The 115343-nt window shown below is 59.0% G+C and carries 96 protein-coding genes (2 of these 96 only partly in view); 50 read left to right on the plus strand and 46 right to left on the minus strand.

The window, feature by feature from the left end; all coding sequences use genetic code 11:
• The 5 genes from ACWPM9_RS22645 to ACWPM9_RS22665 form a co-directional block, all read left to right on the plus strand.
• Window positions 1-533, plus strand: the 3' portion of a protein-coding gene (locus ACWPM9_RS22645; RefSeq protein WP_484758084.1) for a GGDEF domain-containing response regulator. It extends 811 nt beyond the left edge of the window; 533 of the gene's 1344 nt are visible here — the last part of the coding sequence; its start codon lies beyond the left edge, outside the window; it ends in the stop codon at window positions 531-533.
• 94 nt (window positions 534-627) lie between these two features.
• Window positions 628-1878: a diguanylate cyclase domain-containing protein gene (locus ACWPM9_RS22650; protein ID WP_484758085.1), complete on the plus strand. Its 1251-nt coding sequence runs from the start codon at window positions 628-630 to the stop codon at window positions 1876-1878.
• 78 nt (window positions 1879-1956) lie between these two features.
• Window positions 1957-2310, plus strand: coding sequence for an Hpt domain-containing protein (locus tag ACWPM9_RS22655; protein ID WP_484758086.1), 354 nt, complete (start codon window positions 1957-1959; stop codon window positions 2308-2310).
• A gap of 209 nt (window positions 2311-2519) precedes the next feature.
• The gene (locus tag ACWPM9_RS22660) at window positions 2520-6938 is read left to right on the plus strand and encodes a CHASE domain-containing protein (RefSeq protein WP_484758087.1); all 4419 of its coding nucleotides are present in this window, start codon (window positions 2520-2522) and stop codon (window positions 6936-6938) included.
• 44 nt (window positions 6939-6982) lie between these two features.
• On the plus strand, window positions 6983-7378 hold the full coding sequence (locus ACWPM9_RS22665; protein WP_484758088.1) for a response regulator: 396 nt from the start codon (window positions 6983-6985) through the stop codon (window positions 7376-7378).
• Window positions 7379-7624: 246 nt separating this feature from the next.
• Here ACWPM9_RS22665 and ACWPM9_RS22670 read toward each other — a convergent pair whose 3' ends face one another.
• Complete coding sequence (locus tag ACWPM9_RS22670; protein WP_484758089.1) at window positions 7625-8647, minus strand: LacI family DNA-binding transcriptional regulator; 1023 nt, start codon at window positions 8645-8647, stop codon at window positions 7625-7627.
• Between the two features lie 170 nt (window positions 8648-8817).
• On the opposite strand from ACWPM9_RS22670, the gene iolG reads away from it, so the two are divergent.
• The 10 genes from iolG to ACWPM9_RS22720 all read left to right on the plus strand — a co-directional run bounded on the left by iolG (window position 8818) and on the right by ACWPM9_RS22720 (window position 20310).
• Window positions 8818-9810 (plus strand): inositol 2-dehydrogenase, encoded by a 993-nt coding sequence (gene iolG / locus ACWPM9_RS22675; RefSeq protein WP_484758090.1) that lies wholly within the window; start codon window positions 8818-8820, stop codon window positions 9808-9810.
• Between the two features lie 146 nt (window positions 9811-9956).
• Window positions 9957-10880 carry a sugar ABC transporter substrate-binding protein gene (locus ACWPM9_RS22680; RefSeq protein WP_428188824.1) on the plus strand — a complete coding sequence of 308 codons (924 nt, stop codon included), beginning with the start codon at window positions 9957-9959 and terminating at the stop codon, window positions 10878-10880.
• Between the two features lie 59 nt (window positions 10881-10939).
• Complete coding sequence (locus tag ACWPM9_RS22685; protein ID WP_484758091.1) at window positions 10940-12046, plus strand: ABC transporter permease; 1107 nt, start codon at window positions 10940-10942, stop codon at window positions 12044-12046.
• A gap of 1 nt (window position 12047) precedes the next feature.
• Window positions 12048-12827: an ATP-binding cassette domain-containing protein gene (locus ACWPM9_RS22690; RefSeq protein WP_484758092.1), complete on the plus strand. Its 780-nt coding sequence runs from the start codon at window positions 12048-12050 to the stop codon at window positions 12825-12827.
• A gap of 55 nt (window positions 12828-12882) precedes the next feature.
• Window positions 12883-14001, plus strand: coding sequence for a Gfo/Idh/MocA family protein (locus ACWPM9_RS22695; RefSeq protein WP_484758093.1), 1119 nt, complete (start codon window positions 12883-12885; stop codon window positions 13999-14001).
• Window positions 14002-14006: 5 nt separating this feature from the next.
• Window positions 14007-15932 carry a bifunctional 5-dehydro-2-deoxygluconokinase/5-dehydro-2-deoxyphosphogluconate aldolase gene (locus ACWPM9_RS22700; protein ID WP_484758094.1) on the plus strand — a complete coding sequence of 642 codons (1926 nt, stop codon included), beginning with the start codon at window positions 14007-14009 and terminating at the stop codon, window positions 15930-15932.
• Entirely contained in the window at window positions 15929-17770 is a 1842-nt protein-coding gene (gene iolD / locus ACWPM9_RS22705) for a 3D-(3,5/4)-trihydroxycyclohexane-1,2-dione acylhydrolase (decyclizing) (RefSeq protein WP_484758095.1), read from the plus strand. Before ACWPM9_RS22700 ends, iolD begins: the two co-directional genes overlap by 4 nt.
• Before the next feature lie 9 nt (window positions 17771-17779).
• Complete coding sequence (gene iolE / locus ACWPM9_RS22710) at window positions 17780-18676, plus strand: myo-inosose-2 dehydratase (RefSeq protein WP_428188818.1); 897 nt, start codon at window positions 17780-17782, stop codon at window positions 18674-18676.
• 23 nt (window positions 18677-18699) lie between these two features.
• Window positions 18700-19497, plus strand: a complete 798-nt coding sequence (gene iolB, locus ACWPM9_RS22715) for a 5-deoxy-glucuronate isomerase (RefSeq protein WP_484758096.1) — start codon at window positions 18700-18702, stop codon at window positions 19495-19497.
• A gap of 30 nt (window positions 19498-19527) precedes the next feature.
• Window positions 19528-20310 carry a TIM barrel protein gene (locus ACWPM9_RS22720; RefSeq protein ID WP_484758097.1) on the plus strand — a complete coding sequence of 261 codons (783 nt, stop codon included), beginning with the start codon at window positions 19528-19530 and terminating at the stop codon, window positions 20308-20310.
• A gap of 97 nt (window positions 20311-20407) precedes the next feature.
• Here the strand turns inward: ACWPM9_RS22720 and ACWPM9_RS22725 are convergent, their stop codons facing one another.
• On the minus strand, window positions 20408-22690 hold the full coding sequence (locus ACWPM9_RS22725; RefSeq protein ID WP_484758098.1) for an FdhF/YdeP family oxidoreductase: 2283 nt from the start codon (window positions 22688-22690) through the stop codon (window positions 20408-20410).
• 286 nt (window positions 22691-22976) lie between these two features.
• Between ACWPM9_RS22725 and ACWPM9_RS22730 the strand changes: the two genes are divergently transcribed.
• A complete protein-coding gene (locus ACWPM9_RS22730) occupies window positions 22977-23153 on the plus strand; it encodes a hypothetical protein (protein ID WP_428188814.1) in 177 nt (58 codons plus the stop codon).
• A gap of 49 nt (window positions 23154-23202) precedes the next feature.
• On the opposite strand, the gene ACWPM9_RS22735 is transcribed toward ACWPM9_RS22730, so the two are convergent.
• Window positions 23203-23856 (minus strand): glutathione S-transferase, encoded by a 654-nt coding sequence (locus ACWPM9_RS22735; protein WP_428188813.1) that lies wholly within the window; start codon window positions 23854-23856, stop codon window positions 23203-23205.
• A gap of 119 nt (window positions 23857-23975) precedes the next feature.
• On the opposite strand from ACWPM9_RS22735, the gene ACWPM9_RS22740 reads away from it, so the two are divergent.
• The 4 genes from ACWPM9_RS22740 (at window position 23976) to ACWPM9_RS22755 (ending at window position 29446) form a co-directional block, all read left to right on the plus strand.
• Window positions 23976-25190, plus strand: a complete 1215-nt coding sequence (locus ACWPM9_RS22740) for a polyhydroxyalkanoate depolymerase (RefSeq protein ID WP_484758159.1) — start codon at window positions 23976-23978, stop codon at window positions 25188-25190.
• Between the two features lie 122 nt (window positions 25191-25312).
• A complete protein-coding gene (locus tag ACWPM9_RS22745; RefSeq protein ID WP_484758099.1) occupies window positions 25313-25969 on the plus strand; it encodes an ABC transporter ATP-binding protein in 657 nt (218 codons plus the stop codon).
• Window positions 25969-28380 (plus strand): FtsX-like permease family protein, encoded by a 2412-nt coding sequence (locus ACWPM9_RS22750; protein ID WP_484758100.1) that lies wholly within the window; start codon window positions 25969-25971, stop codon window positions 28378-28380. The genes ACWPM9_RS22745 and ACWPM9_RS22750 overlap by 1 nt, the downstream gene beginning before the upstream one ends.
• Window positions 28370-29446 carry a lipocalin-like domain-containing protein gene (locus ACWPM9_RS22755; RefSeq protein WP_484758101.1) on the plus strand — a complete coding sequence of 359 codons (1077 nt, stop codon included), beginning with the start codon at window positions 28370-28372 and terminating at the stop codon, window positions 29444-29446. The genes ACWPM9_RS22750 and ACWPM9_RS22755 overlap by 11 nt, the downstream gene beginning before the upstream one ends.
• A gap of 55 nt (window positions 29447-29501) precedes the next feature.
• Here the strand turns inward: ACWPM9_RS22755 and ACWPM9_RS22760 are convergent, their stop codons facing one another.
• From ACWPM9_RS22760 to ACWPM9_RS22790, 7 genes are all read right to left on the minus strand, one after another.
• Window positions 29502-30437 carry a hypothetical protein gene (locus tag ACWPM9_RS22760; RefSeq protein WP_484758102.1) on the minus strand — a complete coding sequence of 312 codons (936 nt, stop codon included), beginning with the start codon at window positions 30435-30437 and terminating at the stop codon, window positions 29502-29504.
• Window positions 30434-31168, minus strand: coding sequence for a TSUP family transporter (locus ACWPM9_RS22765; RefSeq protein WP_428188808.1), 735 nt, complete (start codon window positions 31166-31168; stop codon window positions 30434-30436). Before ACWPM9_RS22765 ends, ACWPM9_RS22760 begins: the two co-directional genes overlap by 4 nt.
• 9 nt (window positions 31169-31177) lie before the next feature.
• Window positions 31178-32494 carry a TRAP transporter large permease gene (locus ACWPM9_RS22770; protein ID WP_484758103.1) on the minus strand — a complete coding sequence of 439 codons (1317 nt, stop codon included), beginning with the start codon at window positions 32492-32494 and terminating at the stop codon, window positions 31178-31180.
• 10 nt (window positions 32495-32504) lie between these two features.
• A complete protein-coding gene (locus tag ACWPM9_RS22775) occupies window positions 32505-33044 on the minus strand; it encodes a TRAP transporter small permease (RefSeq protein ID WP_484758104.1) in 540 nt (179 codons plus the stop codon).
• A 169-nt stretch (window positions 33045-33213) separates the two neighbouring features.
• Window positions 33214-34188 (minus strand): TRAP transporter substrate-binding protein, encoded by a 975-nt coding sequence (locus ACWPM9_RS22780; RefSeq protein ID WP_428188805.1) that lies wholly within the window; start codon window positions 34186-34188, stop codon window positions 33214-33216.
• Between the two features lie 26 nt (window positions 34189-34214).
• Window positions 34215-35468, minus strand: coding sequence for an NAD(P)/FAD-dependent oxidoreductase (locus ACWPM9_RS22785; RefSeq protein ID WP_484758105.1), 1254 nt, complete (start codon window positions 35466-35468; stop codon window positions 34215-34217).
• On the minus strand, window positions 35468-37171 hold the full coding sequence (locus ACWPM9_RS22790; protein WP_484758106.1) for a thiamine pyrophosphate-binding protein: 1704 nt from the start codon (window positions 37169-37171) through the stop codon (window positions 35468-35470). The genes ACWPM9_RS22785 and ACWPM9_RS22790 overlap by 1 nt, the downstream gene beginning before the upstream one ends.
• A 125-nt stretch (window positions 37172-37296) precedes the next feature.
• On the opposite strand from ACWPM9_RS22790, the gene ACWPM9_RS22795 reads away from it, so the two are divergent.
• From ACWPM9_RS22795 to ACWPM9_RS22805, 3 genes are read left to right on the plus strand one after another with little or no spacing between them, the layout of a single operon-like run.
• On the plus strand, window positions 37297-38004 hold the full coding sequence (locus ACWPM9_RS22795; RefSeq protein ID WP_428188802.1) for a GntR family transcriptional regulator: 708 nt from the start codon (window positions 37297-37299) through the stop codon (window positions 38002-38004).
• Window positions 38001-38717, plus strand: a complete 717-nt coding sequence (locus tag ACWPM9_RS22800) for an aspartate/glutamate racemase family protein (RefSeq protein ID WP_484758107.1) — start codon at window positions 38001-38003, stop codon at window positions 38715-38717. The genes ACWPM9_RS22795 and ACWPM9_RS22800 overlap by 4 nt, the downstream gene beginning before the upstream one ends.
• Before the next feature lie 39 nt (window positions 38718-38756).
• Window positions 38757-39197 carry a YqaA family protein gene (locus tag ACWPM9_RS22805; RefSeq protein ID WP_484758160.1) on the plus strand — a complete coding sequence of 147 codons (441 nt, stop codon included), beginning with the start codon at window positions 38757-38759 and terminating at the stop codon, window positions 39195-39197.
• A 39-nt stretch (window positions 39198-39236) separates the two neighbouring features.
• Here ACWPM9_RS22805 and ACWPM9_RS22810 read toward each other — a convergent pair whose 3' ends face one another.
• A complete protein-coding gene (locus ACWPM9_RS22810) occupies window positions 39237-40250 on the minus strand; it encodes a substrate-binding domain-containing protein (protein ID WP_484758108.1) in 1014 nt (337 codons plus the stop codon).
• Between the two features lie 155 nt (window positions 40251-40405).
• Between ACWPM9_RS22810 and ACWPM9_RS22815 the strand changes: the two genes are divergently transcribed.
• The 7 genes from ACWPM9_RS22815 to ACWPM9_RS22845 all read left to right on the plus strand — a co-directional run bounded on the left by ACWPM9_RS22815 (window position 40406) and on the right by ACWPM9_RS22845 (window position 51549).
• Entirely contained in the window at window positions 40406-41392 is a 987-nt protein-coding gene (locus tag ACWPM9_RS22815; RefSeq protein ID WP_484758109.1) for a substrate-binding domain-containing protein, read from the plus strand.
• 82 nt (window positions 41393-41474) lie between these two features.
• Entirely contained in the window at window positions 41475-42965 is a 1491-nt protein-coding gene (locus tag ACWPM9_RS22820; protein WP_484758110.1) for a sugar ABC transporter ATP-binding protein, read from the plus strand.
• Window positions 42958-43941, plus strand: a complete 984-nt coding sequence (locus ACWPM9_RS22825) for an ABC transporter permease (RefSeq protein ID WP_428188797.1) — start codon at window positions 42958-42960, stop codon at window positions 43939-43941. The genes ACWPM9_RS22820 and ACWPM9_RS22825 overlap by 8 nt, the downstream gene beginning before the upstream one ends.
• A gap of 86 nt (window positions 43942-44027) precedes the next feature.
• Window positions 44028-44945 (plus strand): ABC transporter permease, encoded by a 918-nt coding sequence (locus ACWPM9_RS22830; RefSeq protein WP_484758161.1) that lies wholly within the window; start codon window positions 44028-44030, stop codon window positions 44943-44945.
• 16 nt (window positions 44946-44961) lie between these two features.
• Window positions 44962-46524 (plus strand): FGGY-family carbohydrate kinase, encoded by a 1563-nt coding sequence (locus tag ACWPM9_RS22835; protein ID WP_428188796.1) that lies wholly within the window; start codon window positions 44962-44964, stop codon window positions 46522-46524.
• Between the two features lie 283 nt (window positions 46525-46807).
• On the plus strand, window positions 46808-48073 hold the full coding sequence (locus tag ACWPM9_RS22840; protein WP_484758111.1) for a metallophosphoesterase family protein: 1266 nt from the start codon (window positions 46808-46810) through the stop codon (window positions 48071-48073).
• The gene (locus ACWPM9_RS22845) at window positions 48073-51549 is read left to right on the plus strand and encodes an AAA family ATPase (RefSeq protein ID WP_484758112.1); all 3477 of its coding nucleotides are present in this window, start codon (window positions 48073-48075) and stop codon (window positions 51547-51549) included. The genes ACWPM9_RS22840 and ACWPM9_RS22845 overlap by 1 nt, the downstream gene beginning before the upstream one ends.
• Window positions 51550-51586: 37 nt before the next feature.
• Here the strand turns inward: ACWPM9_RS22845 and ACWPM9_RS22850 are convergent, their stop codons facing one another.
• The 5 genes from ACWPM9_RS22850 to ACWPM9_RS22870 all read right to left on the minus strand — a co-directional run bounded on the left by ACWPM9_RS22850 (window position 51587) and on the right by ACWPM9_RS22870 (window position 57014).
• On the minus strand, window positions 51587-52873 hold the full coding sequence (locus tag ACWPM9_RS22850; RefSeq protein ID WP_484758113.1) for an amylo-alpha-1,6-glucosidase: 1287 nt from the start codon (window positions 52871-52873) through the stop codon (window positions 51587-51589).
• 7 nt (window positions 52874-52880) lie between these two features.
• Window positions 52881-53924: an ABC transporter ATP-binding protein gene (locus ACWPM9_RS22855; RefSeq protein ID WP_484758114.1), complete on the minus strand. Its 1044-nt coding sequence runs from the start codon at window positions 53922-53924 to the stop codon at window positions 52881-52883.
• 32 nt (window positions 53925-53956) lie between these two features.
• Complete coding sequence (locus ACWPM9_RS22860; RefSeq protein ID WP_484758115.1) at window positions 53957-54799, minus strand: carbohydrate ABC transporter permease; 843 nt, start codon at window positions 54797-54799, stop codon at window positions 53957-53959.
• Entirely contained in the window at window positions 54796-55641 is an 846-nt protein-coding gene (locus ACWPM9_RS22865) for a carbohydrate ABC transporter permease (RefSeq protein WP_428188790.1), read from the minus strand. Before ACWPM9_RS22865 ends, ACWPM9_RS22860 begins: the two co-directional genes overlap by 4 nt.
• 104 nt (window positions 55642-55745) lie before the next feature.
• On the minus strand, window positions 55746-57014 hold the full coding sequence (locus tag ACWPM9_RS22870; RefSeq protein ID WP_428188789.1) for an ABC transporter substrate-binding protein: 1269 nt from the start codon (window positions 57012-57014) through the stop codon (window positions 55746-55748).
• A 316-nt stretch (window positions 57015-57330) separates the two neighbouring features.
• Here ACWPM9_RS22870 and ACWPM9_RS22875 point away from each other — a divergent pair, with 316 nt between their 5' ends.
• On the plus strand, window positions 57331-58344 hold the full coding sequence (locus ACWPM9_RS22875; RefSeq protein WP_484758116.1) for a LacI family DNA-binding transcriptional regulator: 1014 nt from the start codon (window positions 57331-57333) through the stop codon (window positions 58342-58344).
• A 142-nt stretch (window positions 58345-58486) separates the two neighbouring features.
• On the opposite strand, the gene ACWPM9_RS22880 is transcribed toward ACWPM9_RS22875, so the two are convergent.
• From ACWPM9_RS22880 to ACWPM9_RS22975, 20 genes are all read right to left on the minus strand, one after another.
• Window positions 58487-60568, minus strand: coding sequence for a TRAP transporter permease (locus ACWPM9_RS22880; protein WP_484758117.1), 2082 nt, complete (start codon window positions 60566-60568; stop codon window positions 58487-58489).
• Between the two features lie 101 nt (window positions 60569-60669).
• Window positions 60670-61671: a TAXI family TRAP transporter solute-binding subunit gene (locus ACWPM9_RS22885; protein WP_484758118.1), complete on the minus strand. Its 1002-nt coding sequence runs from the start codon at window positions 61669-61671 to the stop codon at window positions 60670-60672.
• A 286-nt stretch (window positions 61672-61957) separates the two neighbouring features.
• Window positions 61958-63085 carry a PLP-dependent cysteine synthase family protein gene (locus ACWPM9_RS22890; protein WP_428188785.1) on the minus strand — a complete coding sequence of 376 codons (1128 nt, stop codon included), beginning with the start codon at window positions 63083-63085 and terminating at the stop codon, window positions 61958-61960.
• Between the two features lie 14 nt (window positions 63086-63099).
• On the minus strand, window positions 63100-63474 hold the full coding sequence (locus tag ACWPM9_RS22895; RefSeq protein WP_428188784.1) for a Rid family detoxifying hydrolase: 375 nt from the start codon (window positions 63472-63474) through the stop codon (window positions 63100-63102).
• A 56-nt stretch (window positions 63475-63530) separates the two neighbouring features.
• The gene (locus ACWPM9_RS22900) at window positions 63531-64880 is read right to left on the minus strand and encodes a D-amino acid dehydrogenase (RefSeq protein ID WP_484758162.1); all 1350 of its coding nucleotides are present in this window, start codon (window positions 64878-64880) and stop codon (window positions 63531-63533) included.
• Complete coding sequence (locus ACWPM9_RS22905; RefSeq protein ID WP_428188783.1) at window positions 64805-65584, minus strand: SDR family oxidoreductase; 780 nt, start codon at window positions 65582-65584, stop codon at window positions 64805-64807. The genes ACWPM9_RS22900 and ACWPM9_RS22905 overlap by 76 nt, the downstream gene beginning before the upstream one ends.
• 1 nt (window position 65585) lies before the next feature.
• The gene (locus ACWPM9_RS22910; protein WP_484758119.1) at window positions 65586-67838 is read right to left on the minus strand and encodes a molybdopterin-dependent oxidoreductase; all 2253 of its coding nucleotides are present in this window, start codon (window positions 67836-67838) and stop codon (window positions 65586-65588) included.
• Window positions 67839-67840: 2 nt separating this feature from the next.
• Entirely contained in the window at window positions 67841-68779 is a 939-nt protein-coding gene (locus tag ACWPM9_RS22915; protein WP_428188781.1) for a dihydrodipicolinate synthase family protein, read from the minus strand.
• An 11-nt stretch (window positions 68780-68790) separates the two neighbouring features.
• Complete coding sequence (locus tag ACWPM9_RS22920; RefSeq protein ID WP_428188780.1) at window positions 68791-70080, minus strand: TRAP transporter large permease; 1290 nt, start codon at window positions 70078-70080, stop codon at window positions 68791-68793.
• Window positions 70077-70550, minus strand: coding sequence for a TRAP transporter small permease (locus ACWPM9_RS22925; RefSeq protein WP_484758120.1), 474 nt, complete (start codon window positions 70548-70550; stop codon window positions 70077-70079). The genes ACWPM9_RS22920 and ACWPM9_RS22925 overlap by 4 nt, the downstream gene beginning before the upstream one ends.
• A gap of 44 nt (window positions 70551-70594) precedes the next feature.
• Window positions 70595-71581 (minus strand): TRAP transporter substrate-binding protein, encoded by a 987-nt coding sequence (locus ACWPM9_RS22930; RefSeq protein WP_428188778.1) that lies wholly within the window; start codon window positions 71579-71581, stop codon window positions 70595-70597.
• A gap of 94 nt (window positions 71582-71675) precedes the next feature.
• The gene (locus ACWPM9_RS22935) at window positions 71676-72581 is read right to left on the minus strand and encodes a LysR substrate-binding domain-containing protein (protein ID WP_428188777.1); all 906 of its coding nucleotides are present in this window, start codon (window positions 72579-72581) and stop codon (window positions 71676-71678) included.
• 180 nt (window positions 72582-72761) lie between these two features.
• Complete coding sequence (locus tag ACWPM9_RS22940; RefSeq protein WP_484758121.1) at window positions 72762-73835, minus strand: GlxA family transcriptional regulator; 1074 nt, start codon at window positions 73833-73835, stop codon at window positions 72762-72764.
• 72 nt (window positions 73836-73907) lie between these two features.
• Window positions 73908-75764 (minus strand): FUSC family protein, encoded by a 1857-nt coding sequence (locus ACWPM9_RS22945; RefSeq protein WP_484758122.1) that lies wholly within the window; start codon window positions 75762-75764, stop codon window positions 73908-73910.
• Window positions 75765-75901: 137 nt separating this feature from the next.
• A complete protein-coding gene (locus ACWPM9_RS22950; RefSeq protein ID WP_484758123.1) occupies window positions 75902-76975 on the minus strand; it encodes a DUF475 domain-containing protein in 1074 nt (357 codons plus the stop codon).
• Between the two features lie 268 nt (window positions 76976-77243).
• Window positions 77244-78125, minus strand: coding sequence for a dihydrodipicolinate synthase family protein (locus ACWPM9_RS22955; protein WP_484758124.1), 882 nt, complete (start codon window positions 78123-78125; stop codon window positions 77244-77246).
• Complete coding sequence (locus tag ACWPM9_RS22960) at window positions 78125-79774, minus strand: ABC transporter ATP-binding protein (protein ID WP_484758125.1); 1650 nt, start codon at window positions 79772-79774, stop codon at window positions 78125-78127. The genes ACWPM9_RS22955 and ACWPM9_RS22960 overlap by 1 nt, the downstream gene beginning before the upstream one ends.
• Before the next feature lies 1 nt (window position 79775).
• A complete protein-coding gene (locus ACWPM9_RS22965) occupies window positions 79776-80690 on the minus strand; it encodes an ABC transporter permease (protein ID WP_484758126.1) in 915 nt (304 codons plus the stop codon).
• A 12-nt stretch (window positions 80691-80702) separates the two neighbouring features.
• Window positions 80703-81617, minus strand: a complete 915-nt coding sequence (locus ACWPM9_RS22970) for an ABC transporter permease (protein WP_428188769.1) — start codon at window positions 81615-81617, stop codon at window positions 80703-80705.
• Between the two features lie 81 nt (window positions 81618-81698).
• A complete protein-coding gene (locus tag ACWPM9_RS22975; protein WP_484758127.1) occupies window positions 81699-83198 on the minus strand; it encodes an ABC transporter substrate-binding protein in 1500 nt (499 codons plus the stop codon).
• 339 nt (window positions 83199-83537) lie between these two features.
• Between ACWPM9_RS22975 and ACWPM9_RS22980 the strand changes: the two genes are divergently transcribed.
• The 7 genes from ACWPM9_RS22980 (at window position 83538) to ACWPM9_RS23010 (ending at window position 92396) form a co-directional block, all read left to right on the plus strand.
• Entirely contained in the window at window positions 83538-84731 is a 1194-nt protein-coding gene (locus tag ACWPM9_RS22980) for a sialidase family protein (protein WP_484758128.1), read from the plus strand.
• A complete protein-coding gene (pdxA, locus tag ACWPM9_RS22985; RefSeq protein WP_428188766.1) occupies window positions 84728-85693 on the plus strand; it encodes a 4-hydroxythreonine-4-phosphate dehydrogenase PdxA in 966 nt (321 codons plus the stop codon). The genes ACWPM9_RS22980 and pdxA overlap by 4 nt, the downstream gene beginning before the upstream one ends.
• Window positions 85693-86808, plus strand: coding sequence for an iron-containing alcohol dehydrogenase (locus tag ACWPM9_RS22990; protein ID WP_484758163.1), 1116 nt, complete (start codon window positions 85693-85695; stop codon window positions 86806-86808). Before pdxA ends, ACWPM9_RS22990 begins: the two co-directional genes overlap by 1 nt.
• A gap of 236 nt (window positions 86809-87044) precedes the next feature.
• Entirely contained in the window at window positions 87045-88076 is a 1032-nt protein-coding gene (locus ACWPM9_RS22995; RefSeq protein ID WP_484758129.1) for a four-carbon acid sugar kinase family protein, read from the plus strand.
• A 2-nt stretch (window positions 88077-88078) separates the two neighbouring features.
• Window positions 88079-88780, plus strand: a complete 702-nt coding sequence (locus ACWPM9_RS23000) for a FadR/GntR family transcriptional regulator (protein ID WP_428188764.1) — start codon at window positions 88079-88081, stop codon at window positions 88778-88780.
• A gap of 268 nt (window positions 88781-89048) precedes the next feature.
• Window positions 89049-90566 carry a winged helix-turn-helix domain-containing protein gene (locus ACWPM9_RS23005; protein WP_484758130.1) on the plus strand — a complete coding sequence of 506 codons (1518 nt, stop codon included), beginning with the start codon at window positions 89049-89051 and terminating at the stop codon, window positions 90564-90566.
• 159 nt (window positions 90567-90725) lie between these two features.
• Window positions 90726-92396 (plus strand): BCCT family transporter, encoded by a 1671-nt coding sequence (locus ACWPM9_RS23010; RefSeq protein WP_484758131.1) that lies wholly within the window; start codon window positions 90726-90728, stop codon window positions 92394-92396.
• Here ACWPM9_RS23010 and ACWPM9_RS23015 read toward each other — a convergent pair.
• The 5 genes from ACWPM9_RS23015 to ACWPM9_RS23035 form a co-directional block, all read right to left on the minus strand.
• A complete protein-coding gene (locus tag ACWPM9_RS23015; protein ID WP_484758132.1) occupies window positions 92373-93395 on the minus strand; it encodes a DNA topoisomerase IB in 1023 nt (340 codons plus the stop codon). The two genes, ACWPM9_RS23010 and ACWPM9_RS23015, sit on opposite strands and share 24 nt — an antisense overlap.
• Before the next feature lie 88 nt (window positions 93396-93483).
• The gene (locus ACWPM9_RS23020; protein ID WP_484758133.1) at window positions 93484-94650 is read right to left on the minus strand and encodes a serine hydrolase domain-containing protein; all 1167 of its coding nucleotides are present in this window, start codon (window positions 94648-94650) and stop codon (window positions 93484-93486) included.
• 7 nt (window positions 94651-94657) lie between these two features.
• Window positions 94658-95065 carry a thiamine pyrophosphate-dependent enzyme gene (locus ACWPM9_RS23025; RefSeq protein ID WP_484758134.1) on the minus strand — a complete coding sequence of 136 codons (408 nt, stop codon included), beginning with the start codon at window positions 95063-95065 and terminating at the stop codon, window positions 94658-94660.
• Window positions 95008-95160 carry a hypothetical protein gene (locus tag ACWPM9_RS23030; RefSeq protein ID WP_484758135.1) on the minus strand — a complete coding sequence of 51 codons (153 nt, stop codon included), beginning with the start codon at window positions 95158-95160 and terminating at the stop codon, window positions 95008-95010. Before ACWPM9_RS23030 ends, ACWPM9_RS23025 begins: the two co-directional genes overlap by 58 nt.
• A gap of 445 nt (window positions 95161-95605) precedes the next feature.
• Entirely contained in the window at window positions 95606-96526 is a 921-nt protein-coding gene (locus tag ACWPM9_RS23035; protein WP_484758136.1) for a helix-turn-helix transcriptional regulator, read from the minus strand.
• Window positions 96527-96719: 193 nt separating this feature from the next.
• Between ACWPM9_RS23035 and rhtA the strand changes: the two genes are divergently transcribed.
• Both rhtA and ACWPM9_RS23045 read left to right on the plus strand, forming a co-directional pair.
• The gene (gene rhtA / locus ACWPM9_RS23040) at window positions 96720-98948 is read left to right on the plus strand and encodes a TonB-dependent siderophore receptor RhtA (RefSeq protein ID WP_484758137.1); all 2229 of its coding nucleotides are present in this window, start codon (window positions 96720-96722) and stop codon (window positions 98946-98948) included.
• Window positions 98949-98950: 2 nt separating this feature from the next.
• The gene (locus tag ACWPM9_RS23045) at window positions 98951-100225 is read left to right on the plus strand and encodes a RhtX/FptX family siderophore transporter (protein WP_484758138.1); all 1275 of its coding nucleotides are present in this window, start codon (window positions 98951-98953) and stop codon (window positions 100223-100225) included.
• Between the two features lie 85 nt (window positions 100226-100310).
• Here ACWPM9_RS23045 and ACWPM9_RS23050 read toward each other — a convergent pair whose 3' ends face one another.
• The 3 genes from ACWPM9_RS23050 to ACWPM9_RS23060 form a co-directional block, all read right to left on the minus strand.
• Window positions 100311-101690: an aminotransferase gene (locus tag ACWPM9_RS23050; RefSeq protein ID WP_484758139.1), complete on the minus strand. Its 1380-nt coding sequence runs from the start codon at window positions 101688-101690 to the stop codon at window positions 100311-100313.
• A gap of 32 nt (window positions 101691-101722) precedes the next feature.
• Window positions 101723-103219, minus strand: a complete 1497-nt coding sequence (locus ACWPM9_RS23055) for an NAD-dependent succinate-semialdehyde dehydrogenase (protein ID WP_484758140.1) — start codon at window positions 103217-103219, stop codon at window positions 101723-101725.
• 121 nt (window positions 103220-103340) lie between these two features.
• A complete protein-coding gene (locus ACWPM9_RS23060; protein ID WP_428188752.1) occupies window positions 103341-103823 on the minus strand; it encodes an Lrp/AsnC family transcriptional regulator in 483 nt (160 codons plus the stop codon).
• Window positions 103824-103929: 106 nt separating this feature from the next.
• Here ACWPM9_RS23060 and ehuR point away from each other — a divergent pair, with 106 nt between their 5' ends.
• The 10 genes from ehuR to doeB all read left to right on the plus strand — a co-directional run bounded on the left by ehuR (window position 103930) and on the right by doeB (window position 113576).
• Window positions 103930-105315 (plus strand): MocR-like ectoine utilization transcription factor EhuR, encoded by a 1386-nt coding sequence (gene ehuR, locus ACWPM9_RS23065; protein WP_484758141.1) that lies wholly within the window; start codon window positions 103930-103932, stop codon window positions 105313-105315.
• Between the two features lie 121 nt (window positions 105316-105436).
• Entirely contained in the window at window positions 105437-106222 is a 786-nt protein-coding gene (gene ehuA, locus ACWPM9_RS23070) for an ectoine/hydroxyectoine ABC transporter ATP-binding protein EhuA (RefSeq protein WP_428188750.1), read from the plus strand.
• A gap of 62 nt (window positions 106223-106284) precedes the next feature.
• Window positions 106285-107133, plus strand: a complete 849-nt coding sequence (gene ehuB, locus ACWPM9_RS23075) for an ectoine/hydroxyectoine ABC transporter substrate-binding protein EhuB (protein WP_428188749.1) — start codon at window positions 106285-106287, stop codon at window positions 107131-107133.
• A 102-nt stretch (window positions 107134-107235) separates the two neighbouring features.
• Complete coding sequence (ehuC, locus tag ACWPM9_RS23080) at window positions 107236-107895, plus strand: ectoine/hydroxyectoine ABC transporter permease subunit EhuC (RefSeq protein ID WP_428188748.1); 660 nt, start codon at window positions 107236-107238, stop codon at window positions 107893-107895.
• A 3-nt stretch (window positions 107896-107898) separates the two neighbouring features.
• Window positions 107899-108561, plus strand: a complete 663-nt coding sequence (gene ehuD / locus ACWPM9_RS23085) for an ectoine/hydroxyectoine ABC transporter permease subunit EhuD (RefSeq protein WP_428188747.1) — start codon at window positions 107899-107901, stop codon at window positions 108559-108561.
• Window positions 108561-109340 carry an ectoine utilization protein EutA gene (eutA, locus tag ACWPM9_RS23090; RefSeq protein WP_484758142.1) on the plus strand — a complete coding sequence of 260 codons (780 nt, stop codon included), beginning with the start codon at window positions 108561-108563 and terminating at the stop codon, window positions 109338-109340. Before ehuD ends, eutA begins: the two co-directional genes overlap by 1 nt.
• Window positions 109341-109343: 3 nt before the next feature.
• Complete coding sequence (gene eutB / locus ACWPM9_RS23095; protein ID WP_484758143.1) at window positions 109344-110348, plus strand: hydroxyectoine utilization dehydratase EutB; 1005 nt, start codon at window positions 109344-109346, stop codon at window positions 110346-110348.
• Complete coding sequence (eutC, locus tag ACWPM9_RS23100; RefSeq protein WP_484758144.1) at window positions 110345-111337, plus strand: ectoine utilization protein EutC; 993 nt, start codon at window positions 110345-110347, stop codon at window positions 111335-111337. Before eutB ends, eutC begins: the two co-directional genes overlap by 4 nt.
• A 33-nt stretch (window positions 111338-111370) precedes the next feature.
• The gene (doeA, locus tag ACWPM9_RS23105) at window positions 111371-112564 is read left to right on the plus strand and encodes an ectoine hydrolase DoeA (protein WP_484758145.1); all 1194 of its coding nucleotides are present in this window, start codon (window positions 111371-111373) and stop codon (window positions 112562-112564) included.
• A 4-nt stretch (window positions 112565-112568) separates the two neighbouring features.
• Entirely contained in the window at window positions 112569-113576 is a 1008-nt protein-coding gene (doeB, locus tag ACWPM9_RS23110) for a N(2)-acetyl-L-2,4-diaminobutanoate deacetylase DoeB (RefSeq protein WP_428188742.1), read from the plus strand.
• Between the two features lie 51 nt (window positions 113577-113627).
• Here doeB and ACWPM9_RS23115 read toward each other — a convergent pair whose 3' ends face one another.
• Window positions 113628-114500 (minus strand): NAD(P)-dependent oxidoreductase, encoded by an 873-nt coding sequence (locus ACWPM9_RS23115; protein ID WP_484758146.1) that lies wholly within the window; start codon window positions 114498-114500, stop codon window positions 113628-113630.
• Window positions 114501-114617: 117 nt separating this feature from the next.
• On the minus strand, window positions 114618-115343 hold the 3' portion of the coding sequence (locus tag ACWPM9_RS23120; RefSeq protein ID WP_428188740.1) for a bile acid:sodium symporter family protein. The gene runs 270 nt beyond the window's last position; only the last 726 of its 996 coding nucleotides appear in the window; its start codon lies beyond the right edge, outside the window; it ends in the stop codon at window positions 114618-114620.

Raw genomic sequence — 115343 nt, forward strand, 5'->3', positions numbered from 1 at the left:
AAGACGGATTGACGGGACTGGTCAATCACAAGCGGTTCAAGGAGCGGGTAAGCTATGAGCAGATCCGTTTCAACCGCAGCAAGCAGCAGTTCTGCATCGTGATGATCGATGTCGATCACTTCAAGAAAGTGAACGACACCTGGGGCCATCCGATCGGCGACAAGGTGTTGTCCATTCTCGCGCGTTCGCTGGTCGGCTGGGTACGCCAGACCGACGTGGTGGGGCGATATGGCGGCGAAGAATTTGCCGTGCTGATGCTGGATACCACGCCTGAAGTCGTCTTCGAGGTGATCAACAATTTCCGCATTCACTTTTCCAAGATCGTCTTCGATGGCGAACCGACACAATTTTCCATGACACTGAGCGCGGGAATTGCCGGCAGTGTCGTGGGTGCGGAGCCGGAAATGGTGTTCGCCGAGGCAGACAAGGCTCTCTACCTGGCAAAAAATTCGGGCCGCAACCGTGTCGAAATCGCCGAGATCGCCGATGTGGAAGCCGCACCCGTGTCCAGACGCAAACGTGGAGCAGTCTGATGCAGCGCCATCATCTCGCAGGCTTATCAGCACCTGCTCAGTCCAGCATTTCCCGCAATCGCGAAGAGAATAATCTCGGTGAAGGCAAAAGACCATGAAAGTAAATTACGAAGCCATCAGCGATGAAATAGACGATATCATCCTCGATGGACGATCCGTCTGTGTGGTCGATGACGACGAGCTGTTCCGCAAGCACCTGGCGATCTCCCTGGGGCAGACCAATCTGCGCATCACGGAGGCTTTCGACAGTGCAAGTCTGATTGCCGTGCTCGAAAAGGAAATGCCGGACTGTATTCTTCTCGACTACAAACTCGACCTGGAAAATGGTTTCCGCATGCATGAACAGCTGCAACAGCGTTTCACCAATCTGGCACCTGTGATCATGATGTCGGCGGATGAATCCCAGCGGACCGCCATCAAGGCCTTCCGTCTTGGCCTTCAAGACTTTCTGCCCAAGCGCAATCTCCACCTGGATCAGGTCACATACGCCATTCGCCGGTCGATCGCCCGGCATGAGATGGTCATCGCGCATCGGCATGAGATCGACATGCTACGCAAGAAGTCCATGTTCGACGACCTGACCGGCTTATACCGGCGCGAAGAACTCGACAACAAACTGGCCACCATCAAGACCGCGGCGGATTTGAAGAATATTCCCTTTGCCATCATTGCCATCCACATGGCCGAACATGAGCAAATAGTGACCCAACTGGGGCCGACATGCAGTGATGAAGTCCTGCGCGTCTTTGCCAACAGACTGCGCCAGACGATACGACAGGAGGATTTTTGCGGGCGCTGGGACGAGGATACATTCTATTACATCGTCAGCCGCAACCAATCCGTTTCTTATCTCAAGGAACGCACGCAGCGCTTCGAGAGCGACCTTTCATTCACGCATTTCCACAAGTCGGCAAAACTTCAGATCACGAGCAGGCTGGCATATGCCGTGTATCCGCAGCATGGCGGGACTCTGGAGGAAATTTCCAGCTATCTGACATCCGAAATTGAACAGCAGAAAGTTCATGCCGGCGAAAGCAAGCCGGAGGATTGGAAGGTGCTTCCGCAGCCCGGCATCGATACGCTGACCGGCGAGGAACGCCGCCGCGCACCGCGCAAAAGGGTTTTCAAATCGGCCGTCATCTCCATGGAAGAATGGTCTTCGCGCATCAGCTGCACGGTGCGCAATATCTCCGACACCGGGGCGCGCCTTCGGATGGAAGGGCCGGTGCCGCTGCCACGGTATTTTTTGCTGCAAGTCTCCGACACAGGACCTTTCAGGAAGGTTCGAAAATGCTGGCACGTCGACAATGAGGTCGGAGTGGAATTCTGCGATCCAGACAGTTGAGCGCGCACTGCGAAGAGGCCCCGAAACCATCAAACCCAGCAAAAGCACCATTAGGCTATCACGAAGGAACGACAGTCGATGACGAGCGAAACGGCATCTAAAATTGCACCAAACCCGTTGCCTGAGGCCGCACGCAACCGCATTGAGCAATTGCGTATTCTCTTCATCGTTCGCTGCAGGGACAATGCCGAGATGATCCGAGCACGACTGGAAGAGAACATCCATCGTGACGACCCCCAGTCCTTCCGCGCGGAAGTGATACCGGTGCTCCATTCCCTCGTTGGAACAGGCGGAATCTTCGGCTATCGCGAGCTAAGCGAAGCCACGGCTGCCACCAAGAGACTGCTGCGCCAGTCGGAAGGTTTCAGCGAAGAGTGGATCCCGGCTCTCAACACAGTCCTCGCGCATCTCGACGCCTTGAGTGAAGATTAAATCGCATTCGCGCAATCCCTTTGAAGCGGCATCGCGGCCCCGGGGGAACCGGGATCCGGTTGATGGCAACCTGTGACGATCGCCCAAAAAGCTGCCCACAAAAGATGAAGACGCAAAGCGCGATCACAAGCATTAATTAATAACTGCCCCCTACTTTAGGTAGATCTTACTTAATGGGGATGGTTGCCAAAGCGGACCAGGTTGATTTCATGGATATCAAATCACTCGGCGTCTATCTGGCCAAGGTGCTCATCGTCGCGACATGCTATGCGGTTTCCGGACGTCTGGGCTTGTACCTGGCTGTCCCACCCGGTTATGCGACGGTGATCTGGCCGCCTTCCGGCATCGCGATCGGGGCGCTGTTTATCCTCGGCGCGAGCGTTTGGCCCGGTGTCCTGCTCGGCTCATTCCTGGTCAATTGTTATATCGCCGGCGCCTACTCGCCGGATGCCGGGCTCGACAGCATCAAGATGGCCGTCGCGTTCACCATTGCGTTGGGCTCCACATGGCAGGCGTTGGTCGCCCATCTGCTCGTGCGCCGGTTCAGCGGACTGCCGATTCAGATCAATAGCCTGAAGGACGTGCTTCGGCTGGTGGTCATGACGGGACCTTTGCCCTGCCTGATCGCCGCAAGTGTCGGTGTCTGCTCGCTCTATATGGCGGGTGTGGTGAGCGGAGAGGCATTTTTCCAGAACTGGCTGACGTGGTGGACCGGAGACCTGTTTGGTGTTCTGGTCTTTTTGCCCCTTATCTTGCTGGCACCCGGCCCACAACGGGTTTCATGGCGCGGAAGGACACTCGGCAATCTTCCAATCTCATCCCTTCTGGTCCTGCTCATTCCGTTGGTCCTGACATTCTACGCCTGGAAAGTGTCCACCGAATCGGCGTTCGAAAAAGGACAAATCCAGTTCCACTCCCTGACAGTGGAGACCAAGAAAGCCCTGTTCGACCGCCTGACCTCCTATGACAACGCACTGGTGAGCGGCACCGCCTATTTTCAAGGCAGCCAGAATGTCACGCGATCCGAATGGCGCCAGTATGTCAACGTCCTCAACCTCCACAAAAGTTTTCCCGGCATCAACGGCATAGGCTGGATTGCTCCGCACACCACTGAAAGCCTGCCGGCATTTGTCCGGGAGATGCGGTCCGGCGGCGCCCAGAAATTCAATGTTCACCCAGAGACAGACGCCGACGTTCATTATGTGATCTCTTACATCGAGCCCGAACAGGCCAACCTGCAGGCGATTGGCCTCGATATCGCCTTTGAAACGAACCGCAAAGCTGCTGCCGATCTGGCCCGCGACAGCGGCCAGTCCGCCATGACAAAGCGCATTGTCCTGGTGCAAGACAATGCCAAAACGCCCGGTTTCCTGTTACTCCACCCGATGTACAGATCTGGCGCACCAAAGGCGACGGAGTTGCAACGGCGAGGGGCGTTCCAAGGCTGGATCTACGCACCTTTCGTTGCCAAGAATTTCATGAAGAACCTGACGGGAAGTCAGGCGAACACGGTTCGCCTGCGCGTCTACGACGGTACCACGCAGGATGAAGCGGCACTGATTTACGACAGCGGGCCAGACAGAGGGGATGACAGCAACCCTGTTTTCTCCAAGGTCGAGCAGATCGAGGTGATGCAGCAGAACTGGTACGTGTTGATGGAGAGCACGCTACCGTTTGAATACAATGCCAAGAGTGACAATCCGCTGATTATTCTGGTTTCAGGGATTCTCTTCACTATTCTCTTCGGCCTGTTTCTCTTCTTCACAACGCTGCGCGACAATGATGCCGTCGAGGCAATCGATGGAAAGAAGGCATTTCTTTTGCCATCAGCGGTATTCATCATCCTGATAACCGGCTCCGTTTCGCTCTATAATAGCCTGGAGACAAAGGAGCAGACCTACATCAAGACGCTGATCAGCAGCGAAACCACCAAGATGGAGCTTTTGCTGAAGTTCCAGACCGAAGCCAAATTGCAGGCACTCGACCGTATGGCGTCTCGCTGGGAGCTGGCAGGGGGAACCCCCCTGCATATCTGGCGCGGTGACGCACGCAACTACATCTCGGAGATGGTCGGCCTCGAAGCCCTCGAGTTACGGACTCGCGATTACAATGTGATCACCAGAGAACGCCTTGCATCCTCAAACTACGAATATTCGGATGATCACATTGCGTGGACCATCCCCCCGGAAGAACTGGACAATATGGCAAGGACAGGATTGCAGGTTGCAAGCGCGCCTTTTGCGCTGTCGAACCGCGATCCCGCCTTTGAGATTCGCACACCCTTGAAGATCGACGGAACTGTTGATGGATATCTGGTGTCTCTCTTTTCCGTCGAGGGCTTTTTTGGAGGGGCAATTTCTGCAGACGCCAGCGCGCATTATCAATTCGAAGTGAACTTCGAAACCACATCCGTCTACACATTCGGCAGTGTCGATGACGAAGCAGCACTCGACTGGACGATCAAGACGCCGATCAGGCTCTACGACAAGAACTGGAATATCAGCATTTCGCCAACGAAGGCATTTCTGGCCTCGCAGCGTACACCGCTGCCGGACCTGGTGTTGATCGCAGGTCTGGTCATTGCCATGCTGTCTGCAATCGTTGCTCATGCAAGCGTCAATTCTCGACTGAAGACACGCTATCTGGAGAAATCCAACCGTCGCATCAAACGGGAATCGACCCATAATTCCACGGTGATGAATACGGTGCTGGACGGCCTGCTGACTGTAAGCGCAACCGGCACCATCGAGACGATAAATTCTGCCGGCCTGCGCATGTTCGGTTACGCGCTGAATGAGTTGATCGGCAGGGACTTCCAGGTCCTCATCCATGCCCCTGACAACGATAGCGAAGAAATTGGCTACTTCGGCAAAAGCGGCGGAGCGAGTGAGATTGCAAGCGAACGCCAGTTCACCGGACGTCGAAAGGACGGCAGCATTTTTCCCATGGATCTGTCGGTCAACGAAATGGTCCTCGACGGCACCTGCAGCTTCGTCGCGACCATCCGCGACACCAGCCAAGCCGTCGCGGCGGAGCGGGCCCTTCGCGAATCCAACATGATGAAATCTGCTGTCTTAAAGAGTACAGCCTATATGATCGTCGCCACGGACCTTCAGGGGCGCGTGATACTCTACAATGATGCCGCCGAACAAAATCTCGGCTACTCCGCAGCCGAAGTGATTGGCAAGGCCACGCCAGCCCTGTGGCGGGATCCTGAGGAACTGCGCCTGCGCAATGCGGAACTTGACAAAGAACTTGGAACTGTCGGAGCCGCAGGTTTCTCAACCCTTGTCAGAAAGGTCGATCTATTCGGTATCGATGAATATGAGTGCACGACAATCCGAAAGGATGGCACGCGTTTTCCCACCGCCGTGACCGTCACGTCCATGCACGATGAGAAAAATGGCGTCAAAGGCTATCTCGGTGTCATGGTCGACCTTACCAAGCGCAAGGAAGTCGATCGTCTGAAGAACGAATTCGTATCGATCATCAGCCACGAATTGCGAACGCCATTAACCTCCATTCGCGGCTCGCTCGGTCTGGTTGTGGGCACGATGTCGAAGGATCTGCCCGACAAGGCAATGCGTTTGCTCGATATAGCCCACAAGAATTGCGAGCGACTGACTGTTCTGATCAACGATATTCTCGACATCGACAAGATCGCATCCGGCAAGATGCGCTTCGACATGAAGAAAGAAAATCTTCTTGGCATGTTGGAAAATGCCGTCGAAGTGAACCAGCCTTACGCTGAAAAATACGGCGTCGATATCAGGCTTTCACCGGTCGACGAAAGACTGGAGATCAAGGTCGATGCAGAGCGGTTTGCACAGGTCCTCGCCAATCTTTTATCGAATGCGGCGAAGTTCTCCGACCAGAGCGATTATGTCACTCTCGATGCTGGCTTGAATGGCGACCGTATCCGCATCACGGTCGAAGACAAGGGACAGGGTATTCCGCAGGAATTCCAGTCGCAAATCTTCGGCAAGTTTCTGCAAAGCGATTCTTCCTCAACCCGGGTGAAGGGCGGAAGCGGGCTCGGCTTGCACATCACCAAGCAGATCGTCGAGAAGATGGGCGGGGAGATTGGTTTCACCACGGAAGAGGGAAAGGGAACGCGTTTCTGGGTTGAGTTCGCAATGGCAGTCGAAACGCCTGACACGGCGCCGGACATGATCCTGGAGGCACAGGGATCGTACGACAGCGATACCCGCGCGATACCGACGGTCCTTCACGTCGAAGATGACGACGACCTTAGACGAATGCTGGCGCTTTCGCTGCAGGGCCAGGTGCAGATGGTGCCAGTCGGCAGCCTCAAGGCCGCTCAAGTGCTCCTGAGCCAGCAGCGCTTCGACATGATGGTTCTCGATATCGGCATGCCGGACGGCTCCGGCCTAGAACTCCTGGAACTGAAAGACTGGATGGACATACCCGAGATGCCGATCATGCTCCTGACCGCGAATGAGGTGCCGGAGGACGTTCGGCGTCGGGTGGCTGCCGTGGTGACGAAGTCTCGCGTGTCGGAAGCGCGAATTGTCGAGACAATACTGTCAATACTGTCGGCAAAATCGAAGACCAAGTTCGCAGGCGAAGCACCAATCCGCACGACCCGATCTCCGGAATTCACCTGACACATCGGCACGTGTTTCGGATCGCGAAATTATCGAGGGCTATCATGACTGAACTGACGAAGATCCTCTATGTGGATGATGAGGACGACATCCGCGAAGTCGCCGAAATCGCGCTCGAACTCAACGAGGGTGTGGCCGTGAAGCTGGGGGCATCCGGGCATGAAGCCTTGAAAATCGCGGCCGATTGGCAACCGGATCTGATCCTGCTGGATGTGATGATGCCGGGCATGGATGGCCCCACGACGCTTCAAAACCTGCGGCAACTGCCCACCTGCGTCGATATTCCGGTGATTTTCATCACCGCCCGCACACAGCCCTCGGATATGGATCATTTCATGCAATTGGGGGCTGCCGGAGTGATCTCGAAGCCCTTCGACCCCATGGCGCTCGCCAGTCAGGCGATGGCAATTCTGGCCCGCGTTTCCACGCCTGCGAGCTAGGCAGAATTTGAAGTAGGGTGGGGAAGGGATCGTATCGTCGGCGGCGCGGCCAGTATTGCCGATCCTTCTGACCCGCCTTTGCCGCATAGCGACCGACGGCCATCCGGCCCTCGCGCCCAATATATTTTCAGCCGGTTCAGACCGGCGATCATCGCGTCGATATTTTTAAGACCTTCGGCCGTGCCGTTCTGGCGCACTGCGACGCACTGCTTGGCGCGGAGTGCAAATTGAGGCGCCGTAGGAGGCTCAGGCGCTTTGGCGCGGCACCAGCTTTCCCTGAAACAGACGGTCGAAATCGCGGTCCTCGGAACTGCCGAGCACTTCCACCAGGTATTCCACCATTTCGGTGAGCGGTTGACGGTAGGTCGTCAGGCGATAGTTGACGCTTTCGGCTTGGGGAACATCGTCGAAACCCGTGACGGCGATATCGTCAGGCACGCGCAGGCCGAGCTTGTGTCGGATGACATCGATGGCGCCGATCGCAAGCGCGTCGTTTTCGCAGACAATGATATCCGGCAGTGCTTCTGGAGCGCGACCGACCAGCGTTTCGCTGACAATATCGGCGGCCAGTGCCGGATCATAAGCCGAAACGCTGACCGTGATAGGCTCTACGCCGAAATGCTCCCGCCAATAATCGATGAAGGTTTCCTGGCGCAGAAGATGGGCGGAATAGGTGCGCGGTCCGGCAAGAAACATCGGCCTGCGATAGCCGCGGCCATGCACATAATTGGCCACTTCCTTCATCGCATGGATGTCGTCCACGGCGATTGAAATGGTGTTCGGATTGCGTGACGTCCGCGCGAAAATGATCAGTTTGCGGAAGCGTCGGGCATGAAGTGCCGTTTCCAGCACTTCATCGTCGAACTGGATACCGATGAGGATCACCGCATCGACCCGTCTCTGGCTGGCGTTCAGCAGCGCGTGGCTGGCGTCGTCCCTGTCGAGCGTATTGACCAGCAGGATATCCCATCCCTCACGCCGCAGAATACGGGTAAGGCGTTCCATCATGATCAGCTTGTGCGGATTGGCGAAGTCGTCGATCAGCAGCGCCACCAGATGCGAGCGGTCCGAGGCAAGGCTCGCGGCCCTGAGATCGGGCACATAGCCCAGGCTTTCGGCTGCCGCCATGACCTTCTTCAGGCTTTTCGGCGAAATCGATGCTTCCTTGCGGAAGGCCCGATTGACCGTCCAGCGCGACACGCCGGCGGCAAGCGCCACATCATCGGCGGTGACATGGGCAGTAAAGCCGGGTTGTTTCTTGTCTGGCATACCTGTCTCCCGCTCTCCATGTACCGACCCCGCAATACGATTGATAGCGCCCTTTGCACTTAACCCGAAACATTTTTTGCTCCCGCGAGCAAATAGCGCTTGCTCCCGCGAGCAAAACTGGCAATAGTGATGGTGAGGATGGCAACAAACTGGTTGCCCGGGAGGAAAAATTGCTAAAAATTGGTTTGCTCGGCGCGGGCCGAATTGGCCGCGTCCACGCTGTAAATATCGCTGGTCATGCCGCAAGTACGCTTGCCGCCGTCTCCGATGTGAATGAAGAGGCTGCGCAATCTCTTGCTGCGGCCTATGGTGCTCGGGCGCTTGGCACGGATGCCATTCTCGCGGACGCTTCGATCGATGCGGTCCTGATTGCCACATCGACCGATACCCATTCCGATCTGATCGAAAAGGCGACAGCTGCCGGCAAGGCAGTGCTGTGCGAAAAGCCCGTCGATCTCTCGCTGGAGCGGGCCAAGGCCTGCCTTGCCAAAACCGCCGACAGCGGGAAACCGGTCATGATCGGCTTCAACCGCCGCTTCGATCCGAACTTCGCAGCGGTCCGGGCGGCTCTTTCCGCCGGAGATATCGGCAAGGCGGAACTGCTGTCGATCACGTCGTTCGATCCCGCGCCGCCGCCGGTCAGTTATATCAAGGTCTCAGGCGGCCTGTTCCGCGACATGATGATCCATGATTTCGATATGGCGAATTTCATGATGGGCGGCGCGCCGGCTTCAATCCATGCGGTTGGCACGTCGATCGTGGATCCGGCGATCGGGGCAGCCGGCGATGTCGATACGGCCGTGGTGACACTGACCTATGCCGATGGCCGCATTGCGGTCATCAAGAATAGCCGTCGGGCGGTCTACGGCTATGATCAGCGTCTGGAACTGCTGGGCTCGGAGGGACTGCTTTCGGCCGCCAATATCCTCGAAAACACGGTTTCGAAGGCAACGAAAGCGGGCGTCACCAGCGCCAAGCCCGAGTTTTTCTTTCTCGAACGCTACATGCGCGCCTATGCAATCGAGTGGGACGCCTTCGTCTCGTCCATAGTCAATGGCACGCCGCTGCCGGTCTCGCTGGAAGACGGCATTGCGGCGCTGGCGCTCGCCGAGGCGGCAACGCAATCGGCCAAATCCGGGCAACCGGTCAAGCTGGCGCTTTGAATTCAAGTGGCGTCCAGGCGACGCCGCAATCCAATGATCGGGAATGCCGGGATGGAGGCGCTTCCGACATCAGTATCCGGGCCAAGGGGCCGGAGGGAGTGGACGCTCGGGAGTGGCGTCCAATGAAACTCAAATGGGAGGATAGCATGAATAAATTTCTAGCAGCTGTCGCAACTGCTGCCGTGATCGCGGCAGCCGGGCCAGCCTTTGCCACCGACATCGTCGTCGTCGCACATGGCCAGGCCAACGACCCTTTCTGGTCGGTGGTCAAGAACGGTGTCGAGAAGGCCGGCAAGGACACAGGCGCAAACGTCGAGTTTCGCTCGCCTGAGACCTTCGATATGGTGCAGATGAGCCAGATGATCGACGCTGCCGTCAATCAGGAGCCTGATGGCCTCGTGGTTTCGGTGCCCGACGCAGATGCGCTCGGTCCGTCGATTGAACGCGCCGTCGCAGCCGGCATTCCGGTCATCACCATGAACTCCGGCTCCGACGTGTCGCACAAGCTTGGCGCACTTCTGCATGTCGGTCAGTCGGAATTCGACGCTGGCGAGATCGCCGGCAAGAAACTGGCCGAAATGGGTGGAACCAAGGGCATTTGCGTCAACCAGGAAGTGGGCAATGTGTCGCTCGATCTGCGTTGCCAGGGCTTTGAAAAGGGCTTTGCTCATCCTGTAACGGTTATCCCGACCCAAAACGATCCGGCAGAGGTCGAAGCCAAGGTTCGTGCCGCGCTTGAATCCGATGCCGATGTCGATACCGTTCTCGGTCTCGGTGCATCGCTTGTCGGCGAACCTGCCGTCAAGGCAGCGCAGGCTCTCGGTCGCGACAAGGTTCTGATCGCATCCTTCGATCTCTCGGCAGGCTTCCTGCAGGATGTTGCTGACGGCAAGGCCGCCTTTGCAATCGACCAGCAGCAATTCCTGCAGGGCTATCTGCCCGTGGTCTTCCTCGCGCTCAACGCAGAATACGGCTTGATGCCTGGCGGTGACGTGCCGTCCGGCCCGAACCTTGTCACCAAGGACAGCGCAGCCAAGGTCATCGACCTGTCTGCCAAGGGTATCCGCTAAGCACAGTCATCCAGGCCGCGTGTTTGTCGCGCGGCCTGGTCAACGACGGGGAGGAAGCCATGTCGACCGATACAACGGTGCAAGCGGACGAGCGGATCAAGACCGAGTCCTTTGCCACCAAGCTGATGAAACGACCGGAATTGGGGGCCATCGGGGGCGTTATCCTCGTCACCGTTTTTTTCCTGATCACTGCCGACCGCACGATGTTCACTCTATCGGGCATCATGAACTTCATGACGCCTGCAGCCCAGCTCGGCATTCTCGGCATCGCCGCTGCAATGCTGATGATCGGTGGCGAATTCGACCTTTCAATCGGCTCGATGGTGGCATTTTCCGGCATGTTGTTCGGCGCCTTCACCGTGAATATCGGCATGCCGCTGATCATTGCCATTCCCCTGACCATGGGGTTTGCCGCAGCCTTGGGCGCGGCCAACGGGATGATTGTCATCCGTACCGGATTGCCCTCGTTCATCGTCACATTGGCAGGTCTCTTCATCCTGCGCGGCGCAGCGCTTGTCGGCCTGAAGATTTTCACCGGCGGTTCGACCCAGCTGCGCGGCATTCGCGAAGCGGTCGATGGCGATTTCCTGATGCCGATTTTTTCCGGCGACGCCTTCGATTTCCTGTTCAAATGGCTGGCCGATATCGGTGTGGTCGAGACGTTCAAATCCGGCGCGCCGAAAGTGTCTGGCGTTCCGGTCGAGATTGTCTGGTTCGTCCTGTTTGCGCTGGTGGCAACCTATGTGCTGCTGCGCACGCCTGCCGGTAACTGGATCTTTGCGACCGGGGGCGATTCCCTTGCGGCACAGAATTCAGGCGTGCCGGTCAAACGCGTGAAGATCTCGCTGTTCATGCTGACCGCGATGGCGGCCGCGCTGGTTGCCATTATCACAGTCATCGATGCGGGCTCCACCGATGCGCGTCGCGGCTTCATGAAGGAGTTCGAGGCCATTATCACCGCGGTCATTGGCGGTTGCCTTCTGACCGGCGGCTACGGATCGGCGATTGGTGCCTTCTTCGGTGCAATCATATTCGGCATGGTGACCATCGGCCTCACCTACACCAAGTTCGATCAGGACTGGTTCCAGATCTTTCTTGGCGGAATGCTTCTGCTCGCGGTGATCTTCAACAACGTCATCCGCAGACGCGTGACCGGGGAGCGCTGACATGACCGCACCGATCATTCATATGGAAAACATCAAGAAGCAATATGGCAATGTCATTGCGCTGAACGGTGTCACATTCGACGTCACGGCAGGCGAATGCCATTGCCTGCTGGGCGACAACGGGGCCGGCAAGTCGACCTTCATCAAGACCATGTCCGGCGTCCACAAGCCAACCGAGGGCACAATCACTTTCGAAGGCAAGGCACTGTCCTTCGACAGTCCCCGAGACGCCATGGAGGCTGGCATTGCCACCGTGTTCCAGGATCTTGCAATGATCCCGCTGATGTCGGTAACCCGCAACTTCTTCATGGGGCGCGAGCCTACGAAGGGGCGGGGACTGTTCAAGCGTTTCGATCTGGAAACCGCAAACGAGATCACCATGAAGCAGATGCGCAAGATGGGCATCAACCTGCGTGGTCCCGACCAGGCGGTCGGCACGCTCTCCGGCGGCGAACGTCAAACGGTCGCTATTGCCCGGGCGGTCTATTTCGGTGCGAAGGTTCTGATCCTCGACGAACCGACCTCGGCGCTCGGCGTGCGCCAGACCTCCAATGTTCTGGCCACCATCAACAGGGTTCGTGAACAAGGCATCGGCGTTGTCTTTATCTCGCACAATGTGCGCCATGCCATGGCCGTGGGCGACCGCTTCACCGTGCTCAATCGCGGCCAGACGCTCGGCACCGCCACCAAGGGCGAGATCACCGCGTCCGAATTGCAGGACCTGATGGCCGGCGGACAGGAAATGGCGGAACTGGAAGGCTCGCTCGGCGGGACCATCTGATCGAATGGCGGACGGCGTGCAGGCCGTCCGTCCTTACATGGAAAACGGGGATAGCATGTCGCATCCAATGCCTCAAAAACCTCTTGGTATCGCCCTGATCGGCACTGGTTTCATGGGCAAATGCCATGCCATGGCCTGGCGTAACGTGGCGACCGTCTTTGGTGGTGCGCATCCGCGGCTGGAAATTCTGGCCGACGCGACTGATGCGCAGGCAGCGGCTTTTGCCGCACAGTTCGGCTTTGCCCGGGCAACCGCCCGCTGGGAAGATGCCGCGACCGATCCCGATGTCGATATCGTCTCCATCACCGCACCCAATGGCATGCACCGCCCGATGGCGGAAGCCGCGCTGAAGGCCGGCAAGCATGTCTGGCTGGAAAAGCCGATGGCACTCACGCTTGACGACGCGCGCGCCATGGCAACCCTCGCCGCGGCGCATTCGGGGCAGATGACGATCCTCGGATACAACTATTTGCGAAGCCCCGCATTTCAGGCGGCGCGGCGCATGGTCAGCAGCGGCGAGATCGGCAAGCCGATGGCTTTTCGCGGCGTCTATGACGAAGACTATTCCGCCGACCCGCTCCTCCCGTGGTCCTGGCGGATGACTCACGAAGGTGGCGGTCTGGGCGCACTGGGCGACCTCGGTTGCCACCTCGTGAGCCTTATGACCGCCTTGATGGGGCCGGTGAGCGAGATTACCGCCCAGACACAGATTGTCGTAGACAACCGGCCATCCCCCGATGGACCAAAGCCTGTCGAGAATGAAGACAGCGCCTTGGCGCTCATCCGCTTTGCTTCCGGCGCACAGGGGTCGTTTGCCACTTCGCGCGTCGCTCGGGGGCGCAAATGCCGGCTGCAATGGGAGATCCATGGCACCGAAGGCAGCATCGTGTTCGACCAGGAAAACATGAATGAGCTGTGGGTTCACAGATCTGGCGAGGCCGGCTTTACCAGGCATCTGACGGGACCCGAGCAGCCTGACTTTACAGCCTTTTGCCCGGCACCCGGACATAATTTCGGCTTCAACGAGCAAAAGGTGATCGAGGCGCGCGACCTGTTGAGCGCCATTGCCGGTGGACCAGCCTGCGGACCTGATTTCGCACAAGGGCTTGAGATCGAAAAGGTCATTCACGCCATGGCGGCCTCCCATGGTGCTGCCATACGGATTGAAAGGTAGTCGGTATGACGAAAACACTGGATGTCATCACCATCGGTCGAGCGGGTGTCGACCTCTATGGCGCGCAGATCGGCGGCCGTCTGGAGGACATGGGCTCGTTTGAGAAATATATCGGCGGTTCCCCCACCAACATTGCCTGCGGCAGTGCGCGGCTCGGCTTGAAGACCGCGTTGATCAGCCGCGTTGGCAACGAGCACATGGGCCGCTTCATCCTGGAGCAGTTGAAGCGGGAAGGGGTGTCCACGCAAGGCGTGAAGACCGATCCGGACCGTCTGACCGCTTTGGTGATCCTCGGCATCCGTGACGACGAGCAGTTTCCGCTGATTTTCTACCGCGAAAACTGTGCCGACATGGCGCTGTGCGAAGACGATATCGATGAAGACTTCATCGCTTCGGCGCGTGCCGTTGTGGTCACCGGCACCCATCTCAGCAATCCGAGCACGGAAGCGGCCGTCATCAAGGCGCTGAAGCTGGCGCGCATGCACGGACTGCGCACCGCACTGGATATCGACTACCGCCCCAATCTCTGGGGCGTGGCCGGTCATGGCGACGGCGAAAGCCGTTTCGTCGAAAGCGCAAAGGTAACAGCCAAACTGCAGGCCACGCTTCATTATTTCGATCTGATCGTCGGCACCGAAGAGGAATTCCACATCGCCGGCGGATCGACAGATACGCTTGCGGCACTGCGCGCTGTGCGCTCCGTCAGCAAGGCGACCCTCGTGTGCAAGCGCGGCCCGTTGGGTGCCGTCGCCTTCGAGGCCGATATTCCCGGCAGCCTCGATGACGGACAGTCCGGTCAAGGGTTTCCAATCGAGGTGTTCAACGTCCTGGGCGCGGGCGACGGGTTTTTCTCCGGTCTGTTGCGCGGCTGGATGACGGACCAGGACTGGCCGACATCGCTCAAATTCGCCAATGCCTGCGGCGCGTTTGCAGTCAGCCGCCACGGCTGCACACCGGCCTATCCAAGCTGGGAAGAGCTGCAGTTTTTCCTCAAGCGCGGCGTTGTTCAACCCGATTTGCGCAATGATGCCGAACTCGAGCAGATCCACTGGTCCACGACGCGGCAAAAGCGCGTGAACGGCGACTGGTCGACCATGCGCGTCTTTGCCTTCGATCATCGCGCGCAGCTGGAAGAGATGGAGGGCTATAGCCTGCATAAGGGCGCGGCCTTCAAGGAGCTTTGCCTCGATGCGGCGCTCAAGGTTCAGGCGGGCCGCCATGGCTACGGCATTCTCTGCGACAACCGCATCGGCCGCTCGGCCTTGCACCGCGCCTCCGGTTCGGGGCTTTGGGTTGGGCGACCGACAGAATGGCCCGGCTCCCGTCCGCTCAATCTGGAGCCGGAACTGGGCAGCGATTGCGGGACGCTCACGGAATGGGCACGCGAGGACGTGGTCAAGGTTTTGTGTTTCTGCCATCCGGACGACACACCCGAGATGCGCGGCGAGCAGGAAGCAACGGTCAAGCGTCTGTTCGAGGCATCCCGCCGCAACAAGCTGGAATTCCTGCTGGAAGTCATTCCCTCCAAGGTCGGCCCGGTGGACGATAACACCACTGCGACCCTGATCCAGCAGTTCTATCAGGCGGGCATCTATCCGGACTGGTGGAAACTGGAGCCGATGAAGACCAATGGTGGCTGGGAGAATGCCATAGCGGCCATCGAAAGCCATGACACCCACACACGCGGCATTGTCGTCCTTGGCCTGGACGCGCCGGAGCAGGACCTGTCGGCCAGTTTCCAGATCGCAGCGCGCTTCGATCTGGTCAAAGGGTTTGCCGTCGGTCGAACAATCTTTGGCGATGCAGCACGGGCCTGGCTGAAGGGCGAGATCGACAATACCGCTGCCGTCGAACAAATGGTGACGCGCTATGCGCGGCTCTGTGAAATCTGGGATGCGGCGCGTGGCAAGGCACGGGAGCAGGCAGCATGAACACGATCAGACTGACGGCAGCACAAGCCATGGTAAAATGGCTCTCGGCGCAAATGACCGAAGACGGCGAACGTTTTATAGACGGAGTCTGGGCAATCTTCGGCCACGGCAATGTGGCCGGGATTGGTGAGGCGCTGCAGAAGGCCGGCAACAGCCTGCCGACCTGGCGTGGCCAGAACGAACAGACCATGGCCCATGCGGCAATCGCCTATGCCAAGGCAAAGAAGCGCCGCCGCGCCCAGGCGGTTACATCCTCCATCGGCCCGGGTGCGACAAACATGGTGACAGCGGCAGCACTTGCCCATGTGAACCGTCTGCCGCTGCTGCTGATCCCCGGCGACGTCTTTGCCAATCGACGGCCGGATCCGGTCCTGCAGCAGATTGAGGATTTCGACGACGGCACCGTGACCGTCAATGACTGCCTGCGACCGGTCAGCCGCTATTTTGACCGTATCATGCGGCCCGAGCAACTGTTGACTGCACTGCCACGCGCCTTGAGGGTGATGACCGATCCTGCCAATTGTGGACCAGTGACATTGTCCTTCTGCCAGGACGTGCAGGCCGAGGCCCATGACTGGCCAGAGGAATTCTTCGAGCGCAAGGTCTGGCGTATTCGCAGGCCGGCGCCCGACAGCAGGGACATTCAGGATGTCGCAGCAGTCATCCGCGCTGCGCGCAATCCCGTCATCGTCGCCGGCGGCGGCGTGATCTACAGCGAAGCTGAACAGGTGCTGGCCGACTTCGCGACCCGCCACGCCATTCCTGTCATCGAAACCCAGGCGGGAAAATCCTCTCTGGCACAAAGCCATCCGATGAATTTCGGTGCCGCTGGTGTTGACGGATCGGCAGCGGCGAACGCGCTGGCCCGCAAGGCAGACGTGATTATTGGCGTCGGCACGCGCTTCCAGGATTTCACCACCGGCTCGTGGTCGCTTTTCGAGGCGCAAGACCGCAAGCTCGTCTCGATCAATGTGCATGGCTATGATGCCGACAAGCATGGCGCGCTCGGACTGGTCGCCGATGCAAGGGTCGCGCTTGAGGCATTGTGCGCGGCGCTGGGCGACCACCAGGCGCCGGCACCGGACGAAGAAGCGCGAGCCGAATGGCTGGCAGCAGTCGATCGCCACTGTGCAGCGCCTGGTCAGGACGCGACAGGCAATCTGCCGACAGATGCGCAGGTGATCGGAGCGGTGCAGCGCGCGACCGGCGATGATGCGATCGCCATGTGTGCTGCCGGCACGATGCCTGGCGCTCTGAAGCTGCTCTGGCAGCCAAGCCAGGGTGGCTATCACATGGAATACGGGTTTTCCTGCATGGGCTACGAAATCGCCGGTGCGATGGGCCTCAAGCTGGCGCGCCCCGAGCGGGAGGTGATCTGCTTCGTTGGCGATGGTTCCTACATGATGGCCAATTCCGAACTGGCAACCGCCGTCATGCGCAAGGTGCCGTTCACCGTCGTCCTGACGGACAATCGTGGCTATGGCTGCATCAACCGGCTTCAGCAGGCCAGCGGCGGCGAGCAATTCAACAATCTCTACAAGGATTGCAATGTCGAACAGCAGCCGCATATCGATTTCGTCGCTCACGCGGCGGCCATGGGCGCTCATGCCGTGAAGGCAGCCGATATCGCCGATCTCGAGACCCAGATTGCCGCAGCACGCGGACGCGACATTCCCACCGTCATCGTCATCGACACCGATCCTATGCCAGGTCCGGGTTTTGGCGACGCCGGACATTGGTGGGACGTGGCCGTGCCGCAGGTGGGCACCACAGACAAGCTTAGCCAGGCCTATGCGCGCTACCTTGAGGGTGCAGTACGCCAGAAACTCGTGAATTAAGGACAGACGATGATCCGTTTCGGCACCAACCCCATTGCCTGGGCCAATGACGACGACCAGACCCTGGGCGCCAACATCCCAACCGACCAGATCCTGCGCGAGGCCGCCAGGATCGGCTTTGACGGAATCGAGAATGGCCATCGTTGGCCTGCTGATCCCGAAGAACTGAAGCAACTGCTTGGCTCCTATGGACTTGCGTTCATCTCCGGCTGGTACTCGCTCAATCTGCTGGCGCAATCCGTTGAGGCGGAGAAGACGGCAATCCAGCCGCATCTCGACAGGCTCAAGCATAATGGCTGCACGGTCTGCATCGTCTGCGAAACCTCCAATACCATTCAGGGCAGCCAGACCCCGCTGTCACAAAGCCCGGTTCTTTCGGGAGACGAGATGCGGGCCTTCGGTGCAAAGGTCGAGGAACTGGCTGCCTTCACTGCGGCTCAAGGCATTGCCCTTGTCTATCATCATCATATGGGCACGGTGGTGGAAACCCCCACGGAGATCGACGCTTTCATGGCGGCGACAGGCCCGGCGACGCGCCTGCTCTTTGATGCAGGCCACTGCTTCTTCGGTGGCAATGGCAGCGATCCAGCGCCGGTGCTGCGCAAATATGCCGATCGTGTCAGCCATTTTCACGCCAAGAATGTCCGCCCTTCAGTCATGCGCCAGGTGCGCGAAACAGGCATGTCCTTCATGGACGGCGTGCGCGCCGGCGTGTTCACGGTTCCGGGCGATGCAGAAGGCGGCGTCGAATTCGCGCCATTGCTGCAGATCCTCAAGGAGGCAGGCTATGACAGCTGGATCGTCATTGAGGCTGAACAGGATCCGGATGTCCACAACCCGTTCGAATATCAATCCTTGGGCCTGAAAACGCTGAAGGCCGCAGCGGCCGAGACCGGCCTGATCTGAAAACCACCACAGGGAGACCCACCATGGCCAATCTTCTCCACCGCCCTTTCGGCAGCCACGGCAAGGTGCATGACATCACCCCGGCCTCCGCCGGCTGGCGTTATGTCGGCTTTTCGCTCTATCGGCTGCGCGCAGGCGAGCAGGCGTGCGAGGTGACCGGCGACCGGGAAGTCATTCTGGTGGTGGTGGAGGGCAAGGCGGCAATCCGGGGGGCAGACAAGGACTGGGGGGTGCTGGGCGAGCGCATGAATGTGTTCGAGAAAACGCCGCCGCACTGCCTCTATCTGCCAGACGGCACGGACTGGGAGGCTGTGGCCGAGACCGACTGCGTCATCGCAGTCTGCTCGGCGCCCGGAAAGGGCGGTCACGCCGCCCGCCGCATCGGTCCCGATGGCATCACGCTGACACAGCGGGGCGAGGGCACGAACACGCGCTACATCAACAATATCGCCATGGAAAACGAGGACTATTGCGACTCGCTGTTGGTGACCGAGGTGTTTACTCCTGCAGGCCACTGGTCGAGCTATCCAAGTCATCGCCATGACGAGGATGATTTCCCGCGGATTACCTATCTGGAGGAAACCTATTATCACCGGCTCGACCCGGCTGATGGCTTCGGTGTGCAGCGCGTCTATACCGACGACCTGCAGCTCAACGAAACCATGGCTGTGCACGACGGCGATGTGGTCTGCGTGCCGCGTGGTCACCATCCCTGTGGCGCGCCGCATGGTTTCCAGATGTATTATCTCAACGTCATGGCCGGCCCCTTGCGGAAATGGCGCTTCGTCGCGGCCCCTCCGGTCGAGCATCTGATGCGCTGATCCCAGACCTTTTTCTCAGGAAGTTCGACCATGGAACAGCCCTTCATCCTTGCCGCCTGTGCCGAAATGCTCTGGCGCGACAGACCGATCGAATGGCGCGCGGCACGCCTTGCCGAAATGGGCTTTGAAGTCGGCCTCTGGAACTGGCCGGATCACGACCTGGCCGCGCTGGAGAAATCCGGTGCCACATTTTCCATCATGAACGGCTATCTGACCGGTCGGCTCGCCGACGACGAAGGGGCCGATGAACTGCTGCGCTCGGCGCGCGAGACTGCTCAGGTCGGCAAACGGCTCGGCGTGGCCCGTCTGAACCTCCATGGCACGGGTCTGGGCGAGGGCGGATTGCCGGCGATACCCCGCGAAATCGTCACCGGCGCCATGTGGCTGAAGGCGCGCGACACGCTGGCCCGCATTGCCGACATGGCGGATCAGGAAGACGTTATCTTCACCCTGGAAAATCTCAACCTGCCGGTCGATCATCCCGGCACGCCCTTCGGCCGCGCCGCAGACACACTGGCACTTGTCTCCTCCGTCGACCATCCGCGGCTCAGGCTCAATCTCGACCTCTACCATGCCCAGATCGGTGAGGGGAACCTGATCGAAACCTGCCGTGCCTGCCTGCCATGGGTCGGAGAAATTCAGGTGGCTGACGTGCCCGGACGCTGCGAGCCGGGAACCGGCGAAATCAATTACCCTGTGATCGCGCGCGCTCTCAATGAGATGGGTTATCGCGGCCCGGTCGCCATGGAGGCCTATGCCACCGGCGATCCGCAAGACGCACTCGAGGCTTTTCGCGCGGCCTTCACGATATAGCGCCAAGGTCCATCGGTGAAACCCGAGGGGAATTTGAGTGTCCAGACTTTAGAACAACGCTCGATCTTGTCTCGCTTTCAGTGGCAACGCGACCCGATCAGGCCTCGGCTTCGATGCGTACGGGGATCGACTTGGATGCCGGCGTTTTCGACAAAGCGTCATGATGGTCGATGGCGATCAGAACATTGCATTCGGGATAGTAGGAACAGATCGTGCCTCTCGGCAGCTTGTGCGGGGTTACTTTCAAGCCACCGAGAACGCGACGCCGACCGTCTTCATAGTCGCTGACCAGTCGAACCGTCTGCCCCGGCTCCAGCCCTGCTGCTGCAATATCAGCTTCACACATCAGCACGACGTCGCGGGTACCTTCTATACCGCGAAAGCGATCCGAATACCCGTAGATCGTGGTGTTGAACTGGTCATTGGAGCGCATGGTCAGCAGGCTGTACCGCCCGGGCTTGTCCTCAAATGCGAGTGAATTGAGCTGTTCAGGGCTGGTGAAGATCGCTTTCTTTTCCGGCGTGTTCCAGATCCGCTCATGAGCGCCATTGCCGCGATAAAAGCCGCCGGGGGTAAATATCCGCTTGTTGTAATCCGTGAAATCTTCCGGATAGGTCTGTTCGATCAGATCGCGGACGAGACTGTAGTCACCGACCCATTCCGACCATTTGACGTTCGGATTGGGTTTGAGGGTCGCGTCGGCAAGGCCAGCGACGATGGCCAGTTCGCTCTTCAACTGCCTGGACGCGGGCGTGCGCTTGCCGGTCGAACCATGGATATGAGAAAAGCTGTCCTCGATGGTGATCGCCTGATTACCGGTTGCCTGTTCGTCGCGTTCCGATCTCGCAAGACAGGGCAGGATATAGGCTTTTTTCGCCGGGAACAGATGACTGCGGTTGAGCTTGGTCGAGACCATGACCGAAAGCTCTTGCGCTGCCCAGCCCCGTTCCATCTCTTCCTGTTCTGGCACGGCACGGAGCAGATTGCCGCCAAGGGAGATGAATGCCTTGATCTCGCCCGACATCAAACCCTTCACCGCATCGACGATATGGGTGCCGTCCTCAGTCGGGGGATCGAAGTCGAACAGGGCCTTCAGCTTGTCCATGGGGACCAGCTTGGCTTTCTCGGCAATACCGACCGTCCGCTGACCTTGGACGTTGGAGTGACCGCGGACAGGACAGCAGCCGGCACCTTCGCGACCGATATTGCCTCGGAGAAGAAGCAGGTTGACCAGCATTGCAATATTGAGAGCGCCGTGGGCATGCTGGGTGAGCCCCATACCGTAAACGCCGATTACCCGCTCCGCCTCGACATAGACCTGACCGGCCGCGCGCAAGGCGTTTTCGGAGAGGCCGCTCTCGCGTTCAATGTCGTTCCATTGCGCTTCACGCACGCAGTCGATGAATTTTTCGAAACCGGTCGTGTGCTGATCGATGAAGTCCAAGTCCAGCACGCGCTTTTCGCCATTTGCCCTGGCCAGATCGTCTGCCTCGACCACGACCTTGCAAAGGCCCATAATTGCGGCCACGTCACCGCCGCTGCGGACCTGGAGATACTGATCGGAGATCTGGGTCTCGTGTCCTGTCAGCATGTCGGTCGGGCTTTGCGGATTGACGAAGGAGACCAGGCCCTGCTCCATCACCGGATTGAAGGTGACGATCCTGGCTCCGCGCTGCTTGGCCTCCTGAAGAGGATGCAGAAAACGAGGGCTGTTGGAGCCGGGGTTCTGGCCGAAGAAGAAGAAACAATCCGTCTTTTCCAGATCGTCCCAGACAATGGTGCCGACCGGGGAGCCGATGACTTTGGTGAGCCCGACCGACGTCGTCTCGTGGCACATGTTTGAACTCTGCGGAAGATTATTGTTGCCGTAAAGCCTGGCGAACAGGGCGTATAAATAGGATGCCTCCAGCCCAGCATGGCCGGACGAATAGAAGACGACGTCTTTGGGGTCGAGGTGGTTGAGCGTCGCGGCGATGGCGGTGAATGCCTCGTCCCAGCTGATTTCCACATATCGATCCGTCGCCGTATCATAGCGCATGGGGTGAGTGAGCCGGCCTGTCATTTCGAGATCATGATCTTTCCACGATCTCAGGTCGCCAACAGTATGGCTCTCCCAAAAATCCGGGCCGCACCGAGCGCTAGTCGTTTCCCAAAGGGTAGCCTTGGCGCCATTTTCACAGAATTCGAATGCGCTGTAATTGGCAGGCTTGGGCCAGGCACAGGAGGCACACATATACCCGCCCGGTTTGTTCTGGCGACGAAGCGTGTCTATCGCAGCGGGAGTGGGCCAGGCATCTCCATAGATACGGGCCATGGATTTCAACGAGCCCCAGCCGCCTGCGGGCCCCTCGGATTCAGGATTTGTGATCTCGTCAGTCATGGAGGGCCTCCTGCGGTTCGCTAGGAAATCGAACGCGACAGATGTCTGAAGGTTTCCAGATGGACGAAGTTTAATCTTCTGCTATCGGCGAGACCGATCAGCCCGCAAAGGCTCCGCAAAGGCTCCGCAAAAGTCAGCACCGGGCTGCATATAAATCAATACCCGCGTTCAGGATGCGACATAGCTGCAGCTTATTTTCAACGCATGCACCCAATGCTCTGTCGCGCCCTTGCGCCTTTTGAAACCTGCGCTATCGTTTACCCGCGATTCGTCGCCTGGAGGATTTATGCGTCAGCAACAAAAGACGTTCATCATTGAGCGAAAGACATCCCGTAAAATAAAGTCTGATACCGGCAAGCCCTCGATATGGGGCAAGCTGGATCTCACTGTGGATCAGGATGAGACGTTTGAAAGTGGCCCGACCGATGAAACGGTCGCCGTAAAGGACCATGAACCGCGCTGAAAATCAGCGGTCGCATCTTGCTTTGCCGTGCTGGCAGATAACCGAGCCCTTAAAATTCGACCTCGAGCTCTATGATTTCATCCGGCTCAGCGATGGCGTCATTGGTCCACTCGACCATTAACGGCCAAGAAAACACGGTCTCGCAATAGGCAGCCAGCAGCGGCTCCAGATCTACGGAATAGGTGCGAAAGCGGCTGCAGACCGGTGCATACATGGCATCGGCGACAGTCGGTGTCGTGCCAAACAGCCACGGTCCGCCGCTCTTTTCCAGACATTCGGTCCATATCGTCTTGATACGCTCGACATCCGGTCGCGCGCCTGAGAAAATCTTGAAGCTTTTATGGGTGGACTTCAGGTTCATCGGCAAGGCGGACCTGAGATTGTGGAAGCCGGAATGCATTTCGCCGGAGATGGACCGGCAGCGCGCCCGGGCCGCCTGGTCTTTGGGCCACAGCCCCGCCTCTGGAGCCAGTTCGTGGAGATATTCGGCGATTGCCAGCGTATCCCATACCGCCACGTCCTTATGGGTCAAGCGCGGCACAAGAACGGATGGCGACAGAAGCAGCAATTCCTGACGGGCCTCGTCATCCAGCTCCACCAGGATCTCGGTAAAGTCCAGTCCTGCCATCTTGCACAACAGCCAACCTCGCAACGACCAGGAAGAGTAGTTCTTGGAGGAGATTGTGAGTGTCGCCTGTGACATCGAAGTCTATCCCTGTCGGAAATCTTATGCGTGCTGCAACAATGTTCTCGCATAGCGGGATCTAATGCACTAGCATTTTTTGCAATGCAGCAATTGCGTTGCGACGGGGTTTTTCGATGATGCTCTATCAAACCTACCAGTTTCAGGACGATCTGATGGCGCCGATGCGCGACCTCGCCCGAAGACTGCAGAGCTTTACGCCCGCAGCCCTGTTTGAGCCGGTCGCCGAAATGTCGCGCTATTTCGGCGCTGCAATGGAACTGATTTCTCGCTTCGAGATCATCCATACAGCACCGCCCTTTGAAATTTCGTCTGTTCTGATCGGCAATCAGGATGCGCCGGTGACGATCGAGACTGTCCTGGACCTTCCCTTCGGCAAGCTGCTGCACTTTGCCGTGGATGTCGATACGCCGCGGCCTCGGGTCCTCGTGGTTGCTCCTCTGTCCGGACATTTCGCGACACTTCTCAGGGGAACAGTCCAGACCCTGCTTAAAGATCATGATGTCTATATTACGGACTGGGCCAATGCCCGTGACGTTCCGGTCTCTGCCGGTCGCTTCGGCATCGATGATTACGTTGATTATGTCGTGCGTTTTCTGGAGGAAATAGGGCCGGGCGCACATGTGCTGGCCGTTTGTCAGCCCTGCGTGCAGGCGCTGGCCGCGGTCGCGGTGATGTCTGAGGACAATCATCCGGCAACACCACGCACCATGACACTGATGGCCGGACCGATCGATCCGCGCGAAAGCCCGACCAAGGTCAACGAGCTTGCCGTATCCAAGCCGCTCTCCTGGTTCGAACGCACCCTCATCAGCACGGTGCCCCACCGCCATGGCGGCGGCGGCAGACGGGTTTATCCTGGCTTCCTGCAACTGGTCGCCTTCATGTCCATGAATATGGAACGCCACCTTCAGGCCCATCGGAACCTGTTCGAGCATCTGGGAAAGGGTGAGGTCGAGAAGGCGGAGAAAATCAAAACCTTCTATGACGAGTATTTTGCCGTTCTGGACATGACCGAGGAGTTCTACATCGAGACGATTGATCGGGTCTTCCAGAAAGCGGAACTGGCAACCGGCCGCTTTACCCATCATGGCCGCAAGGTCGATCCGGCGCATATCCGCAACACGGCCTTGTTGACCGTGGAAGGGGGACGCGACGATATCTGCGCACTGGGCCAGACATCGTCCGCCCACGAATTGTGTCGTTCGCTGCGCCCTCACTTGAAGCGACATCATCTGCAGGCAAATGTCGGCCATTACGGCGTCTTCAACGGCAGGCGCTGGGAGACGGAAATCTATCCGGTGGTGCGCAACATGATCCTGGCGATGGAATAGCAAAGGCGAAGGGCACGCCCGTCCCTCTTGAACCGGGCGGCCAAAATCCTTTCGCTTCGGGTTACAATAGCGCACGCGGGGCCTACATATGCTCGCATCCTTCATAGCTTGATCCGGGCCCAATGCTGCTCACTCTTCGCGATGTCACGAAATCCTACACCACCGTCGAGGGACGGTTAGAGATCCTGAGGGGCATCGACCTCGATCTCGATGCCGGGGAAAGCGTGGCGCTGACCGGCGAATCCGGGAGCGGCAAGAGCACCCTGCTGCACCTTGCCGCCGGACTGGACCGGGCCGATGCCGGCGAAATCGTTTCCAGCGGGCTTTCGCTTGCCAGCCTCGATGACAAAGGACGGGCCGAATACAGGCGCCGCTCCGTCGGCCTTGTATTTCAGCAGTTCAACCTCATTCCATCGCTCGATGTCGCGGCCAATATCTCCTTCCATGCAAAGCTCGCGGGCAGGCATGATCCGGCATGGGAAAGCGAGCTTGTTGCGCTTCTGGGGGTCGAGACACTTCTTTCGCGCTACCCGGAGCAACTTTCCGGGGGACAGCAGCAGCGGGTGGCGATTGGCAGAACGCTGGCTGCAAAGCCGCCGCTGGTGCTGGCCGACGAACCGACCGGAAATCTGGACGAGGCAACGGGCGATGCTGTCCTCTCGGTCATGCTGTCTCTGACGAAGAGTGCAGGTGCTGCATTGCTGATGGTGACCCATTCCTCGCGGTTGGCGGGGAAGCTCGATCGCCGGGTTCACCTGCATCGCGGAAAGATTGCCTGATGCTCAAGACCGCAGCCACGGCCCTTCTGGCGCATTGGCGACGTCGCCCGTTACAGCTTGCCACGCTTCTGCTCGGGCTTTCTCTGGCGACCGCGCTTTGGTCCGGCGTCCAGGCAATCAATGCAGAGGCAAGGGCAAGTTATGCGCGCGCTGCCTCGGTGCTGGATCAAAACGCACTGACCCAACTGGTACCCCGGGACGGTGAGACAATACCGCTCAGCACCTACGCCAGATTGCGGCGGGCGGGATGGAATGTGTCACCAGTCCTTGAGGGTGATCATCGCTTTGGCACCCGGCGCGTACGCATCATCGGGATGGACCCACTGACCATGCCTGCCAAGGAAAGCGGGTTTGAGACTGGCGGTGCAGATAAGCTGACCGCATTCATAAGCGAGCCCGGAATCTTGATGGTGTCTCCGGCGACTGCGGTGCGGCTCAAAGGCGAAACCGAGATGGCCGTTCAGGTCTCGCCCGATATGCCGGACGGTGCCGCCTTTGTCGATATCGGAATCGCCGAGCGCATACTCGACAGACGTGGCGAGCTCAGCCGACTGGTGGTCTCACCGGACCAACGTCCCGATCTGCCTTCGCTTGAAACGCTTGCGCCAGAGATCGTTACCAGGCCTGCCGGCGAGCGACCCGACGTCGCCCAGTTGACTGACAGCTTTCATCTCAATCTGACGGCCTTTGGTTTCCTTGCCTTTGCCGTTGGCCTGTTCATCGTTTACGCCGCAATCGGGCTTGCCTTTGATCAGCGAAGAGCGACCTTCAGGACCTTGCGTGCACTCGGCCTGCCTTTGTCATCGCTGATTTTACTGGTCATCGGCGAACTCCTGGTTCTGTCATTGCTGGCCGGACTTGTCGGTGTGACTGCCGGGTATTTTGTCGCCTCGCTGCTTCTTCCAGGCGTGGCGGCAACCCTGCAAGGGCTTTATGGTGCAAGTGTTCCGGGCACCTTGTCCATTCGGCCCGAATGGTGGGCAACCGGTATTGGCATTGCAGTTTGCGGAACATTTGTCTCGTCCGTGCAAAGCCTGTGGCGGGTGCACAAAATGCCATTGCTGGCCGCAGCGCAACCACGCGCCTGGGCACGGGCGACTGCCCTCGGTTTGAAGCTTCAGGTCCTGTCCGGTCTGGCGCTGCTGGCCGCAGCTTTGGTTCTGGCGGTATTCGGACACGGGCTTGTCATCGGCTTTGCGGTGTTGGGGGCCTTGCTTCTGGGGGCTGCGCTCCTGTTGCCGGGCCTGTTGTCTACGGTACTTGCCGCGATGCAGAAGCGTTCTTCGGGCGCGCTCATCACCTGGTTCTGGGCTGATACGCGCCAGCAGCTTCCGGGTCTATCTCTCGCCCTGATGGCACTGCTTCTGGCACTCGCTGCCAATGTGGGCGTCGGAACCATGGTTTCCAGTTTTCGCCTCACTTTTGTCGGCTGGCTGGATCAGCGCCTGGCAGCGGAGCTTTATGTGACAGCCCGCGATGAAAATGAGGCAGCGCGACTAAGAGCGTGGCTTCCGTCCCATTCGACATCCGTGCTGCCGATCTGGAGCGTGGAAGGCGAGGTATTGGGCGACCGGCTTCAGATCTACGGTGCTGCAGCAAGCGATGCCACCTACCGGGACCACTGGCCGCTTCTGTCCGGCACAGCCGATGTCTGGGATCGCGTGGCAGATGGCGAAGGCGCGCTGATCAATGAGCAGCTCTGGCGTCGCAAGGGGCTTTCCGTCGGCGACACGCTGGCCATGCCTGGAGATTGGGACATCCCCATTGTGGGCGTCTATTCTGACTACGGCAATCCGAAGGGACAGGTCATTATCGGCATCGACACTTTGTCCGCCCATTACCCCGATGTTGCCAAGCTCAGATATGGTGTGCGCATCGATCCTGCCGAAGCACCAACCCTGCGTGGCCTGCTGACCTCTGAATTCGGTCTTCCCGCCGACAATATTATCGATCAGGCCGCGCTGAAGAGGCAATCGCGCGCGGTCTTCGATCAGACGTTTGCCGTGACCGGTGCGCTTAATGTCTTCACGCTGGGTGTTGCGGGTTTTGCGATGTTTTCGAGCCTTCTGACGCTGTCGGGCATTCGCCTGCCACAGCTTGCGCCCGTCTGGGCCATGGGTATCCGCCGTCGCGATCTGGCTCTGCTCGAAGTCCTGCGCACTCTGGCACTGTGGTTTGCAACCTTCATTGCCGCAGTGCCTGTTGGCCTTGGACTGGCCTGGGTGCTTTTGGCGATCGTCAATGTCGAGGCATTCGGTTGGCGCCTGCCGCTCAGGATCTTTCCCCTCGACTGGCTGATACTCGGCCTGGCTGCACTCCTGGCGGCGCTGGTTTCGGTTTTTATCCCGATACGCAGACTGGCAAAAATCGGTCCAGCGGAATTGCTGAGGGTTTTCACCAATGAACGCTAAACAGATATTGGCAGTTCTTGTAACTCTTGCATTGAGCATCGCGCAGCCCATGACTGCCATGGCACAAGGCTTCGCCGGGCTGGGGTCGACGGCCAATGGCTTTGCCATTCCACGTCGGGACAGCCCGATCCAGTTTCCCGCCGACCATGGCGCACATACTGACTACCGGATCGAGTGGTGGTATGTGACAGCCAACCTGACTGGCGAGGACGGAGCGCAATACGGGGTGCAGTGGACACTCTTTCGCTCTGCACTTGCACCCAAGAGCGAAGAGGGTTGGTCCGATCCACAGCTTTGGATGGGCCATGCCGCCTTGACCACGAAGGACCAGCATCTCGTGGCGGAAAAACTGGCCCGTGGCGGCATTGGTCAGGCGGGAGTGGATGTCGCGCCATTCTCGGCCTGGATCGACGACTGGCAATTGAATGGGATGGCACCATCCGGCGGCGACCCGTTGGATGATGTGAGCCTGCACGCAACCGGCAAAGGCTTCAGCTACACACTGGCCATGACAGCCAAGGGGCCGTTGGTCTTGCAGGGCGATCACGGTTTTTCGGTCAAGTCTGCCCAAGGACAGGCGAGCTATTACTATTCACAGCCCTTTTACGAGGTCACGGGGTCGCTCAACATTGGGGCCAGGACCATTCGGGTCCATGGAAAAGCCTGGCTCGACCGAGAATGGTCGTCACAACCACTGGCCAAAGACCAGACGGGATGGGACTGGTTCTCCCTGCATCTGAACAGCGGCGAAAAACTGATGGCCTTCCGCCTGCGGGATAGTGGTGAAGGTTACACATCCGCGACCTGGATCGCTGCCGATGGCACGCCGACATCTTTGCCAACCGGATCGGTTGAGATGTCACCCGTACGCTCGGCCCATGTTGGGGACCGAGATATCCCGGTGGCCTGGCGGGTGCAAATCCCCGAGCGGGGTTTCGACGTGACGACGACTCCGTTGAACGACCAGTCCTGGATGGCAACTCGAACGCCGTACTGGGAAGGGCCGATCACCTTTGACGGGAGTTCGACAGGCGAGGGATATCTGGAAATGACGGGATATGAGTGAGGCGGGCGTCCCTTGAATTGCCGCACTTGCCTCAGCCCGCCCATGGTCAATTCACTCAGTGCCTGACCGGTGCATAAAGCCGCCCGAGCAGAATTGGCGTCAGATACATCGGCACCTGATAACAGGCGATGAAGAGCAGCAAGGGCTCGGTAACCGAGGCAGGTAGCGCGGTCAGGAACAGCATTGCGTTACGGTTCCCAGCGATGATGGAATAGGCCGTAAGCGATGCAGACGGTCCGCGTGCGCGCATGGCGCCGAAGACCAGCAATTGCAGGCCGAAGTTCACAGCAAAAGCAGCAACCAAGCTTGTAATCAGTGATCCCGGATGGTTGGCAAAAGCCGGGCCTATCGCCGACATCAGGCCGATGACAGCGACGGCCATCACCAGTGCCGAGAAGCCATCGATTGCCGTCATTGTCGCAGCGCTTGGTCGCGGCAGGGCGAAATGCCTGATGGCGAAGGCAAGGGCTGCCGAAAGGCCGATCAACCCCACAAGTTTCAGCGAGGCAAAGATGACGGTGCCGGCCGTGCCGAATGCCGGCCACAAGGCAAAGGCGGGCAGCACCGTGAGCGGCAGGAGCGCTGTGCCGACGATCAGCAATCTCAGTGCCGGCGCCGGATCATTACCTGTCAGAAGCGTGAGGTTTGGGCTGCCGGAAATCGGCGATGCCGCGGTGACCAATACGGCGGCTGTGACGAGCGGACCGCTGAGGCCGAGGGCCAGAAAGACAAGCCCCAGGCCGCAGGGTAAAGCGATCTGGTAAAGAACCACCATGGCGAGAGACGCGCGTATCTCGGTCAGCTTGCCAAAGGCCTGTGCCGGCCCGATCCGCAAGGCTGCGACAAACAGCATGACGGCGACCATTTCCGGGATCATGGGTCGCAAGAGTGCCGCGAGGGCGGGGAAGGCGATGCCCGCCACCAATCCGGCGACCAGCACATAACGGCCGTGGCGTGCGAAAAAATGAAGCACCGGGTACAGCAGGGTCACAGAGCGCCTCGCAAAATCAGGATCAGCGCTGCTGCTGCCGAAACGGCCAGCAAGGCCGGTCGGAAGCGCTTATCGAAGCGGGCACCAAATTGACGGGCGATAAAGGTGCCGAGCAACATTGGCGGAAGCATGAGTGCGGCCAGCATCAGGTCATGCAGGCCGGCCCATCCGCTCACATAGAGCCCGCCCAGCGACAAGATACAGCCGATGGCGAAGAAGGCGGACAGAGTGGGGCGCGCCTGCGCCGGCGAGCGATCCTGATAGATGAGCGCCAGCGGCGGCGCACCCACCGAGGTGATCGTTCCCAACAGACCTGAAATCACAGACATCGCCAGCAGTGTTGTGCGGTTGAAGACAAGCTTCCAGCCGATTACCGATAACAACACCGCAGCTGCGATCATCAGACCGAACAACAGTGTGAAGGTGTCGCGGTTCGGCAGCGCTGCCAGCACAAAGGTGGCTGCAAACACGCCGCAGAGGCGGCCGGTCACTCCAAGGCCCACTTCGCTCCAGACAATTGCGTCACGCTCGCGCCATGCGCCCCAGACTGCCGTGATCATGCCGAGAAAGAGCGTGGGGGCCGGCACCAGTTGCGGGTCTATCAGTGCCAAAAGCGGTGCTGCCGTGAGGCCGAAGCCCATGCCGAGCCCCGCCTGTACGATTGCCGCGGCAACCACGATGGCAAACACCGCAGCCAGAAGAAGCGGCGAGGAAAGAAGGTCCTGGGTCAATATCCGGTCCTAGCCTGCCGGTCCCTGCCGCATGTTTTCCGGAAGCCAGGTGGCGAGATCGGGAAACAGGATGAGGATGAAGACCATCGCCACCATGATGAGGAACATGGGAAAGGCTGCCTTGGCGATGAAGCCCATCTCGTGGCCGGTCATGCCCTGCATGACGAACAGGTTGAAGCCGATGGGTGGGGTGATCTGCGCCATCTCGACGACGACCACTATGAAGATACCGAACCAGACGATATCGATCCCTGCCTGGCGGATCATCGGCTCTACCACGGCAATGGTGAGAACAACCGAGGAAATACCGTCGAGAAAACAACCGATGACGACGTAGAAGACCAGAAGGGCCATCAGCAGTTCGAACCGGCTGAGTTGCAGTGACGCGATCCATTCGGCCAGTGCCCGCGGCAGGCCGGTAAAACCCATCGACAAGGACAGGAAGGAGGCTCCGGCGAGGATCAGCGCAATCATGGCCGAAGTCCGGGTGGCCCCCATCAGGCTTTCCGTCAGCGATCTGCGGTTCAGCGATCCTTGCGCCAGCGCCAGCAACAGCGATCCGATGACGCCGAAGGCGGCAGCTTCGGTGGCCGTGGCAAAGCCCATATACATGGAGCCGATGACCACCAGGATCAGCGAAATGACCGGCAGCAGAAAGCGTGAATTGATCAGCTTTTCCTTGAACGTCATCTCCGGCTCGGCATCCGGATGATAGCTCTTGGAGAGCTTTGACATGATCGCCACATAGCCCATGAACAGCACCGCCAGGACCAGCCCGGGCACGATGCCGGCCATGAAAAGCTTGGTGATGGATTCGTTGATCGTGACGCCATAGACGATCAGGGTCAGCGACGGCGGGATCATCAGGCCGAGCGTTGCGGCGCCCGCAAGCGTGCCGATCACCATCGTTTCGGGATAATTTCGGCGGCGAAGTTCCGGAATCGACATCTTGCCGACCGTGGTGAGCGTTGCCGCTGACGACCCGGAAACGGCTGCAAAAACGGTACAGCCGACGACATTGGTATGCAGCAATCCACCGGGCAGCCTGGCCATCCATGGGGAGAGGCCCTTGAACATGTCCTCCGACAATCGGGTGCGAAACAGGATCTCGCCCATCCAGATGAACAGCGGCAAGGCGGTGAGTGTCCAGGACGAGGAGGAGCGCCAGAGAACGGTCATCATGGCGTCGCCCACCGGACGGCTGGTGAAGATCTCCATACCGAACCAGGCAACGCCCAGGAGGGCCAGCCCCACCCAGACACCGGTTCCCAGAAGAAGGAAAAGCACAAAGAGGAATATGGCGATGGGGGCGAGTTCTGCGATCATGATGGTGCCCCTATTCGCCGTGGCTCTGCTCGGCCAAATCCGATGCGATATTGTCCCGGCCGGTGAAGATCAGGGTGACAAGATTGTCAGCAAAGCAGATGGCAAGCAGGATCGCCCCCACCGCCATCGGCAATTGCACGATCCACAGCATGGTCTGATCCTGACCCTGGCTGATGTCGCCCAAGCGTCGCGACCAGTAGACCAGCTTGACGGCATACCATGCGACATAGGTCGAGGCTGCCGTGGCTATGAGCAGGCACCATAGTTCTGCCCAGAACTTGTTGCGGCCGAGGGCCGTCAGCAGAAGGTTGACGCGGATATGAGCGCCATGGTTGAGGGCGTGGGCAAAGGCCAGAAACGAGGCCGAAGCCATCAGATAGCCCGCATATTCAGCGCCGCCCGGAAAGGTCATGCTCGACCAGCGAGCCACCATCTGAACGACGATCACCACCAATATGGCGATCATGCACATAGCAGCAAGGATACCTGCTGCATCGTAGACGCGGTCAAGAACCAGGCGCACCGGGTTTTTGCGGATCGATCCGTTCATGACGTCCCTTCGACATTCAAGCATGTCACACCAAATCGGGTGTGATCTTCGGGGGCGATGACATGCACCAAAACAGAGAGGAAGCGCAGCGGACACAATGGGTTGAACGCGGCGAATCGTGAGCGACAGCCAGACGCGTCACGCCGGGCTGTCGTTCCGTCAGATCTTGTTAGTTGGCCTTGTAGGCGTCGATGATGGCCTTGCCGTCCGGACCAGCCTTGGCGAGCCACTCTTCGGTCATGGTTGCGCCAAAGCCTTCGAAATCGCTCTTCAGCTGTTCACCGGGATCGCCCACGATCATGCCGTTCTCGGCAAGCTCCTTGAGATATTTGGCAGTGAGTTCGCGCGAGGTTGCTTCCCCTGTTTCTGCTGCCTTGGCGCCGCAATCCATCACGACCTTTTTGGATGCATCGTCGAGGCCGTCATAGACACCCTTGTTGACGAAGATGACATTGCGCGGCAACCAGGCCTGCACGTCATAGAAGTATTTCAGGCTCTCCCAGACCTTGGAGTCAACGCCTGTCGAACCGGACGAGATGAAGCTGTCGGCAACGCCTGTTGCCAGCGCCTGGCTGAGTTCAGCGGCTTCGATCTGCACTGGAACCATGCCGGCCAGTTCGGCGATGCGAGCAGTTGCCGCATTATAGGCGCGGAACTTGACGCCCTTGAGGTCGGCTGCAGAATTGACTTCCTTTTTCGTATAGAGGCCCTGTGGCGGCCAGGCGACGGAATAGACATAGACCAGATCTTGCGCTTCCAGAGCGGCGCTCACCTTGTCGATGGCTGCGGCCCAAAGCTTGTCAGATGCATCGAACGAGCTGGCAAGGAAGGGAATGGAATCAACCGCAAAGAGCGGGTTCTCATTGGCATGCGCCGAAAGCAGGCGCTCGCCGATCGGGGCTTGCCCGGTCTGCACAGCGCGTTTGATGTCGTTGCCGGCAAACAGCGAGCCGTTGGCATGGACGACGATCTCGAGCGCACCCTTGGTGCCGTCCGCGACACATTTGGTGAAGGCAACCGCATTTTCGGTGTGGAAGTTGCTGGCCGGATAAGCAACCGGCATGTCCCATTTTTCAGCGAAGGCCGAGGTTGCAAAGGCCAGACTGAAGGCGGTGCCAGCGAGAAGAGCGATCGTTTTTTTCATTGTCATTCCCCTTTTTGATTGTGCCGCTATTGAAAGCGGATCGGTGCGTAAGGTGCAAGGTCCAAATTCGATCTTTGCCCGGAGATCATCTGTGCCAGGAGCTGACCGGTCTTCGGTCCGCTGGTCAGACCGATATGATGATGACCAAAGCCGAGCCAGGCACCGGCAATCTTGGGCACTGCGCCGATCACCGGAATGGAATCCGCCGGTGCCGGACGATGGCCCATCCATTCCCGGGTTTCTGTCCATGTCAGGGAGGGCATCGCCGCCTTGATATTGCGCATCAAAAGCGCGAACGGCGCGCGAGACGCCGGCGCTTCCAGTCCACCAAATTCGACCATGCCCGCGAGCCGGATACGGCCCTCCATCGGCGTCACAACGAATTTTCCAGACGCGATCATGACCGGAGAGCGGGGCATGATATTGGGTTCCAGCAGTTCGATGTGGTAGCCGCGCTCGCTTTCGAGCGGCACGTCAAGGCCGAGTTTCTTTGAAAGGGGCTTGGACCAGACACCGGTCGCAATCACCACGTCGTCGCAGGCAAGCGTCTCGCCGCCCATGCGGACGCCGCTCACCTTGCCATGGTCATGGACGATGTCATCGACGTCACCCTTGCGGAATGTTGCGCCGCCGGCCTGGGCGTGGGCTGCCAGTGCCTTCACATAGGCACCGGGGTCCGCAATCAGGCCATGACCGCCAACCCGGATGCCGAGGCCGAGGGATTTGGACAGACCGGGATCATACTCCTGAAAAGCGGCGCCCTCCAGTTCATCCCAGCCGAAGCCATGCGCCTTGCGGATCGACCAGCCATAGGCGTCCCCCTCGAAATGGGCACGATCCTGATAGGCGAAGACATAGTCAGACGGGACCACATAGCGTTCGGCACCTGTGCCTTGAGACAGTGCCTGATGGTCGGCAAGGCTGTCGCCAACCACGCCGTGGATGGCGGATGCTATGCGCTCGACATCCGTCTTGTTGCAGTGGCTGAGATAGCGGATCAGCCATGGCGCGAGCTTCGGCAGATAGGGCCAGCGCAGGAAGAGCGGTTGATTGGGGTCGAACAACATGCGCGGCGCCTTGCGCAACAGGCCGGGCACCGTCACCGGTACACAGGCGCAGGAGGCAAGCACCCCGCCATTGCCGTAGCTTGTGCCCTCGCCAACACCCAGGCGATCGACGAGCGTTACCGTGTGTCCAGCCCGCTGCAGCCAGATGGCGGCCGAGACACCGACGATGCCGGCCCCCACGACGACGACATGCTTTGGTTCGGATGGTGTCATTACGCAACCCACTCGCTGACAGGAGCCGCGGCCTCATGCAGCGGCTGGGAAATGATATCGATCAGTGTCGGTCCGTCATGGTTGAGTGCTTCCGTCAAAACCGGGATCAGCATTTCGGGGTCCTCGACGCGAAAGGACTTGACGCCGAAGGCGCTGGCGACAGCGGCATGGTCGGTGCGGTTGAAGTCGACATTGTAGAACCGTTTGCCAAAGCCGGTGTTCTGGCCCGCCTTGATCCAGCCATAGGTGGCGTTGGAAAAGACAATGGCGGTAATCGGCATATTCTCGCGCACGATGGTTTCGAATTCGCCGCAACAAAAACCGAAGGAACCGTCGCCCATGACGGCAACCGTTTTGACGTCGGGTCGGCCGACATGGGCACCCATCGACGCGGCAAGGGCATAGCCAAGCGCGCCGTGAGCGCGGTTGGTAATGAAATTACGCCCCGATTTGCGCCAGCGATAATGGGCGGAGAAATAGGGGCAGGGCGTACCGGGATCAGCCACGATGATCGCGTCGTCATCGAGCAGCGAACTGAGGGCTGCAACCACTCGCTCCGGCTTGATGGGTGTGTCACTGGATTGGGCCAACGGCGTGAAGGCCGCCAGTTTCAGATCCCAGGCGCGCTTGGCACGTGCTGCGCCATTTTGCGAGACGGAAGGCATTCTGCTTTCCAGTTCCTCGCAGAGTGCTGCCAGGGCCAGTTTGGCATCGGCACAGATGGCCACTTCGGTCTGATAATTGGCGCCGATCACCAGCGGATCGCTGTCGATATGGATGATGCGGGTCTGCTTCTTTGGAGAGCGCCAGCGTTCGGTTGTTACCGAGCCGGCACGGCAGCCGATGAACAGCACGAGATCGGCCTCATCGACGACAGCGCGGGTGGACGGCACGCCGCCGTTAGAGCCCACGACGCCCACTGCCAGCGGATCGGTTTCTGCAATCGAACCCTGGCCAGAAACCGTGGTGGCGACCGGCAGGTCCAGCAGGTGGGCCAGACGCAAAAGTTCGGCCTCTGCGCCGGCAATGACCGGGCCGCCGCCGCAAATGGCGACGGCAGTTTTGGCCGACAGCAGCGCATCGGCGGCGTCGGTGATGGCCTGTGGGTCGGGCGCTGCCCGTTCGGTCGGAAAGAGCTGATGATGAGGATCGGCCCAGATCTCGCCTGGATCGGATGCGCCCTTCTGGGTGTCGAAGGGCAGGGCGATATGAGCCGAACCCGACCTGCCCGTGGTCATGGCCCGAAATGCTGCCCGCACCATGGCCGGAAGTCGGGACGGATCGTCAATCGAGGCATTCCATTTTGTCAGCGGTCGCATCAGCGCTACCTGGTCCAGCTCGGTCAAGGGATAGCGCCCGCGCGAATTGGTCGACACATCGCTGGTGATCGCAAGGATCGGGATGGAGCTTTCATTGGCCTCCACCAGACCGGGCAGGATATAGGTCGCACCGCCGCCCGACGGTCCTTCGCAGACGCCCGGCTTTCCGGTGACACGGGCATATCCGTCGGCCATGTATCCGGCATGGCGCTCGTCGCGTGTCAGGATATGGGTAATGCCGTGATCGACAGTCGCCAAGGCATCGTAGAAGGGCAGCGTGGTGTCGCCGCACAGACCGAACATGTGGGTCACCCCATGGGCCTCGAGCATGCGCACCATCGCCTCGGCGGCTGTCAGCGTGTTGGGGCGGCTCTGGTCTGTCATGTTGGAGATGGTCCTTGCGAAATGATCGTCGAAATATTTGCATTCTGAACTGTATACAGATCTGCATGTTGAGTATGTACGGGACATGTGTCAAGAAGGCCCGATGAAATTAGGCAGGAGCGGCAATGAGCGAGGGACGGGTCGAGGCTCTCTACGCGCAGCTGAAGGAAATGACGGTCAACTTCCGCATTCGTCCCGGCGAGCGCCTGAACGAGGTCGCGCTGGCGCGTGAGCTTGACGCCAGTCGTACGCCGTTGCGTGAGGCGCTGAACCGGTTAGTGGCCGAGCAGTTGATCGATTTCCAGCCGGGTAAGGGCTTCTTCTGTCGCGAGCTCGACGCCCAGTCGATTTTCGAACTTTACGAAATCCGCGCGGTGCTGGAGGAAACAGCGGTGCGCCTGTTGTGCGAACGCGCCAGTGACGCTGACATTTCCATCCTCCGCGACAACGAATATCAGGACGGCCTGCTCTATGCGGGGCGCACTATCGGCGAGGCCAGTGCTGCCGATGAAGCCTTTCATCTGGCGATTGCCAGACTGTCGGGAAACCGTGAGCTTCACCGTCAACTGGCGCAGATCAACGAGAGGATCCGCTTCATCCGCTGGGTCGATATGGCCGCCGCCGTGACCCGCACCAAGGGGGAGCACGGCCGTATCATGGATGCCATTCAGCGCCGCGACATGGATGCGGCAGTACTTCTCATGCGCGGCCATATCGTCAAACGCATGGATCAGATCATAGCCTCTGTCCGCGAGGGCTATTCGAATATCTATGTCGCCGGGCCCGAGGAACTGTTCGAGCGTCGTCTCCAGAACGAGGAATGTGTGGAATGAAAGTAAAGGGCGGCAAGGCGGTTTACGGCGCATCGGTCGGTATCCTGATGCTGGAGGCGCAGTTTCCGCGCATTCCGGGCGATATGGGCAATGCCACGAGCTGGCCGTTCCCGGTGCATTACAAGGTCGTGCGTGGCGCTTCACCGGATCGTGTGGTGCGCAAGGGCGCGGAAGGCCTGCTGCAGACGTTCATCACGGCAGCCCGCGAGCTGGTGGATGACGGGGTCGATGGCGTCACCACCAATTGCGGATTTCTGTCGCTGTTCCAGGAGGAGCTCGCCGCCGCCCTATCCGTGCCGGTCGCGACCTCGTCCTTGATGCAGGTCGCCATGGTCAACCGGCTGCTGGCACCCGGCCGCCGTGCCGGAATTCTCACAATCTCCGCCTCGACATTGACGCCTGCCCATCTGGAGACGGCGGGTGTGCCCGACGGCACCCCTATTGGAACGACGGAAGGCGGGCGGGAATTCACGCGGGCCATTCTCGGCAACGAGATCGAGCTGGACGTAGAGGCAGCCCGCGCCGACAATATCGATGCCGCGCGCGCGCTCGTGGCTGCACATCCAGACCTTGGCGCCCTCGTGCTGGAATGCACCAATATGGTGCCCTATGCGGCAGACATCCGCGCTGCAACCGGACTACCAGTATTTTCAATAGAAACATTCGTGCGCTGGTTTCAAAGCGCACTGGTGCCCCGCCGTTTCGAGGCGTAAAGGATCCTCTGTCTTCCTTTCGCCAGGATACCGCCCGTGATCACAAGTCTGCTGACCTATGGAGGGTTGTGCCTGACCGCACTTGCCGCGGGCTCTATCCTCCCGATGCAGTCGGAAGCAGCTCTCGCCGGATTGATCACGGTGAGCGGCCTTTCGGCATGGTCTTTGGTGCTTGTCGCAACCGCCGGCAATGTCGCGGGTTCCATCGTCAACTGGTTCCTCGGTAGAGGCGTCGAGCGCTTCAGCGATCGCAAGTGGTTTCCAGTCAGCGAAGAAATGCTCGACAGGGCCAAAGACTGGTATCGGCGCTATGGCAAATGGTCACTGCTTTTGAGCTGGGTACCCGTCGTCGGTGATCCTCTGACCGTCGTTGCCGGCGTGCTGCGCGAGCCACTTGCGACATTTGTCGTACTTGTGACCATCGCCAAATTCGTCCGCTATATAGCCGTCGCCGCGCTGACCTTGAATGTCATCGGGTAGCTTGAGGCACGCGGATTGACGATCAGCCTCTCCAACGGGTCAAAGGCCGACGATTTCTGGCGGGATCTCGATGAAGGTCTTCGGATCAGGTGAGGGCGCGCCGATCAGCGCGAAGAGCTCGGCGATCATTTCAGGCACATTCTGGCGCGCCATCACAAGCTTGGGGCTGAAAACCGAAACCAGCGGATCCCAGTCGAAACAGCCGAAGATAACTTCATCCATTTGATGCCCGCTCTGGTGGAACCAGGAGCCGATACCTTCAAGCGAAATCGTGGAATTGACGAACATGGCGGCCGGAAGCGCGCCGCGTTTGCTGACATATTCCTCCAGAGCCGCCTGTGCCTTTTCGCCGGCATATCCACACGGCAATATGTCACTCGGCGATGCCACCAGATCATGTGCGCGCAGAGCGTCCTCGAAGCCGGCTATACGCTCGCGGGTATTGTGATCGCTGCTGCGCCCGCCGATAAAAAGGATCGGTTTTCCCTTGTTGCCTGCATCGTCAAGCCGCTTGATAATCGCATCGGTCAGCGCGTGAGCACCCTGGCGGTTGGCCGAGATCACCGATGGCGCCAACTCTCCGGGCAGGTCGAGATTGAGTGTATCGACACCGTGGGCACGGCACATTTCCGCGATGCTGTCGGGATCGGTTGTCCCGGTGCAGACGAGTTTTTCGACCCGATAGGACAGCATCATCTGGGCTGCTGCCTGCTCCTGTGCCGGGTCGCGATTTGTGCAGGAAACGATTGCGAAGAGGCCCCGCTTTCTCGCCTCTGTCTCAAAGTGCTGCGCGATGGCACTGAAGTAACGGTTGTCATACATCGGCACGATCATCCCGATGATCCCGGACCGCTCGCTGCGCAGCGCGCGCGCCTGCATATTCAACGAAAAGCCTTCTTTTTCGGCAAGCGTGAGAATGCGCGTGGCCAGCTTTTCGCTGATCCGACGGCGCTGCCATGTGCCGTTCAAGACCGCGCTGACCGTGCTGGGCGATGACCCGGCAAGTTTGGCTAAATCATAGATGGTAAGACGTTTCGGGGTGTTTACGCGCAAAACAGGGCTCCTGACGTGAATCGGGAAATTACCATTGACAACGAAACCTGCAAGAAGATAATGCACAACCGATTGCGCAACCTTGCACAAAGGATGGTGCAATAATTTGCAACCTAGCCGACAGATGAGAAGTCGGCGACGTCTGGGAGGACGCCATGAAACGCAGAGCATTCATTTTGGCCGCCGCAATTGCGGGTACCATGATCAGCGCGGGCGCAAGCCTTGCGGCCGACAAGCCGACGATTGCCGTCGTTGCCAAAGTGGGCGGTATCCCGTGGTTCAACGCCATGGAAAAAGGCATCAAGGAAGAAGGCGACGCTCTGGGCGTCAATGCCTTCATGGTGGGTCCGACAAGTGCTGACCCGGCACTTCAGGTCCGCGCAGTCGAGGATCTCATCGCACGCGGCGTCGACGTCATCGGCGTTGTACCCAACGATGCCAAGGTCCTCGAACCCGTCCTGAAGAAGGCACGAGACAAGGGCATCGTGGTCCTCACGCATGAAAGCCCGAACTCCGAAAATATCGATTATGACTTTGAAATGATCTCGGCCAAACAGCTTGGCGAAGAACATGCAAAACTGCTGGCAAAAACCACCGATTGCAAAGGCTCCTATGCCATTTTCGTCGGCGGCCTCAACGTTCCGGCACACAATGCCTGGGCTGATGCAGCTGTTGATTGGCTCAAGGCAAATTGCCCTGACATGAAGCAGGCCGCAGACCGTTTCGGTGTTGCCGAAAGCGTTGACGACAGCCGCGACACTGCGCTCGACCTGATCCGTGCGCACAAGGACCTGACAGGCATCATGTCTTTCGGCAGCCAGGGCACCATCGGTGCGGCGCGCGCCGTCAAGGAACGTGGCCTGGCCGGCAAGGTTGCGGTTCTCGGTCTCTTCTCCCCGGGCCAGGGCAAGCGTCTGGTTCACGAAGGCGTCATCACGGGTGGCTTCCAGTGGAGCCCGCTTGAGGCCGGCAAGGCCTTCGTTGCGCTCGGCGACATGCTCGTCAAGGGCGGCCAGGTCACGGACGGCGCCGATCTGCCGGTTCTCGGCCCGGTCAAGATGGAAGGCAAGGTTCTCTTCGCCTCCAAGCCTCTTGAGCTGAACAAGGACACGGTGGACGATCTGGCCAAGCTTGGCCTCTGATCTATCTCTTTGTATCCAGGTCGCCCGGCATCCCCGATGCCGGGCGATTGACCGATAAGGTCCCGGCAAGGACATGAATTCAATGACAGAAATTGCAATCCACGCCAGACATATAAGCAAGGTCTTTGGTCAGGCGCGTGTTCTCGAAGACGTCGAGTTCGAATTGCGCCGCGGCGAGGTTCTATGCCTCGCCGGCGAGAACGGCTGCGGCAAGAGCACGCTGATCAAGATCATCAACGGCGTTTACACACCTGAGGCCGGCGCGGAATTCACGTTCGGCGACGAGCAGGTGAAGTCCATGTCGCCGCATGATGCGCGCGCGCGCGGCATCCACGTCATCTGGCAGGACCTTGCGGTCTTTCCCCATCTGACCGTGGCAGAAAACATTGTATTCGACGACTATGTCACCCATCCGCTGCGTCCGCTGTCGCGAAAAGCCGCGCGCGCGGAAGCGCACAAGGTGATTTCCAGGCTTGGCGTCGATCTCGACCCTGACGCCCTGGTACAGGATCTGACGATTGCCAAACGTCAGCTCGTTGCCATCGCCCGCGTGATGCGCGCCGACGCAAAAATCATATTCATGGACGAGCCGACCGCCTCGCTGACAAGCCGCGAAGTCGATGTGCTCCTGAAGATTGCCCGTTCCTTGTCCAAGCAGGGCATTTCCATCGTCTTCGTCAGCCACCGGCTTTCGGAAGTGCTGGATGTGTGCAGCCGCGTGACGGTGCTGCGCAATGGCAAGCTCGTTGGTACTTTTCCAACCGAAGGCATGACCCAGTCCAGACTCTCGGAGCTGATGACGGGTCGCCAACTGAACCTGGAGCCACGCGCTGCCGACGCAACCTTTGGCGAGACAGTGCTTGAGTTGAAGAGTTTGAGCCGTCATGGCGAGTTCGAGAATGTCTCATTCGATCTGCGTCGCGGCGAAATCCTCGGCATGGCAGGACTTTTGGGCGCAGGACGCACCGAGCTTGCCCATGTCATCTTCGGCATGACCCAGCCGACTGCGGGGCAGATGCTGAAAGACGGCAAGCCATTGCAACTGTCGTCCAACCGCGACGCTGTGGATGCCGGAATCGCTTATGTGTCGGAAGACCGGCTTAATCTCGGTCTGGTTCAGAGCCAGTCGATCAATATGAATACTGTCGCGACCGTGCTGCCCGAACTGGAAAAGCCGCGCTTCTACCTGTCGCCGCGACGTATTCGGCAACTGACGGCGGATTGGATCGAGCGTCTGAAGACCAAGGTTTCGGATGCAGACTTGCCGGTATCATCGCTTTCGGGCGGCAATCAGCAGCGCGTCGTCCTGGCAAAGTGGCTTGCCACAAGGCCCGATGTGCTGATCCTCGACTGCCCGACGGTCGGCGTCGATGTCGGTGCCAAGGAGGGCATTTTCCAGATCGTGCGGGAACTGGCCGCACAGGGCATGGCGATCATCCTCATCTCTGACGAGGCCGGTGAAGTCTGGCAGAATTGCGATCGCGTCATTCTCTTGCGCGAAGGCCGCATGGCGGCGGAAGTACGGCCTGCAGACATCACGGAACAGGCATTGGAGGAGATGATCAATGCGTAGTGTCAGGCTCGGCACCGAAGGTGTGCTCGCCCTTCTGATCGCAGGCCTCTGTATCGTTCTGGGGCTGACGACAGACAGTTTTGCAACTGTGCAAAACCTCTTCGACCTTCTCAACAACCAATCGGTCAATATCATCTTTGCCGTTGGTCTGGTGGTGGTTCTGATCGCCGGCGGCATCGATATCTCGTTCGCGGTGGCGGCCTCTGTCGTTCAATACGTCGTGCTCAGCCTGCTTTTGCCCATCGGGGGCGGAAACTGGTTTTTCGGGTTTGTGCTTGCCATTCTCTTTGGCGGCCTTCTGGGATTGTTCAACGCCTTCCTCATCCAGCGCTTCCGCATTGTTTCCATCATCGCGACGATTGGTACGTTCAACCTCTATTTCGGCCTGTTGATGTATTTCACGGAAGGAGTGTCGATCTACGACATTCCCGACTGGCTCTACGATGCCGTTCCCCTCGTTTCGCTTCCAGCCGACCGTGGCACGGCAACACTTTACCTGCCCGTCGCCGTGATGATCGTGATGGCCGCAGTGACCTGGTTGATCCTGAACCGCACGGGCTTCGGCCGCGCTGTCTATGGTTTCGGCTCCAGCCCGGAAGCGGCCCGTCGTTCCGGCGTGCGCGACTGGCAGGTGATTGCCTTTGCCTATGGCTGGCTCGGAATATGTGCCGGTGTTGCGGGCCTTATGCAGGCGCATATCGTTCAAGAAGCCGTGCCCAACGCACTCAATGGTGAAGAGCTTCCGATCCTCGCCTCCGTTGTCCTCGGTGGGGCAACGCTCGGCGGGGGCCGCGGAACCGTTGCAGGCGCAATTCTCGGCGTGCTGCTGCTTGCCGTGGTGCAGAACGGTCTCAATCTCCTGGGCGTCACCCCTTACGCTTTCCGCATGATTGTCGGCCTGATCATTCTGATCGCGATCACCGCCAGCAATCTCGGCAATATCCTGCCGTTCAAGTCTAAGGGCAGGGAGGTCTGATCATGGCAACCGACAACGTCAAGAACACCACTCTCTCGACCAAGCCTGCTCCCAGGCTCGGCAAGGATACGGTCGAGCTTCTGGTCATGCTGGCTTTGCTGATCGTCAGCATCACCGTGTTTTCGATCATGGCGCCTGGATTTCTGAGCGCCGGAAACTTGTCCTCCATGGCGGTCCAGTTGCCTGAACTTGGTATTCTGTCTCTGGCCATGTTCGTGCCGATCATTTCAGGTGGCCTCAATTTGTCCGTCACCTACACGGCCAATATTGCCGGCTTGACGACTGCATGGCTGGTCAAGGGCGCACTTGTGGGTGCCGGCATTGCGGCCATGCCAGTGGCCATTGCCGGCGGGCTTGTCGCCGGTGCGCTTGCCGGCCTGACGATAGGTGTGATCGTCGCCTATGTCGGCGCGCATCCGATCCTCGTCACGCTTGGGGCTATGATCTTTCTGCGCGGGCTCGGAGAATTCGTAACCCGTGGTGGCGGCATTTCCGGCATGCCGGATGCGTTCCAGGCGATGGGTAGCGGCAGCGTGTTCGGCATTCCGATACCAATGCTGATCTTCCTCGGCGCCGCCGCAGCCCTTGCCTACTTCATGCAGTTCACCCGAGCAGGCTTTTCCATTCACATGCTGGGATCGAACCTGAAGGCCACGGAATACTCCGCAATCAACGTGAAGAAGGTTCTGATCATTCTCTACATGATCTCCGGCCTGCTGTCGGCACTTGCCGGAATGGTCATGCTCGCGCGTTTCAACTCGGTCCGCATCGGGCATGGCGAAAGCTATCTGTTGATCACGGTGCTTGCCTGCTTTCTGGCGGGTTCAAACCCGTTCGGCGGATTTGGGCGTGTGCTGCCATTGGTGCTTGGACTGATGAGCCTGCAGGTCATCGCATCGGGCATGAACCTGATGGGTGCCAGTCAACATCTCGCAACCGCAGTCTGGGGCGGCTTCCTGATCATTGTCATGATCGTGCGCGCACCCTTCTTGAAGAAATCCTAACAGGCGGAGCGGCAGCATGAGCACTCAAGATTACGTCGTCGGCATTGACATCGGCACCGGCAGCGCCCGTGCCGGCGTGTTCGACCGGGCAGGAAATATGCTGGCGGAGGCAAAGATGCCGATCGCCCTCAACCGCCCGCAAGAGCATCATGTAGAGCAGAGCTCCACGGATATATGGCGATCAATCTGCTATTCGGTTCGAACGGCTGTCACCAATGCCGGTATTGCGCCTGAGAGCGTTTCGGGCGTCTCCGTCAGCGCCACATGCTCGCTTGTGTTGCTGAACAAGGATGACCAGCCACTTTGCCTGTCCGATGGTGATGAAAAATGGGACATCATCGTTTGGATGGATCACCGATCCACAGCGGAAGCGGCGGAATGCACAGCAACAGGCGCCAAACCGCTTGCCAATCTGGGTGGCGTGATGTCACCGGAAATGGAGATGCCCAAGCTCATGTGGCTGAAGCGCAACCGTCCTGATCTCTATCAGCAGATCGGTTATGCTGGCGATCTCGGTGACTGGGTCGGCTTCAAGTGCACCGGCTCGCGGGAACGCTCGGTCTGCATGCTGGCCTGCAAGTGGACTTTCGATCCGCGTCCCGGCCAGGGTTGGGATCGTGACTTTCTGCGTCAGATCTCGATGGAAGACGTGATCGTTCGGGCCGGACTACCCGAACAGGCTTTGCCCGTGGGTGCAACGCTTGGACCGCTGACCGAAGAGGCGGCAGACGATCTTGGCCTGACCACCAATTGCATTTTCGCTGTGGGCATGATCGACGCCTATGCGGGTGCATTGGGCACGCTTGGACGCAGCCTGACAGATGCCCCCGCAAGACGGGTTGCCGTTATCGCCGGGACATCGACATGCCATATTGCAGCCCAGCCGGAGCGTCAGGAAGTCCCCGGCGTATGGGGTCCTTACCCCGGTGCGCTATGCGACGGTTATGTTGCAAACGAGGGTGGCCAAAGTATCAGCGGCGCCTTGCTGGACCATCTGGTGGCACTATTTTCTGCTGGCAAGGAATTTGGCGACAACCCGCATGATGCTCTGTCGACGCTGCTGTTGGAACGTCTTGAAAATGGTAATGATCCAGCGCCGCGCACCCATGTGCTGCCGGACTTCATTGGCAATCGCTCTCCTTATGCCGATCCTGACATTCGAGGCGTGATTGCCGGTCTCTCCCTGGACGATCCCAAAGAGAGCTTCATCAAGGTCTATTGGGCGGCCGCCACAGCGTTGGTCTATGGCACGAAGCTCATTATTGATCGGATGAATGCAAACGGCTACGCCATCGATACTCTGCATTTAAGTGGCGGACACAACCGTTCCCCGCTTCTGCGCAAGCTCTATGCCGATGGAACAGGATGCCGCGTCGTGCTCTCACAAGCGCCTGAACCGGTCCTTCTCGGTGCTGCGGTGGCAGCGCTGGGGCCGCAGTCGGATGGTGATCTATTGTCGATCGCCGGACAATTGACACCGGGTGAAGATATATTGCTTCCGGACCCGGCCAGCAAAGACATGCACGAAGGCCGCTATCGGGTCTTCATGGAACTGTACTCGCTCGATACCAAGGCGTGAGACGAACACAAACCTGTTGATTTACATCGGCTTTGCCAGCGTGAGTTGTCCCTTGCCTGTCACCGGCACCATTGATGCAAACCCTGTGTTCCAAAGCGAACTCTGAGGCAAACTGCCTCAGGGTCGGAGTCACTGTATTCAAAGCCTCTGCGCGGCCAGACAAGACATCGAGGCTCGCTCAGTTCCGCCGGAGTGCCTGATGCTCCAGAATGTACACGTCATCATGAGGTAGCATTGGCCGGCAGATCTGCCCTATAAGGGCAAACAATCACCGGAATCCCAAATGCCATTTCGCTTCGTTCACACTGCCGACATTCATCTCGATTCACCGCTTCGTTCGCTGGCAATGCGCAATGGTGAACTGGCGGAACTGATCGGTGATTCCACACGGCAGGCATTGATTGCCATCGTCGATATATGCCTTGAGGAACAGGTCGATGCGCTGGTAATCGCCGGTGATCTATATGATGGCGACCAGACATCGATGAAGACGGCTCGTTTTCTCGCCGGCCAGATGGAGCGGCTGCATCAGGCCGGTATTGCCGTTTACATCATTCGCGGCAATCACGACGCCTTGTCGAGAATCACGCAGGAACTGGTTCTACCACCCAATGTGAAAGTCTTTGGCGGACGAGCCGAGGCAATCGAAACGGATTCAAACGGGCTTTCCGTTGCTATTCACGGCATGAGTTTTGCAAAGCCGCAGGCCCCGGAGTCTCTGCTGCCGAAATACAAATCACCGGTCTCTGGCGCGGTCAACATCGGCATCATGCATACGAGCCTCGCCGGCGCGCCTGGCCACGATGTTTACGCACCCTGCAATGTTGCAGATTTGCACGGCTCCGGTTTCGACTATTGGGCTCTCGGCCATATCCATCAACGCAGCGATCATCTCGGCGCTCGCACCGTGATCATGCCGGGTATGCCACAGGGCCGCGACATCAACGAAGCCGGTGCGAAAACCGTGTCGCTGGTGACGATTTCCGACGATCGCAAGGTCACCGTGGAAGAACGGCTGACCGGCATCGCCCAGTTCGAGCGCGTGAATGTCGATCTGTCTGAGGTGACGGATTGGGCGCAAGCGGCCCAGGCAATCGAGACGGCGCTTGCCAGGCAACGCGACCATACCGTTTCCCCCCATCTTGTCGCCCGCTTGCGGATGTCCGGCGAGACATTGCTTTCCTTCAAGCTTCGCCGCGACATCGATCTGATGACCGCCGAGGCTGAGCAGCGCGGCGAACGGATTGGCAATACATGGATTGAGAAACTGGAACTTGATGTACGCCCACCCGGCGAAGCGGCCAAGGAAAGTGCCGATCCCGTCATCGAACTCGGTCACCTGATGCGTGACGACGTGATTGCAGGTGACGGCTTTCGCACTGAGATTCGAGACATGGTGCGGGAAATGATGTCCGATCTGCCGCCGGAAAGCCGGACCTTTGCCGGTGATGACGAAGCAGCGTTTGACCGCTTCATAGATCACCTGCTGGCCCAAGGGACCGATGACATTACAGCACGCATGAGCGCAGCCGAAAGAGACGACAACTGATGCGCCTCAATCGTCTTGACCTCACACGTTATGGGAAGTTCACCGATCATGTGATCGATTTCGGCAAGGCCGAGAATGGGCAGCCGGATTTTCACATCGTCTACGGTCTCAACGAGGCTGGAAAGTCGACGACCTTTGCGGCCTATCTCGACCTGCTGTTTGGAATGCACCAGCAGACACCGTACAATTTTCTGCATCCCTACGGTTCGATGCGCATCGGTGCGCAGCTGGATATCGACGGCGCGGTCCACGAGCTTGCCCGGCTGAAACAGCGGACAGGAAGTCTCGTGGATGCGCGGGGAACGCCAGTCAATGATGCGCTTCTCGTCGCGGCTCTCGGCGGAATTACGCGCGACGCCTATCGCACCATGTTTTCTCTGGATGACCAGTCGCTCAAGGAAGGTGGCAATGCGATTATTCAAAGCAAGGGGGAGTTGGGTGAGCTCTTGTTTTCCGCAAGCTCCGGTCTTGCCGGCCTCAGCAAGTCGCTCGCCGCGGCTACAGAAGAGGCGGCATCCGTCTACAAGAAGCGGTCGTCGAGCACCAGGCTTGCCGAACTGAAGCGTGCACTTGAAACGCTGAAGACCGAGCGCAACGCAATCGACACATTTGCAGCTGCACATGCGGCGCTCTCTGCAACGCATCTGCAGGCGACATCCGCATACGATGCCGCAGCGGTTGAACTGGCCGCCGCGAAAACACGGCATGCCGAGCTGACAAGGATCCTGGCCGCCCTGCCGCTCGCCCTGGATCTGGCCCGGCTGGCAAACGACCCCGCGAACCAGATCGAACTGCCGCGACCGCCATCCGAGTGGTTTGCGCTCCTGCCGCAGCTATCGCGCGACGAGACACGGCTGCAGGCTCTGCTGCAGGAAAAGGACCGTGGCATCGAGCAGCTTTCAGGCGAAATCGATGCCATCGTCATCGACGAGAAGGGCCTCGCCATTGCCTCTGCGATGGACATGCTTGGCGATGGCATTGCCCGGTTTCGGTCTGCCGAAAACGACCTGCCAAAACGGCGTCAGTCTCTCTTTGAACAACAGGGGGCGCTTTCGCGTCTGCTCGTGGATCTCGAACGTCCAGCAGACGAGAGCCCGGAAAGCCTGCTGCTGCCGACTTCGGTCACGGCGATCATTCATGACCTGCTGGAGAAACGTTCAGGCGTTGAGGCACGGCTTGCCGCCGCCAAGCGTGAATTGCAGCGCAGTCACGATAGTCTCAGGCGTATTGAGGAAGACCACGACGCGGACCACGATATCGGCAACACACTTGACGAAGGCATGCTGGCCAAACTGGAGTCCGGGCTTGCACGCCTGACTGCATCGGATCTTGTCTCGCGTCTTGCCATCGAAGAGCGTGCCCGCACGCAATTGCAGCGCAAGCTGGAAAGCCACGCGCTGATGCTCGCGCCATGGTCTGGCAACAGGGAAGAGCTTGCCGCTACTCCGACAGCCGACGCGCGGCAGATCGAGCTATGGCGCAATCTGGCGACGTCGATTGATCGACGTGTGACCGATCACCGAGATCGTCACCGCGCTGTCACGACCGAACTGGTGACTTTAGAGGCACGATTTGCCGCCTTCACCGCTGGCGGCGCGATTGGCGATGCGGAAGCGCAATCGGTACGGGCAGACCGGGATGCGGCATGGCAAGCCCATATCGTAGCGCTGGACAGAGCGTCAGCACTGACTTTCGAAGAGGCGTTGCGCCGAGACGATGTTCTGTCTCACAACCGCCTGGCACGGGCCCACGAACTGGCAGAATTACGCCACCTCAATCAGAAAATTGCGGAGACGAGGGCCGCAATCGAGCGAGAGCGGGAGTTGCTGGACGAGGCATCGACCGAGCAGTCCGCACTTGGCGAGCGCATCGCCGCTCAGTTGCCGGACGAGCTTGTGACGGAACCCGATGCGCTGCAGAGGCTGGCGATGTTGGAAAGCTGGTCCAGCAGACGCGCTGACACCCTGTCGGTCTGGACCGATCTGGAGCAGGTAGAAACGACCATTGCTGACTTGAGCGCAGAGCTGACAAGCGTTTGCGCCGAGTTGGAGACTGCGCTGGTTGCGGCTGGAGCGGATAATCGTGACGAGACAACGCCCCAGGAACTGAGCCGGGCCGCCTCGGCACTGATGACGCGACTCAAATCCGGAGCTGCTGCCAAGGCAGGTCACGCCAAAACGATGGCCGATCTGGCGCGCGACGTCGCCGAGCGCGAGCGCGACCTGAGCGAGGCGCAGGAAGATGCCGACAAATGGCAGGAGGCCTGGCAACAGGCGCTGTCAAAGACCTGGCTTTCCGACAAGGCCGGATCGATTGCCGCCATTCGCGATATTCTCCAAGAGCTTGCCAAGCTGCCCGCCATTTTGAAAGACTGCCAGGAATTGACGCAACGCGTCACAGCCATGGAGCGTGATCAGGCGAGATTTCGCCACGACCTCGAAAACCTGCTTGGCAAGCTTGATGAGGATCGTGATATCGATGACCCGCTGGCGCTCGCCAATCGATTGCTCGAAAGACAAAACGCCGCGCGCCGTCAACAACAGACAAAATCTGACCGCCAGCTGGATCTCGAAAAACTGCTGTCCGAGCGTGCAGACCTTTCAGCAGAACTTGCAGTCCATAACGCCCGCAAGGGTGAACTGACGGCTTATTTCGGAACTGACACTCTGGCCTCCGTTGCAGGATTTCTGGATCAGGCCAGAGAGCGCGAACGGGTTGAGGCCCGCATGGCCGAACTTCGCGAGCAGATCGCGCAAAGCTTGCGAGTACCAAGCTTTGAAGCGGCTCAGCAGCACCTGCAAGACATTGACGCAGAAGCGATAGAGCAAGAAGCAATGGAGCTTGCCACCCGCATCGATGACCTAACCGAACGGGCGCGAGAACTCTATGCGGACATGACGCGCGCCAAGGACAAGCTCGACGCCGTCGGTGGAGACGACGCTGTGGCCAGGATCGAGGCCAAGCGAAAGACCATCTTTCTCGAGATAGAGGATCTCGCCACCCGTTACCTGACGCTTAAAACCGGCATATTGGCAGCTGAAAAGGCCCTGCATATCTATCGTGACAAGCACCGTAGCTCGATGATGAACAGGGCCTCGGAAGCCTTCAGCCTCATTACCGGAGGCAATTATTCCGGCCTTGCCACACAGGTTGACAAAGATAAGGAAATCCTGATCGGCGTTGCCCGGGACGGAAGCTCCAAGCTTGCGGAAGACATGTCGACCGGCACGCAGTTCCAGCTATATCTCGCCTTGCGTCTGGCCGGCTATGAGGAGTTCGCAGCCGTCCGTCCCGCCGTTCCCTTCATTGCCGATGACATCATGGAAAGCTTCGACAATCCCCGTTCTGAAGAGGTGTTTCGTCTGCTGGGCGACATGTCGAAGGTCGGTCAGGTCATTTATCTTACCCATCACTGGCACTTGTGCGAAATCGCCCAGTCAGTGGTACCGGATGTGAAAATTCATAAGCTGCCATGATGCGACGGCAGTGCTAGCCCATCGCGCTGCCTGATAACTACGGCAAAGATGGACCGGGCGTCGGACTGGCCAGGAATTCGAGAACCATGGCGGCTGTCCAGGTAAAATGCGCGCCGCCGCAGGGCGCGGCGGTGATCGGGCTGTAATATTCGGCAAAGCCGCTGAGTTCGATCAAGCGGATACTGTCGGCGATGATGCGATCGACCATGTCACTTTGGCCAGCAGCGAGAAGTCCGTCGGCGATCATGTAGTTGACGATCAGCCAGGCCGGGCCACGCCAGTAGCGCAGGTCATCGAATTCGGCCGTCGTCGGATCATGACTGGGGATCAGGAATTGTGCGGTTTCACCCAGTTTTTCGATACGTCGGGAAATGCTCGCGGCCCTGTCCGCCGGAATTGCCGCGAAGGCGGCCAGAAGTCCGCCGACCGAGGGGCTGTCGATCAGGCTGCCAGTAGTCCGGTCCAGACAGAGATACTGCCCATGCGCCCTGCTCCAAAGCGTCTCCATGGCGGCACTGCCACGCTCTGCCAAGTCGCGAGACTGCCGAGCGATATCCGGTTCATCCAGTTGCTCCGCGAGATCCGCCAGGTCCGCACAAGAGCGGATCAGGATGGCGTTGAAGCCGGGATCGACGACCTGAAACGGCGAGGCATCATGCAGTCTGGTGTTATCCCACCCAAGGCTGCGGAAGGTCTGCACCAACCAGATATAGCGCTCATATTGCGCCCGGGTCGGTCTATGTGCCGGATCGGCATGCTGGATGTCCCGGCGTGTGAAGGGTTCGACACCGTCCGTCGGTACGCGTGAAAGCGCGATATCCCAGTCCACCGAGTTGTCGCGACCGGACTCCCACGGGTGAATGATAGCGACCAGACCACTCCCCTTGGGGTCGCGGGCACGGAAGAACCATTGATGCCAGGCATGAAGCTGAGGCAGCAGGGCCTTGGCTCTCTCTCTGGCCAGGGTCTTGTCCTTTGCCCGGTCGAACAGGCGACGAACCGTAAAGGCAGCCACCGGGGGCTGGGTGATGCCGGACGTGGGAACCTTTCGGCTAGTTGCCCATACATCGGGTCCGGGAAAATAGCCCTCGTCGCGTTCATGAAAGATGACATGCGGCACCATGCCGTCTTCCCATTGATGGGCAAAAAGCGTGTCGATCTCGGTCCAGGCCCGAACCTCGTCGAAATGGGCGAAGCCGAGGGCGCTGAGCGCACTATCCCAGTTCCATTGGAACGGATAGAGGCCGTGGGTCGGCACCGTATACGTACCCCGGTCGTTGCGGCGCAGCACCTGCACCGCCTGTTCGATCAATGCATCTCTCATCTGTATCTCAGGCCAAGGCTAGGGTGGTTTCAGGATCGAACCAGCGGATACGATCGGCTTGCGGTGCCAAGGTCAAAGTATCGCCCGGGCGCACGGTCAGATCGCTGTCCAGCACCGCGCGGAAGGGTCTGCCGTCCACGTCGCAGGTGACCAGAAGATGCGCACCCAGCGGCTCCACCACCTTTGCCGTTGCCGTCAATCCGTGTTCGGCAGGGCGGATATCTTCCGGACGGATTGCAAATTGCAATGCCGGTTTATCGGTGCGCGGACCATCGATGATTTCACCGGCAACACGCCATTTTCCGTCACCGGCGGGTGTCGCCTTGATGAAATTCATCGGCGGGTTGCCAATGAAACTGCCGACGAATTCTGCGGCAGGACTGCGATAGACCTCAATTGGCGTCGCCGCCTGTACGATCTTGCCCTGGTGCATGACGCTGATGCGATCGGCAAGGCTCATGGCCTCCACCTGGTCATGCGTGACATAGATCGCCGTCGTCTTGCTGTCGGCGAGTACGCCTTTGAGTTCGGCGCGCATTTCGAGCCTCAGAAGCGCATCGAGATTGGACAGCGGCTCGTCCATCAGGATAACGTCCGGCTCCATTGCGAGCGCTCGGGCGACGGCAACACGCTGCCGCTGCCCGCCCGACAATTCGCCTGAATAGCGCTTCAGCAGCTGTTCGATATGCATGAGCGTCGCGGTACGCTCGACCCGCCGCGTGACCTCATCATTCGGCATCTTCTTCATGCGCAGACCAAAGGCGATGTTTTCGAACACCGTGAGGTGGGGAAAAACCGCATAGTTCTGGAACACCATGGCAATGCCCCGGTCTTTCGGCGGCAGATGGTCCACGCGCCTGCCCCCGATCCAGACTTCGCCGGTGCTGGCCGTCGCAAGTCCCGCTACAATGCGTAAAAGCGTTGTCTTTCCGCAGCCTGAGGCACCGAGCAGGACCATGAATTCCTGATCGGCAATGGTCAGGTTGATATCATGAAGCGCTTGGTAAGCGCCGAAGGTCTTGGCGACGTTCTTGATACGAATTTCAGCCATTTGACTGGTTCCTTTGTCTAGGCGCGCTCCGCTCAGCGGTTGGCGATGCCCCACATGGCGAAGAGGTATTTGCGCACGGCGAAAATAAAGATCAGCGCCGGGACAACGAGGATGAAGCCGCCTGCGAATTTCAGATGCAGCGGTGCTTCGCCGAGCGTTTGCAGCAAAAAGGCGGGCAGGGTGCGGTTTTCGATGGTCAGAACGGCTGCGGCAAAAACCTCGTTCCACGAGATTACAAAGGCGAAGATCGCGGACGCCGTGATGCCGGGCAGGATGAGAGGCAGGACCACCTTGGTGAAGGCGGTAAACCGCGTACATCCAAGCGTCCAGGCGGCTTCCTCCAGCTCAACCGGAATTCCGGAAAACAGCGAAAAGGTGATCAGGACGGCAAAGGGGATTGCCAATGTGGTGTGTACGAGGGCAAGCCCGAAGGCCGTGTCGTCGAGACCGGTGCGGATGAAGAGGACCGCAAGCGGAAGCGCCAGTAGCGGCAGCGGAAAGGCACGGGTGAGAAGGATCAACATACGAAACACTTCCTTGCCACGAAAATCGAACCGCGACAGGGCATAGCCTGCCGGCGCGCCGATGGCGATCGACAGCACCATTGTCATTCCGGCGACGAGAAGCGAATTCTTCAAGGCAGTGAGCATGCCGTTGAAACTGGCAAAGAAGGTCAGGCTGCCAAGATCGAATTCAGGAATGAAGGATTTGGGAAAGCTGTTGACCGTTTCCGGTGAGGACAGCGTGTTGATGAACAGCAGATAGAGCGGAACGATCACCCAGGCGCACAGCAGAATGACCGAGGCGACATAGACAGTGCGCCCGGTTCTGCGGGTCGAGGCAACCTGCGCGGGGGTCGCAACGGAAGCGGTCATATCGAGGCTCCCTTCGGCACGCGCAAGACGCGCAGAATGATCAGGGTGAAGGCAATCGAGATGGCAAGTACGATCAGGGCCAGGGCCGCCGCCGCGCCATTGTTCTGGAGACTGAACTGGTAGGAATAGATCTCACCCATGAGCACGGGAAAGAGTGTGCCTCCGAGGGCTGCGACCACAGCGAAGACTTCGAAGGCCAGCACGACACGCAGGATGAGCGCGGTCTGCAAGGACGGCCTGAGCAAGGGAAGGGTGATGCGCAAGAACTGCTTCCAGCGCGAGGCTCCGAACACCTCGGCGGCCTCATAATATTCCCTGGGTATCAAACCAATGCCGGCCACGAGGATGACAAGCATGATCGCCGTGGCGCGCCAGATTTCGGCGAGCGCAATGGCGGCAAATACGATCCCCGGATGTTGGTAGGAGAGAAAGTTGACAGGGCGATCAACCAGGCCAAGTCCACTCATCATCGAATTCAGAAAGCCCGACTGGTCGAAGATCGCAAGCCAGATGATGCCCGCCGCAAGATCGGAGATGCCGAGCGGAATTGTCCAGATATAGAGAACCATATCGCGTCCCCGGTTCATGCGACTGACCATCGTCGCCATCAACAGGGACAGTGCCAGTTGAACGGGCACGACGAGCGCTGCAAGCAACAGAGTGTTTTTCAGCGAGATCGGAAACTTCCAGTAACCGACAACCTCACGGAAGTTATCCATGGTCAAGCCCGCGCCGGTGCTGAAGGCCTGTTGCGCGACCAGCACAAAGGGATAGACGAAGAACACCCCCAGAAACAGCGTGACCGGCAGGATCAGCACATAGGGCAGAATTCGAGCGTTCATTGGATCGCTCCCATGCTTGCGCAAAGCGCTCTTTTGCAAATCAGGGCGGCATTGTCCGGGCCGCAAGAAGCCCGGACGCGATGGATCTCACAAGGATGTGCCAATCATTCGACCGGGCATGCACCCTCAGATGGTGCATCGGGTGCCCAGCAAGGCGCGCCGGTTTCCTCCATGATCGCTTTCAGCTGAACCTTCTCATCGTCCAGAACCGACCTGATGTCCTGACCGGCCAAAACGATGCGCTCAAAACTGTCGACGAAGATACGGTTGAACTCGCCGCCCTTTTCGCCGAGCCCAGCGGGCAGGAGACCGGGATTTGCGTCCGCTGATCCACTCATTTTTGCAACTGCCGCACCGGCAGCCTTGACCGCAGGCGGCAGGTCATCCGGCAGATCGACGTCGATCACCGGGAAGAAGCTTGTCGCCCGCAGCGTCGCAATCTGGGTTTCGGGTGCGAGCATATATTTCACCAGCGCCTTGGACGCATCCATATCGGGTGCCGTCTTTGGAATGGCGATACCGGCCAGCACAGGCATGAAGCCGCGACCCTCCGGTCCTGCGGGCGCAGGGAAGGCGACGAAATCATCCGGACGTTCATTAAATGCCTGCGCGAGACGGGAGGTGTGGTCAAAAACGATCCATGCATCGCCAGACAAAAGCTGTTCCTGCATGAAGGAAAAGTTGGTCGAGGCGGGGTTGGTATGCGTCCAGAGCTCGCGGAATTTTTCCCATGCGGTTACAGCACCATCGGAGGCAAAGGTGCGCACAACACCATTGGTGTAGGACGGATAGAGATAGCCCTGGAAGAAGCGATGTTTGAGGCCCTTCGGTCCAGCCGGAAAGCCGAACTTGGGTTCGCCCGTCGCGTCCTGAACCTTTGCGGTCCATTCGATCAACTGATCATAGGTCAGAGCATCGATGTCGGCGCCTTCGGGCAAAAATTCCAGCGCCTTCTTATTGGCGGCCATGATGTAGGTTGCCTGCATCCACGGGACATATTGCATGTGCTCGGTGCCAAGCTTGGCAAGTGTGTTGAAGGTCTCGCTCTTGGCCGTGACACCGAGATCATCCAGATCGACAAGGTTTTCCGGATCCAATGCCGAGAAATTGCCATGCAGGGCACCCAAAGTGCCGATCGATCCCGAATTGGCCTGAAGCTCAGCCTGAAGACGGGTCAACCAGGGGCCATCTTCATTGGGCTGATAGTCAACTTTCTCCGGTGCGCCGCTCAAGACTTCTTCGCGCATGGCCTGCGCTTCTTCGACCGGCCGTGCCTGCGTCGACCAGAACAGGATGTCTGCCTGGGCAATGGCGGCGGAGCATAGAATGGCCAAGCCGGAAACGGCGCCAGCGAGCGTGTATCTCACAGTCATGAATTCCTCCCAAAGATGCATTTCGAGCACCGGACTCCCCTCCGATGCGCATTTTTCTGACAGCCTCGTCACCGATTGGCGACCAGCTACCTTGGCATGCGGCCCGATGTCATATTGCTGGCATCAGATGCACTCAGCGACCTCCATGGCTGAATGTCGAAATCATGGTACATCGTTATATCCAAGTCAACGCCAAACTCCCGCGAGACCAGTCATCCGCTGTCGTGACTGCGGGTGAAGCTGTTGATCTGCTGAGCATTTACGCCTAAATGGCAGCGTCATTCGCGAAATCGTTGTATCAAAGGCGCGTCCATCGATGGCAGGCAAGCCGACACTGGAGACCGTAGCGAAGGAAGCCGGCGTTTCGATCCCGACCGTCAGCCAGGTCATGCGCGGGACGGGCCGGATATCGGAGGAGACGCGCAAGAAAGTCCTGCAAGCTGCCGCCCGGCTGCACTATGTCCCGGATGCACGAGCTGCCTCGATGCGATCGGGCAAGAACAGCGAAATCGGACTCGTGATCCACCAGATCTCCAATCCGTTCAATGCCGAGGTCATCAGCGGTGTCAGCGATCTTCTGGAGGCCGAAGGCTATCTCGTTTCGGTGTTGGACGCGCGCGACGATCTGAGCCGTCAGGATCGCCAGCTTGAAGCATTCATTCGCAATGGACGTGGAGGACTTCTCTGGGTGCCGGCGGTTGGTACGACCGAGAAAACACTCGACTTTCTTGCAACGCACGCCGTCCCGACCGTGACGTTTCTGCGCCGCCCCGACCAAAGCGCCTTCGATCACGTGGGTATTCGCAACGCCGAGGCAACCGCACGCGCGACGAACCATCTGGCCGATCTTGGTCATCGCAATATCGCCTTTCTGGGCGGAACGACTATGACCGATGTGCGCAAGGAGCGGATCGCCGGATATGCGAGCATGATATCCGACAGAAATCTTGGCGTTCCGGTGATCTGGGATTCCGACGACAAAAAACCGGCCGGGTTGAAGGCGATGCTCGAATTGCGGCGAGCGCATCCAGAGATAACCGCAGTCGTCTGCAACAGCGATACGGTTGCCCTTGGGGCATGCTTGTCGCTGATGCGGTCGGGATTACAACCCGGACGAGATATCTCGATAACGGGATTCGACGATATCGAGGACGCCGCGATGGCAACGCCTACACTGACCACCATGGCCGTCAGTCCCTATCAGTTGGGACGGCGGCTGGCGCTGGTTCTGCTGGACCGCTTGCGGGAGCCCGGCATGCCCGTGAGTATCTCCGAAGTGTCTGCGGAATTGATCGTGCGTGAGACGACTGCTGCCCCTGTTGCAGACTGAATCTGAAGCCTTGTTATGGGGGTTTCAGGCTGTCTAGCGCCTCGACTGTCGAAGTCCATGCCCGATCGCAAATCGGACGCTGAATCGATTGGAATTCAGCGTCCGAAAATTGTACCTGGCATGACATGCTTTGGCCCGACCTCTAAGCCGCAGCAGCCCTCTTGTTCAACAGCAACTGCCTTACGGCAATCGGTGCCATCAGCAGAAGACCGATGACCGTGGCGATCAGATCCGGTGCGACCAGGAGAATTGCGGCCAGAACCAGGGCAATACGCTCGTACCAGTAAAGCGGGGCGAAGAGCCAGTTGGATACCGCCGCCGCCAGTGCCCAGATACCCAGAACCGTTCCGCTGAAGGCCAGGAAGAAGGCCGTCCAGGTAAAGTTATCGGTGACCAGCAGCAGTGCCGGCTGGAAGGCGAAGACGAAGGGAACCAGTGCCTTGCCCATGCTGAGACGGAATGCGGTATTGCCGGCCTTGAAGGCATTGGCGCCGGCGATGCCCGCTCCCGCATAGGCCGCCATCGCAACCGGTGGGGTCACATCCGCCAGAACGCCATAGTAGAACACGAAGAAATGGGCGACCAGAGGCTGGACGCCGAGCATGCCGAGGATCGGTGCTGCAACGGCAACCATGATGATATAGTTCGCGGTTGTCGGAATGCCGCAGCCCATCAGGATGCAGACGATGGCGGTCAGCATCAGGGTGAAGAGCAGTGTGAGTGTCGGCACGCCCATCAGTTCGAATGGCAGGAATGCCAGCAGGCCGTGGATCGAACCGGCCCAGTCCTGCGCAACGCTGGTCACCATATAGGCGATCTTGAAGCCAACGCCGGTCAGGGTCACCACGCCAATCACCACGCCCACCAGTGCCGCGGCGGCTGTGACGGACAGCGATTGCTTGGCGCCAAGGATAAAGCCTTCCCATACGCCATGGGCGGTACCACGCAGACCATCGACGATGCCGCTTGCACGCACCTGCTGGATGATCAGGACCACGATGCAGGCTGTGATCGACCAGAAGGCCGCAGCAAAGGGTGTGCGACCGGACAGCAGCACTGCCACCAGAAGCAGCAGCGGCACAACTGTCAGCCAGCCCTTTTTCAGTACCTTCCACGCATTGGGAATTTCCTCTGGAGACAGTCCACGCAGACCCAGGCGGCGCGCTTCCAGATGGACCTGAACCAGAACGCCGAAGAAGTGCATGAAAGCCGGAACGAGCGCCGCGGTCAGAATGGTGGTGAGCGGCAGGCCCAGATATTCGATCATGAGGAATGCGACGGCACCCATGACTGGTGGCGTGATCTGACCGCCGGTCGAGGCGGCGGCTTCCACGGCTGCGGCGAAGTGGCGGGGATAGCCGATACGGATCATCGCGGGAATGGTGAGAGCCCCGGTTGTCACCGTATTCGCAATAGACGATCCCGAAATCGAACCGAGCAATGCGGAGGAAAGCACCGAGACCTTGGCAGGGCCACCGGCATAGCGACCGGCCAAGGCCGATGCCACGTCAATGAATAACTGACCAAGTCCGATGCGTGTCGCCATCACACCGAACAGCACGAAATGAAACACATAGGTGGCAATGACGCCAAGGGCCGTGCCGTAGATGCCCTGCGATGTCAGATAGAGGTGGTTGACGATATTCGACCAGCTGGCACCCGGATGAACGAGGATGCCCGGCATCGACTTGCCAAAATAGGCATAGGCAATGAAAAGAAGCGCGATGACGGGGAGCGGCCAGCCCATGGAGCGGCGAACCGCTTCCAATAGAACGACAATCAGAATTGTCCCCATGATGATGTCGATCGGGAGTGGATTGCCGACGCGGAAGGCGAGATCGCTGTAGATCCAAGGCACATAGAGGGCAGCCATCAGCCCGGCTATGCCCAGGACCCAGTCTATCAATGGCAAACCGAAGGGCGACAGGATGCCAGGCTTGATCTCCTTCTTGCCGAAGGCAGAAAAGCTGAGGAAAACCACTAGCAAGGTGACGCCCAAATGAAGGCCGCGGTGAACCGTTGCCTGCGGGATACCGAAGCCTGCGGTGTAGAAGTGATAGCACGACAGCAGAAACAGGATTGCCGCCGTAATCAGGGTCATGGGCCAGGCAAGAGTGCGAAACCGCATCTCCGGATCGAAGGTTTCTTCGATTGCCTGCAGCTCGTCGGCCGTCATGTGTTTGACGTCCTCAGCCGTATCCTGCCTGTTCTGATCGCCGGTCATAGGCACCTGCCTCTTTTGCAAATATGGGAAAGAAAGGGCCGTGCATCGGCTGCACGGCCCTCATCAGATCGCTACGTGGCCAAGGCCAGGTAACCAGATGCTTACTTCAGAAGGCCTGCTTCCTTGTAGAACTTCTCAGCGCCCGGATGCAGCGGAATGCCAATGCCGTTCAAGGCATTTTCCTTGGTGATGACCTTGCCCTTGGAATGGCCCGCATCGAGCTGCTTGCGAGTGTTGTCGTTCCACAGAGCCTTGGTGATGCCGTAGATCAGGTCTTCCGGCTGGTCAGCACTGGTGATCCACTGCGCACCGACCGCCAGGGTCTTCACGTCGGCGTCGCTGCCCTCATAGGTGCCGGCCGGAATCGTGTTGGAGGCGAAGAAGGTGTATTTCTCGCAGATCGAGGGAGCCTCGTCGCAGGAAATTGGTACCAACTTCACGTCATGCTGGCTGGCCAGTTCTGCAATCGCGCCGGCCGGAAAGCCGCCCACGAAGAAAAACGCATCCATGGCACCATCGCGCATGCGGTCAGCGGCCTGATCGGGCTTGAGGAATTCTGCCGAAATGTCGGATTCCGAAAGGCCGTAGCCTTCCAGGATGATGCGTGCATCAACCAGCGTACCCGAGCCAGGCTCATCCATGGAAACGCGCTTTCCCTTGAGGTCGGCAACGCTGTTGATGCCGGAACCGGCGCTAGCTACAAGGTGGATGCTTTCCGGGTAAAGGTTGGCAATGGCGCGCAGCTTCTCGACGGCAGGCTTGCCATCCCAGATGCCCGTTCCCGTGTAGGCCCAGGTGGCAACGTCAGACTGGGCAAAACCGGATTCCAGCGAACCGCCGGCAATGGCGTTGATATTGGCAACAGAGCCGTTGGACGACAGCGCCGAGGCCACGAGACCGGGCACACCGCATGAGCCGCCTTCTTCGCAAGGGCGCGAACCGGGTGGGCTTGAAATCGCATTGGCCAACAGTCCGCCAATTGGATAGTAAGTCCCGGCTGTCCCGCCGGTGCCGATCCGGAAGAAGGAAATGTCCTGCGCCATTGCGGTTGTTGCCAGCCCCAGAACCAGTGCTGCGCCCGCGATGAATTTGTAGTGTTTCATGGTAACTCCCTCTTATGATCTTGCAATTTTGGCTAAGCTTAAGTGCGTTTTTGCGCAGCTGCAAGACAGCGGAGTCGTTCTCCCGGACGTTGTTTAACGGCCAGGAAAGAATTCACATTGATTAGAAATTGCATTGCCCGAATTGCACGCCTTCAGCGTGTTCTTCCGGTATCTACTTAAGGTTGTTTTGAAAGTGCAAAACTACTCTTTCACGTTCCTTGCCGCTCGATTTCGGAAAATCCATGCATTGACTTAAGCCAAGCTCATACGCGTCGGCGTTGATTTCTCAAGTCTCTACCGGAAGCGTAAATTGGCCTGAGTCCAGGAATGTCTCGATCATCTCGCGATAGGGCGCGATATCGATACCGTTGGCGGCAAGCCATTCCGGATTGTAGTAGGTCGATGTGTAGCGGTCACCGCTGTCGCAGATAAGCGAAACCAGCGATCCCTTTTCACCGGCCTCCAGCATGCAGCTGGCAATCCAGCAAACACCGAAGAAATTGGTGCCGGTCGACCCGCCGACGCGGCGGAACAGTCTTTCCGACAGCACATGCATGGCGGCAATCGAGGCCGCGTCCGGAATACGGATCATGTGGTCGATCACGCCGGGCACAAAGGACGGCTCGACACGCGGTCGCCCGATGCCTTCAATCCGCGAGGGGCGAGCGGACGTGGCCTTCATGTCGCCGCTATGCCAGGCATCGTAAAAGGCTGAATGTTCAACATCGACGACACAAAGGCGCGTCGGGAAATTGCGATAGCGTATATAGCGCCCGAGCGTTGCCGAGGTGCCGCCGGTGCCGGCAGACATGACCACCCAGGTCGGATGGGGATGAACCTCACCCTCCATCTGCTGGAAAATGGACTCGGCAATATTGTTGTTGCCACGCCAGTCGGTGGCGCGTTCGGCATAGGTGAACTGGTCGAGATAGTAACCACCGGCTTCGGCAGCCAGCCGCGCGGCGACGTCGTAGACCTCGCCCGGATTATCGACGAAATGGCAGCGCCCGCCGAAACGTTCGATAGCCTCGATCTTCTGCCGGCTGGTGCTATGCGGCATCACCGCAATGAAAGGCAGATCGAGCAGGTGGGCGAAATAGCTTTCACTGACTGCCGTCGAACCGGAAGACGCTTCGACCAGCGTGGTGCCCTTGCGGATACGGCCATTGCAGATGCCGTAAAGAAAGAGAGAGCGGGCAAGCCGGTGTTTCAGGCTTCCCGTCGGATGGGTCGATTCATCCTTCAGATAGATCGAAATCCCCTTCAGCCCCGGAAAGACAGGATTGACGAGATGGGTATCGGCAGAACGCCGACCGTCGCCCTGGAGCAGTGCAATGGCCTCGCGCGCCCAGACACGATCCTCGCTTGCGGGAAGCTCGGTAATGTTGGGGCAGGCAATGGAAGGGGATGTCATGGCTATGTGTCCGATCAGATGGCGATGACGGCTTCAACTTCGACCTTGGCACCCTTTGGCAATGCCGAAACTTCGAAGGTGGCGCGAGCCGGATAAGGTGCGGTGAAGGCAGCGCCATAGGCTTCGTTGATTGCAGCGAAACCGGAGAGATCGGTCAGCAGGATCGTCGTCTTGATGGTCTTGGAGATGTCCGTGCCGGCAGCTTCAGCAATGGCCGCAATATTCTTCATGCACTGCTGCATCTGACCAACCGCATCCTCGGCTGCAAACTCGCCGGTGGCCGGATCGATCGGCAGCTGGCCGGAAACAAACAGCAGGTCGCCATGGCGAACAGCCTGGGAGTAGGGGCCGATGGCGGCAGGTGCCTTGTCTGTGGAGATAGCGTTCATGATGAGGAGGTCCTTTCGTGTGTCTGATACCGGGGCTAGACTTCTATGAATTTACATCAAAGTTCAACATCCGGTCTGCGCCCTGACATCAGGTCAGCGAGAATGCGCGCGGTTCCGCAGGATTGCGTCCATCCATTGGAACCATGACCGGCATTGAGATAGAGATTGGCAAATTGCGTTGGCCCAACCTTGGCCGGTCCACCCGGCGTCATCGGACGAAAACCGCACCAGAACTCGATCTGTTCGTAGTCGCAGGCATCGGGAAACAGCGTTTTGACACGTCCAATCAGACCCGTGCGGGCTTCGGGCCTCAAGGCCCTGTCATAGCCAGCGATTTCGGCCACGCCGGCGGCGCGCAAGCGATTGCCAAGACGCGTGACCATGACCTTGGAATGCTCGTCCATGACAGACGAGACCGGTGCGGCTTGGTCGTCAGAAATGGCTGCTGTGATCGAGTATCCCTTGACCGGGTAGACGGGCAGATCAATGCCGAGCGGCTTCAGCAGCGAAGGCGCAAAGGCTCCAGCTGCAAGCACGAAAGCATCCGCGCTCATTTCGCTGTCGCGGGCCTCCTCAGAGCGGGTGCGAATGCGGGCAATCTTGCCACCGTCCCTTTCGAGCGCCGTGACGGTCGTATTGAAATGAAAACGGCAGCCGCGAGCGATCAGCAAATCTGCAAGCGCCCGTGTGAACAGATGGCTGTCGCCGGTGCCGTCTTCGGGCAAATGGAGTCCGCCGGCAAAGGACGCATCGGCCTGTTTCAACGCCGGCTCGAGACGCATGATCTCCGGCGTCTCGACGAAGCGGTGGGCGATGCCAAGCTCCATCAGGACCTTGGCGGAGCGGCGTCCGCCTTCTGCCTCTTCCTCGGTCTGGAAGACCTGTAATACGCCCTTGTCAGCTTCATCGAACCGGATGCCAGTCTTGAGACGAAGTTCGCTCAGGCAATGACGGCTATAGTGAGCAATGCGCTGCATGCTGGACTTGTTTTCGGCAAAGCTAGTCGGATTGCAGTTGGCGAGAAAACTCAAAAGCCAGCGCCATTGCGCCAAATCGAGCCGTGGTCGGATCTTCAGCGGTGGAAAATCATCAAACAACCATTTCAATGCCTTGAGTGGCATTCCAGGCGCGGCCCAGGGGCCTGCGAAACTCGGGCAAATCCCGCCTGCATTGCCATAGCTTGCCTCACCGGCAGGCCCAGGCAGCCGCTCGACGACGGTCACCTCATGGCCAAGCTCGGTCAGATACCAGGCTGTGGTCACACCGACGACGCCGGCCCCGATAATAATGACTTTCATTTTGTTTCTTCCCGCGTGCCCTGTAGGTGCGATCAGTAGGTTCCGGGATAGCCGCCGCCATCGATGAGCAGATTCTGGCCGGTAACGAATCCGGCCTTGTCGCTGCAGAGGAAGGCGAAATAGGCGCCGATCTCGTCGGTGCGACCATAGCGGCCGGCGGGGTTACCCTTGGCGCGTTGCTGCCAGATTTCATCGAAGCTTGGACCGCCTTCTTCCAGCATACCAGCGATATGCTCGCGCTGCGCATCGCTGTCGATGATGCCGGGCAGGATGTTGTTGACGGTAACGTTGCGCGCAACGGTCTGACGCGCAAGACCCGCGGTAAAGCCGACGAGGCCGGAGCGGGCGCCATTCGACAGTCCGAGTTCCAATTGCGCGATCTTGACGCTGCGCGAGACGATGTTGACGACCCGGCCGAAGCCGCGTTCCATCATTCCGTCGACTGTGGCGCGCATCATCTCGATGGGCGCCAGCATCATCAGATCCAGAGCGCCGATCCAGTCCTCGCGCTCCCATGTGCGGAAGTCGCCGGGTGGATAACCGCCGGCATTGTTGAGGAGGATGTCAGGCAAAGGGCAGGCGGCCAGGGCTGCAGCACGGCCTTCGGGTTTGGTGATATCGGCTGAGACAACCTTGACCTCTGCGCCCGTCCGTTCCCGGATTTCGGTGGCCGTCTGTTCCAGCATATCCAGATTACGGGCAACGATGGTGATTGCCACGCCCTCTTCCGCCAATGCCATTGCGCAGGCTTTTCCCATGCCCTTGCTGGCACCGGTCAACAGAGCCTTGCGCCCGCGAATTCCAAGATCCATGTCAGTTTCCTTGATCGGTATTGGCAGCCCACGGTTCAATCCGCACAAGGGCACTGAGCGCCGCGCAGGCCTTGGCCAGCGACGAGGTCTGCCGATCGGCGGTCAGAACATTCGGATTGCCGTTTTGTTCGACTGTGCCCTCTGCGGTATCAGTCGGCGCAAACCAGGCGCCGGTCGGCATCAACAATACGCCTTGCCTGATCGACGAGGTCACCTTGGCGGTCGCAAAACAGCCACCGCGTGCATTAAAGAGCCTGACCTTTTGGCCATCTACGATGCCGCGCAAATTCGCATCGTCAGGATGGATCGTCACCGGCGCAGCCGTGTCACTGCCAAGCACAGGGTAAAGCTGACCATGCAACTGCTTTTCCGGCTGGTTGGTTATCAGGTGCAACTCGCCGAGCTTGGCATTGCCCAGCCATTCGACCGGTTCGAGCCAGGCAGCATGCGCCGGGCAGTCGGCATAGGCAAAACCCTCGATTGCCGTCGAGAAGAGTTCGATCCGGCCAGAGGGCGTGGCAAGTGGCTTGAGGGACGGATCGGCACGAAAATCTTCCAGCATCACCTCTGGAGCTTCCGGATCCGGAACGCGCCAATAGCCCTCCGCAAACAACTGTTCGAAGGATGGCGCCTGCAGCGCTTCGGCACGGGCACGGGCTTCTGTATTTTCCCACAGATGCCGCAGCCATTCTTCCTCATTGCGACCCTCATCGAAAGCAGGGCGGCAGCCGAGACGGTCTGAAAGGGCGCAGAAAATGTCGAAGTCATTGCGCGCTTCGCCAACCGGGTCGATCAGTTTGGGCATGGCAAAGACGTAAGGATCGCGGGACGATCCGCCGATATCGTTGCGCTCCAGACTGGTGGTTGCCGGCAACACGATATCGGCGCGCTTGGCAGTGGGCGTCCACCACGGCTCGTGCACGATCACCGTCTCAGGACGCTTCCAGGCCTGATCGAGCTTGAACAGGTCCTGGGCATGGTGAAACGGATTTCCGCCCGCCCAGTAGACCAGCTTGATATCGGGATAGGAAAGCGACTGGCCGTTGAAATCGACCGTCTTGCCAGGGTTGAGCAGGCAATCGGTCACGCAGGCAACTGGAATGGCGCTGTTTGCCGGGTTTTTCAGGCCGCTCATAACCGGAACATAACCGCGTCTTGCCATCGCGCCGACGCCGTTCATGGAGCCGTAGCCGAAGCAGAAACCACCGCCCGGAAGACCGATCTGACCGAGCATGGCCGCAAGGGCAATCAGCGCCCAGAACGGCTGCTCGCCGTGGTCGGCGCGTTGCAGCGACCAGGCTGCACTCAGCATGACACGACCGGACGACATCATCTGCCAGAGCGCTTCCAGCTTGCCAATCGGCACGCCGCTCGTCTCAGCAGCCCAGCCAAGCGATTTGACGACGCCGTCATGCCTACCTTGCAGATAGGCGAAGAACGCGTCCTGTCCGGTCACATAGCGGCTCAGGAATTCGGTATCTGCACGACCGCTGACAAGCGCCTGATGGGCAAGGCCCAGCATGATCGCAGTGTCGCTGTTCGGGCGTGGTGAAATCCAGGTGGCATCCAGATCGTCGGGTGCATCGCCAGCAAAGGGCGATACGACCACAAAGCGTGTGCCACGGGCTTTGGCCTTTTGAATGAATTCGGGCATGTCATGGCGACCGGCACCGCCCGAGGTGACACGCCAGTTCTTCGGATTCAGGCCGCCAAAGGCAACAACGACATCCGTGTGGTCCGCAATGCTTGCCCAGCTCGTTGCTGCATGGGAAACGGCACTCGCGTCACCCAGCACATGGGGGAGGATGACATTGGCCGCACCCCAGCTGTAATTGCCAACCTGATCGGTAAAGCCGCCGGCAGCGCTCAGGAAACGGCGCACCTGCGTGCGGGCATGATGCAGGCGACCGGCGCTCGACCAGCCGTAAGACCCGCCAAAGATGGATGCTGCACCATGGTCTGCATAGACACGGGTCAGTTCACCCGCCACCAGATCAAGCGCCTCGTCCCAGCTGACGGGGACCATCTCCTCTTCGCCACGCTTGCTGCCATCGCGGCTCCCTTTCAGGAAGCCGGCACGCACATAGGGACGATCGATGCGCCGATCGGAATAGACCAGTTCTGGCCAGGCGCCGATCATTTGCGGATCGGCGCCGGCATCGCCGAAGGGACGCGCCTCGATCAGCCGGCCGTTTTCGACCAGCGCCTCGAATGCGCCCCAATGGCAGAGGCTTATTTTATGCGTGCCTGACAAGGTCACTCAGCCGCAGCGGCGAAATCGACTTCGAAGCCGTAACGCTCTGTAAGGCCAAGATCCTTGAAGGCCTGGATGCCGACCTGCAGCTTGGCACCGTCAATCGGCTGCAAAGGCTTGCGCAGCGGACCAGACGGCATGCCGAGAACGCGCATCAGCGTCTTTACGGCGACCGGGTTGATGGCGGAATAGGCAAAGTGCAGCATGGGCAGGTTGGTCAGCCATGCTTCACGGCAGTTGAAGGCATCCTCACCGCTTTCCCATGGCTTGGAAATGATCGCCATTTCGCGCGGAATGATGTTGCCTGTCATGTTTGCCGTGCCATGGCCGCCCAGCGCCATGGTTGGAATAACCAGACCGAGGTTCGGCGAGCAGCAGCACATGATCGCCATATCGGGCTTGGCAGCGCAAACCTGAGCAACCTGGCCCACGCGGGTGGTCGATTCCTTCAGCACCACCATATTGGGATGCTCGGCAAGCTTCAGCAGATCGTTCCAGTGCAGGTCGGTCTTCACGCGCGGCGGGTTGTTGTAAAAACCCATGGCCAGATCGGTGCTGTCGAGCACTTCCATGGCGTAATCGGTAATGGCGGCATTGTCGGCGCAGATATAGGCAGGCGCTGCCAGAATGGCACCGTCGGCACCTTCTGCCTTGGCATAGCGGGCATAATCGATGGTGGTTTCGGTATTGTTGCCGGTAATGCCGTAATACATCAGCATATTGCCCGGCTTCATCTTGGCGGTCTCGGAGATGATCATCTTGCGCTCTTCGGCAGACAGCATCGAGACTTCGCCGGTCGAGCCCATGATCAGCACCGCTTCGGTGCCGTTTTCATGGTGCCAGTTCAACAGCGTGCGGAAACCTTCGTAGTCGATCGTTCCGTCGTTGTTCATCGGGGTAACGAGGGCGACGAACGAGCCCTTTGGCTTGATATGAGCCATGGTAATATCTCCTAGAAATATTGTGGAACGAGAAGCTTGGGCAGGCCCAGAACGATGTCGGGGACCCAGAGCGAGATGCAGGCGATGAAGATCGTCAGGATACAGATCGGCAGAACCGCGATCATGGCACGGCCAATACTGACCTCACCGATCTGGGCCGCGATCAGCAGGCAGATACCGTAAGGCGGCGTGACGAGACCGATCGACAGGATGATGGTGGTCAGAACGCCCAGATGTACCGGGTCGACACCCGAGGTCGTGCCAAGCGCCTGGATGATCGGCAGGAAGATCAGGGTCGCCGAAATCGGGTTGAGGACGGTGCCGATCAGCAGTAGGAAGCCGACCAGCATCAGCATGATGAGGTAAGGGTTCGATGTCTGCGCGGTAATAAAGTCCACCACGATCTGGGCTGCTCCCAGATAGGCGATCAGCCATCCGAAGATACCGGCGCCGGCTACTGTGAACATCGGTACGGCAAAGTCGATGACCGCATCGGTGAGCAGTTTGGGCATGCTGCGCAATGGCACGTCGCGATAGACGACGAGCGACAGGAACAACGCCCAGCCGACCGCGATGATGGAGCCTTCCGTGGGCGTAAACACACCGCCGACGATACCGCCCAGCACCAGCACGGGGATCAGCATGGGGGCTGCACCGCGCTTGAGGATGCCACCCATGGCCCTGATACCGGGGAACGGGTCGGCGGGATAACCGTGACGAACAGCGAGGATGTAGGTGTAGATCATCATCGACAGGCCGATCAGCAAGCCCGGCACGACGCCGCCGAGAAAAAGCGCGCCGATGGAAACATTGCCGAAGGCACCATAGACGATCAGCACGATTGACGGCGGAATGATGACCCCGAGCGTGGAGGATGCGGCTGTCAGGGCGACAGCAAAGGCTGGATCATAGCCGGCCTTTTTCATCGCCGGAATGAGGATAGAGCCAACGCTTGCGGTATCGGCGGCAGCAGAACCGGAGAGGCTGGCAAAGACCATGGAGACGAACACGTTCACATGGCCCAGACCGCCACGGACATGGCCAACGCTTGCATTGGCAACGGCCAGTAGCCGATCGGTGATGGAGCCGGCATTGAGAACACGGCCAAGCAGCATGAAGAAGGGAACCGCCAGCAAGGTGAAGCTGTCGATGCCGGAATACATCTGGTTGACCGCAGACGTCAGCGGCAGGCCCTGCTGCCACATGACAATCAGGGAGGCGGCGATGAGCGAAAAGCCGATATTGACCCTGAGAATGATCAGGACGAAGAAGCTTGACAGAAGGAGGACCAGCGGGTTCATCGGGCGGACTTTCCGGTGAGCATGTCGAGCAGTGTCTCGAAGGAGAATAGCGCCATCAAAATCCCGCTGACCGGGATTGGCAGGAACAGCCACATGCGGGAAATGCCCAGTGACTGAATGGTTCCGGACTGGCGCAAGGCCACCAGCGCATAGCCGTTGACGACCAGCAGATAGACGACCAGTGCGGTAACGAGCATGCCGAAGAACGCGAGTGGCACGTTGAGCGCCCGCCAGCTCGGTGGCAGCATGTCCACCGTGTAGTGGGCGTTGCGCCGCAGTGCCACAGCGGCACCGACGAAAATCAGCCAGGAAAACAGAAGCTGTGCCAGATCCGGTGTCCAGATCAGCGGCAGCTTGAGGATGGTTCTGGCCAGAACCTGGAGCCCGACCATAAGGATCAGACCCAGGAAGCCGAGCCAGAGGCCGAACTCGGCCACGGCTGCGACATGCGTGTTAAAACGGCGCAACATTGAAGGAATACCTTCCCGAGACAGATTGAGGGGGCAGCCGAGACTTACTTGGCTGTCAGCAACTCATATTCTGCAGACAGATCGAGCTTTTCGGCAAGCTTGGCCTGGATCGGCTCGAGCTTTGCCTTGAAGGCTGCGGTATCCGGATGGGTAACCTTGACGCCGTGATCCTTGGCCAGCGAATCCACCAGATTGGCATCATATTCGATGGCCTTTTCGACACCCAGTTCATTGGCTTCTGTGGCCGTTTCCTGCACCAGCGCCTTCAGGTCGTCCGGCAGCTTGTTCCAGGTCACATCCGAAATGGAGATGTGGTTGATCTGAAGCGTGTGCTGGGTGAGGGCCAGATTGGGGGCGACTTCGTAGAGCTTGGCGCCGGAATAACCGGGAAGCGAGCTTTCCATCGCGCCTGCAACACCGGTCTGAAGTGCCGCGTAAAGTTCGCCCCAGGCGATCGTCACCGGCAGCATGCCCAGCGCGCTCCAGGTTTCGGCATCCATCGGCGATGGTGGCGTACGCATGCGCATACCGGCGAGATCGGCAAGATCATTGACCGGCTTGTCCTTGGTCGCGAGGTTACGCGCGCCCGATGCGCCCAGTGCGAGAAGATGAATGCCGAGACCACGATCTTCGTAGATCTTTTCGAAATGGGCCTCAACCGGTGTGCCGGGGCCGATCTTCTTGGTGATGCCTTCCATGCCGTCAAACAGATAGGGCATGGTGAAGATGCCATATTCCGGAACCTGCTCGGCGGCATTGCTGGTCGTGCTGATCATCATGTCGATCGTGCCGAACGCCAGTTCGCTGATCACAGCCGGATCCTGGCCGAGTTGTCCCGAATCGAAGATCTGGACGGCGATGCGACCGTCGCTCTTTTCCTCCAGCGTCTTCTTCATGAATTCCGCCATGTCGTTATACGGATGCGGCGATTTCACCAGCGTGTGAAGACGCATGTTGAAATCTGCAGCCATTGCTGACGAGACGCTGATGGTCAAAGACGCAATTGTGGCGAGGAGGCGTTTGGCGCGCATGGTCGTGGTTCCCTTTTGCTATTTGTTAAGACGAGCTTCTGTCCGGTTCCCCATAAAATCAAATAGAATTAATCTTTCGATCCATGCGTAAATGTTATGGAGTGAAAACTTCCAGGCCGGGTATCTCGGCCAGCGTCCGGACGAGCGCATCGGCAAAGCCTTCGGCTGCCCGCGTGATCGGAATCTCTGCCGGCTTTATCAGATGGAAATCAAAGGGAATTTCCGGCTCGAATGGCACCGTTGCCAACCTGTCGCCGAAAATTTTAGGCGTGAACGGGTCGACGATTGCAACGCCGATGCCAACAGCAGCCAGGCCGCAAGCGGAGTAGGATGGCTGGCTTTCCATGGCAATACTCGGGGTGATGCCGGCTGAAGCGAAGCTCTGCGTCACGTAATTGGCCGTGACGGTGTGATGTGCGAGCGCCACCATCGGTTCATCCTTGAGGTCGCGGGGACCGATGGACGAAAGCCCGGCCAGAGGATGATCCTTCGGCATGACGCAAACGCAATAGCTGCGATAGGAGGCGATGATGTCGATGTCGCGACGTTCGACATGGGTCTGGGCCAGGCCGAAGTCGAGCTGTCGCGACGTCATCATGTCCACGATCCGGGAGGAGGTGTGAACATTGTGGGTCACCCTGATGCCGCGATGCTCGTCGAGGAACCGCTTTAGCGTTGCCGGTACGATCTCGAAACTGACCATTGGCATGGTCGAAATATGCAAGGTGGCGCGGCGCAGATCCTTGATCTCGTTGGCCGCCTGCTTCAGGCGGTCGAAACCGTAATACATGCGCTCGACTTCCTGCTGAAACTGGATCGCCTCCGGTGTCGGCTGGATCTTGCCGCCCTGGCGCAGAAAGAGCGAAAACCCGATTGCCTGCTCCAGATCCGCGATCAGACGGCTGACGGCGGGCTGCGAGACGTTGAGCGTTTGTGCCGCCGCCGTGATCGATCCGTGCCGCATGGCAAGGCGAAAGGCCAGTATCTGTCGTTGATTCATATCACTTCTTCACCGTGCAATTGGTCCTTCACCCTGTCGCAATAGATCGGGCGAGGCAATGTCGACAGATCGCCTCTTCAGGCCATGAACGCCGTCAAGCGGACTGGCGATTGCGACCTCAATAACAAAAATACGCTGATCCGCCTGACCTCACTGCAGCCCTTCGCGTTCGCGGTCGCACTAGGTGCGCGCTTCAGTTCGTCCCTGCAGTTGCGGCATGCTGCGCTTTGCCCATTCCTGCCGCTGCTGCTCGCCCTGCCGCCTGACGGACGTCGGCGTTACGGCAAAGGCTTTCTTGAAGCGACGGATGAAGTGCGACGAGTTTTCAAAGCCGGTTTGAATGGCGATATCGATCAAGGGCATATCCGTTCCCGCGACCAGCCGCATAGCCGTTTTCAGGCGAAGAACCTGATAGATGGCCGCAGGCGTCGCATTCAGCTCCTTCTGGAAAAGCCGCTCCAGTTGCCGGCGCGACAGGCCGATCTTGTCCGCCACTGCGGCAATATCCAGCACTTCTTCAATACGCTGTTCCATCAGCATCAGGCTGCGGCTGACCCGCTCGTCGCGAATGCCACCGAAATCGAGTGGGTCGCGCGGCTGGAGTTCGTCTGAATCGCGGCGGCGAACGATCTGCAGGATTTCCAGCGCATTGCGCTCCGCCTCCGGACCGACATGGCGGCGCAGAAGAAAGGTCGCAAGATCGGCAACGCTGCTGCCACCGGCGCAGGTCATGATGTTACGATCTTCGACGAAGATGCGCTGCGAGGTCACGCTCAGATTGGGAAAGCGTTCCTTGAACTCGCCGTAATGCAGCCAGCTGACGCAACTCAGCCGATCATCCAGAAGTCCGGCCTGGGCCAGAATGAAGCTGCCGGTACACACGCCCAGAACGGGAACGCCAAGGGCACTTGCCTGTTTCAGATAGCGTTCGGTTTCGGCATCGATCGGCTCGCTCACATTGAGCCGTCCGCCGATGACAGCGATATAGCTGAACTCTGTCGGAGGGCGCAGCGACGAGGTGGGGGAAACCTGCACACCGCAGCTCGACGTCATGAAATGCCGACTGCTGCTCAGAACTTCCCAATCGCAATTGATCCGGCCCGAGCGATCAGCGACATCGCTGCCAAGCCTCAGCGCATCAACGAACAGAGCGAACGCACTCAGCGTAAAGCCGCGCGCCAGGATAAACCCGACCCGCAGCTGATTTGGGTTGCGATGTTCGCCCTTCGGCGCGTGTTCATTTTGCGAATGCATGTCGCGGATGATTGAAGTCCATGCAGAAGCCCCGGTCAAGCCGGTCGCCGCCCGACATCACTGTTTTACGGCTCAAGGCCTGCTATCGCCAGGGGAAGTGATCGATGGGGCATCGCCGCCAGGCTTCGGCAGCTCATGGTTCGAGTACCAGAGTGCGGCGGCCTCGCCGGCCAGCTGGCGCGCGGCAATGATGGCCGTTTTGTCCTCTTCGGTCGATCGCCGCCGAATGATACGGTCAGACGCATGCATGGCGATTTCGGCTTCGGTGCTGGCAAGGCCTGCATCGCGACGTGCAGGCGCAATCAGTCTCGCATCGCCGCTACCGACCGCGTCGAGATAGGCTTGGTTGGCATGAACCGCCTCTGCGACAAGACTGGAAACCGATGCTTCCCGATTGGGCCAGACGATCAACGTAACCAGAATGGCGACCACGCTACCAAGCACATTGTCGAGAATGCGCGCAGACGCAATCCCTTCGCCGGGGCTGAGGATGTCCATGACCAGCACGAACAGTAGTGTGAGGAAGACGACGAACAGCGTGTAGTTGACCGAGCGCACGGCAATTGTCGCCGCGGCGATGGTAATCACCAAAGCGATCAAAAAAGTGTAGCCGATGGGCGCAGACAGAATTGCCAGTGCCAGTACACCGCCGGCAGACGAGCCGAGAATGCGCTCCAGGCTGCGGCTCCAGCTCATGCGGGGTCCCGGCTGAAGGACAACGATGATTGCCATGGTCGCCCAGTAGGGATAGGTGAGCGACAGCAGATGGGCGACAAGCGTGACGACAGCAACGCCGACCCCGGAGCGGACAGCGGTCTGCAGGACGCGCCTTGATTGTCCGCTGTCTGCCGCTTGCATGCGCGAACCGCTCAGCGCAACACTGGCATCATCATCCTCATGTTTGAAGGCAGCCGCAATGGCGTGAATGGCACGTGTACCGGCGCCATGCTGGGCGGGCAGCATTTGTGCCAGCATCCTCGCTCTCGGCTCAACCGCTTTGATATCGGTCGAGCGGTCGACAATCGTTTTCCGTGCCTGTGCAAGAAGAGGCGCGATCGCATTCAGTGCAGCGCGCAAATCCGCATCGAGCTGTTTTGTCAGGCGCAGATGATCGAGTGCCAGCAGGCCGTGGAAAACACTGTCGGCTATGGCCAGTGCTTCCTCCAGTCCGTTGGACTTGGCATCATCGGCGATTGCGTTCTGGCCCAAGAGACCGGTCGCTCTCTCGATTGCCATGCGCACGGCCCGGCGGTGCTGGCTATGCGTTGAACGCCGCGGATCCATCTGGTCTGCACCCTGCGCTTCCGCTATATCGGTCGCCATGTCGCCCAGCCGCGCATAGACTGCGGCAACCGCCTGTCGCGCTGGAAGCCACCGGTCCGTGCGCCAGACAATGGTGAGGATAATGGCAGCCCAGCTGCCACCACAGAAGAATGTCAAGGCAAGCATCGCTGCACCGGCTGCAGGCAGCGGATAACCCGCCGCCACCACTGCCACCACGCCAACCAGGGTCGCAACCATCGTCGACGCTGGCCAACGCAGCGGCAAAAGTGCGGTAATGGCGACCAGCACCGGGCCGACCGAAAGGGCAAAGACGATGCCGTAGCCAGCCAGGAATGACCCGATCAGTGCGGCCATGCTGCCCAGCGCCACGAAGCCCACCAGCAAACCGCGGCGTCGGCGCTCGGGGCCACCGGTATCGGCAAGACAGGTCCAGAAGGCAGCAAAGATCGCCCATCCGAAGTGGCTCTGGCCGGTCGCTACGACCACCAGCAATGGTACTGCAACAATGAATGCGGCGCGAATGCCATCTTCCAGATGCAAATGTTCAGGCGTGAGTGCGATGGCGCGCAGTTCAAGCCAGCGCGCCAGACCGCGAACCCGTTCAGGTGGTGTGCCTGCGTGCTTGTTCCTGTCTGGTCCACTCACGCTGCATCACCTCATGCCTCTGCCATAACCCATGGGCATCGCCAGGCCGGATATGATCAGGTCCGTGCGGGTCGAGATGCCGGCCCGCTTTTATCGCCATTCCCGGCGCATGCCAAGAACGGTGCATCTAATGGCTTCTAGCTCTGCTCCCGTCTGTTGTACAAGATGGAGGACCAGAGCGATATGCCGATCAAGGCAGCGCCGCCAAGGCCAGTCAAGGCTTCGGGGATATGGATCTGGGTCTGGCAGAACATGATCAGCGACAAGATCAGGATGGCATAAAAGGCGCCGTGCTCCAGATATCTGTACTCTGCAAGCGTGCCTTTTTCGACCAGCATGATCGTCATTGAGCGTACATACATGGCGCCGATGCCAAGGCCGATGGCAATGATGAAGAGGTTCTGGGTCAAAGCGAAAGCGCCGATTACGCCGTCAAAGGAGAAGCTGGCATCGAGCACTTCGAGATAGATGAAGGCACCCAGACCACCGCTTGCCGCTGAGCGCACACTTTGCTGAGACGCGTCCATAAATCCGCCGACGACTTCAACAAGCAGGAAGGTCACGAGGCCGTAGATGGCGCTGTAGACGAAGGAAACCGGTTCGTTCATCTCTGTCTGCGGAGCATCAACAATGGTGTAGGAAAATGCCAGGATCACGACCAGCATGAAGGCGATCTCGATGCCCTTGATGGCCGCGAAATTGGACAGATGGCGCTCCAGCCAACCGATCCAGTGAACATCCTTTTCCTGGTCGAAGAAGAACTTCAACGCCACCATCATCAGGAATGTGCCGCCGAAGGCGGCTATCGGCAACTGCGCCTCATGCATGATGAGCGCATATTCCTGCGGTCGCGACGCGGCCATGACGATGGCATCGATCGGGCCGATCCTGGCGGCAATGACCACGACCAGCAATGGAAAGACGATCCGCATGCCGAACACGGCAATGACGATGCCCCAGGTGAGAAAGCGCTTCTGCCAGACCGGCGTCATGGTCTTGAGCTTGTTGGCGTTCACAATGGCGTTGTCGAAGGAAAGCGAGATCTCAAGCACCGCCAGAATGGCACAGATCATGAAGATCGTTGCCGTTCCACCCACGGTGCCGGTCGACTGCCAGCCGAGCCAGGCACCGAGCGCCAGTCCGACAAAGGTCAGGATAAAGGCCCACCTGAAATAGCGTAAAGTGGATATTTTGGAGGGCATCTTGCTCATGGCTGCACCTCGAAGATCAGACCCTGGATCATTGTGCTAGCCAATATGGCGTCGTTCACGGTGTCGAATTCGACACGCGTCGCAAGGGAGACAGGTGAGAACATTTTTCACTCGCCGCCGGCTTATTTGCGGGTGATACCGACATCACGAGAGCGCCGTCATTCTCGCCAGAGGGGCCCGGTATCAGGTTTTTGAAGGCGCGGGATCTATTCACCGGCGCCTCTGAAGATAAGTCTGTTTCACCGCATTGCAAGCGGTGATCGCAGGTTCAGATCAGATCGAAGCGTCCGAGAATATCCCGGATCTTCGCGTCCTGCTCCGCGCTTGGCAAAAGTGCCGGCTGGCGCGAGGCTCCAACAGAATTATCCTGCAGATAAAGCGACCGTTTGACCAGCGCCGGCGGAAAGCCAAGCGCGTAGAGTTCCGTTCTGAAAGCCGTGTAGATTTCCTGCTGCCGCTCGGCATCGGCCATGTCGCCGGAGTTGAATCCGTTCAAGATGCCGGCCAGGACGTCGGGCATCGCATTGCCAAGGCCGGAGATGCAGCCAGCGGCCCCATTTTGCAGCGCCCACAAGACGAGATGATCGGGCCCGGAATAAACCTCGAAATCCGGCAGGTCGCGGGCAATCGCCAGATAGGCCTCCAGTGTTTCCTGTGCGCCGCCCGAATCCTTGATGCCGGCAATATTGCCATGGCTTGCAAGCTTTCGAGCGGTTTCCGGCTCGATATGGTTCTGTGTGCGGGCCGGGATATCGTAGAGGTAGACAGGGGTACTCACTGCATCGGCGACTGTCGAGAAATGGCGGACCAGACCGTCCTGCGTGCAGGCGATGAAGAAGGGCGTAATAACCGCGATGCCGTCTACGCCGATGCGGTCGAATTCCTTTGCAAGCTGGAGCGTTTCGAAGGTGGCCGGCATGCCGGCATTGACGATCACATCCACCTTGCCGGCAACCTCGTCGACCACTTCTTCCGTCAGGCGGATCTTTTCGCCATGGGTGAGGGCGCTAAAGTCGCCATTGGTGCCGGCGCACATGATGTTGTTGCCCGCCGCCACCTGACGGCGCACCTGGGCGCGGGTGGCTTCATAATTGATCGTCTCGTCCTCGTTGAAACAGGTCACGAGCGCGACAAAGGCTTTCTTGGACATCAGAAACTCCGCTTGAGAGGGGGGACAGTGGCCGCAAGGCCCGCCTGACGCGCCTTGCGGCGGGCAGACTGGACGTCTGGATCGGGATCGAGGCTGGCGCCGAGAAGTGCGCGGGTATAATCCTCGCGCGGGTTGTCGAAGACTTGCCTTACCGTGCCGAGTTCGACGATGTCACCCTTTTCCATCACCATCACATGGTCGGCAAAATCCCGGACAACCGGCAGGTCGTGGGCAATGAAGATAAAGGCAATGCCCATGTCACGGCGCAACCTGTCCAGAAGCTCGATCACCTGAGCCTGAACAGAGACATCAAGCGCCGAAACGGCCTCATCGCAGATGATCAACTGCGGTTCCAGCGCCAGCGCCCGCGCGATGGCGATACGCTGACGCTGTCCGCCGGAAAACTGGTGCGGATAGCGGCTCATGTGCTCTTGCGACAACCCCACCTGATCCAGCAATTCGGCCACCCGCTCGCGCCACTTCGCCTTGGGCAAAATATCGGGATGGATGACCCAGGCTTCAGAGACAAGCTGATAGACGGTCATGCGCGGATTGAGAGATTGGGTCGGGTCCTGGAACACCATCTGCAGATCGCGCCTGAGCTTGTAGAGTTCGCCCGGCGGCATCTGGAAAAGGTCCTTGCCTTTCCACTGCGCGCTGCCGCCGTCGGGTTCCTCAAGCCGCAGCAAGACGCGGGCAAGCGTCGACTTGCCTGACCCGCTTTCGCCCACCACGGCCATGGTTTCCCCGGCCATCAGATTGAAGGAGACACCCTTCAGCGCTTCGAAGGCGCCGTAAAACTTGCGCACGTCTTTCACGGCCAGCAGCGGTTCGCCAACAGCAATCGGCTGATGCATATTGCCTTTGCCCGGTGCCGCGGCAATCAGCTTTTTGGTATAGGGATGGCGCGCATTCTTGTAGACGTCTCGCACCGTGCCGCCCTCGACTAGCACGCCTTTTTCCATGACCACGACGCGGTCTGCGATATCGGCAACCACACCCAGATCATGGGTAATGATCAAGACGGCCATGCCGGTTTCCTGTTGCAACTCTTTGAGGAGCGCCAGTACTTCGGCCTGTACCGTCACATCCAGGGCGGTGGTCGGCTCGTCGGCAATCAGGAGATCCGGTTTCAGCGCCAGTGCCATGGCAATCATCACGCGTTGCCGCTGGCCGCCCGAAAATTCATGCGGATACTTGTCCATCGCGTTTTCGGGATCGGGAATGCCGACGCGACCCAGCAGACGCAAGGCCTCGCTTCGGGCACCATCAGACGCCATTCCGTGGGTCGTCATTGCCTCGCAGATTTGCCATCCAACGGTATAGACCGGATTGAGATGACTGAGTGGATCCTGGAAGATCATCGCAATACGCGAGCCGTTGACCCTACGCCTTTGCTCCGCTGGCATGGTCAGCAGGTCTTCGCCATCCAGCAAGATTTCGCCGGACGTAATGCGACCGGGCGGCATGTCGATGAGGTTCATGATTGCAGACGACGACACGGACTTGCCCGAACCGCTTTCGCCGAGAATGGCCAGCGTTTCGCTTCTGTCGAGATGATAGGAGATATCGCGTACCGCATGCACCACGCCATTGACGGTATGGAATTCGACGGAAAGATTGCGAACCTCAAGCAGATGATCTGCCATGTCAGCGGCCTTTCATTTCCAGCCGCCAGCGCTGCACCGGATCGAGCGCGATGCGCAGCCAGTTCGACAGCAGGTTGAGCGACATGGTGGTCAGGATGATGGCAAGCCCCGGCCAGAAGGACAGCCACCAGGCATTGGTGAGATATTGGCGGCCTTGCGAAATCATCAGGCCCCAGGTGATTTCGGGCGGCTGAATGCCGATGCCGAGGAAAGACAACGCGCTTTCAGCCAGCATTACATAGGCGAAATCGAGCGTGGCAAGCGTGGTCAGCGTGGGGAACACCACGGGCAGAATATGGCGAAACAGGATGCGCTTGCCGGAGGCCCCCATGACCCGGGCCGCCTGTACGAACATGCGCTCTCGGATTTCCAGCACCTCGGCGCGTGTGGTGCGCAGATAAACCGGAATGCGGGTGATCGCCAGAACCAGCATGAGGTTCAGGATCGACGAGCCCAGCACATAGAGCACGATCACTGCAATCAGCAACGACGGGAACGACATGATCACATCGGCAAACCGCATGATGATCTGGCTGACGCGGGCGGAAGCGACGCCGGCAATGAGACCCAGCACGGTGCCGATGACCGAGGAAAGAAGGACGGCGCCGGCAGCGACCATCAGTGTGTTCTGGGTGGCGACAATGATGCGGGCAAAAAGCGGGCGACCAAGGGCATCGGCACCCATCCACCAGAACCAGGCGCGCTCAAAATCGAAGGGTGCGAGATTGCGGCCGCGCAGGTTCTGCTTGGTGGCGACATCGCCAAGCCAGGCAGGACCGAGCAATGCGAAGACCAGCATCATCACGAGGAAGATGGCTGCACACAGCGCGAATTTGTCGGCAAGAAGCATGCGTCCGAGACGAATGACGAAAGGAGGCTCGGCTGCGGAAAGGCTGTCTGTTGATGGCATTGCCATGCGTCTGTCCTCTCAGTGACGGATGCGAGGATCGAGCAGCGCATAGGCAAGATCGATCAGTAGGTTCATGACAAAGATGGCAAGCGCAGTGACCAGAATGGCCGCAAGAACCACATTGAAGTCGCGTTGCAGAATGGAATCGATCATCAGCTTGCCGACGCCCGGAAAGCCGAAAATGGTTTCCACGATCACTGCCCCGTTGAGCAGGCTTGCAGCCTGGTCGCCGATCACGGTGATGACCGGAAGCATGGCATTGCGTAGCGCATGAATGAAGATGATCGGGCCCGATTTGACGCCCTTGGCACGGGCTGTCTTCACATAGGCTGACGACAGCGCTCCGATCATCGAGCCGCGCACGACCTGGACGATAATGCCGAAGGGGCGAACGAAGAGCACGGCGATCGGCAAGATCCAGTGCGATATGGAACCCGTGCCGGAGGTCGGCAGGACGGCGAGCTGGATGGAAAAGACAACGATGGCAACGATTGCCAGCCAGAAATCCGGCACCGACGCGCCGATCAGTGAAATGATCGAGGAAAACCGGTCGAAGAAGCCACCAGACCGGAATGCCGCGAGTGAACCGACGACGATGGCGGCACCGGTCACCAGCGACATGGTGATAACGGCAAGCCACAGCGTCCAGACAAAGGCTTCCAGCACCACGTCGAGGGCAGGGCGCGCCTTGCGCAGCGACTCTCCCAGATTGCCGGTAAGCACGTCGCCAACATAATGGGCAAATTGCACAAGCAGAGGATCGTTCAGGCCATGCAATTCGCGAAACTGGTTCTTCATCTCCGCTGAGGCTTCAACCGGCAGGAAGAGTGCGGCCGGATCACCGGTCAGGCGTGACAGGAAAAACACCATCACCAAAAGCCCGACGAGGGAGAAGAGGCTGGCCAAAGCCCGTTTGCGGATGAATCTGAACATGCTTGCCTCGGTCTCGGTTGACGGCGGGCATGGCCCGCCGTCGGTATGTCCTGGATCTCGGCGAGCGGGTCGCCGAAACCGTTACTTGATCTTGATTTCGGACAGCTGGAGCATGGAGTTTGTTGCCATGGTCGGAGTGTAGTCCAGGCGCTCGGAGACCCTGGAGAAACCGACCATGTGGAACAGCAGCACATCGGCCACGACATCGTCATGGAGATAGGCAATCAGCTCCGACCACAACTCGGCGCGCTCGTCGCCGGTGGCAGCAGAGGCCCGCGCAATGAGGTCATCGACCTTGGCATCGGAGAAGCCCGACTGGGTACCCTTCGAGTCATATTTGAAGAACATCGAGAAGGATGGATCACCCTTGGAATTGTCGTGCATAGCAGCAACGAGCTGCGGACCGCGACCTTCCTTGAACGGCTTGGAATAGTAGACTTCGTGTTCGGCCACTTCGACGAATTTCAGCTCGATGTTGAAGCCGACTTCCTGAAGCTGCGCCTGGATCGCTTCCATGATCTCAGTGACATTCGGGAAGTTTGCAGAGCGCGCAATGATGGTGATTGGCGTATCGACCTTCACGCCGTCGGCCTTGGCCTCTTCCAGCAGCTTGCGGGCTTCAGCCGGATCGTAAGGGAATACCTTGACGTCCGGGTTCCAGCCAAGGGTTGGCGGCGGCACGATGGCTGTTGCCAGGATCGCGCCTTCCGGAACCAGCGTACCGAGGAAGGCATCACGATCGATGGCAAGGTTCAACGCCTTGCGAATTCTCACGTCATTGAGCGGCGCGATATTATGGTCGATGCGAAGATAGACAGTTTCGCTGTCGAGATAGGAAAAATCGGTGGCCGGATTTGTGGCTTCGATCTGGGAGATCGAGGGGGAGATATCGGCCTCTCCGGTCTGCACCATGGCAGCGCGAACGGACGGGTCGGCGCGGAACAGATATGTGGCCTCGGTCACGTCGGGCTTGTCGCCCCAATAATCGTCGCGCTCTGTGAGAACAATGCGCTGGCCGGGGGTCCATTCCGTCAGCTTGTATGGGCCGGTGCCGACAGGCTCGCGGACGAACTCCATCGGTGTTTCTTCCGGCACGATGGTCAAAAGCGATAGCAGAAGCGGCAGGATCGGCTGGGCCGGATCGACTGTCACGTCAATGGTATTGTCATCGACGACGGTCGGCGTGATCGTCATGCCCCCGAAATACCGGCGCGACTCGCAGGCATTCTTGTCGCTCATCACCCGTTCAATGCTGTGCTTGACGTCTTTCGCATCGAATGATGTGCCGTCCGAAAAGGTTACGCCTTCACGAAGATGGAAGCGCCATGTGCCCGGCTCCGTTTCTTCCCAGCTTGTTGCCAGACGCGGCATCAGGCCCTTGTCGCCACGAACATCGAGTTCGGTCAATGTCTCAGACACATTCTGCATGATGACACGGCCGATATTCGAGCGGGTCGCCATGCAAGGCTCAAGCAGATCGGCCTCTTCCGGCAGAACGATCGTGATTGGGCCCGGAGCGGCCTGGGCCGAAGACAGCGTTGAGCCCAGCAGCAGTGCTGCGAGCAATAGTGATCTTTTCATTGGGTTCTCCTCCCTTTTGAATGCGCAGTGTAACGGCTGGCAAGTGCGGGCACCGGGTGCAGGCAGCACATTTGGATACCCTCCGCGACTATCGCCCTGTGACGGAACATTCCTCCCGCGTCATTGAGCTTTTCACGTTGACCAAAACATCCAACGTGACGACAAGTTTGTCAAATTATTTTACGTTTCTGATTTCAGATATTTTTTATTTACAAATTAAATAACACAAAAACAACACTTTAGGCATAACATCAGGATGATTACCGCGACGATTTAAAACCTATAAAACTTGACAACTTTGTAAAAGTGACGATTGTCGCCACCATGGAGGAGTATTCTATGACACCTGACGACATCGCCCGATCCATGACAGGCGTGCTTGAAAATTCGGCGCCCGGCAGACACGAAGCCTTGCTGCCATCGCCCATGGTGCAGAACCATGCAGCTTTCCTGCATATGCTTGGAAATGGTGATCTCGTATGTGCCTGGTTCGGCGGAACGCTGGAAGGGAAGTCGGATATCTCCATCTTCGCCTCCGTGCTGGCGGCGGGCGCGAGCGCGTGGGGCAAACCCCAGCGACTAAGCTTCGATCCGGATCATTCCGAGCAGAACCCCGTGCTGTTTCCGGCACCCGATGGCCGGCTTTTGCTGTTTCACACCTCGCAGCCTTCCGGCAATCAGGATGAGTGCCAGATCCGCATGGCCGAAATCCGCCGCGATCAGCACGATCCCGCTGTCCTTCACGCCGAAGAAGGGCGCTATCTCGATCTGCCGCGCGGCTGTTTCGTGCGCGCGCCTTTGGTGGTGCGCGAAGACGGTGCATGGATGTTGCCGATTTTCCGCTGCATTCAACGCCCCGGCCAGAAATGGAATGGCAGCCACGACCGTGCAGCGGTTGGTATTTCAATGGATGGCGGCAAAAGCTGGACGCTCGAAGATCTGGACCAGTCCACCGGCTGTGTCCATATGAGCCCGGTCGCTATGGATGATGGGCATTTCGCCGCATTCTTTCGCCGCAGGCAAGCCGATTTCGTCTACCGCACTGAAAGCACAGACGGCGGGCGCACCTGGTCTGCGCCTGCGGCGACAGACCTGCCCAATAACAATTCTTCCATCGCCGCCATTCGGCTGAAGGATGGTACCATCGCGATGATCTGCAATCCGATCAATGCCGAATTGTCGCCCGATCGTCGCGCTTCGCTCTACGATGAACTGGGCGAGGATGACGCAAGGCCGGATGCAGATCCGACCGGCGGTTGCGTGCCGGTCTGGGGCGTTCCGCGTGCGCCGGTTATCGTAGCCGTGTCGCAGGATAACGGATGCAGCTTTCCACATCGCATCCTGATCGAAGACGGACCCGGCACCTGCCTTTCCAACGATTCCATCGATGGCCGCAACAAGGAGATGTCCTATCCCTGGTTGCTGGAGGGTCAAGACGGCAGCCTTCATATCGCCTACACCTATCACAGGCGCGCTATAAAATATGTCCGTCTGGCGCCCGGTTGGGCCAGCGCGGCAGGGAGACAAGCATGAGCAATATCATCGGCATTACCATGGGCGACCCCTGTGGAGTTGGCCCCGAAATCACCGTCAAGGCACTGGCCGAGATGTCTCCCAAGGATCGGGACGCGACTCGTATCTACGGCAATCTGGCAACGCTGGAAGCGGCCCGCGAGGCCCTTGGTCTGACGCTGGATCTGAAGCCTTTCGTCGTCGATCTGCCCGTCGAAGGTGCGCCGCTTGCCTGGGGAACACTCTCTCCAGTCGCCGGCGACGCGGCCTTCCGCTTTATCGAAAAGGCCGTGCGCGATGCCGAGGCCAATGCGATTGGCTGTATTGTGACTGCCCCGATCAACAAGGAAGCGCTGAATCTGGCGGGCCATCACTATGACGGTCACACCGGAATGTTGCGCAGCCTGACCGGCTCGACCGCAGCCTATATGCTGCTCGCATCGGAGCGGTTGAAGGTCATTCATGTCTCGACCCATGTGTCGTTGCAGGAGGCAATCCGCCGCGCGACGACCGAGCGCGTGCTTGCCACCATTCGCGCGGGCGATGCCCACCTGAAACGCATTGGCTATGACAGCCCGCGCATTGCCGTTGCCGGTCTCAATCCGCACTGCGGCGAGAACGGGCTGTTCGGCACTGAAGATGACGACCAGATCGCACCTGCTGTGGCGGCGGCGAAGTCCGAAGGCATCAATGTGGAAGGCCCGATTTCGGCGGATACGGTCTTCCATCGGGCCTATTCGGGCGGTTTCGATCTGGTCGTCGCCCAGTATCACGATCAGGGCCATATCCCGATCAAGCTGGTTGCCTTCGATACAGCCGTCAACGTTTCCGTCGATCTGCCGATTGACCGCACGTCGGTTGATCATGGAACCGCCTTCGACATCGCTGGCCGCGGGATCGCCAATCACGGCAACATGAACTCCGCCATCGCCTATGCCCGCAAGCTCGTGGCCGGCCGGGACGAGACGAGGAACGCGTCATGATGGCAACACAGATCACGCTTCATCAGCCGCGCCGCCTCGTCGTCGGCCCAGGCTCCATCGAACAGGTCGGAGCCTGGGCGCATGACGCCGCATCAACGCTCGTCATCGCCACACCGATCACATCCGGTTTTGCCGACCGCTTGAAGCTTTCCGGAAAGGTCGTCGTCTTTGATGCCATTCCGGGGGAACCGGATATCGCAACGCTTGAGGCAGCGCTGAGTTCGGCGCGCGAACTAAAGCCGGACCTCGTTGTCGGCTTGGGTGGCGGTTCCGTCATGGATGTAGCCAAGCTGGTCGCCGCCCTTTGGGACAGCGAGCAGACGCTGGCCGATGTCACCGGTCCCAATCGTGTCGGCGGACGAAACACGCGTCTGGCGCAAGTCGCAACGACGGCCGGTACAGGATCGGAGGCCGGCATCCGCTCATTGATCACCGATCCGGGCAAAGGCAACAAGATCGCCGTTGAAAGCCCGCATCTGATTGCCGATCTGGCCGTGCTCGATCCGGAACTGACCTATAGCGTTCCACCTGCCGTGACGGCTGCGACCGGTGTCGACGCCATGGCGCATTGCGTTGAGGCCTTCACCAACCGCAAGGCCCACCCGATGATCGACGGGTTTGCGCGCATGGGCTTTCATCTGGTGGGGAAGTTTCTGGCGCGCGCCGTAAAGGACGGTGCCGATACCGAAGCACGCGAGGGCATGATGCTCGCCTCTTATTATGGCGGTATTTGTCTGGGGCCGGTAAACACGGCTGCGGGACACGCCATCTCCTATCCGCTCGGCACATTGCTACATTTGCCGCACGGTCTCGCCAATGCGATTATCTTCCCCCATGTGCTGGCGTTCAATCAGCCGGTGGTCGCAGCCAAAACGGCTGAGGTGGCCTTGGCGCTGAACCTTGGAGAAGGGCTGTCGCAAGCCGATCTTCGCTCTGCCGCCCACGGCTTCTGTGCTGACCTCGGAATCGAGATGTCGCTCGCGGCCCATGGGGCAACCGAAGGGGATCTGGCGCGATACGCCAGTGATGCCCATGCGATCAGACGATTGATGGATAATAACCCCATCGACATGAGTGAGACAGACGTTCTGGAGATCTACCGCGGGGCCTTCTAGGCATTGCCTGGACCCGCCTTGTGTCTCCCGCCAGGAAATTTTCCTCCCCCTTGGCGGGAGACGCAAGAAACGCTTGAGAATAAAATGCGCGTATAGAAACGCATCGAGCATAGGACAACACGCCAGGGTCGTAATCTGCGCCGCCCTTTATTTGTAATTCACCAGCGTCAATTGCTTGACAAATATGAATAAAATTTGGAAATTTAGATAACAACAGCTAGCGGGCGCCAATTTTCATGCTTGTCATTCTCGCCGACGATCTAACGGGAACGCTCGATTCTGCTGCACCTTTTGCCGGCCGCGGCCTGGCAACCGAAGTGGTGCTTCATCCAGACGCGCTGGATGAAGCCCTCGCTCAGGCGCCTGACGTGCTGGCCGTCAATCTCAGATCGAGAGAAATAACAGCCAGTGAGGCCGCACGCGCGACGGCAGAAGCGCTGAAGCGGTTGCCCGTGGGTGTGCGAATATTCAAGAAGGTCGACTCGCGCCTGAAGGGCAATATCGTGGCCGAGCTCGATGCGATGTCGTTTGAACGGGCGCTGGTCGCGCCGGCTATTCCCGACTTCGGTCGATTGGTTGTTGGCGGTCATGTGCGCGGCTTCGGCATTGAGACGCCGATTGCCGTGGCCGAAAAACTGGGTCCCCATGCGGCCCGCGCCCATATTCCCGACACATCATCACAAGATGAGATGCTCACCTCACTGAAATTGGCGGAAAATGAGGGCTTTGACTTGCTGATCGGCGCCAGAGGCCTTGCCGATAGCCTGGCCCAAACAATGACGTCAAAGGAGCCGCAGCCTTTGATCGCTGTGCCGGAAGTCCCGACGCTGATCGTTGTCGGTTCGCGTGATCCGATCACGGTTAAACAGGTTGATGATCTTCGAAGCCGCTGCGTGATCGACTATGTCGCAGCGCCCAGTGGTGAGTGTGACACTTCCCCCGCCCGATCGCGTGAGATGGTTGTCGTCGTGCAGGCCACGGAAGGGTCAGCACCCGTTCAACCGTTAGAGATGTCTGCAAATCTTGCCAATATGGTTGTTCCGGCGTTCACCGACCGTGCATCTACTCTTGTGCTCACCGGCGGAGCGACTGCCGAAGCCGTTCTTGAGAAGATGGGTATATTGCGCTTCCGGCTTCTGGGCGAATGCATGCCCGGCATGGGGCTCGCCATTGCCGACGGGCGCCATATCGTCACCAAGTCGGGCGGCTTCGGCCAACCCGATACACTGCTAAAACTGGTGCGACAGATCCTGAGAAAGGCGGCCTGACGATGGGACTTCAGCAAGGAACGTCCCGCAAGGGTCTGCCAGACATGGTGTTCGAACGGATACACCGCGCCATCAAGTCGGGTTCCTACAAGCCGGACGAACGATTGCCGACGGAGCACGACATGGCAATCGAGTTCGAAGTATCCCGGCCCGTGATCCGCGAGGCATTGCGGCGGTTGCGCGAGCAGGGACTTATCTATTCGCGCCGCGGTGCCGGCAGTTTCATCCGCTCCACCGGTCTGCGCGAGCCGCTCGGTTTCGGCCAACTCGAAAACGTGGCTGATCTGCTCAATTGCTACGAGTTTCGCCTGACGCTTGAGCCGGCAGCAGCAGCAGCAGCAGCAGCCCGCCACACACCCGAAGATCTCGATGCCATCAGGCGGGCACTCGAATTGTTGCGCGATGCCACCAACAGGCAATCCCACCGCGAAGATGCAGACTACCAGTTCCATCTGTCCATCGCGCGCGCCGCCCAGAACAATTACTTCTCCACCGCGATGGAAGCTTTGAAGGAGCATATTGCCGTTGGCATGAAGTTCCACGGGGCGTCGGTCAAGCGTGAGGCGAGCGGGCTTTCGCGTGTCTTTGCCGAGCATGAAACCATTGCCAGGGCTATCGCAGATGGCGACGCGGATCTGGCACGCGAGATGATGCTGAAACATCTGACAGGCTCCCGCGACCGACTGTTTCTCGCCTCGCGATAAGGTCCATTTCCCCGGATAACTGCCCGTCCGCATGCGCCTGGCCTTGAACGCCCGAAGCGCTATGTCTTATTTTATAGCTTGAATTCAATTTTTGCGTGCTACATTGTGTTTTAACGACCAAGGGTGGGGCGGTCGTTTCTGAATAGTCATTGGTGGCCCTGATCGCGAACGCGCAATAACAAGCGGGTTTAGCGCTGATGAGACTGTTCGAGCGGGGGTGTGGCCAGTGTTTGGGACTGACTACAGGACAGCGAAATTCGGCGATGACGTGGCGCATTTTACCGTCGCCGAAGCACGGGTATTAAAGGTGCTCTCACGCAATGCCGGGCGCACGCTGACGCGCGACCAGATACTGGACGCTGTGTCCGACGTCGGCTCGGACAAAAGCGACCGTAGCGTGGACTTTCTGATCAATCGCGTCAGGCGCAAACTTGGCGACAGTCCCAGAGATCCCCGTTTCATAGGCACCCGCTATGGCGGAGGTTATGTGTGGCTCGGTCCCCCACCGGTGGTCATGGATGTCCAGAAGATCGTCGAAGCGGAGGCCGTGATCGGCCCGGTGCGCGGACTGGATCTTCTCGGCGCGGCAAGCGGTGCAGGAGAAGCCTTTGCTGGCTATCTGGCAAAAGCCCTGGAGGCGGAGATCGAGCGGAGTGTCCCGGTTGAACCCGACTTTGATCCCACAAAGCAGCCATCGGACGGACCGGCACGCTTCAACCTGGAAATCTCCTTTTTCCGCGTCGCCGAGCGCCCCGAATGCGTCGTGACATGCTGGTCGCGTATTTCCGGCGGCGTGTTCTTCGTTGAGCGCATGACATTGATCCGCGAAGGGGCTCCCTATCCGAGTTTGCGACGAGAAGCAGATCGCCTGATCCCCCTCATCCTGTTGGCGCGCTGGCGCTGTGAAATGGGCTATAAGATTTCAAGCGAACCACTGGCTGTGGCGATGCAGAATGCCTCCTTCAATGAGAAGAGCACCGCCAAGGCCTGGCTGGAGAATAATGTTCATCTCAGCAAGATGCGTGCTGACCACCCTGATGACCCGGAAATTGCCGTCAGCTATGCGCATCATCTGCATTCCAGGGTGATCATCCACGGACGCGATCTCTTCCAGACTGGCGCAGATGCATGCCGGTCCATCGACACCGAGATAGAACAGCTTGTCCAAGGTGCCCTGCCTGGCTGCCAGGACAAGCCCGAACTGTTGATGATTGCCGCAAAGCTGCTCTACTATGTCGATCGCAGTTACAAGTCTCTGGCCCTTGAACTCGCGCAACGAGCCTACAGTCAGAGTACAACGATTGCGTCCTCGCTTGCGATTTTCGGGCAATTGCGGGCATTTACGGGCGATACCGACGGAGCTCTTGTCTTGTTACGGCAGGCCGAGGCTTTGGCGATGCCAAAATCGCGCTTTCGGCATTATGTTCAGGTTTTCATCTGTCAGGCCTTGATTGCGGCTGATGATCGCGCGGCGCTGGAGCCTGTGCGGGCGCAAGTCTACAATTTCCATCCCCTGGCGCGGCTTCTCTATGAGTTGGTCATGACGGATGCCGAGCAGCCGTCCCTGCGCGCCAAGGGTGCCATGCTCACGATGTCGAGGTCCCGCGCCTGCGGCGTTCTTCGCTTCCTCCATCACATCCATTCCAGATTGTTCGATGATCCCGAGCACAGAGTAAACGCTCTGCGCACCCCGGTAGCACTTTTCGTGCGCCGGTTCGGTCACACCGTTGTCCCTGCGGAACTTGTCGCCTCTGCCCCATCGCTGTTCGAGCGCTCATCCGACTAAACGTGAGTTGCAAATCATTGTGCAACAATTGCCCCCGACTCTCGCGCCTTAAGGGAAGGCGGGGTTTCGCGCAGATTTAGTCCAATATCCACCCGGTCTCTCGACCAGAGATCACTGCGTGCAAGCGCCCGCCTGTTAAAGGTTTGGGGGCAATTCATCATGGCAGGGACAAACACCACGAGACGGCTGGACATATTGGTCGTGGGCACAGGATTTTATCAGGGGTTCAATCCCGTTGTCGCGGCGGTCACGACTTTGCTGGTCGGCGCACTCGTCTTGGCGCTGGTCGCCGCGCCAATTGCCTCCGGCAACGTGCTGGAAATACTCAAGCATATGACGCTCACCTTTTTCGCCGGCTGGTACGTCTATCTTCTCGCCATCTTCGTGATTTTCTGCCTGGTGCTGGTCATGCTTCCAGTTGCAGGCCGCATTACGCTTGGCCCGGACGGCGCTCCGCCCCGACACAGCACGGCAGCGTGGTTGTCGATGATGTTCTGCTCGGGCATCGGTATCGGCGTGCTGGTCTTTTCTGTGAGCGAACCGATTTCCCACTTCAAGACCAATCCTGCCCTGCTGGAAGGGGCCGTCCTTCCCGGATCCCACGATGCGGCCATTTCAGCCATGCGCTTCGTCTTTCTGCATTGGGGTTTATCGGCATGGGCCTGCTATGCGGTAACCGCATTGGCACTCGGTCTCGCCTGTCACCGTTTCGGTCAACCCATGGCCATGCGGTCGGCGGTTGCACCATTGTTCGGCAAGCGGCTTGAAGGAATGGGAGGGCATATTGTCGATGTGCTCTCGCTGATGGCGATCATCGCTGGCATCACCACCACCATCGTGCTTGGGCTCGAACAGATTTGCTCCGGCCTGTCCGTGCTGACCGGCAATGCCTTCTTTGCAGATCAGTTTGGCAATCCTCCGCTTGCAGCGCTCCTGACGATGCTGGTGGTCTCGATCTCGTGTGCCATCGGCTCGATCATTTCCGGGCCGCATCGCGGGGTCAAATGGGTGTCGCAGCTCGGTATTCTGATTGTCTTTGCCGTCTTGCTCGTCTTCGTGATTTTCGGTGGCGGTGCCGAACTGTTCAACGTCTTCATCCAGTCGTCCTGGCGCTATGTGACAACTTTACCGGCGCAGATTGCCACGCTCTATGATCCCACCGGCTCACTGACGTCTAAAGCCCAAAGTGAGTGGCAAAACCAGTGGACGGTATTTTACTGGGCGTGGTGGATTGCGTTTTCACCCTTTGTCGGCCTGTTTCTGGCCCGCATATCCTATGGCCGCTCGGTGCGCGAATTCATCCTCGGTGCCATGCTGGCACCCGCAGCCATGTGCTTCGTCTGGTTTTCAGCCACCGGAGGTTCGGTCTTGCTGATGGAACTCGATGGCCGCGCTGCCGGGCGCATATTGGAGGCGGAACATGCGTTTCGGATCTACGCCGCCGTCGATGTGATGCTCGAAAACGCAAGCAGCTTCGCCTATGTGGTCAAAGCCGTGCTGGTCTTCCTGTTTCTGGTGCTGATCATCGCCTCGTCGACGGCTGCGATCATTGCCATCAAGTCCATTGGGGCGGCCGGCAGCGACCATGGCGAAACGCCGTTTCACTCCATGACCTGGGCTGTCGTCATTGCCGCTATCACCGGCGCGGTCATGGCCGTTGGAGGTGTGGATTCCATCCGCGACGTCATGATTGTCGGCGCGGTGCCATTCTCCTTCATCATGGCCCTGATGCTCGTCTCTGTGGTCCTGATGATTGTCGAGGCTGCCCGAACCACCAGACGGGCTCGTCCACCACTCGGCCAGCCCTCAGTCGCTCAAGAACTGCAATAGCCGCTGTTCCATCGATCTTAAACCTTGCCTTGGGCGTTGAGGGGTCGAAACTATGCCGTTGAGGGATGTCGCCAGTTCCGGATCGCTTGCCAGCTGCAGCACTTTTGGGTGGATGTAGCTTTTACGGGAGACTGCCGGGGTATTGGAAAGTTCGGCTGCAGCCGCTTGCGACATGCTTTTGACGGTTGGTTTTTCGTCTCTGCCGATCGCCTCTGCCGCCTGGCCGAAGGCCGCAACGGTTCCACCCCATGTGCGGAAGGTCTTGGCCGAAATGGCAACGCCACTGATGTCGCAGAGATAGCGGTTCAACTGACCGGAATCGACCGGATGAATGTCTCCGTCACTGTCTTGCCATACGAAGAGTTTGCGACCCGGCAAATCGGCGATGCGCTCCAGTATCCGCTGCAATCGTGGCACACGCAGCTTGTGGCGAACCCTGCGGCCTCCCTTGGCCGTGAATTTGAGTTCCAGCCCTTCGTCGAACGACAGGTGGCGTTTGAGCAGGGTGGTTGCGCCATAGGTGCCGTTGGTCTCAAGATAATAGCTATTGCCCACCCGCAGATGCGCAGCATCGAGCAGCAAGACAAGCGCTGCCAATGTTGCGGTCTGGCTATCTTCGGTCCGTTCTGAGTCCAGCCGGGCCTTGCGCCGGATCCTCGGCAAGGCCTCGCCGAAAGATCGAAGCTCGTGATATTTCCGCTCATCCCTCAGGGCCTGCCAGTCGGCATGATAGCGATATTGTTTGCGTCCGCGATCATCGAGACCTGTTGCCTGCAAATGACCGTTTTCGAGCGTGCAGATCCAGACGTCACGATAGGCGGGCGGTATGCCGAGCGCCTTGATCCGCTGCCTGATCTGCTCGTCGCTGAGCAAATCGCCGGATGGCAATTTATAGCAGAAGCCACGCCCCCGACGGTGGCGTGTAAGACCGGGATCCTGATCGCTCACATAGACCAGACCTGCCTTGCGCAGGATCCGTGGCTCAAGACTGTCACTCATCGCTTTACTGAAACCTGATCAACCATCCAGCAGTAAAGCCGAAAGCTGTCGCCATGTTCCCGAGCGGGTGCTTTTCCGGCTGTGGGCTTTATCTGGCTCTGACGTCTTTGCCGATCGAACGGAAGATATCCAGATTGAGCGCATCCAGATCGTCATCGGCAGGTATCGGCTGACAGGAAAGCTTGACGATGGTCAGACCTGCAACCGGATCGACATAAATCCACTGACCATGGATGCCGATGGCGCAAAATTCGCCCGGGACCTGATCCGGAATATACCACTTCGAGCGGTAGCGGGCCGAGGCAAAGAGGTCGGTCATGTCGCCACGCGCCCATGGGCCGTGGTCGCCACCCTCCAGAATATCGTCGATCCAGGTCTGCGGTATCACCTGGCGGTCGCCAACGCGGCCCTTCAGGCGCATCAACTCGCCGATGCGGGCAAGATCCGAAAGCGTTGTGCAGATACCGCCTGCTGTTCGTGCACCACCCTGCCGGTCGACGGTGATCAATCCGTCTGTGCCGGCACCCATCGGCTGCCAGAGATAGCGCGTGAGAATGTCCGCCATGGAAAGCCCGCTGGCGCGTTCCAGAATCCAGCCCAGCGCGTCGGAATTGGGCGAAACATAGTGGAACTTGTCGCCATGTGCACCCTCTCCGCGCCGCATGGTGGCGATGAAAGCGTGCAGACCACCTTCATAGGCAAAATTGCCCTCCGGGTCCCAATCCATGGCGACGCGGTAGCGGGAGACATCGCCCTTGGGGTCGAGATAATCCTCGTTGAATTCGATTGCGACCGTCATATCGAGAACGTGGCGGACGGTGCAATCGCCATAAGCGGTGCCAGCCAGTTCCGGCAGATAGTGGATCACCGGAAGGTCGACATCAAGTTCGCCGCGCTCGACAAGCACACCGGCAACCGTGGCCGTGATCGACTTGCTGACGGAAAAGACGATATGTGGCGTATCGGCATCCAGCGCCGGGCCATAGCGTTCGGCAACAATCTCACCCTCGCGCAGGATCATGAAACCATCGGTAAAACTCGCATCCAGCGCTTCGCTGACAGTCTGGCCGGACGATAGCCGAATTGCATCGAGATCGAGGGCTGGCCCATGGGAGAGCGGCGCTGACTGCGTCCCCGCCTTGATCGTATCCGTCTTCACCAACCGATCGACATGGCTGAAGCCCCATGTGTTGTGGGGCGCTTTGCGCCAATTGGAAAGGGTTGCTTGCGGTGTCTCGGTCATATCAAGGCTCACATTGTGTTCAGGCAACAAATTCGGCGCTTTCGCGAAGGTGGATGACTGTCGCTCCATCCGCACGGAAGGCATTGGTCACGGCGGCTTCCAGTTCGATATAGTGTTCAGGCTCTGCCGTATAGCAACCGCAAGCCTTCGCCAACGCCCCGAAATCCGGATTGCGCTGATTGACGCCAATGGTTGGAATATTCCGCTCCATCATCCTATGTTGTTCCAAAGAATACGCGAAACTGTTGTTGTCCCAAAGAATGACGGCGAGGGGAAGCTTGTTTTCGACAACCGTTCCAATTCCTCCAACGTGCATTGAAACCCACCATCGCCAACGCTGACGGCGACCGGTATTTCTGCAGCCGCGATCTAGCCGCCGATCGCTGCCGGCAAGGCATAGGGCAGGGCAATCATGGCATACGCCCATGGATCTTTCTCGGAAAGAGCGCCATATCCCAGAAAGCGCACTCGGCGCTTAACGTCATCATAGCTGTCTGCAGGATTGGGAAAGGAGAGGGTCAAGACTGATATCCTCTTTGTGTCCTGGCTGAAATTGGAACGGCCTGACGTCTTGGCGTGACAGGGGACGTCTTGGCGTGACAGGGTAAGGCAGGTTCGGCCAGAGCCTCCGCAAGGTCTTGCTGGGTGCGCATACCCCGTTGAACCTTCATGCCGAGTGACCGGACATTACCCTGTATCGTCTCACTCAAAGCGGGATTGTTCAGAACGCCGGCGTAATCCATCCTTTGCCGTGTAAGTTCTGCATCGGCAACATCGATTTGGCGGTAGAGAGGCCCGGAAGACATGGCGTCCTCCTTGTTTGGGGCCAGGGTAAATTCCGCCCTGAAAATAGCAACGCCCGTGTAATGGCTGCCATCACTGTGAAGGTGGGAACGGGAGCGGGCTTTCCAATGCCATCGTGGAGATCGGGGCGCTCATGTGAAGCTTTAGGACACAGGTTGTTCTGTCATCTTGTGTTGCCGGACGTCCGGGCAGACCGCCTGAGGTCCATCGGTCGCATGCCGTAACGTTTGCGAAAGGCGCGACTGAAATAGGCGGGATCGTTGAACCCGAAGTCCAGCGCGACTTGTGTGACCGAAGCAGATGCCCCTCGCAACAACAGTGCCTCCTTGGCGGCATCCAGCCTGCGCTCGAGCAAATAGCGCGAAAAGGTCGTGCCTTCGCCATGCAGCAGTTTCTGTATGGATCTGGGTGACACGCCTTCAGCCTTGGCAATATCGGCAAGGCAAAAGCCACTGTTCGTCAGTTGCTTTGTAATTCGTGCCTTTATGGATGCAAGCCGCCCCGGTGCGCCGCCGCGTTCGCTGCCGTCTGCCAGTTCTGCAGCAAGCACCGGCAGCAGTTGATAGAAATGCCGCACCATCATTTCCGCCTGAATTTCGCTTTGGCGCTGTTGTTGAAGCAGATACCCGGCATAGGTGATGAGGAGTTGAAGCGGCAGGCAGTCATGCGCGATCGGGCGCATCACGATTGCCGATAGCTGCTGAGCCGTACTTCCCAAGGCATGACGGGGCAAATAGGCACAGTCGAGCCGTCCGCCCTGCGGAAGGGCGATCGACAGAGGGTGTCCAGCCGTCGCAAACAGGACTTCTGCGCGCGCGGCCTCGGCATGCTTGTCTTGCTGGGCCACATGCAATGGTCCGTCCATTGCGCGCATAATAAGAATTCCGGACTCGGAAAGACCGTTGGCAGACAGCTTCACCTGTTGTTCCGGCAGATAGAGCGTGGTGATGGCAACTCCGCCATGGGCCCAGAACAACCCGCGTGTCCCCGCAAGCCGGTCTTCCATTTCGGTTTCCACGTCTCCCATCATGTCTCGCAGGATCAGCCTCCAGAGCGGCCTGGAATCGTCCGGAGCTGTCTGCATTCCGAATGCAAGAGGGGTGAGCTGCCTGACATGCTGCACTGTGTACAAACTCCGTTTCGTTCGCCCTGGTCCAAATCCGGTTCGCGACTGTCTGCGCATTGCCGAGGGGATCTCTATAAACATGACTATATTAATCGTGTTTTACAACGACCTTCTCGATAAGACTTGGGTCAGTGATTTCAGGGGTAGTTCCATGCGTTGGAGAATTGGACTGGGTGTATCGATATTGACGCTTGCGGTGGCGATGCAAGCGCATGGGCAGGAGGCAGACAACACTGATCTGCAAGCGGCAGATGGGGACGACGCCACAGTGCTCCAGGCCATCACGGTCACAGGTAGCCGAGCGCCGCAACAGATCTCCGAAATGGCAAAGACAATCCATGTGGTTGCCGCGGAAGACATCCAGGCCCGTGCCCGTTCCGGAGAAAGCCTCCAGCAGATACTGGCCCAGGAAATCCCAAGCTTCGACGCAGCCAGCTATGGTTCACGGACCTCCTATGGCCAGAACCTTAGAGGTCGCACGGCGTTGGTTCTTCTGGATGGCGTGTCGCTGAATTCCACGCGTGGTGTCAGCCGGCAATTTGATTCTATCGATCCGTTCAACATTCAGCGTGTCGAAGTCCTCTCCGGCGCCACCTCGATCTATGGCGGCAATGCCACCGGGGGGATTATCAACATCATCACCAAAAAGGGTAAGGACGCTGAGGAAGGCGTGCACGCTGAAGTCACGACAGGCTTCGAAAGCGGTTTCAGCGGCAGTCATGACCTCGACAAGAATGCCGCAGCGGCAGTGACCTACAACAAGGGCGACTGGGACGGTCGCATCTCTGTCGCTGGCAGTGGAACCGGTAATTATTACGATGGGTCCGGAACGATGCTGGTGCCCGACATCACTCAAACCTCGACGGCGTTTAACAAGCGTGTCGACGTCATGGGCTCGGTTGGTTACCAGATCGACGTCAATCGGCGCTTTGAATTCAGCGGCCAGTATTTCGATAGCGAACAGGATTCCGATTACGGGATATTCTTCGGGACCAACCTGGCTGCACTTGCCGATCCGAGCCTGTTTGAAACGCGCAGCGGCTACGCGTCGGATTTCGATCCCCGCACGCGCCGCGCCATGCTCAATGCCACCTATACCGACGACGATTTTCTGGGGCAGAGCCTTTTGTTGCAGGCATTTTATCGCAACGAAAAAGTGCGCTTCCATCCTTTTCCAGCCTCAACCTATTTTTACGGCAGTTCCCAAGATACCGACTATTACGGCATCAAGGCCGCCTTGGTGGCGGAGCCGACCGACAGACTGCGCATCACCTATGGCATTGACGCAGACAGGGATTCATTCTCATCGAGCCAGAACATCTTCGACATGGCAACGGCGATGGCCTCCGGCGCTATGGATTTCGATACGGTCGGCGTGACCGGGCTTTATCCGGCGATCGATGTGACAACCGTTGCTGCCTTTGCCGAGGCGTCCTTCGATGTAACCGATGCGCTGAAGGTCAGTGGCGGTGTGCGCTATCAGTATGTGAACACCAAGGTCGGCGATTTTGTAGGCGTTGCCCAGCAGATTGCGATCCTGCAAGGCTCAGCGACATCTGCAGACGCAATCCCCGGAGGGTCGACCGATTATGGCGATCTTCTGTTCAATGCCGGAGCAACCTATAGCGTCGACGCTGACCAGCAGGTCTATGCCAATTTCAGTCAGGGTTTCGAACTGCCCGACCCCGCGAAATACTATGGCATCGGCAACTACAGCCTCGCCGGGGGGCACTACACCCTTACCGACAGCGTGAATGTGGGCGATTCGGCACTGGAGGCGATCAAAACCAATTCCTTCGAAATCGGCTATCGTCTGGATGACGGTACATACAGCTTTGATGCCGCCGCTTTCTACTCGCTCTCCGATCGATCCATATCGCTCAATCGCACAACGCTTGCCATCGAAATGCTGGATCAGAAACGGCGGGTCTACGGGATCGAGGGCAAGGTCGGGGCCAAGCTCGATAACGGCTTTGACGTCGGCATGCTGGGCCAGTGGATTAAGACTGAAGTGAAGGACGATGATGGCTGGAGCAAATATACGGTCGGTTCCTCCAGCGTCTCCAAGCTCGGCGCGCATATCGGCTGGAAAGGCGAGGCCCTCAGCGTGCAATTGCAGGGCCAGCATGTGTTCGATCTGTCCGACAGCGATGGATACAAGATCGACGGCTATACACTCTTCGATCTGACGGGTGCCTATCGTGTGGAAAGCATGGATGCGACCCTGAACTTCGGCATTCATAACCTCTTCGATAAGGATTACACCACCATATGGGGCCAGCGTGCCAAGGCCCTCTATGGCGCTTTGGCCGATGACTCGATCTTCGACTACAAGGGCCGCGGTCGCACCTTCGCCGTATCGCTGACCAAGGTATTTTAAGCATGGTTGGTTCCGCATATGATTTGCAGGCCGGCGGAGACGTTCCGGCGGCCAGGGCCTTGTCGACGCGGGCACGCCGTCTCTATGCCGTACTGGGCGGCCTCTATCTTGCCCAGGGTATCCCCTCCTATCTGCTGCTTGTCGCATTACCGCCTTTAATGCGTGAAAGCGGCGCTTCACGAACGGCCATCGGGCTGTTTTCCCTGTTGATGCTGCCACTGATCCTGAAATTCGTTGTCGCGCCTTATGTGGACCGAACCGCGCTGATCGCCCGCTTTGGACATCGTCGCGGCTGGGTCATTCCCACACAATTGCTGGTCAGCGCCCTGATAGCCTCCATGGCGTTGATCGATCCCTCACAAGCAGGGCCGCTCTTTATGATCGGCTTCCTGATTACGGTTCTCTCGTCGTTGCAGGATATCGCAACCGACGGATATGCGGTGCGGCAACTGGATGAGTCCTCCCGTCCCGTCGGCAATGCCATCCAGGCAGGATCGATTGCCCTTGGCGTCATTCTGGGCGGTACGCTGGCGCTTGTGCTATTTCACAAGATTGGCTGGCAGCCGACCATTTTACTGGTGGCGGGACTGTCGCTGTTACCACTCTTCGCGACAATCTGGATGCGTGAGACGCCGGATCTTGAGCCCGTTGAAGGCAAGGCTCGGGCTAGCCTGCGCGGCTTTTTTGCGAGGCCGAGCGCTTGGCTGGTACTGGGCTTTGCGCTGACTTACCGGGCAAGCGAAGGCTTGGTGCGCGGCATGGAGGGCCCGTTCCTTGTCGATCTGGGACTGCCGGTCGACTGGATCGGTTATCTGTCAGGCGCTGCTGCGGCGACGGCGGGTTTGGTTGGGGCGGCCATGGCTGCGCTGATCATTCGCCGTGCGGGGCTCACGACGACACTGGTTTTGCTTGGCCTCCTTAGAACGACATGCTTTCTGGGCTTCACCCTCAGTGCCGCGCATATTTTGCCGGGCTTCATGTTCGCCATGACCGCCTCCGCCTTTCAGACGCTGATCCGCTATATGGAGTTGGTTGCCATCTATTCCTTCTTCATGCGCTCGTCCTCTTCAGATCAGCCGGGAACGGATTTTACAATTTTGACCTGTGCGGAACTGGTGGTGTATCTGCTGGGGTCTTCAGTCGCAGGCTTCCTTGCCGACAGGTTCGGCTATTCCGCCCTGTTTGGCAGCGCCACGCTGATCTCGTTACTGGGTATAGGTCTGGCATTTTATCAACTGACCCGCCTCAAGAAGTCCGAGGCTCTACCCAACATTTGAGACCGGCAGAAAAAATCCGCCCCGTGTTCCGGGACGGATTCGTTTATGTCTGCGAAAGGACTGCGGCTCTCGCCGGGCAGTGATTTCAGAGGCCTTCAAACACCTCATCAACGGCAGCAGCAGCTGCCTTGACGACGATGTCGGCTTCTTCCTGTGTCAGGCAGAGTGGCGGTGCAAAGCCGAGGATATCGCCCTGCGGCATGGCCCGGCCGATCACGCCCCGTGCTGCCATGGCGGCTGCGATCTGGGGGCCGATTTTGGCTGACGGTTCGAAGAACTTGCGGTCATCGCGATCCTCGACGAACTCGACGGCAGCCATCATGCCGTCGCCACGCACTTCACCCACATGCTTGTGGTCGCCCAGCGCCTTGGTCAGTTCCGCGCGGAAATAAGCTCCGGTCTCGCCGGCGTTGGTGACCAGATCGAGCTCATCAATCAGTTCAAGATTGGCAACGCCTGCGGCAGCGCAGATCGGATGGGCCGAATAGGTCCAGCCATGGCCCAGAGCGCCCATCTTGTCGGACCCTTGCACCAGCACCTGCCACATCTTGTCAGAGACGATCGTCCCGGACAAAGGTGCGTAGGCCGACGTCAGGCCCTTGGCGATGGTGATCAGGTCCGGCTTCATGCCGTAGTGATCGGAGCCGAACATGGTGCCGAGACGACCAAAGCCGGTCACGACCTCGTCGGCCACAAGCAGAATGTCATACTTGTCGAGCACGGCCTGGATTTTCTGCCAGTAGGTCGCAGGCGGCGGCACAATGCCGCCGGTCCCGAGGATCGGCTCGCCGATGAAGGCTGCAATCGTATCCGGGCCTTCCGCAAGGATCATCTCTTCCAGCTTGTCTGCGCAGTCCTGGGCGAACTGTTCTTCGCTCATGGAGCGGTCAGCACGGCGGAAGTAATAGGGTGCTTCGGTGTGCAGGATCGGTGCGCGCGGCAGGTCGAAGGCGTTGTGGAACAGTTCGAGCCCGGTCAGCGAGCCGGTCATGACGCCCGAGCCGTGGTAACCGCGCCAGCGCGAGATGATCTTCTTTTTCTCCGGGCGACCGAGAATGTTGTTGTAATACCAGATCAGCTTGATGTTGGTCTCGTTGGCATCCGATCCAGACAAGCCGAAATAGACACGGCTCATGCCTTCGGGTGCCCGGTCGATGATCATCTTGGAGAGCGTGATCGACGCCTCCGTGCCGTGACCCACATAGGCATGGTAATAAGCGAGGTTCTTGGCCTGGCTTGCAATGGCGTCGGCAATCTTCTGGCGACCATATCCGACATTCACGCAGTATAGGCCGGCAAACGCATCGAGGCTCGTCTTGCCCGTGGTATCGGTAATATAGACCCCTTCACCACCGGCGATCACGCGGGTCGGCATTTCGCCGCGCGCATGCATGCCCATATGAGTGGACGGATGGAAGAAGTGGTCCCGATCCCAGGCGGTGAGTTCGTTACTTCTGTCGAGCATATCTTTTCCTTTCGTGGTGTCTTGTCGCCCGGTCAGGCGGCCGTATCGATGCAGAGATATTTGAGTTCGGTGAAGGCCTCCATGCCGTGGCGGGAGCCTTCGCGGCCGATTCCGGATTGCTTCCAGCCACCGAAGGGAACGGGGGCGCCGGTGATCTTCACCCGGTTGACGGCCACCATGCCGTATTCGAGCGCACGGCAGAGACGCCGCTGGCGTGCACCATTGTCTGTCACGACATAGGCAACCAGCCCGTATTCGCTGTCATTCGCCCGCGCGACCACCTCGTCCTCTTCGTCAAAGGCGCAAACGGCGGCCACCGGACCGAAGGTTTCTTCGCGCATAATCAGGGCGTCATCGGGGACATCGGTCAACAGCGTTGGCTGATAGAAGAGCGGACCTGTCTTGTCGCGCGCGCCACCGACGACCAGTTTAGCGCCGCGGGAAATTGCGTCCTCAACCTGTTCCTCGACCTTTCGGACAGCACGTTCATGCATCAGCGGTCCGATCTCCGATCCTGCCTCAAGTCCTGGTGCTACCTTCAAAGCGGCAATGCGGGCGGCAAAGGCTGCGCAAAAATCGTCCATCACGGAGCGCTCGACATAAATGCGGTTGGCCGCCAGACAATCCTGGCCCGAGGTTGCGAATTTCGCATTGATGGCAATGTCGACGGCTTTGCTGATGTCGGCGTCAGCGCAGACGATGAGCGGTGCGTGCCCGCCCAGTTCCATCACCAGCCGTTTCATGGTCGGGGCGCATTGGCCAGCAATCATCTTGCCGATGCCGGTCGAGCCGGTAAAGCTCATGGCCCGCACCCGCTTGTCTTCGCAAAGCCTGCCGACAATGGTGGCGGCATCGCCGGTTAAAACATTGAAGACGCCGGCTGGAATGCCTGCCCGCTCGCCAAGTTCGGCCAGCGCCAGAGCGGAGAGTGGCGTTTCGGCAGACGGATGAACGATCGCGGTGCAGCCGGCAGCCAAAGCTGCTGCGGCCTTTCGGGTAATCATCGCCAGCGGGAAATTCCAAGGTGTGACAATGCCGATGACACCAAGCGGCTCGCGGCTGACGCTCATATCGGCGCCCGGCAGATGGCTGGTGACGCTTTCGGCATTGAGCCGCTTGCCTTCCTCTGCATACCATTCGACGAAGGAGGCGGCGTAGTCGATTTCCCCTTGCGATTCAGCAAGCGGCTTGCCTTGTTCCAAAGTCATGATCAGTGCCAGATCGTCCTTTGCCGCGACGATCAGATCGTACCATTTGCGCAGGATCGTTGCGCGCTGCTGCGGAAGCAGACGGGCCCAGGGCTTGAATGCTCTCTGTGCGGCGGTGACGGCCCGGTCGGTCTCATCACGGCCAAGCGAGGCGACCCAGGCAAGCGAGGCCCCGGTTGCGGGATCGGTCACTTCGAATGCCTTTGCATCGCTGCCAGCCGTCCATTGTCCGTCGACATAGGCAAGCTGACGCAGCAAGGGGCGATCGGTCAGGCGGTTGAGGCCATCATGGAAGTCGGCGCGGGCAAACACTGCATTCATGTGCGGATCTCCTCGGCGGTTGATGATCGCAGTGTGTCACGCATACGGCGAGAGATTGTCTGTTCCGGGGGAGTGCGGCAGACAGCTGGACCAAAAAGACCGTGCCAAAGAGAGAGATTGTCTACTGCGCTTGCGGCAAAAGCATATCCAGCGGCAGCTCGGTTTCCTCCTTCACTGTCTTGGTGACAATGTAGGTGAAATAGCGGTCGATGCCGAGTTCGCGGCCAAGCAGGCTGTCCACCAGACGCTGATAGGCGTCGATATCGCAGGCAACGATTTTCAAGATGTAATCGACGCCGCCGCCCACCGACCAGCAAGCGGTGATCTCGGGCGTGGCCGCAACGGCGCGTTCAAAGCGATCGAAGTCGGCTTGCCGATGATTGGCAAGTGTCACTTCCATCAAGACGCTGGCGACCGGCGCGATGCGGCGCACGGCGACACGGGCGTGATAACCGGAAATGACGCCCGCCTTTTCCAGCTTGCGCAGCCGCATCCAGCAAGGCGTCGGCGACAGACCGGCCTTTTCGGCAAGGGCAAGCTTGGTAATCCGGCCATCAGCCTGAACGGCAGCCAGAATGCGAAGATCAATCGCGTCGAGTTTCATGCAAATGGGGTCCCGCAGTGCGGCAAATCGTGTCAAATTCTGGAAAAACAGAATGGGGACGCATTTAGGCATTGTCAATTGATATGATGTTTTGCACTGTCATATCATGACAAATTGGCAGCCTGATCCTTCGCAACTTCGTCGTCCGGCCTATCTTTCGTTGGCTGAGCAGTTTTCTCGCGCAATCCAGCAAGGGGATTTGCCCAATGGTGCCCGCCTGCCCACGCATAGGCGACTGGCGGAAGACCTTCATCTGTCAGTGCAGACCGTCAGTCGCGCCTATGACGAACTGATCCGCAGGGGTCTCATCAGTGGCGAGATCGGGCGCGGCAGTTTCGTGCAGACACAGGCCAAGGAGCCTGCAACACCCTATCTGCCCGAACGCCTTGGCGAACTCATCGACCTGTCGATCCTGAAGCCGGTCTGCGAGCAGATCCATCTTGACCGCATGCGCGAGGCCTTTGGTTGGTTGGCCGACAATCTGCCAGCGACGGCTGCACTTTCCTTCCGCCCGAACACCGTCTTTCCCCGCCATCGCAAGATCGCGGCCGATTGGCTGGCATCGTGCGGGATCGTGGTTTCGCCGCTCAATATCAGCATCACCAATGGGGCGACGGCGGCAATGACCGTGGCCATCATGGGTGCTGTGCCTCCCGGATGCACCATGGCGGCTGAGGCGATCAGCCACCATACGCTGACACCGCTCTGCAGCTATCTCGGAATACATCTGGAAGGCCTGCCCATTGACGATGAAGGGATGATCCCGGAGGCGCTGGACGAGGCCTGTCGGTCGGGCGTCATCCGCGCTGTATTTCTGCAACCTTCGGTGATCAACCCCACCGCAACCTTGATGGGTGCCGAGCGCCGTGCAGCGCTTGCCGAGGTGGCGCGCAGGCATGACCTGGCGATTATCGAAAATGATATTCTCGGACCACTTGTTGAAGGGCGGGCACCGCCGATGGCGGCCTTTGCGCCAGAGCGGACGATTTACATCACCAGCTTTACAAAGATTACTGTTCCGGGATTGCGGATAGCCTATCTGACCGCTCCTGACCGCTATATTTCGGCAGTGACCAATCGGCATCTGGTCACCAACTGGATGGCAACGCCGGCAATCGCCGAGATTGCCACGCGCTGGGTGGAAGACGGGACGGCAAAAGCGCTTGTTCAGTGGCAGCGCGATGCACTCTTAAAGCGACACGCCATTGCAGACGAGAAGCTGTCAGGGCTTGATTATCACTGCCATCCACAGAGCCTGCACATCTGGCTCAAGCTGCCGCAAGGGCACACCGAAAACGGATTCGTCTCCCAGGCGCGTCTGCGCGGCGTGGCGATTGCCCCCGGCCTGTCGTTCCGAACCACGCCAGACAGCGATCATCCGGCCGTACGCATCTCGCTCGGATCGACGTCGGAATCGGAATTGCGTGCCGGTCTTGGAATAATTGCCTCTTTATGTCTCGGAAACCCGGAAGCGCTGGTGCACGCGATTTAACGCAACTGGCCATTTATTGGGCATCCCCGAAAATATTGTACTGATATTATTATACACATTGACATGATTTAAAGCGCTGTTCATCGTTAGGCCACTTCGGGGACTAGAGGGAAAGACGCAAATGACTGCGCCGATCATCCGCATAGACAAGATTACCAAGAGTTTTGGTCCGCTGACCGTGCTCGACGGGTTGTCCATGGATGTCATGCCTGGAGAAAAGTTGGCGCTGATCGGCCCATCCGGCTCCGGCAAGACGACCATCCTGCGCATCCTGATGACGCTCGAGCATATCAATGGCGGCCAAATCGAGGTCGACGGCGACCAGCTCTACCACATGCAAAAAGCCGGTGCGACGGTGCCAGCCGACGAGCGCCATCTGCACAAGATGCGCGAAAAGATCGGCATGGTCTTCCAGCACTTCAACCTCTTTCCGCACAAATGCGTGCTCGACAATGTGACGCTTGCCCCCATGCTGACCAAGGGTGTCTCGCGGGCCGACGCCGAAGCACGGGCCATGGAATTGCTGGACATGGTGGGGCTGGCGGACAAGGCGAAGAGCATGCCGGCCCAGCTTTCCGGCGGTCAGAAGCAGCGTGTCGCCATCGCCCGTGCACTGGCTCTGTCGCCAAAGATCATGCTGTTCGACGAAGTCACGTCGGCGCTTGATCCGGAACTGGTGGAAGAAGTGCTGAGCGTGATGCGCAGGCTGGCCGCCGAAACCGACATGACCATGCTGCTGGTGACCCATGAAATGGGCTTTGCCCATGACTTTGCAGACCGGGTGCTGTTTTTCGACAAGGGGAAAATCGTCGAACAGGGCAAGCCGGACGACATTTTCAGTCATCCGAAAGAAGAGCGCACGCAGGCCTTCCTCAAGAAGATCATCGCGGCGGGGCACCGCGTCTGAGGCCTTGTCGCCCTGGATATTGCCCCGAGCAATCTGACAATCAAAACAATGGAGTGGGAAACATGAAATCACGTCATCTCGTCACATTCGCCGCAAGTGCTGCGGCTCTGGTGGCCCTCTGGGTCGCGCCGGTTTCCGCCGATGAAAACAAGCTGCAGGAACTGAAGGATCAGGGCTTTGCCCGTATCGCCATCGCCAACGAGCCGCCGTTCACCGCAGTCGGCGCCGACGGCAAGGTATCCGGTGCAGCACCTGATGTTGCACGCGCCATCTTCAAGAAATTGGGCGTGCCGGATGTGGTCGCCTCTATTTCGGAATACGGCGCCATGATCCCCGGCCTTCAGGCTGGTCGCCATGACGCCATCACGGCCGGCCTGTTCATGAAGCCTGAGCGTTGCTCGGCAGTTGCCTATTCCGAACCGATCCTTTGCGACGCAGAGGCCTTTGCGCTGAAAAAGGGCAATCCGCTCGGCCTGAAAAGCTACAAGGATATCGCTGACAATCCGGATGCCAAGATCGGTGCGCCAGGCGGCGGCACGGAAGAAAAGCTGGCCCTTGAAGCCGGTGTGCCGCGCGACCGCGTGATTGTGGTGCCGGATGGCCAGAGCGGCATCAAGATGCTGCAGGATGGCCGCATCGACGTCTATTCGCTGCCGGTTCTGTCGATCAACGATCTGCTGTCAAAGGCTGAAGACCCGACGCTGGAAGTCGTGGCACCCGTCATGGGCGCGCCGGTCTATTGCGACGGCGCTGCGTTCCGCAAGGGTGATGAAGCCCTTCGCGATGCCTTCGACGTCGAACTCGCCAAGATGAAGGAATCCGGTGAATTCGCGAAGATCATCGAGCCCTACGGCTTCTCGGCTGCAGCGGCGATGTCGACCTCGCGCGAAAAGCTGTGCTCCGCGCAGTAAGCTTCGTCTCGACCTTTCCCGGCCCCCGCATTGGAAATTCAGTGTGCGGGGCCGGGCAGGCCACTTGATACGCGATGTCTCTGATATGGGAAGCCATCCAAGATGATTGACTGGGCCGGTTATATCGGGCTGATCCTGCAAGGGGCGCTCGTCACGCTTGAACTGACCGTGATGGGCTCGGCACTTGCGCTTGTTGCCGCCTTTACCGCCGGACTGGGTCGGGTCAGCCGCTTTCGGGCTGTCCGCATACTGGCAACCACCTATGTCGAGTTCTTTCGCGGCACATCGATCTTCGTCCAGTTATTCTGGGTCTATTTCGTTTTGCCCTTTGCCGGAATTACGCTCACGCCGCTTCAGGCAGGCGTTCTGGCCCTGGGCCTCAATGTCGGGGCTTATGGCGCAGAAGTGGTGCGCGGCGCGATCAAGGCGACGGGCCGCGAACAGAAAGAAGCCTGTGTCGCGCTGAACCTGACGCGCTACCAGTCCATGCGCCATATCATCCTGCCACAGGCGCTGCCGTTGATGCTGCCGACATTCTGCAACAACGCCATTGAGCTGCTCAAAGGGACGGCGGTCGTTTCGTTGATCTCGCTCAGCGACATGACCTTTCAGGCACAGGTGGTGCGGGCGCAAACGGGCAGCACGCTCATTCCGTTCGCAACCATCCTGGTTCTCTATTTCGCCATGTCCTGGCTGATTGCCCGCGGCATGAAATGGCTGGAGCGGCGTGTGACACGCGGCCTTGACGGGGTGAGGGCTTAAACCATGGAATGGGATTGGGAATTCGTCTGGCAGATCCTGCCAACCCTGTTTGAAGGCTTCAAGATCACTTTGCTGGCCACAGTTCTCGGCGCAGCCCTGGCGGCTGTGATCGGACTGGTCTTCGCCATTTTGCGCATGACGGCTCCAAAGCCGATTGCGCGCGCCACCGGTTTCGTCGTCGAATTCATTCGCGGCACGCCGCTGCTGGTGCAGCTGTATTTCATCTTCTTCGTGTTGCCGGATATCGGCATCCGCCTTCCAGCACTGGTGGCCGGCGTCATCGGCCTTGGCATCCATTACGGCACCTATGTCGCCGAGGTTTATCGCGGCGGTATCGAAAACGTGCCGCGCGGCCAGTGGGAAGGCGCCAAGGCCACGAACCTCACCACACGTCAGACCTGGTTCCATGTGATCCTGCCGCAGGCGATCCCGCCCATGATCCCGGCGCTCGCCAACTACATGATCGCGATGTTCAAGGAAACACCGCTTCTGTCGGCTATTACCGTGCTGGAACTGATGAACCAAGCAAAGAGCATCGCCAACAGCAATTACCGCTATATCGAGCCCATGACTCTGGTCGGTGTGTTCTTCCTCGTCATAAGCTTGATCTCGGTAATGTTCCTCAAGCTGCTGGAAGCCCGCTATTCCAATCAGGATGATCACTGATGGCGCATGGCGTTCCCCTTCAGCTGGCCTCCAGACCGCCACACCTCGATGACCGGCCGCTTGAGAAACGTATCGGGCTGATCATCCTGTCGACCGATCACACGACAGAGCCGGACTTCAGCCGCATGGTCGCAAGCGACCGCATCGGGGTCTATGTGACACGAATCCCCTATGCCAATCCGGTGACCGCTGAAAACCTGCGCGCCATGCAGCCATCTTTGACCGAGGCTGCCGGACTGATCCTGCCTGACGAGACGCTCGATGTGGTGATGTATTCCTGCACGTCGGCATCGGTCGTCATCGGCGACCGCGAAATTGAAGCAGCGATCAAGGCGGCCAAGCCTGAAGCTCAGGTGGTGACGCCCACGGCTGCTGCCGTCAAGGGATTGCGCGCGCTCGGCGCCAAACGGATTTCTGTGATGACGCCCTATACGGTCGAGACCAGCACGCCGATGGCCGATTATTTTTCCGGACTCGGCTTCGAGATCGACCGCTTCACCTGCCTTGGCCTTACCGATGACAGGGAAATGGCCCGTATTTCGACCGACGAAATCGTGGCCTTCGCCAAGCAATCAATGGCACCGGGTTCCGATGCGCTGTTCATCTCCTGCACGGCGGTCCGTGCGGCGTCCGTGATCGCGGAAATCGAAGCTGCGATCGGCAAGCCTGTGGTCTCCAGCAATCTGGCGACTGCCTGGGCCTGTCTGCGCCTTTGCGGGGACGATGCCGAATTGCCCGAACTCGGTCAGTTGATGGCGCTGCCATTACCAAGAGAATAAACCATGTCCACGACAGCTTTGCCCGTCACCCTGTCCGATATCGAATCTGCAGCCGTCCGCATCTCCGGCAAGGTCCTGCGCACGCCCTTTGTCCCGTCTTCATCGCTGAGTTCGCTTTGCGGCGTGCCGGTTGGTCTCAAGCTCGAACATCACCAGACAACAGGCGCGTTCAAGCTGCGCGGTGCCACCAATGCGGTGCTGTCATTGACACCTGACGAGCGGGCCCGCGGCGTCGTTGCCGCATCCACCGGCAATCATGGTCGAGCCCTTGCCTTTGCCGCCAAAGCCGAGGGTGCTGTTGCCACCATCTGCATGTCGCGACTGGTGCCAGACAACAAGGTATCCGAAATCAGGCGTCTGGGTGCCAATGTTCGCATTATCGGCAAGTCTCAGGACGAGGCCCAGGAAGAGGTCGATCGTCTGGTTTCGGAGGAGGGCATGGTCATGCTGCCGCCCTTCGACCACCGCGATATCGTTGCCGGCCAGGGCACGCTGGGGCTGGAGCTTGTCGATGACATGCCAGACCTCGCGACAGTTCTCATTCCCGTCTCCGGCGGCGGTTTGGCGGCAGGTGTTGCCGCTGCCGTCAAAGCGCGTCTGCCCAAGGCCCGTATCATCGGCATCACCATGGAGCGCGGTGCTGCAATGAAGGCGAGTATCGATGCCGGCCATCCGGTCATGGTGGAGGAATATCCAAGCCTTGCAGATTCACTGGGCGGTGGCATCGGTCTCGACAATCACGTCACATTCGCCATGTGCCGGCACCTGCTGGATGATCTGATCCTGCTCTCTGAAAGCGAAATCGCGACCGGCATCCGCCATGCCTACACGCAAGAGCGCGAGATCATCGAAGGCGGAGCAGCTGTCGGGATTGCAGCGCTTGTGGCGGGCAAGATTTCCAATATCAGCGGTCCCGTCGCCGTCATCCTGTCGGGGCGCAATGTCGACATGGAGCTGCATCGAAAGGTGATCAACGGCGAGAGCGATCCGTTCAGGGAGGCTGCATGAGCCAGATGAAGATCCTGACTGAAAAAGACCTCCGCCAGATCGTCAGCCTCGATCAGGAGACTGTCGCCTGCATTGAGGCGGCCTTTGAGGCGCTGGCAACCAAGCCCGTTGCCATGCCGCCGATCCTTCGGCTCGACATTCCCGAACATCGCGGCGAAGTCGACGTGAAGACGGCCTATGTGCCCGGCATAGATGGCTTTGCCGTCAAGATCAGCCCCGGCTTTTTCGACAACTACAAGCTCGGCCTGCCCAGCACCAATGGCATGATGGTTCTGCTGTCGAGCCGCACCGGACTGGTTCAGGCGCTGTTGCTCGACAATGGCTATCTGACCGATGTACGCACCGCCGCCGCCGGTGCTGTGGCAGCCAAACATCTTTCGCGACCGGAAAGCTCCATCGCCACAATCTTCGGCGCGGGCATGCAGGCCAGACTTCAACTGAAGGCACTGACACTTGTGCGGCCAATAAGCACCGCTCGCATCTGGGCGCGTGATCACGACAAGGCCAGCAAGGTCGCTGCCGAGCTCACCTTGGAACTCGGTTATGCCGTCTCGGCCATCACCGATCCGGCAGAGGCGGTCAAGGACGCCGATATCATCGTCACCACAACACCATCCGAGACGCCGATCCTGAAATACGACTGGCTTGCTCCCGGCCAGCATGTGACGGCCATGGGATCGGATGCAGAGCACAAGAACGAGCTGGAGCCGGCGCTGATCGCCAAGGCCGGGCTCTATGTTGCGGACAGCCTGAAGCAGACACGTCGGCTGGGTGAACTTCACCACGCCATTGAAGCGGATTTGGTCGAGCCGGATGCCAAGTTTGCCGAACTTGGCCAGATTATCGCGGGGCAGAAATCCGGCCGGACGGATACGTCACAGATCACGGTTGCCGATCTGACGGGCACCGGCATTCAGGACACCGCCATTGCAACGCTTGCCTTTGACCGCGCCAGCACCGCCGGGGCGGGCACCATTTTCGAAAGCTGACACCGGCAAAGACCGGTCAATGAGGGAAGACGCATGACCCAACCCAATCTCAAATTCTCTCTTGCCGAATACGAGGCGCGTCTTGCCAAGACCCGCCGTGCCATGGAGGCCAAGGGCATCGATCTCCTGATCGTCAGCGACCCCTCCAACATGAATTGGCTGACCGGCTATGACGGATGGTCATTCTATGTGCATCAGGGTGTGATCGTGCCGCCATCTGGCGAACCGATGTGGTTCGGGCGCGGACAGGATGGCAATGGCGCCAAGCTGACGGCCTATATCAAGCACGACAACATCATCGGCTATCCCGATAACTATGTGCAGTCCACCGAGCGCCATCCCATGGATTATCTGTCGGACGTTCTGGCCGACAAGGGCTATGGCAAGCTTACCATCGGCGTTGAGATGGACAATTACTGGTTCTCGGCAGCCGCCTTCGCCTCGCTCGTCAAGAACCTCCCCAATGCCCGTTTTGTCGATGCGACCGCGCTGGTCAACTGGCAGCGTGCAGTCAAGAGCGAGACCGAAATCAAATACATGCGCAATGCCGCGCGGATCGTCGAAGCCATGCATCAGCGCATCTTCGACAAGATGGAAGTCGGCATGCGCAAATGCGATCTGGTGGCCGACATCTATGACGCTGGCACGCGGGGTGTGCAGGGACCGGACAGTTGGATCGGTGGCGATTATCCGGCCATCGTTCCGCTACTGCCATCGGGCGTCGAAGCATCCGCACCGCATTTGACCTGGGATGACCGACCGATGAAATCGGGCGAGGGGACCTTCTTCGAGATTGCCGGCTGTTACAATCGCTATCACGTGCCGCTATCGCGCACGGTGTTCCTCGGCAAACCCACGCAGGCCTTCATCGATGCGGAAAAGGCAACGCTCGAGGGCATGGAAGCCGGTCTCGCCGTGGCCAAGCCCGGCAACACCTGCGAGGACATCGCCAACGCCTTCTTCGCGGTCCTCAACAAATACGGCATCGTCAAGGACAACCGCACCGGTTACCCCATCGGTCTGTCCTATCCGCCGGATTGGGGCGAGCGCACGATGAGCCTGCGCCCGGGCGACAAGACCGTTCTGGAAGCCGGAATGACCTTCCACTTCATGACCGGTCTCTGGCTGGAAGATATGGGCTTCGAGACCACCGAAAGCATCCTGATTACCGAAAACGGCGTGGAATGCCTCTCCAATGTGCCGCGCAAACTTGTCGTGAAAGACTGAACCAATGAACGTCCAGACTGGCCTGCGTCCTTCGCCGATTGTTGCCACCGTCGATTTTTACACCGACGGTGTGCAGCACGGCTTCCTGCGTCTGCCCTTCAGCCGCGATGACTCCGCCTGGGGATCGGTGATGATCCCGTTGACAGTGGTCAACAATGGCGTGGGGCCAACGGCCCTTCTGACCGGCGGCAATCACGGCGATGAATATGAAGGCCCGATTGCGCTCTATGAACTGGCGCGCACCCTGAAGGCGGAGGATATCACCGGACGTGTGATCATCGTCCCGGCGATGAACTATCCCGCCTTCGCCGCCGGCACGCGCACCTCGCCCATCGACAAGGGCAATCTCAATCGCAGCTTTCCGGGTCGCCCGGATGGAACGGTGACCGAGAAGATCGCCGACTATTTCCAGCGCGAATTGCTGCCGCTGGCGGATATCGTGCTCGATTTCCACTCGGGTGGACGCACCCTGGATTTCCTGCCCTTTTGTGCCGCGCATATCCTGCCCGACAAGATGCAGGAGGCGAAATCCTTCGAATTCGTAGAAGCCTTCGGCGCACCTTACTCGATGAAGATGCTTGAGATCGATTCCGTCGGCATGTATGACACTGCCGCCGAAGACATGGGAAAAACCTTCATCACCACGGAACTGGGTGGTGCCGGCACAGCGACGGCGAAAAGTGCAGCGATCGCCAAACGCGGCATCAACAACCTCTTGAAGGCCGCCGGCATTCTGGAGGGTGAGGTTGAGGCAAACAAGACCCAGTGGCTGGATATGCCGGGCAATGACTGCTTCTATTTTGCCGATGACGGCGGCTTGATCGAATTGCTCGTCGATCTGGGTGACCAGGTCCAGCAGGGCATGGTCATCGCCCGTGTGTCGCCCATTGCCAGAACCGGCATCGAACCGATCGAGGTTCGCGCCAAGATGGACGGTATCCTGACAGCGCGACATGTACCGGGTCTGGTGAAGCCGGGCGACTGTGTCTGCGTTCTTTCTGTTCCGGTCTGAACCATCAGCGACCGATACAAGTTGAAACGGTCCGGGATTGTCTCGGGCCGTTCAGCCTTCGCGTTTTACGAGGCGAAGTCGGGCAATCTCGGCAATCGCCTCGGAAAGCGGTGCATCACTGAGCGATGTGGCCGAAACGCTCCCCATGGCGGCCTGAACATCTGCAATGCGATCGGCAAGCGCGCCGGTCAGGCCAAGTGCCGCCAGCGTTGCAGCACTTTCGCGCATTTCGGCTGCGCGGCGTGCGCCATGTTGCAGCGTGCGCTCGAAATTATAGGTCGCGACATCCGGCCAGCCCAGCCCCGGATAACTGTTCGAGAGCGACGAGAAGACGCGGTCGAAGCAACCGGAAACGGAGGCTGCCAGCAGCGTCTCGACCGTCAGCGCCTCAAGTCCTTTCACAAACAGGGACCGCACCATCTTGATCGCTGTGGCAGCACCGGGCTCTTGGCTTACAATCTCCAGTTTGAAGCCGAGCTTTTGAAGATCGGTTGCCATGTCTTGTGCCGGCTTTCCGGCAATCAGCACCGGCGTCGCATGACCCCGCGGATGCACTGGTGCCATCACGGCCATGTCGAGATAGCCGGCTTGTTTCCCCTCCACCAGTAAGGCGGTTTCGCGCTTGCGGTCCGGGGAAACGGAATTGATGTCGATGAAAATCTGGCACGGCCGCACGCTGTCGGCAACGGCCTTTGCGGCATCAAGGCTCTGGTCGGCCGTGACGGCACTGATGATCCAGTCTGCCCCGGCGATTGCCTCTGCGGGGGTTGCACAAAAACAAATGCCCCTCGCTTTGCAGGCCTCGCTCATCGCCTCGACCTGCCGAACATCATAGGCAGCGGTGAGCTCCACGCTTGCCTGCTCGGCCAAGCTATCCGCAAATGCCCGTGCAGCTTCGCCAAATCCGATAAAGGCAAGTTTCATGATCCCTCCGCGACTTGCACCCTGCAGGCGATGAGCCCTGAAGCGCTTCGCCCAATCCTCCACCGCACGCACCTTAGGTCTAATCAAGACAGCTGTCAGCAGGCGCGTATCGCGGCGTTATTGAGCTGGTGCCGGGACCGGATCATCGTGGACAAGCCGTTTTGCATATTTTTGGGCAATGATCGCGCAGGCCATCAACTGGATCTGGTGGAACAGCATCAGTGGCAGAACGATCGCTCCAACGGAAGATGATTGGTTGGCGAAGATGGCATTGGCCATCGGGACCCCGCTTGCCAGCGATTTCTTCGACCCGCAGAAGGTAATGGTGATTTCGTCTTCCTTGTTGAAGCCGAGAAGTCGGCTGCCATACATGGTGACGGCTAGGACGACCGCGAGCAGAACCATGTCGACGACGATCACGGTTGCGATGTCGGTGATGGTAAAGGTGTGCCACAGGCCCTCGATCACCGCTTCGGAAAACGCCAGATAGACCACCATCAGAATGGAACCGCGGTCGACCGGCGCCAGAATTTTCTTCTTCGAGCGGATCCAGTCGCCAATCCAGGGCTGAAGAAGCTGACCGACGACGAAAGGCAGCAGCAATTGCAGCATGATGCTTTCCAGTGCATCCCAGGAAAAGCCGCCATTGCCTGTGGTTGACAACAGCAGACCTGTCAAAAGCGGCGTCAGGAACATGCCAAGGATATTGGAACCGGACGCGGCAACCACGGCCGCCGGCACATTGCCGCCCGCCATTGAGGTAAATGCGATCGACGACTGCACGGTTGATGGCAGCACGCAGAGGAACAGGATGCCCATATAGAGTGGCGGTGCCAGAATGCT

The organism is Agrobacterium sp. H141, from assembly GCF_057158725.1.

Coding starts and splice junctions, on each gene's coding strand:
- ACWPM9_RS22650 (WP_484758085.1), top strand. CDS start 628: ATGAAAGTAAATTACGAAGCCATCAGCGATGAAATAGACGATATCATC.
- ACWPM9_RS22655 (WP_484758086.1), top strand. CDS start 1,957: ATGACGAGCGAAACGGCATCTAAAATTGCACCAAACCCGTTGCCTGAG.
- ACWPM9_RS22660 (WP_484758087.1), top strand. CDS start 2,520: ATGGATATCAAATCACTCGGCGTCTATCTGGCCAAGGTGCTCATCGTC.
- ACWPM9_RS22665 (WP_484758088.1), top strand. CDS start 6,983: ATGACTGAACTGACGAAGATCCTCTATGTGGATGATGAGGACGACATC.
- ACWPM9_RS22670 (WP_484758089.1), bottom strand. CDS start 8,647: ATGCCAGACAAGAAACAACCCGGCTTTACTGCCCATGTCACCGCCGAT.
- ACWPM9_RS22680 (WP_428188824.1), top strand. CDS start 9,957: ATGAATAAATTTCTAGCAGCTGTCGCAACTGCTGCCGTGATCGCGGCA.
- ACWPM9_RS22685 (WP_484758091.1), top strand. CDS start 10,940: ATGTCGACCGATACAACGGTGCAAGCGGACGAGCGGATCAAGACCGAG.
- ACWPM9_RS22690 (WP_484758092.1), top strand. CDS start 12,048: ATGACCGCACCGATCATTCATATGGAAAACATCAAGAAGCAATATGGC.
- ACWPM9_RS22695 (WP_484758093.1), top strand. CDS start 12,883: ATGTCGCATCCAATGCCTCAAAAACCTCTTGGTATCGCCCTGATCGGC.
- ACWPM9_RS22700 (WP_484758094.1), top strand. CDS start 14,007: ATGACGAAAACACTGGATGTCATCACCATCGGTCGAGCGGGTGTCGAC.
- iolD (WP_484758095.1), top strand. CDS start 15,929: ATGAACACGATCAGACTGACGGCAGCACAAGCCATGGTAAAATGGCTC.
- iolE (WP_428188818.1), top strand. CDS start 17,780: ATGATCCGTTTCGGCACCAACCCCATTGCCTGGGCCAATGACGACGAC.
- iolB (WP_484758096.1), top strand. CDS start 18,700: ATGGCCAATCTTCTCCACCGCCCTTTCGGCAGCCACGGCAAGGTGCAT.
- ACWPM9_RS22720 (WP_484758097.1), top strand. CDS start 19,528: ATGGAACAGCCCTTCATCCTTGCCGCCTGTGCCGAAATGCTCTGGCGC.
- ACWPM9_RS22725 (WP_484758098.1), bottom strand. CDS start 22,690: ATGACTGACGAGATCACAAATCCTGAATCCGAGGGGCCCGCAGGCGGC.
- ACWPM9_RS22730 (WP_428188814.1), top strand. CDS start 22,977: ATGCGTCAGCAACAAAAGACGTTCATCATTGAGCGAAAGACATCCCGT.
- ACWPM9_RS22735 (WP_428188813.1), bottom strand. CDS start 23,856: ATGTCACAGGCGACACTCACAATCTCCTCCAAGAACTACTCTTCCTGG.
- ACWPM9_RS22740 (WP_484758159.1), top strand. CDS start 23,976: ATGCTCTATCAAACCTACCAGTTTCAGGACGATCTGATGGCGCCGATG.
- ACWPM9_RS22745 (WP_484758099.1), top strand. CDS start 25,313: ATGCTGCTCACTCTTCGCGATGTCACGAAATCCTACACCACCGTCGAG.
- ACWPM9_RS22750 (WP_484758100.1), top strand. CDS start 25,969: ATGCTCAAGACCGCAGCCACGGCCCTTCTGGCGCATTGGCGACGTCGC.
- ACWPM9_RS22755 (WP_484758101.1), top strand. CDS start 28,370: ATGAACGCTAAACAGATATTGGCAGTTCTTGTAACTCTTGCATTGAGC.
- ACWPM9_RS22770 (WP_484758103.1), bottom strand. CDS start 32,494: ATGATCGCAGAACTCGCCCCCATCGCCATATTCCTCTTTGTGCTTTTC.
- ACWPM9_RS22775 (WP_484758104.1), bottom strand. CDS start 33,044: ATGAACGGATCGATCCGCAAAAACCCGGTGCGCCTGGTTCTTGACCGC.
- ACWPM9_RS22780 (WP_428188805.1), bottom strand. CDS start 34,188: ATGAAAAAAACGATCGCTCTTCTCGCTGGCACCGCCTTCAGTCTGGCC.
- ACWPM9_RS22785 (WP_484758105.1), bottom strand. CDS start 35,468: ATGACACCATCCGAACCAAAGCATGTCGTCGTCGTGGGGGCCGGCATC.
- ACWPM9_RS22790 (WP_484758106.1), bottom strand. CDS start 37,171: ATGACAGACCAGAGCCGCCCCAACACGCTGACAGCCGCCGAGGCGATG.
- ACWPM9_RS22795 (WP_428188802.1), top strand. CDS start 37,297: ATGAGCGAGGGACGGGTCGAGGCTCTCTACGCGCAGCTGAAGGAAATG.
- ACWPM9_RS22800 (WP_484758107.1), top strand. CDS start 38,001: ATGAAAGTAAAGGGCGGCAAGGCGGTTTACGGCGCATCGGTCGGTATC.
- ACWPM9_RS22815 (WP_484758109.1), top strand. CDS start 40,406: ATGAAACGCAGAGCATTCATTTTGGCCGCCGCAATTGCGGGTACCATG.
- ACWPM9_RS22820 (WP_484758110.1), top strand. CDS start 41,475: ATGACAGAAATTGCAATCCACGCCAGACATATAAGCAAGGTCTTTGGT.
- ACWPM9_RS22825 (WP_428188797.1), top strand. CDS start 42,958: ATGCGTAGTGTCAGGCTCGGCACCGAAGGTGTGCTCGCCCTTCTGATC.
- ACWPM9_RS22830 (WP_484758161.1), top strand. CDS start 44,028: ATGCTGGCTTTGCTGATCGTCAGCATCACCGTGTTTTCGATCATGGCG.
- ACWPM9_RS22835 (WP_428188796.1), top strand. CDS start 44,962: ATGAGCACTCAAGATTACGTCGTCGGCATTGACATCGGCACCGGCAGC.
- ACWPM9_RS22840 (WP_484758111.1), top strand. CDS start 46,808: ATGCCATTTCGCTTCGTTCACACTGCCGACATTCATCTCGATTCACCG.
- ACWPM9_RS22845 (WP_484758112.1), top strand. CDS start 48,073: ATGCGCCTCAATCGTCTTGACCTCACACGTTATGGGAAGTTCACCGAT.
- ACWPM9_RS22850 (WP_484758113.1), bottom strand. CDS start 52,873: ATGAGAGATGCATTGATCGAACAGGCGGTGCAGGTGCTGCGCCGCAAC.
- ACWPM9_RS22855 (WP_484758114.1), bottom strand. CDS start 53,924: ATGGCTGAAATTCGTATCAAGAACGTCGCCAAGACCTTCGGCGCTTAC.
- ACWPM9_RS22860 (WP_484758115.1), bottom strand. CDS start 54,799: ATGACCGCTTCCGTTGCGACCCCCGCGCAGGTTGCCTCGACCCGCAGA.
- ACWPM9_RS22865 (WP_428188790.1), bottom strand. CDS start 55,641: ATGAACGCTCGAATTCTGCCCTATGTGCTGATCCTGCCGGTCACGCTG.
- ACWPM9_RS22870 (WP_428188789.1), bottom strand. CDS start 57,014: ATGACTGTGAGATACACGCTCGCTGGCGCCGTTTCCGGCTTGGCCATT.
- ACWPM9_RS22875 (WP_484758116.1), top strand. CDS start 57,331: ATGGCAGGCAAGCCGACACTGGAGACCGTAGCGAAGGAAGCCGGCGTT.
- ACWPM9_RS22880 (WP_484758117.1), bottom strand. CDS start 60,568: ATGACCGGCGATCAGAACAGGCAGGATACGGCTGAGGACGTCAAACAC.
- ACWPM9_RS22885 (WP_484758118.1), bottom strand. CDS start 61,671: ATGAAACACTACAAATTCATCGCGGGCGCAGCACTGGTTCTGGGGCTG.
- ACWPM9_RS22890 (WP_428188785.1), bottom strand. CDS start 63,085: ATGACATCCCCTTCCATTGCCTGCCCCAACATTACCGAGCTTCCCGCA.
- ACWPM9_RS22895 (WP_428188784.1), bottom strand. CDS start 63,474: ATGAACGCTATCTCCACAGACAAGGCACCTGCCGCCATCGGCCCCTAC.
- ACWPM9_RS22905 (WP_428188783.1), bottom strand. CDS start 65,584: ATGGATCTTGGAATTCGCGGGCGCAAGGCTCTGTTGACCGGTGCCAGC.
- ACWPM9_RS22915 (WP_428188781.1), bottom strand. CDS start 68,779: ATGGCTCATATCAAGCCAAAGGGCTCGTTCGTCGCCCTCGTTACCCCG.
- ACWPM9_RS22920 (WP_428188780.1), bottom strand. CDS start 70,080: ATGAACCCGCTGGTCCTCCTTCTGTCAAGCTTCTTCGTCCTGATCATT.
- ACWPM9_RS22925 (WP_484758120.1), bottom strand. CDS start 70,550: ATGTTGCGCCGTTTTAACACGCATGTCGCAGCCGTGGCCGAGTTCGGC.
- ACWPM9_RS22930 (WP_428188778.1), bottom strand. CDS start 71,581: ATGCGCGCCAAACGCCTCCTCGCCACAATTGCGTCTTTGACCATCAGC.
- ACWPM9_RS22935 (WP_428188777.1), bottom strand. CDS start 72,581: ATGAATCAACGACAGATACTGGCCTTTCGCCTTGCCATGCGGCACGGA.
- ACWPM9_RS22940 (WP_484758121.1), bottom strand. CDS start 73,835: ATGCATTCGCAAAATGAACACGCGCCGAAGGGCGAACATCGCAACCCA.
- ACWPM9_RS22950 (WP_484758123.1), bottom strand. CDS start 76,975: ATGAGCAAGATGCCCTCCAAAATATCCACTTTACGCTATTTCAGGTGG.
- ACWPM9_RS22955 (WP_484758124.1), bottom strand. CDS start 78,125: ATGTCCAAGAAAGCCTTTGTCGCGCTCGTGACCTGTTTCAACGAGGAC.
- ACWPM9_RS22960 (WP_484758125.1), bottom strand. CDS start 79,774: ATGGCAGATCATCTGCTTGAGGTTCGCAATCTTTCCGTCGAATTCCAT.
- ACWPM9_RS22965 (WP_484758126.1), bottom strand. CDS start 80,690: ATGGCAATGCCATCAACAGACAGCCTTTCCGCAGCCGAGCCTCCTTTC.
- ACWPM9_RS22970 (WP_428188769.1), bottom strand. CDS start 81,617: ATGTTCAGATTCATCCGCAAACGGGCTTTGGCCAGCCTCTTCTCCCTC.
- ACWPM9_RS22975 (WP_484758127.1), bottom strand. CDS start 83,198: ATGAAAAGATCACTATTGCTCGCAGCACTGCTGCTGGGCTCAACGCTG.
- ACWPM9_RS22980 (WP_484758128.1), top strand. CDS start 83,538: ATGACACCTGACGACATCGCCCGATCCATGACAGGCGTGCTTGAAAAT.
- pdxA (WP_428188766.1), top strand. CDS start 84,728: ATGAGCAATATCATCGGCATTACCATGGGCGACCCCTGTGGAGTTGGC.
- ACWPM9_RS22990 (WP_484758163.1), top strand. CDS start 85,693: ATGGCAACACAGATCACGCTTCATCAGCCGCGCCGCCTCGTCGTCGGC.
- ACWPM9_RS22995 (WP_484758129.1), top strand. CDS start 87,045: ATGCTTGTCATTCTCGCCGACGATCTAACGGGAACGCTCGATTCTGCT.
- ACWPM9_RS23000 (WP_428188764.1), top strand. CDS start 88,079: ATGGGACTTCAGCAAGGAACGTCCCGCAAGGGTCTGCCAGACATGGTG.
- ACWPM9_RS23010 (WP_484758131.1), top strand. CDS start 90,726: ATGGCAGGGACAAACACCACGAGACGGCTGGACATATTGGTCGTGGGC.
- ACWPM9_RS23015 (WP_484758132.1), bottom strand. CDS start 93,395: ATGAGTGACAGTCTTGAGCCACGGATCCTGCGCAAGGCAGGTCTGGTC.
- ACWPM9_RS23025 (WP_484758134.1), bottom strand. CDS start 95,065: ATGGGCGTATGCCATGATTGCCCTGCCCTATGCCTTGCCGGCAGCGAT.
- ACWPM9_RS23035 (WP_484758136.1), bottom strand. CDS start 96,526: ATGCAGACAGCTCCGGACGATTCCAGGCCGCTCTGGAGGCTGATCCTG.
- rhtA (WP_484758137.1), top strand. CDS start 96,720: ATGCGTTGGAGAATTGGACTGGGTGTATCGATATTGACGCTTGCGGTG.
- ACWPM9_RS23045 (WP_484758138.1), top strand. CDS start 98,951: ATGGTTGGTTCCGCATATGATTTGCAGGCCGGCGGAGACGTTCCGGCG.
- ACWPM9_RS23050 (WP_484758139.1), bottom strand. CDS start 101,690: ATGCTCGACAGAAGTAACGAACTCACCGCCTGGGATCGGGACCACTTC.
- ACWPM9_RS23055 (WP_484758140.1), bottom strand. CDS start 103,219: ATGAATGCAGTGTTTGCCCGCGCCGACTTCCATGATGGCCTCAACCGC.
- ACWPM9_RS23060 (WP_428188752.1), bottom strand. CDS start 103,823: ATGAAACTCGACGCGATTGATCTTCGCATTCTGGCTGCCGTTCAGGCT.
- ehuR (WP_484758141.1), top strand. CDS start 103,930: ATGACAAATTGGCAGCCTGATCCTTCGCAACTTCGTCGTCCGGCCTAT.
- ehuA (WP_428188750.1), top strand. CDS start 105,437: ATGACTGCGCCGATCATCCGCATAGACAAGATTACCAAGAGTTTTGGT.
- ehuB (WP_428188749.1), top strand. CDS start 106,285: ATGAAATCACGTCATCTCGTCACATTCGCCGCAAGTGCTGCGGCTCTG.
- ehuC (WP_428188748.1), top strand. CDS start 107,236: ATGATTGACTGGGCCGGTTATATCGGGCTGATCCTGCAAGGGGCGCTC.
- ehuD (WP_428188747.1), top strand. CDS start 107,899: ATGGAATGGGATTGGGAATTCGTCTGGCAGATCCTGCCAACCCTGTTT.
- eutA (WP_484758142.1), top strand. CDS start 108,561: ATGGCGCATGGCGTTCCCCTTCAGCTGGCCTCCAGACCGCCACACCTC.
- eutB (WP_484758143.1), top strand. CDS start 109,344: ATGTCCACGACAGCTTTGCCCGTCACCCTGTCCGATATCGAATCTGCA.
- eutC (WP_484758144.1), top strand. CDS start 110,345: ATGAGCCAGATGAAGATCCTGACTGAAAAAGACCTCCGCCAGATCGTC.
- doeA (WP_484758145.1), top strand. CDS start 111,371: ATGACCCAACCCAATCTCAAATTCTCTCTTGCCGAATACGAGGCGCGT.
- doeB (WP_428188742.1), top strand. CDS start 112,569: ATGAACGTCCAGACTGGCCTGCGTCCTTCGCCGATTGTTGCCACCGTC.
- ACWPM9_RS23115 (WP_484758146.1), bottom strand. CDS start 114,500: ATGAAACTTGCCTTTATCGGATTTGGCGAAGCTGCACGGGCATTTGCG.